The sequence below is a fragment of the Bacillus sp. FJAT-49736 genome, from assembly GCF_018343615.1.
Classification (GTDB): Bacteria; Bacillota; Bacilli; order Bacillales; family Bacillaceae_C; genus Margalitia.
In genome coordinates, this window is the sequence record NZ_JAGYPI010000001.1 from 1,360,545 (window position 1) to 1,475,887 (window position 115,343).

The window sequence follows — 115,343 nt, forward strand, 5'->3', positions numbered from 1 at the left end:
ATATTACTGCCATTCCCCATGAATATAAAATAAATAATAGCTTCTCCCCTAGTTTATCTGTATACTTTCCAATTACCGGATAAACTAAGGCTGATGTTAAGGCAAACAGACCATATGCCCAACCAAATTGGGCATAACTATCCCCTACATTTTTTAATAAAAGCACATAAAACGGAAATACCATGCTGCTAGCCATCACAATGATGCTTTGGTAATAAATAAATCGTTTATAGGTCATTTCCCATACTCCTCATAAAATAAGTTCACAAATCGTTCCTGTGGATCATACAATTTCTTCGTACTGAAAAATTCATCCGTTCTTGGATATGCTTCGGTCAATTGTTTTTTACTAGGGTAAGAGTAATAAGGTAAATAATAGCTTCCATGATGATCCAATGTAACATCAATCATTTTCCTGACTACTTTTTGTGTATCTTGAATGTCTTTTTTGGACTTACCTTGATTGATTAATAGAACAAGTGCGAACATATCCGCTTTTGCATAAGACATAACTGCCTCATCATTCTTATCTACAAATCGGACTGTAATATTTAACAGATTAAAATCCTTTTCTTTTTCCAAAACGTCTCTCAAACTATCTATATAATTGGTAAACTCCGTAACTGGCACAAAATACTCTTGTAAAACTTCTGTACGGGAAGAACTGTCAAATTCCATAAAATTAGAATCCGATCTCATGACATTATTTCTTGAAATCAGCTTTCCTTCTGTGACCTTCATATATTTCTTTTGAACATCCCAAAACAAATCCTTCCCCCAGTCACTATACCTGGACACACCAAGAAAAAATTTAGGAATGGCTACCGTTTCACCTTTTAATTTGCGATATTGGGATAGTTCTTGTTGGTTTTCAGCTAACGCATAATCGGTTACATACATTTCCTTTAAAAAGCTTTTAGGTGCAACAGAAATTCGTGCTAAATGCATCTTTACAGCAGGATTATCCTCCACTTCTTTTTGAAAATAAACTTGGTACTCTTTATAATCGATGACTCTTGTATTTGTTTTATAAAGTTCATCATCCGTTAGCTTTAAGGTAACATCTAAAATGATCCCGAATAACCCGTAGCCTCCGATCACGGAATAAAATAATGGTGCATTTTCATGCCGGCTTACATTAATAATATTGCCTTCAGCATTGATTAGCCGGAATGAATCCACTGTATCAATCAACGCATCATTTCTTATATCCCTGCCATGAACATTGACGCTTAAAGAGCCGCCAATGGTGAATATATTTTGAGATTGCATGACTTTTATCGATAAACCATAAGGATTTATATACCGCTGAATATCATTCCAGGTAACCCCGCTTTGAACCGTAATCGTCTTTCTTTTTGGATCAAACGCTAGAATTTTATAATAAGACTTCATATCTATTAAAATAGCATTAGGATAGAGTGTTTGTCCGCCTTGGCTATGTTGCATTCCTGCAATCGAAATCTTATCATTTGTAACGTTTGCCTTTCGAACAATATCCTGTAGTTGCTTGGACCCTTCTGCCGGTTGAATGCTTTTCATTGTGATAGGGAGTAAGCGCCCTTTATCCGTTACGACCGGGTGGGATATCCCCTTTTGGTACAAATATATGGAACTCCCTAAAGCAATGAGATATCCAATTAAAATAAGAATCGTATACCTTCTTTTCAACATTCCCGCAACTCCTGCTCTTATATTAGTATGATAATTATAGCGAATACTTGGATAATGTTTCTAGAATGAATAGCAAAAAAGAGAAAATCTCTTGGACTTTCTCTTTCATTTAATGTATACGCAAGGTCTAGTTAGTTACGAAATTGAGGTAAGGTATGAAAAAACTTTATAAGAAAAGCCGTCCGGAAACCATCATAAGATTAGGAGTTATAACAAATGTCGAAATGCAACAAGTTTGATTTTAACAATCAATACAAAGGCTGCATTCATTTACCTGTTATTCTCCATTTTGTTATAGCTAAATATTCTCTCGCATATAGCTTAGCTTTCACCACTTCAGGGGTTTTAGCAGCTAATGGATACGATTTTATTCCTTGTGCCTCAGATAACTTTAAGGCACGAAACAAATGAAAATCATTGCTTACAATAACAGCACTTTTTACTCCGTATAATTTTTCGGCAAATTTCAGGTTCTCATATGTATTGACAGACTTGTTTTCTATTAAAATCCTATTTGTTTCTATCCCCTGTTCCAGCAAATATCTTTTGACAGCCTCCGCCTCTGAAATGTTTTCATCGGGACCTTTTCCTCCAGTTACAATCACCCTTGTTTGTGGATTTTCCTGTAGGTATTTTAACCCTGTTTCCGCCCTCTCTAACAAAGCTTTGGACATGTAATCCCCTTTTACCTTTGCTCCTAATATAATGATGTAAGGAACATCATTTGGAGGCTTTTCGCTGGCAGTGTGTTTGATTTCATAGTACGTAAATCCAACATATCCACTAAGAAGCAAAAAAACAATAAGGCCAAATGTAATCCACTTTTTCATCCCATCACCTATCTAATTCATACTTTTCTATTTAGACGTGTTGGAAGAAAGAATGTTTCACAAAAAAAAGAAATCAAGAGAATTGATTTCTTAATTAAGTTTTATAAAATTTTCGTTTTATCTGCTGTTTCTATTTGCATCTTTTCAAGTTCGAGCTTTAGCTTTTGTGTTTCCAATAAATAGTTTTCATGCTTTAACTTTTCTAATTCGAGCTGTTCTTTAATAAAATTAGCCTTAATCTTCGCTCTTTTTTCAAAATGGTCGGTTACGATCGCGACGATTGGAATGGATAGGGCTAATATCGGAACAATAATCCAAATCAAACTATCACCTCATCTAAATGATCTAATTATTAATATACAATATATTCCGAAACTAAAGAAGAGTCTGTCGTGGACAATTAGGAAAAAAGGCACTGCAATTTTTTAAAAAATAAATGCAGTACCTAAAACTTACAACCCGATATCCAAAAATACTGGACAATGGTCACTTCCCATTATTTGTGGATGAATTCCAGCGTCCTGTAAATTTCCTTTTAATCTTTCGGAAACGATAAAATAGTCAATACGCCATCCAATATTTCTTTCTCTCACCTTATTCATATAAGACCACCAGGTATAGGCCCCTTCACGGTCAGGATTAAAATAGCGGTATGAATCTAAAAATCCTGATGAAAGGAGCTCAGTCATCTTCCCTCGCTCTTCATCTGTAAAACCGGAATTTCCTCTATTGGATTTTGGATTTTTTAAATCAATTTCCTGATGAGCTACATTCAAATCTCCGCACAAAATTACGGACTTTTTTTCATCCAGCTCTTTTAAATATGCAAGAATTTGATCCTCCCAATGCAGTCGCTTATCCAATCTTGCCAGATCACGTTGGGAGTTAGGAGTATAAACGTTCACCATATAGAATTCTTCAAATTCCAATGTAATAATTCTGCCTTCCGGTTCATACTCTTCCTTTTCAAAGCCATATTGGATTGACAACGGCCTGCGCTTCGTAAAAATCGCTGTACCGGAATATCCTTTTTTCAGTGCATAATTCCAATATTGATGATAGCCTTCTAAATCTAATTCGATTTGTCCAGACTGTAATTTCGTTTCCTGCAAACAAAAAATATCTGCGTCTACTTCATTAAAATAATCCAAGAATCCTTTTTTAACACAGGCTCTAAGCCCATTTACATTCCAAGATACCAACTTCATCCTTATCTTCTCCTTTTCCACTTATCTCTACTATACTATGAAAAAGGGGATTGTTCATCTACTAACCTTGTAGACTACTGTTAAATTGATAGAGTACAATTCCAAAGCAAGCAGAAACTAACAATATGATAATTCCGGCTAAAATGAGCAAACCAATACCGGTGAATTTCTTTCCGATTGCAAAAAACACAATCATAGCGACTAAGTGAAGTATTGGTCCCGTGAATATTAGAAAAGACGTTTGCCCGATTGCTGTCCCAAACAGAAATGTTACAATATAGATGACTAGCCCAAAGCCAATACCTGCCCAGATACTCCCCTCTCCTTTAGGACTCGAGGGATTTGTATTAGAATTATTTTGATCTGTCATTATTTCACCTCTTTTAGATTCTACCAGCTAACACTTCCTCCTGAATTTTCTTTAATTCTATTTCTTTATCATCCCGATAAAATAAATTATATGTGTCAAATGGAATAATTCTTCCATCTGGATGAGCAATGTGGACACAGGATTTTTTCACGGAACGAACATCAAAATTATGTGCATCCTGGAATTGCATGATAATTACACGGAATACATTATCATAGCCTATATCCCCAGGAAGATTTACTCGTGGTAAACAACATAATAAGTCTTTTAATGACATTGCAGAGGAATCAGGCGAGTGATTTAAAGAGAACACTTTAAAAATCATATTCCGAATATTCTCGTCCTGCTCAAACACAATCGTATTCCTTTCCCCTTCAAGTAATATGCGATGATCAATCATCCCCGTTAAAGGTGTTACAGTATCATTCAGCTTAAAAGCATATCCCATCGCCAATGAATCCGGATGGCAAGGGACTGGCACCATATCTTTTTCACCAAATACTCCTGATTGGTCGATAATCATTTGTCTGACTTCACTTAGGGTTAATCGATCTGTTTTTGGATCGTAATCCTCTAATCTCCCAGCGCCTTGAATCGGCTGAAAGGTGACGCCACGAACGCATTTTTGCTCTAAGCCGTATTGAATAATCTTTCCAACCTCATGATCATTCAATCCTTTTTTCAAAGTCACTACTAATGTTGTAGAAATATTATATTCGTTCAGGTTATCGATGGCCTTTTGTCTTACCTTCGTTAAATCAACACCGCGCAGTTCTTTTAATGCTTCACCTTCAAAACTGTCAAACTGTAAATAAATTTCGAAACCAGGTTTATAGGCTGCTAGTTTTTTTACAAATTCCTTATCTCCCGCTATCTTTAAGCCATTTGTATTAACCATAATATGTTTTACAGGTTTCGCTTTTACCATGTCCAAAATCTCGAAGAATTGCGGATGAATAGTAGGTTCTCCGCCGCTTATTTGAATAATATCTGGCTCTTTCTCATTTTCGACAATAGCATTTAACATGAATTCAATTTGCTCTAATGAGCGGAAAGTACCCGTATGTGGAGAAGATTCCGCATAACAAATTGGACATTTAAGATTGCATCTTTCCGTAATCTCCAAGAGTGTCAAGCAGCTATGCTGTTCATGATCCGGACATAATCCACAATCGTAAGGGCAGCCATATTTAATTGGTGTATTCCAACGATGAGGCATTTCTGATGGTTTAATAAAATCTCTGCACCATTTGTAATATTCAATGTCTGTGGAAATTAATACTTTTTCTTTCCCATGCTTCATACATGTCTTCACCATATATACTTTTTCATTCTCGAAAATAATTTTCGCTTCCACTTTTCGTAGGCACTTCGAGCAAATACTTATAGTTAAGTCATAATAAGTGTATGGTCTATTTGGCATGCTGATTCTCCATTCCTTTATTTATCAAATTCGGTTCAAAAGACTTTGATTTTTTTGTAATAAGAAGAACATAGTAAATAATCCCTAAGAGACACGCTAGCTGGATATTGTTTAAATGTAAATATGGATGCGGTGTTGGCTTAATAAAATCAATGAAAAAACGAAAAGCTAAATAGCTGAGCATATAGAGCTGAAACAAGAAGCCTTCCCACCGATAGAGGTTCTTTTTCTTCAAGAATAGCAAAACAATAATTAGCAATAATAAAAAAACAATTTCATAAAGCTGTGTTGGGTGGCGTTTCACTCCATCACCAAAATTAACGCCTGTAAACCAGGATGTCGCAATTCCGTATGTATGGTCATCTAAACCAGTAAGAAAGCATCCTATCCTCCCTATCATCATTCCAACTGCTAAGGGCAGAACAAAATCATCTCCAGTTGAACTCTTCCAGCCAATGATTTTTTTGGCGGTTTCCACTCCTATCAGCCCACCTAATAAACCGCCAACAATCGTTTTACCCTCCATCAAGTAGGTTAGGTTATTCCATAGATGAATCGTTTTTATTGGATCCTCAAACCAATAAACGAGCTTCGAACCAATTGCAGCACCAAAAATAGCACCAACAATCACCCACATTGCCTTATCCATCGGAATTCTATTTTTATTTCTCGTATATAAATAGACCCGAAATCCAATAAAATATGATAAGGATTCAAAGAGTAGATGAGGGTGGATCCCAAAAATATAGACAGGAAAATGCATATGTAGCTCCTCTTTATGTGTTTTTAGTGATATTTCATAAATATTCGAGTAATTTCGTTTTAATCCTTCTTTTCTACGACGAAAAGTAAGTATTTTCCACACTATTGTGAGGAATTCAAGTTCACCTGTAGATGAAGGGCATTTTTTACACCAATATATTAAATTTGTCTTTCATCGACTTGATGAAAGACATTTTGATTCATCCTTTTCGTCATTTTGTCTTTCATCGACTTGATGAAAGACATTTTGATTCATCCTTTTCATCATTTTGTCCTTCATCGACTTGATGAAAGACATTTTGATTCATCCTTTTCATCATTTTGTCTTTCATCGACTTGATGAAAGACATTTTGATTCATCCTTTTCGTCATTTTGTCTTTCATCGACTTGATGAAAGACATTTTGGCCTATCCTTTTCATTATTTTGTCTTTCATCGACTTGATGAAAGACATTTTGGTCTATCCTTTTCATTATTTTGTCCTTCATCGACTTGATGAAAGACATTTTGGCCTATCATTTTCATTATTTTGTCTTTCATCGACTTGATGAAAGACATTTTGGTCTATCCTTTTCATTATTTTGTCTTTCATCGACTTGATGAAAGACATTTTGGTCTATCATTTTCATCATTTTGTCCTTCATCGACTTGATGAAAAACATTTTGGTCCATCCTTTTCATCATTTTGTCTTTCATCGACTTGATGAAAGACATTTTGGTCTATCATTTTATTAATCTCGTCTTTCAAATACAAAATGAAGTCGCAAATACAATTCCATTCAAAAAAAAATCACAAGAAACTTCATCGCAAGAAATTTCTTGTGTCCAAAACAAATACTATTGCTCCTTTTTTCCATAAGCTACGCTATTAACTTCTTTTGCATCCTTTAAATACCGATTTTCCCAAGCACTTTTAATACCCCAATAATAAAAGATAAGGGACAATACAATAAGTAGGGCAAAATCCCAACCGTATTTTATTAAATCTACTCCACCAAACTTCGCACTCCCTAAATAGGAAAACAGCGCCATTACTGCTAAATACACGATAAGCCAGACACTTGCCTTTAAATCCTTACTAAAGCTAACCCATCTATTTTTTATCTGATAGTAAAAATAAAGTGGTAAACCGATGATCATGATGAACATTACCTCGCCAGTTAGCGGCCATCTAGCCCAATATAAAATAAAGGTGGCAAAAATGAAGCCTAGTGGGGCGATTAAGGAAATTCCTTTTATTTTTAATGGCCGATGAAAATCGACTCCGATTTTCCGTAATGCCATTACAGAAATCGGTCCACATATATAAGAAATAATCGTAGCAACCGAAATTATTTCAGCCAATGCACCCCAACCTCTAAACACGAAAAGGAAAATCAAACTTACAACAAGATTAAAAATCATAGCTGGTCTTGGCACTCCGTAAAACGGATGTATTTTCCCAAATATTTTCGGAAAGTAACCATTTTGCTCCATCCCATAAATCATTCTTGCTGTTGTGGCTGTATAAGTAGTTCCCGTTCCAGATGGAGAAACGAAGGCATCTAAGTAAAGGACAATTGCTAACCAATTTATACCCAAAGCAATGGCAAGATTCGCAAATGGAGAAGTAAATTGAATATTGCCCCATCCTTTCGCTGCAAGAGACGGACTTACTGCACCGATGAATGTGATTTGCAAAAAAACATATATTATAACCGCTATCAGTAATGAACCAATTATGGCAATTGGAATCGAACGTCTAGGGTTTTTTGCCTCCCCAGCCATGTTAATAGGACTTTGAAATCCGTTAAAAGAAAATACAATACCGGAAATTGCAACAGCAGTAAAAACTCCCGACCAGCCATTAGGGGTAAAGCCTTGTGAGGGAAGATGAAAGTTACTGGTATGAAATCCAGCACTCATTAGCCCGGTAATCGTTAATAGAGGGATAACAATTTTAAAGATAGTAATGAGGTTGTTAGCTCTTGAAAACAGCTGTACAGTCCAGTAATTCAAAAAGAAATATATGAGTAAAAGCACAATAACAAGCGCAATCCCTAATAAAGTCAATTCATTACCATTCATCAGGGACTGTGTCCAGTTAAATGGCCATGAATGCATATATTGAATAGAAGCAATTGCTTCTGTTGGGATAACGGAAACAATTGCAATCCAGTTTGCCCATGCAGCGATAAAGCCTACAAATGAACCATGAGTATATTGAGCATACCGGACCATCCCTCCTGACTCTGGAAACATTGCTCCAAGTTCGGCATAGGACAGTGCAATAAATAATATTACAACCATTCCAATAATCCAAGAAAATATTGCAGCAGGTCCGGCTATGCCAGCTGCTTTCCATGCTCCAAATAACCATCCGGATCCTATAATCGAACCTAAGCCTGTCATCATCAAACTAAAGGTTCCCATCCTTCTTTTTATTGAGTTCACATGAGTTACCCCTTTCAAAAGTAAAGATATTATATTATTATAGTTTCGTTCTTTTTTACCCTATTTTCACAATAATAAAACTCCATTTAGTTGTTATTTTACTATAATATTAGAATTTAGCAGTTCAAAAGATTCGGGTATTTATACACAAGGATGATTATTTCCCAATCTTGGGTTTGCCGGTGGTAAAAAAAATACACTTAGCATATGCCAAGTGCTTTTGAACATTTTTACTATTCCCAACCCTCTATCTCTAATTGCTGATACTTATTGAATAGACTTGGATAAATCAATAAACCTAAAATAATGCCTGTAAAAGCCGCCGATGACATAATCATAAAGACAATAAGCAACTGCAATCTCACAGCATGGATTGGATCTGCCCCTGCTACTATTTGCCCAGTCATCATACCAGGCAGCTGAACCAGTCCTATCGTTCTTTGACTTTCAATAGTAGGAATGAGACTGGAGCGAATAGAGTCCTTAATAATCGGAAATATCGCTTGCTTTGGTGTACTGCCAAGCGACAATCGCAAAATAACTTCTTGCTTTCGTAAATGCAAATCCGCTTTTAAGCGATTTAAATATAGACTTGCGATAACCATTGAATTCCCAATTATCATACCGCTGATTGGAATGATATATTGTGGTGTAGCTGGTATGATTTTGCAGCCGATCATAAAGGACATCGAAATAGCTTCTACAATCAATATGGTCACGAATATCTTCCATGTTATACGCTGTAGCCCTTTTGCACGCTTTACCGCATTCCTTGCTGCAACATAGATCATGACTAACAGCATGACAATAATGGAAAAAGGATTATTAAAGCCAAATATTAATTTTAAAACATACCCAATGATTAATAATTGAACTGTAGCTCGAATTGCAGTAATAATTAAATCCTTTCCGAGGCCTAGCTTAAAGGACTTCGATAGAATTAAAGCTGCAAATACAAATCCGAAACTCAAGATAAGCGCTAATGTGTTCATGACTTCATCCCCTTTGCAAGAAATTCTCTTGTCATTTCCTCTTTTGGAGATGAAAAAAACAACTCTGTGGGACCTTGTTCCACAAGCTCACCACCGGAAACAAACCAGCAGTGAGTCCCTACTCTCTGTGCTTGCTCTAAATCATGGGTAACCCAAATAATCGTTGTCTGCTCCTCCTTTTGAATATTAACTATTAGTTCCTCTATTTCTCGTACTGAACTTGGATCCAGTGCAGAGCTTACTTCATCTAATAATAGAATGGTAGGCTTGTTAACAAGAGTTCTCGCCAATGCTACTCTTTGTTTTTGCCCGCCTGAAAGATCCTGTACGTTTTTCTGTAACATCGTTTTGGGCAGCCTTACTTTTTCTAAAAAACCCTCTGGACGTTCTAATTCTGATTTGTGGATAGTTGCTGGAAGCACCAAATTATCCAGTACCGTTCCTGGTATCATAGGGGCTGCCTGAAAAGCTATTCCTACTTTTTTCCTCAGCTCAGTAATCTCCCATGTTCGAACCTCTTTGCCATGGATAAAAACTTCCCCCTCGTCGGGTGTCAGCAGCAGATTACACATGGATAATATGGTACTTTTTCCAGAACCAGATGGGCCTATAACAGTTAAGATTGATCCAACTCTGACGTTTCCGGTAACTTGATTAAGCACCTGCTCTACTTTTCCATTTGCGGCAAAGCTCTTAGAAACTCCGTTTAGTTCTATCGCAAATTGATTCATCATTCAACTACCCTTTCCGCTAATCATTCAATACGTATAGATTAACATATTAACTATGAATCAAGCGATTTCAGTAAAAAAAACACCTATTAGTATAGGTGAGTTTCTATTCATCCTGCTTTTTCCAAACATGCTTAAATGGACAGGCTGGTAATGTGGAATCATTATCTCGTAAATAATACTGCTTCCATTCAAAGTTATCTGGTCCACCATACCATTTTAATTCAGGGTGGGGAGGAACCTCATCATAATCTACTAGCCTTTTTCGAATCATTTCTTTCATTCTATCAGCTTTTTCTTGTGAAGCACTGAACTCTTCCAGTACCCATCGCGGTGTAATAGCCAGCATGAAGGTAGGAAAATATCTACTTTTCCTGTTTCTATGCGCAGGGGTAGCACAATACATAAAATAACGCTCTCGGTTAAAACAATATTCCCACGAGGAATGATCAGGGTTAGTGGAAATGGATTCTATCCATTCTTCCTTATCAAATAAATTTACTCTATTTAATAACTTCCAAAAAATCTGTTCAAAATCATATACATTATATAGATTTTTTAAATCCGGTGGTGTTTTAAAAAAGACAATAAGTGCTGTATAAACTCCCATATCCTTTGAAGTCGCGCCGTATGCTTCTAATAGATTAGCCAATTCTAATGCCGCTTTTTCCTTCCTTGGATCATCTGCAAAACCGAATCTCAATTGATTTAGTTTATATCCTTGATAAGCTGGGATACAGGGAAATCTGAATGTTTTATGTGTAATCTTTTCATCGAAATCAAGAAATGCCTCTCTTTGCCATTTATCTAATGGAAAGTCTAATACATCCTCTCGGTACAGTTTTACCATTTGAACATACCTCCTTCTTTACTTTATTAAAAGTTACAGAAGTGGGTGACTGTCCTATTATGGGGTAAGTATTGGGTCACGAAAGTTTAAAAAATGATGATAATATCTAATAGATTTCAAGTTTAGCTTTCCATTATTGCAGATATGAAAGACAAAAATCGATTTCTAACCATACGAATTGTCTTTCATCGACCTTATGAAAGACAAAATCCAATCCATAACCATACAAAATGTCCTTCATCAGCCTTATGAAAGACAAAATCCAATCCATAACCACACAAAATGTCCTTCATCCGAACTTTGAAAGACAAAATCCAATCCATAACCACACAAAATGTCCTTCATCAGCCTAATGAAAGACAAAATCTAATTGTTTACAACACAAAATGTCCTTCATCGGACTTATGAAAGACAAAATCCAATCGATCACAACACAAAATGTCTTTCATCAGCCTTATGAAAGACAAAATCCAATGGATTACCACACAAAATGTCCTTCATCGGACTTATGAAAGACAAAATCCAATCCATAACCACACAAAATGTCTTTCATCGACCTTATGAAAGACAAAATCCAATCGATAACCACACAAAATGTCTTTCATCGACCTTATGAAAGACAAAATCCAATGGATTACCATGAAAAATGTCTTTCATCGGCCTTATGAAAGACAAAATCCAATCCATAACCACACAAAATGTCTTTCATCGTACCAACGAAAGACAAAATCCAATCCATAACCATGAAAAATGTCTTTCATCGGACCTATGAAAGACAAAAGCCAATGGATTACCACACAAAATGTCCTTCATCGGACTTATGAAAGACAAAATCCAATCGATAACCATGCAAAGTGTCCTTCGTCGGCCTTATGAAAGACAAAATCCAATGGATAACCACACAAAATGTCTTCCATCGTACCAACGAAAGACAAAACCCAATGGATAACCACACAGAATATCATTCATCGTACCAACGAAAGCCAAATCACCAATAAAAAACATGTACAATGAAAATCGTTGTACATGTTAACTTCCCAATGTATCTATGTTCGAATTAATTTATTATGAAAAAGTCCTTCGTAAATAGATTTATATTTATTGGCTGATGCTTCCCAGCTAAAATCAAGTGCCATTGCTTTTGTGATTAATTCCTTCCACTTTTTTGGCTGAAATCGATAGAGCCAGACTGCTCGCTCCAAGGTGTACAGCATATCATGTGCATTATAATTCGTAAAACTGAAACCGTACCCTTCATCTTTAAATTCATTATAAGGAATGACCGTATCATAAAGTCCACCAGTTTCTCTTACGATAGGCAAAGTGCCATATCTTAATGCCAAAAGCTGACCAATGCCGCATGGTTCAAACTTGGAGGGCATCAAAAACAGATCGGAGCCCGCATATATTTTCCTGGCAAGCGTCTCATCAAAGTAACCATGATAGGATAATTTATCTGAGTACTTTTCAGAGAGCTGCTTAAAGGTAGTTTCATATTGCTGTGCCCCTGTTCCAAGAATGATTAGCTGAACATTCATATTCATTATTTCATGTATAACATGCAGAACCAAATCAATTCCTTTTTGTTCTACTAATCTCGTAACCATTGCAATAACCGGAATATCCTTTATTGATGGTAAATGCAAAGCCTCTTGCAGTTTTACCTTATTGATCCATTTTCCATCCGCATCTTCATAGCATGAAAAAATACATTCATCCGTTTGTGGATTATACAGATCATAATCAATTCCATTGATAATTCCGATGAGATGGTTTGCATGCTTCTGCAAAAATCCATCAAGACCTTCTCCAAAATAAGGCATTTGAATCTCTTTTGCATAGGTAGGACTTACGGTTGTTAAATAATCTGCATATGCAAGTCCGGCTTTTAAATAACTCACATTGCCGTGATATTCAATACCATCTATATGAAAATACAACTCACTCAAATCTAATAGGTCAGAAAGAACTGTTTTTGAAAAGTTCCCTTGATACCGTAAATTATGAATAGTAAATACCGTTTTTATATTTTTATATAAAGGTTGATTTTGATAATGTGCTTTTAATAAAACACTTATTGGTCCAGTTTGCCAATCGTGGCAATGAATGATATCTGGTTGGCTTTGTAAATGTGGAATTGCCTCTAATATTGCCCTAGAGAAAAAGGCAAACCGCTCTCCATCATCAAAGAATCCATAGCTGCCATGTCTTTTAAAATAATATTCATTATCTAAAAAATAGCAGTGTATGCCGTCCATTTTTAGCATTTCAATACCACAAAATACACGCCTCCAGCCAACAGGAACCTCTATACTTTTTAAAAACACCATTTGTTTTTTATACTCTTTAGGTAAATCCCCATATTTGGGTAAAATGACACTCGTTTTAATTCCTTGTTTTTCCAATGCCTTTGGCAATGAACCAATAACATCGCCTAGTCCGCCCGTTTTGACAAATGGAACACATTCCGATGCTGCAAATAAAACCTCCATTAGAGCATTTCCGCCTTTTTTATCACGATAGGCTGTTCATCCCCTTTGACAACTCTATCATTTGTAATCATTACCTGTTTATCGGTTATTACATGGTCCAGGTATGCTCCTTCTCCAATTTCACTCTTTTGCATAATAATGCTGTTTTTTACAGTTGCACCCTTTTTCACCTTTACTCCTCGAAAAATAATACTGTTTTCTACAGTTCCTTCAATTTCACATCCATTCGCAATAAGCGAATTGGAAACAGTCGATGTTGAAGAGTACTTTGCCGGAGCTTCATGTTTAATTTTTGTAAAAACAGTCCATTCGTTATCCAAAAAGCTATCGGCATATTCTCGATTTAAAAAAGCCATATTACCAGCATGGAAACTTTCAATGGAGTGGATAAATGGCATACTGCCTTTAAACTGATAGCCCATTACCTTTAATTTATTTAAATTCGCTTTCACCATATCTTTTAAAAAGTCATATTCATCATTTTCCACACATTTTTTAATTAGCTCAATTAATACATATTTATTTATTACATAGGTCTCTAAACAAATGTCATGATCATTTTTTGGAAAGGTATATAAATCAATGTCGACCACTTCTCCAGCCTGATTTACTGTGCATCCATGATAAATTGGCTTGAGAGCAGGTGTTCCATCATATTTTTTATAAATAACGGTAATATCCGCTTTATGATGGCGATGCTGGAGAATGATATCATTAAAATCAATTTTACACACATGATGACCTGGAGTGATAATAACAGTATCCGCTATAGAGCGTTGAAAAAACTCTATATGATCATAAAATTGCTGTAGATCTCCTTTTATCTTTTGATCAGGATGAATAGGGGGCAAAATAAATAATCCGCCGGAATGACGGTCTAAATCCCATTCCTTGCCTGATCCCAAATGGTCCATTATAGACCTATATTTTTCCTTTGTAAATACGGCAACCGATTTCACTTGTGCATGAATAAAATTGGACAATGTAAAATCAATCATCCGATATCTGCCGGCAAATGGGACCGAAGCTAAACAGCGATTATAAGTTAGTTCTTTTAAAAAAGGTTTTTCATTAATTAAATTAATTACTCCCACAACACTATCCAATATTTATCGCATCCCTTTTTGTAAGTAGTTATAAATCTTAATAAATCCCTAGTTTTTGGCATCTTTACTTCAAAAGGTTAGCAACCTAACAAAATAAGGATGTTGCTAAGGATTTCGTCAATAAGAGCCTTGTTTAAAGCACTTCTTTTAGCGGAAGTGAAATTCTGCGATTATCTCCAATTAATGTAATATCATCCAGTTCATTAGAGGAACTAAGAACAGAGCCGTCTTCAATGACAGAATCACTTGCGATGATAGCACGATGAATGTGGACGTTATTTCCAATTTTTACATTCGGCATAATTACAGAGTTATTTATAACACTACCTTTACCAACATGAACATTATAGGATAGCACGGAATGTTCCACGCATCCGAATATGCTGCAACCCTCGTTAACCAGAGATTCTTTTACAATAGCATCCGCTGCAACATATTGTGGTGGATGATTTGCATTGCCGGCATAAATATTCCAGCGTGAATCATTTAGAGAAAAAGCTGGCTTATCACCAAGCAGATCCATATGTGCCTCCCATAGACTTCGAACGGTTCCGACATCCTTCCAATACCCATTAAACTGGTAAGCATATAGATGTACTCCGTCCGCCAGCATTTTCGGAATAATATTTTTACCAAAATCGTTCTCGGAGAATGCATCCGCCTCATCATTTTTCAAGTATTGCTTTAGCAAGCTCCAATTAAATAAATAAACTCCCATGGAAGCAAGGTTATTCTTTGGATATTTCGGTTTTTCTTCAAACTCGAGAATCTTCATAGCTTCGTTTGTATGCATGATTCCAAAACGATTCGCTTCCTGCCAAGGTACTTGAATTACCGCGATTGTTGCTTGTGATTGCTTTTCTATATGGTATTGAAGCAATCGATTATAATCCATCTTATATATGTGATCACCCGAAATAATTAGAACATATTCCGGACTGTACTGGTTGATATAATGGATATTTTGATACACGGCATTGGCAGTTCCCTTATACCATTGTCCGCCATCCTTCCCTCTATAAGGCGGCAGTACCGTTACACCGCCAAAATTCCGATCTAAATCCCATGCCCTTCCATTGCCAACATAATCATTTAATAAATGCGGTTCATATTGAGTAAGTACACCTACTGTATCTATTCCCGAATGAGAACAATTACTCAACGTAAAATCAATAATCCGATATTTTCCCCCAAATGGAACGGCAGGCTTTGCAAGTGTCTCAGTTAACTCGCCTAGTCTCGTTCCTTGGCCCCCGGCAAGTAGCATTGCGATCCATTTTTTTGACCCCATTTTTCCAAAACATCCTTCCGTCGCTTTTTCGTAGCCTTCATAAAAATAGCTATTCCAAGTGAAGGAACAGTTATTTCCATGCTGCATGGCTGATTATGAAAAGGTATTTTTTCTGCTTGTATCGGCTTGTCATTGCATTGTCCATCCCCTCCAAAAGAAGTGTCATCACTATTCCATACTTCTAAATAGCTGCCAAACGACGGAACCCCAATTCTATATTCCTTGTATGATGCATTAGAGAAATTGCATACGACAATACAATAATCACCTTTGCGCTTTCCTTTTCTAATAAAAATTATGATGCTTTGTGTGCTATTATTCGGGTCTACCCACTCAAAACCTTCTTGTACATGATCCAACCGCCACAAAGATGACATTTTTTTATAAAAATGATGGAACGATATACAATAATGGTAGAATTGCAAATGTGAATCATATTCAAGCAAATTCCAATCTAATTCCATTAAATCCTTCCACTCGTCAAATTGGGCAAACTCACTGCCCATAAATAAAAGCTTCTTACCTGGATGGGTCATGTAGTAGCCATACAACAGGCGAAGATTAGCGAATTTTCTGCTGTAATCACCAGGCATTTTATTTAATAATGAACGCTTGCCATAAACTAATTCATCATGAGAAAAAGGAAGCACAAAGTTTTCCGAAAAAGCATATAACATGGAGAATGTTAAGAGCTCATGATGATATTTCCTTTCGTTCATATCGAGCTGCATGTAGCGCAAAACATCATTTGTCCACCCCATATTCCATTTATAATTAAAACCAAGTCCACCTAAATTAGTAGGATGACTTACGAGCGGATAAGCAGTGGCTTCCTCCGCCATCATGACAATCCCTGGATGCTTTTGAAAGACAACTTCATTTAGAGCCTTCAAAAACTGAATGGCTTCGAGGTTTTCTTCACCGCCATATTTATTTCTCAAACCAGTAATATGGTTATCATGATTTAAATAAATCATAGAAGACACTGCATCGATCCGAAAGCCATCTACATGATAGACGTCCAGCCAAAACATTATGCTAGAAAGAAGATAGCTATGTACTTCGGGTTTCTCAAAATCAAAATTATAGGTACCCCAATTTGGCCGTTCTGCTTTTCTCGAATCATAGGACTCATAGAGCGGAGTACCATCAAAGCGTCCCAATCCATGAGCATCCTTACAGAAATGAACGGGAACCCAGTCTAAAATCACACCAATATTTCTTTGATGACATCGATCCACAAAATACATAAAATCCTCTGGTGTTCCGTAACGACTCGTAACAGAATAGTACCCAGTTACCTGATACCCCCATGACCGATCATATGGATGTTCCATAATGGGCATAATTTCAATGTGGGTAAAACCACATTGAATGACATGGTCTAGAAGAGAATCTGCTAGTTCTCTATACGTATAAAAACTACCATCCGCTTTTTTTCTCCATGAACCGAGGTGAACCTCATAAATAAGCATTGGTTTAATATAGACTTCATTTCTTTTTCGTTTCTCCATCCATTTTTGGTCACACCATGCATATTTTATTAAGGAATATATTATAGAAGCTGTATGTGGCCGTTTTTCCGAATAAAAGGCATACGGGTCAGCTTTCATTATTTTTTCTCCACTGGGCGTAAGCATCTCATATTTATATAAGTCACCTTCACCTAGCATTGGAATAAAAAGAGACCATGTTCCTGTTTGTTCGATTCGTTCCATTTTATGTCGCGAGCCATCCCATTGATTAAAATCACCTACTACTGAAACAGCTAACGCATTAGGCGCCCAAACTAAAAAGTGAACTCCCTTTATTCCTTCCCGACTTGTCATATGAGCACCGAAAATTTTATATCCTTCCTGAAGAGTACCTTCATGAAATAAATATATATCCAATTCAGTTGGCAGCTTTTTTAATGTATCTACTTTCATGTTCCTCACCTCCATTTTTTATATGTACTCATGAGACACGTTATTGATGTACTTCTTTTCTTCACTTTAGTGCGTCAATGTGTGATTAAATTATTTTTCTAGCTGTCTAGTACTTATTCCTGCGATGAATAATGTCTAGTTTTGTCTAGAAAAACTAAAAAGTAACAAATACAAAAGCTCCCCCAATAGGAGAAGCTTTCTCATACATTATTCATTATTTGCTGCATCATACAACGGAGCCTGGTTTCGTTCCTTCTCCCTCATTGACTTTAAAAATAAATAGGATAGTGAAACACTCCAAGCAAGTGGTGTATTCCCATTTGGGATATTCCGACCGCCAATATACAATTCGGGAATTTTCCAGTTGTTTTCGGATATAATTCTCTCCGTTTTCAAACGATATTCCTCTGCCTTATGACACATCCCTAATTCTAAATAACAAAGACCGAGCCAAGGCAATCCAAAGCACCATTCCGCTTCACTGCCCTCGTTATAATATTGATCATGCTGATAGCGTATACATCCGTTACTACGCTCAAGGAAACATGTGACTCTTTGGATAATTTTTAGTGCCATAGATCGTTCAATAACCCGGTACGGAAAAATTAGTGAAAGCAAGGCCAAATCAGTTTCTTTTGATTCACTTTCTCTTGGAAGCAATCTTTGTAAGGTTTCTTCTCCCTTTGTAATAATCTCAGGAGGAACATCCACTAGCATTTTTACTGCATTTAGCCCTGCCACACACGCTCCAACACTAGAAGAATGAAGCTCTATATTTTCCTCCCACATGCCATTATCCTCTGCACGCCAATATTCCAAACATTCCAGATAGTCTACCAGCTTTTTTACAATCCGAAGGTCATCTTCATCTCTTATAACTCTCTGACCATGTCTAAGCCCTTCGCCAACTCCCCATAAAAATGCACCTATCGCATCATTTTGCGCATGGCCCCATTCCACATTCATTTCCTCAAGATCCATCGAATAACGGGAATGAATATATTCATAAAGAAACTTTGGTTTCTTTTTTGTATGAATATCAATTTTCCATTCATACCGTTTAAATAAATCAAGCATAGCATGATATGCTTTTTCAAAACGGTCAGATGGTGTATTTAAAAACGGTAAAGTTGTATAGAAAATATCACGAATCCAAACATAACTGTAATCCTTTGAAGGGCTGGCAATATACGCACCGTTCGGCAGACGCATTTGATCTAGAACTTGTAACGCTTTGTCTAAGTTCAATTTTCATGCACACCTCCAGGAAATATTTACTACTGGAACGGTTTATATCTATATTTTTCACTTAAAAACCTTGTGATAAACTAATGTACTACCATTAATTTATGAAAAGGCTTTTAAAATTGATAACAAAATAGACGGGTATCACGGTTTTTGGGGTTGAATGGGTATCAAAACCTATACGGCTTCATTATTTTGACATTCCATGTTAAATTCCGAACCTTTTACTAAAGGTTACCAAGTTACACATATTATCATTATTTTTCTTCGTAATCCCCTTAAAAGTTCCGCCGCTTTTTAAAAAAGATTTCATCATATTAACTTTATTTTTGTAAAAGTACACCAATCTCAAGAATTTTTCACATAAAACAGCTACCCATCTTAATAAAATGGGTAGCTGTTCTCTCGCAAATTAATGCATCATGTTATTATTTTGCATTTGTTGACCACCTGCAGGTGCAAATCCGTTCACCATTTGCTGCATATCTGCTGCAGCAAATTGCGGTACTTGATAATAATGATGTTTGTTTTGGTATAAGGATAATTCATATGCCATTTCAATGCAGTTTGGTATAGAATCAGCGAGAACGCGGCGTACAACAGGATTGGTTGTTTCCATTGCAGCCATTGTTTTCATAGATGCAGATGCTTTAACCGCACCAAGCATTAAACTAGATACACATTGATCCGTTAACTCATTTGCAGATTGAACAGGTTTTTTTGGCTGAGATGGTTTTAATCCATATACAAAATCATTGTCTTGAGTCATTTTGTAGCTCTGGGTAGGCACTGCCGGATCTTGTCCGGTTTTAAAGCAATCTAACGTTGTATTATATTCTTGCTGCATAAATTGATATTGACGGTCAAGGATCCCCATTAGTTCTTGATCCTTTACATGTTCTTTAAGCATTGTATACTGATCCATCGTACCAATTGCACCAGATAATACTTCGGAAACATCCATTACCTCGTGACCGCCATGGTTCATATTCTGAGGAACATTTCCTGTATGCATATTTTGATGTGTTTGTCCTTGCTGATTCTGCATCATTACGCATCCCTCCAAAAATTTAATCAAACATCTTTCTTATTTTGTTTTTTCAAGCGAAAGATATACATCCATATGTTCAATGGAAGGTATTGATAATTTTTAATTCGGTGCTGTTTTTTCCTACAAAAACCTTATAGATAATTCTTTTAAGAATAAATATACCCATTATAACCATATGATAAGTAAAAATCGCACAAAAAAAGAGCCTTCATTAAGGCTCATAATTTATCCAAACGTATTGTACACATTTTGGCAGGTTTCTGCTGTTGGTTCATAAAAGCAATGCAACTTATATCTTCCTACCAATGGCTGATTATACCATTGCTGAGGGCAATCACCCTGAGGTCTGAAATACCATAAGCTATATTTTGCCGGCCAATGATACTCACCGTTAATGGCCCGGCGTGCTAATGTTCTTTCTTTGTCCCTTGCTCTTTGATAAAAATATCCATGTATAACCGCTTCAAATGCATGTGGCTGATAAATCATTTGCGGAATGGTCCTAAGTCCTTGGAAGTCTGAACAATTTGCTCTGATACGATTAATTCCAACGTTTCCGACGAGCATCATTCCTAATACGCCTTCCCCTTCTGCTTCCGCTCTTAATAATCTTGCCAACAAGTCAATATCAGAATCTGTAGCTTTTACAACCGCCATCCTCTCACCTCCATTGTTGTCATGATTATCATATTTCTTAATGGGGTAAATGATGACGATGGACTAGATTTTATATTTTTACGTTAGGCATTTCCCAGGCAAGCGCATAAAAAGACAATTATTTATTGGATTAAACAAATTATGTCGAATTATAAACTTAGTGAAATGTATTTAATTTCCAAATAATCCTCAATGCCAAAACGGCTTCCTTCACGTCCCAAACCACTTTCTTTAAATCCGCCAAATGGAGCTTGTGCTGCAGATGGAGCACCATCATTTAAGCCAATAATTCCGTATTCCAACCCTTCTGCAATTTCAACTGCTTCCTTAATATTCTCAGTAAATACATATGCAGCCAATCCATATGGTGTATTATTTGCTCTTTTAATTACTTCTTCGATTGTTTCGAATGTTGCAATTGGAGCTAGGGGACCGAACGTTTCCTCCGTCATACAGTACATATCGTCCGTCGCATTTTCAATGACGGTAGGTTCAAAAAAGAATCCATCCGTTTCGGAAAGCTGTTTACCTCCGACTAATAAGCTTCCGCCTTTTTGAATAGCATCATCAATATGCCTTTTTACTTTATCTGCTGCTTCTTGATTGATCAATGGTCCAATGTCCACTTGATCATTTAGGCCATTTCCAACTTTAAGACTAGCAACCTTATCTGCAAATTTCGCCGAAAATACTTTTGCAATTTTTTTATCAACATATATTCGATTGGTACAGACACATGTTTGTCCGGCATTTCTAAATTTGGATGCTGCTGCACCTGCCACTGCTTTATCTAGATCGGCATTTTCCGTTACGATAAACGGGGCATGTCCGCCTAATTCTAATGAAACTTTTTTAACTGTATCCGCCGCACCACGCATTAAGATTTTTCCAACCTCCGTGGATCCCGTAAAAGTTATTTTGCGAACACGGCTGTCCTTTTGCCAAACACTAGCAATGGTCGGTGCATCACCCGTAACTACGTTTATCACACCTTTAGGAATTCCCGCTTGTTCCGCTAATTGAACTAACTTTAATGCTGTAAAAGGAGTTTCCTCTGACGGCTTTAAAACTGTAGTACAGCCGGCTGCTAATGCTGGAGCGATTTTTCTAGTAATCATAGCCGCCGGAAAATTCCAAGGCGTTATTGCTGCTACGACACCAATTGGTTGTTTTTGTACAAAAATTCTTTTATTCGGATGTGATGCTGGTATCGTTTCACCGTAAATCCGCTTTCCTTCCTCTGCATACCAAACAATATAATCATTGGCATATGTAATTTCTCCTCTTGCTTCATGGAGAGGCTTTCCTTGTTCTGTCGTCATAGTTTCTGCAAGTATATGAAGATTTTCTTCAATTAAGTAAGACCACTTCATAAGAAGCTTACTTCGTTCTGCCGCCGTTAATTTAGACCATCTAGGCAGTGCCGCATATGCGGCTGTCACTGCTAATTCCGCTTCCCTTTCTCCGCCATTTGGAACGGCTCCGATTTTCTCTTTCGTAGCAGGATTATACACGTCGATGACATCATCAGTTGTCAACCATTCCCCATTAATATACATTTTTTCAATTAACATATTGTCTCCCCCTAACGAATGAATTTCTTACCTATTTATTGATAAGTATACTACTTGTTTCCCTATGTATAAAAACGTAAAACTTCTAGGTGAGGAAAATTGTTATTTATGGAAAGATTTATGATTGTTGTTTTGTTTATTTTTTCCTTATCTGCTTAATCGGACATTTCGGGGGGGGGGGACTGGCTTTGTATTCTTGTCTTTTAAACTTGCTATATTAAGTATTTCTGAGTTGGAGCATCCTATTGACTCTTTTATGGGACATTACTATTCAAAAATTAGATCTTTTTGTCTTATGGACGAGCTCTTGTAGACATTTTTTTGCGTGTAGTCCCCATTTTGTCTTATAGACATGCTCTTGTATATATTTTTCAATCCGCATTGTCCAGCACAATAAAAAATACCCGCTTTTCAAAAAGGCGGGTATCATCATATCTATTCTTCCACTAAGTCTGCAACAGCAACTTGAGAACGCTCCTCTAATGGCCCTCGTAAATGAACAGTAGCAAGGCCATCTCCTTCGTGAAACTCGTCAATCCATACAGACTGGCCGTGATATTTCACTTCAATCTCTGCGGAAGTTGAGAGAATTTGCTTGATTCGTTTTGTATCCATAATTATTCATTCCTCCAAGTTCGAAATCGTCATCTTATTTTTCGTTTGAAAGAAAAAATTATTCACTTGTTATGTCCATTCGTCCTGTCTTTCAATAACCATCCCCTCTGCATGCCTTTTTTCCATTTCATTCATCTTCTTTCTGTTTTCCTTGGACTCGAAAATAATATCGTAATCATAATCCTCCGGATATAATTCCTTTGCGGCAATATATAGCTTTAACCGCTTTTGATTATAAATTCTTTTTTCATCCTTCACTTGCACGATATAGTTTCCCATAGAATCAGGTCCTTTGTATACGATGCCAAATTCACCTGTCGCTAAAATACGGACATTATCTCCTTTCGTAAATTGCGAAGGTAAACTAGGGATTTTATTCAACCTTTTGTCTCGAACATGACGTTGCACGGCTATTTGCTTATCCATAGCTTTTTTCTTCCACATATCATCTTCATTTAATGGATATGTTTTTTCTTCTTTATACGTAATTTTATGGGCTTCTTCAATAATTTGTGGGTGCATACCTAATTCTAAGGCGATGGCAAACGCTTGACTCTCCCCGCCTTTTCCAATCAATAATCGATATGTCGGCTTCAGTGTTTCCATATCAAATTCCATCGCACCATTTATGAAGCCAGCTTCCCTATCAGCAAATTCTTTTATCTCACTATAGTGAGTAGTTGCGAAAATACAAGCACCCTTTAGGAAAAACCTTTTTAAAAGTGCCGTGGCTAATCCCATTCCTTCCCCCGGATCTGTTCCGGAGCCAAGTTCATCCAAAAGAATAAGACTATGATCATTTGCCTCCTCTAATAAATGAATAATGTTTTTCATATGTGAGCTAAACGTACTCAAGTTTTGTTCAATGCTTTGCCCGTCGCCTATATCAAGCAAAATCTGTTGAAAAATGCTTATTTGACTTCCTTCAGCAACCGGAATATGAAAGCCTGATTGCACCATTAAAGTTAATAATCCAACTGTTTTTATCGTTACTGTTTTTCCACCTGTGTTTGGACCGGTGATTAAAAGTGCTCGGTAATCTTCACCGATTTCTATGGTTAATGGTACTGCATTTGCTCCCAATAAAGGATGCCTTGCCTCTTTTAAATAAATATAATGGTAATCATTGATTTCCACACTTTTACCATCTATAGCCCTTGAAAACTTTGCTCTTGCAAATAATACATCGTAATGAACCATTGTTTCCATGGCCAAACGTATTTGTACTTGATTGGCTTCTACAAGTCCCGTTAAATAGGTCAGTATTCTCTCTACTTCTGCTTCTTCATATGCTTTATATACATTTATCTCATCCTGGTACGTGGTTATTTCTGCTGGTTCTATATACAAGGTGGATCCCGATGCTGAAGCATCTAATACCGTACCGGGAAACTTGCCCTTGTATTCTTTTTTTACCGGGATAGCATATCTCCCGCTACGCTCACTTACAATTGCTTCTTGTATATACGTTTTATATTTATTAGACCTAACTATTTGCTGCACTTTATCCTTTAATCGGTCCTGCAAGATTCCAATTTGCTTCCGCAGCTTCAATAATTCCTTACTGGCATAGTCATCCACCCCCCCATTTCGAATGCTTCTTTCTAATTCCGAAAGCAGATTTGGAAGTTCTTCTATGCTGTATACATAGGCAGAAACCCTTGGGGCTAAAAACTCTTTGTCCTTCATGAATCTTTTTAGTTTTTTACAGCATGATAAAAAATCAATCAGCTTCATGAGTTGGTCTGGACGCAAGGTTAACCCTTTATTCAATTGCTTTAATATTTGATCGATGCCATTTAAACCTGAAATAGGGACGCTTGAACTTTTCTTCAGTATTTCAACTGCTTCGTCAACTTCCTCCAACCAGGATACAATTTGTTTCTTATTTACAGAAGGCACCATATTAAGTATGTGATCCTTCCCTAAATCTGTTAATGCAAAATGGGCAGCTTCTTCTTTAATGCGAGTAAATTCTAAGATCTTATATGTGTTTTGATTCAATGTTCTTCCTCCTTATAATGAAAAAAGCCGCAGAATGAACGCAATTGTTCATTCTGCGGCTATAGAAAAGAAAATAAGACAAAGAAAACCTGTCTAAATACTCTACGAAAAAATAAAAATGCTATGCCGAATAGACATAGCTCCGTAGATTTTCTATGTGCTATGAATGCGTTCTTAACATTCATTCTTTTTACTGTAACTCAAATAAACGTTACCTTTTCGCAAAAATTTGCAGGAACGACCTTGAGTAACGCTCTTTTCTTAAAGATTGTTGCTTTTGCAGACAAAAACTTTTATTAACATCCTTATAAAGGTTAAGAAACAACAATCTTTTTAAGAAAGTATGTCCCTTAACAAACCATTATTAGGACTTATAACAAAATGTAAAAGCAACAAGTTAAAATCGTCTTTTAGATTTTAACAATCTATATGAAAACAGCTTAAAAAAGAATGACCGTATAAAATTACGGATTAGTTAAGAACGACACCAATCATAAAATAATCTCCTTTATCAAAACAGATTTTCTTGTCTTATTTTAATATTCCAACAATCTACTTCTAAATTACGTTATCAGGCCACATTTTGTCAATGTTAATTTAGAATACTTTTAAATATTAATGCTTATGGACTTAAAGGAAGTAAAAATACTAACAACAATTCCAACCACTGTAACTGTAAGCAAAGAATACATTAAATGCATATCTTTTAAAATCACTAGTCCAGAAACAATGATTAAAGCATCTACCAATAATATAAACACCCCTGGATTAATGGAGAACCATTTTGCCATTAGTAAAGACAATAAATCAACACCTCCGGGGCTTGTGTGATTTCTCAGCATTATGCCAACTCCACATCCAATAAATAAGCCGCCTACAGCTGCACTCAGTAATACAGGCAACTGAATAATGCCACTCAATGGAAGCAACAAGTCAATAATGATGGTAGATATGACTAGTCCTATGATTGCGTTAAAAAAATAGGTTTGATCGAATTTAAACGCTATTAAATATATAGGAAAATTAATACAAAAAATAGTCAATCCCAGCTTAAAACCTAATAAGTATTTTAATAAAAGGCTTATACCAAAGACTCCTCCATTTAATAAATGAAATGGTATTATGAATACATTTATTCCGATTGCAATTAAGGTACTGGCAATACTGATCATTATGAGTTTTTTTACCATCCATATCATCCTTGTCCCATATACTTATATAAAGATATATGTTACAATGCCAGGCTTCATACCGTGAATAAAAGTATATTAGAAAAATTTTTCACTGAAATTCATCAAATTATCTCCTGCTTATTTACTTTAAGAAAGTTCAAAAAAAGATACAAATATATTTAGACTGCATTTGGGTAACTTAACTAATACTTCAATATTTAGCCACAGTACAACTTTTACAAAAAAAGGCCTCACATGATGTGAGGTCCGATAATATAATTTAATTAAAATCCAAACGGTCTCGGTGGCATTGGCGGGCAACACGGATTTACAGGAGCTCCGCAAAATACATGCTGTTCGCAACATTCATTTATACACGATTCTGTATGCGGAAAATAGTGCTGATGTGTATACACATGCTTATTCACATTGACTGTGTGCGTTGGGTGTACATGCTGAACTACATGAGGGAAATAAGTTGTTTTTACTGCCGTTTGCGGTGGATCAACTGTCCCGGGATCATATTGTGTTGGAGCAAAAGACGGTGGGCAATGTATCGGTCCGCAGCCACCCGGATGATGTTTATGGTCCATTATTGAAATCCCCTTTCGCAATTTTTATCTTTACAGTATTAGACTATGAGCCATAGGGGATAGTTGTACTAATTAATTTACCTATTTTCTCCCCTTTATATGGTTATTTTTTTATTCAGAAAAAATCTATATCCTTACAATGCTCGTATGTGGATTAAATTTATTCCCTCTACATAAGGATTTCTTTGATTTTTATAAGGATTTCTGCTAAAAATATAGGGTGAGGCAAATATTGAAATTAAATTGATAAAGTTCTACAAATTCAGGTACATAATTGGTATATTAAAAAATATGGGTTTTTTATATGGAAGGAGAAAAGGTATGGATTCAAGCAGTCATTCATCCAATTTTATTAAAAATATTATTATAGATGACTTAAAGACAGGAAAACATAAGGAAATTATAACTCGGTTCCCTCCAGAGCCGAACGGATATTTACATATTGGACATGCTAAGGCGATCAGCATCAATTTTGATACTGCTGCTGAGTTTAATGGAAAAACAAATTTGCGGTTTGATGATACAAACCCTGTTAAAGAAGATGTTGAATATGTGGAATCCATTAAAAAGGATATCGAATGGCTCGGTTATAAATGGGAGAATCTTTGTTTTGCTTCTAACTATTTCGATGAAATGTATGAGCGCGCCGTACTTTTAATTAAAAAAGGACTTGCATATGTGGAAGACTTATCTGCAGATGAAATCCGCGAATATCGTGGAACCTTAACAGAGCCTGGGAAGGATAGTCCTTATCGAAATCGAACAGTGGAAGAGAATCTCGACTTATTTAGTCGTATGAAAAATGGCGAATTTCAAAATGGCGAAAAAGTATTGAGGGCGAAAATTGATATGTCCTCCCCGAATATTAATATGCGTGATCCGGTTATTTATCGTATCTCCCATACCACTCACCATAATACAGGGGATAAGTGGTGTATCTATCCAATGTACGCCTTTGCTCATCCTTTGGAGGATGCAATTGAAGGAATTACTCATTCCCTATGCTCCATTGAATTTGAGGACCAACGTCCTTTATATAACTGGGTAGTTGAAAATTGTGAAATGGAATCCACTCCGCGGCAAATTGAATTTGGTCGCTACAATATAACAAATACGGTAATGAGCAAGCGGAAACTAAAACAGCTGGTCGACGAAGGTATCGTTGATGGCTGGGATGATCCTCGTATGCCAACGATATCCGGTCTGCGCAGAAGAGGTTTCACACCAGAAGCTATAAAAGCATTTTGCCGTGAAATTGGAGTAGCTCGTAATAATGCAACCGTGGATGTTCAAATGCTCGAGCATTTTATTCGTGAAGATTTAAAATTAAAGGCTCCACGTACTATGGCAGTATTAAAACCTCTGAAGGTTGTGATTACAAATTATCCGGAGGGCCAAGTGGAAATGCTGGATGCCGAAATTAATCCAGAAGCACCAGAAATGGGCACACGTAAAATTCCGTTTTCCCGTGAAATATATATCGAGCAAGAAGATTTTATGGAGGATCCTCCAAAAAAATACTTCCGCCTCTTCCCTGGTAATGAGGTTCGACTAAAACATGCCTACTTTATCAAATGTGAAGAAGTAATAAAAAATGAAGATGGTGAAGTAGTAGAGCTTCATTGTACTTACGATCCCGAAACGAAAAGTGGTACTGGATTTACTGGAAGAAAAGTAAAAGGAACAATTCATTGGGTAGAAGCAACACAGGCGAAGCCTGCTGAATTTCGATTATACGATTCATTGATTTTGGATGACGATGAAGAGGATGAAAAATCATTTATCGAAAAAATCAATCCTAACTCATTAGAAGTGGTCCATGGTTTTGTAGAAAATAATATGGAGGATGCAAAACCGCAGGATAAGTTTCAATTCTTTAGACACGGATATTTTAATGTTGATCCTAAGTACACGACAGATGAATTGCTCGTCTTTAACCGAATTGTTTCTTTAAAGAGTTCTTTTAAACTATAATCATGGCTATTTTCGCATATATTGTTGTTTTCGTATAAGTTTATCAACCCGTAAATTTAAATGCTTCGGGCTATCTATTCTTAAGAACATTGGCGAAAATCGTCTAGAAACTTAAGTGTTTGACCTTTATTAAGGTCCAATCACAATAAAGTTTACAAAAAGAGCCTTAATCGTAAAATGGACTATTGATTTAATCAATGGTCCATTTTTATCCTTACAATTACTTGCATAATGAAAGTTTATCTGTATATAATACAACTGCTTTATATTGGAATTCATAGTATGGATGGGAGGATATAATGGGAACAATTGAAAATGATGCTATTGGCAGAATTGAAATGGAAATAGTTACTTTGCTGAGAAGAGCTGATTTTAAACGAACACTTGATGGAGAGAAAAATAGCTTAGACCGCTCAGGGTACTTAATTTTACATACACTACTGGAAGAAGGATCGAAAACCATTCGCTCCCTTTCCGATATTTTTCAACTTAATATTTCTACAATGAGCAGACAAATCCAAGCATTGGAATCAAAAGGCCATATTGAACGTAATTCAGATACGAGCGATGGCCGGGTCAACTTTATTTCTATTTCAGTCTCAGGAAAAAATGCTTTATTGAAAGCAAAAAAAGTAAGAAGAGCTACATATGAGGAAATTCTTTCCGATTGGAAAGAGGATGAAAAAGACATTTTTGCTGAATTAATAACGAAATTAAATCGAAAAATAGAAACAATGCGAAGAATTCAATCGTAGTATTTCTGCCATAAATTTTAGGAGGATATTTCATGAATGAGTTAAATTTAGATTTTAATAAAACAGCACTTGTCCTTATTGACTTACAAAAAGGAATAGTCTCCGTTCCGGGCGGTAATGAGGTGGTAGATAATGCCGTTAAGTTAGTTCAAAAATTCCGGGAGCAAAATGGCTTCATCAGCTTTGTTCGTGTAGCTTTTCATGATGGGAAAGATGCCTTAAGCCCTGAGACGGACCAACCTAAGAATTTGAATAGGCAGGAACGACCGGCAGATTGGGCAGAGTTTGACCCGAAACTAGACGTCAAGGAGAATGATTATATTGTCACAAAACGACAATGGGGTGCATTCTTTGGCACGGATTTGGATGTACAGCTACGGAGAAGAGGCATTGACACCATCGTCTTATGCGGAATCGCAACCAATATTGGGGTAGAAAGTACTGCCCGTGAAGCATTCCAATATGGATATAACCAAATATTTATTACAGATGCAATGACAACCTTTAGTGAAGAAGAACATGCTTCTTCCATTCGATTTACCTTTCCAAGAATCGGAAAAATACGTTCAACGGAAGAGTTCCTTACTCAGGTGAAATAATGAGAAATTGGAAGAAAAGCCGTGCCCTTTTTCTTACAGCCGTCGCATCTGGCACGATGTTAAATCCTTTAAACTCGTCCATGATTTCATTAGCATTACATAGTATCCAAAGGGATTTCCATCTTTCCTTTACAACGGTGTCATGGCTTATTTCATCCTTTTATTTAGCCAGTGCCATTGCACAGCCTGTTACTGGAAAAATTGGGGATTTAATAGGCAGAAAGAAGCTTTTTTTCATTGGATTAATACTTATGGCGATTTCGGCATTCGGTGCTCCTCTTGCACCTACCTTTTTCATCCTGCTTATTATGAGATTATTTCAATCAATTGGAAGCGGCGCCATCTATCCTTCCGGAATAGCGCTTGTTCAAACTAACATACATGAAAGACAAGCCTCTGCTCTTGCTGTCCTTTCCATTTTTGCATCAGCGATGACAGCACTGGGACCAACTTTAGGAGGGTTTTTAATTGTTTGGGGCGATTGGCCGGCGACTTTCACAGTTAATTTTCCATTTATATTGATAAGCTTTTTACTTGGCTGGTATATGTTTCCAAAAGATAAGAAACAAGACGGCTCAAGTTTTAAAACCATCATTAGTCATCTTGATTTTACTGGTATATTCTTATTTGCCATCGGAATGATTCTACTGCTTTGGTTTCTTTTATCCTTCAATACTACTCCACATTATCTTGCAGGAGTAGGTGGAATCGGATTTGTTTTCTTATTTATTTGGCGGGAATTAAAAGCAAAAGAACCTTTTATCGATGTTCGTCTCTTTCGAACAAATCGTGCCTTATCTTCGGTATATCTGCAGTTTATTGTCTTAAATCTTTTTAATTATTGCTTGTTTTTCGGACTACCAACTTATTTTCAGGATGAGATGCATTTAGGTGTGCGAACTAGCGGAATATTAATGCTTTTCATGTCTGGTGTCAGTATCATCGTCTCCCCTCTTACCGGAAAATGGATAGACAAAGCAGGTGTAAAGCTGCCAATTATGGTCGGTGCAATTCTAATGCTGATAGGTGCTATAATTCTTACGGTCTTTTTCGTACATGTTCCTATTTTAGTAATGGGAGTAATCTTATCTGTTTTAGGGATAAGTTACGGAATCGGAAATGTTGCCCTTCAAGTTGCAATGCTGGATGCAGCACCGAAAAATATTATCGGCACTGCTTCGGGGCTCTTTCAAACATGCAGGTATTTAGGTTCAATCCTCTCTTCTGTCGTACTTGGTCTTGTTTTCGGAAAAGAAATTATTCCGAAAAACATGGTGGAATTAGGATCTATCATGATTATGATTAGCATTATTTCTATTTTGCTGAGCCTACAATATGTAAAAAAGAGCCTACACCTTAAACTAACAACCAAGTAAAAGTACTGAAAAATAATAAAATAGGGCAGCGATTCAAATTCGCCACCCTATTTTAATTTTATTGTTTTTGCACTATAACCTGTTGTATAACCATCTTTTTTAACAGTTGTTTTGAGCTGATAGTTCCCTTTTGTAAATGATTGTTTGGTATTCATTTTAAAGGATGCAAACCCATTTGAATTCGTAATTGCTTTAATGCTTTTTATTTTCCCTTTTGGTGAATCTATGATTAAATTCATACTAGCTTTGGAGATTGGTTTCTTTGTACTAGTATCTATTACCTTCGTAGTGATCCAAACCGTATTCCCTGCGCGATACACATTTTTATACGTAGATATTTTTGTAGAAAAAGTTTTCTTCTCCAATTTCTTTCCTATTTTCTTAGTGTCTTGCACCTTAACAGATTCAGATTTACTTTGGTTTGCAGTATTTCCTTGTACCGGTGTCATATATGGTGTTTGAACTAATCCGAAACCATAGAGATTATCCTTCCCTCTTACACCAATATCAATAGCTGAATGATCAAGTTGTTCCCTAATTTGAGTATTCGTTAAAGAAGGGTTAGCCTGCTTTATCAATGCCAAAGTTCCGCTAACAAACGGCGCAGCCATGGAAGTACCGCTCATAAATGCATAATCGTTATTCAAGAAAGTGCTTACTATATTGATTCCGGGAGCTACAACTTCAAGGTTTGAACCTGTTGCAGAAAAGGAACCTCTTATATTATTTTGATCCACTGCTCCGACGCCAATTACTGATTTATATTTTGCAGGATACTCCATCGTATCTCCTGCACCAGTGGAATGGCCACCGTTTCCCGCAGCAGCAACAATCAATATCCCTTTATTATAGGCTTCATCTGCAATTTTCTGTAAAGCCACAGAATCCTCCGGTGTACCGAAACTAAGATTAATAATATCCATTTGATTTTTTATAGCCCAATCAATACCCGAAATAATATCAGATACATAGCCGCTACCCTCAGAATCCAAGACTTTTACTGCATACAGGCTAGCATCAGGAGCTACTCCAACCACACCAATAGTATTATTTTTCGCCCCGATAATTCCGGCAACATGAGTTCCATGTCCGTTATCATCATTAAAGGACTTTGTATAAGAAACAAAGGATGCTCCTCCGGAAACTTCCAGATCTTCATGCTTGGAGATGCCAGTATCTAAAACAGCGATTTTAATTCCTTTCCCCGTATACTTTGATTTCCAAGATAATGGGGCATTAATATCCTTTATTCCCCAATTTACCAGTTGTCCCGTTATTTTTACCATCTTATCTTGTTCAACAGCCAGAACGTTTTTATTGTTTTTTATTGCTCCAATATTCTCTTTCGGAATACTAATGGATACTGCAGATACATTCTTAAAGGATTGATTAATATTTCCGTTCGCTTGATGGATCATTTTTTTATCAATTTTATTTTTAAAGACTACAATCACTCGATCTTTAGAAGCTGCTGCTTTTGATGTTGGAGAATATATTGAAAAAATAAGCAAACATACGAAAAAGGAGTAGAGTAATTTTTTCAACATCTGAACCTGCCTTTCAAAGTGAATGTAATACTTGAATTCTACCATAATAATTTTAATAGATTTTATTCACCTTGAATAGTAGAAAATACCGCTATTTCTGTTTGCTTTTAATCGAAAAAAAGATCCCTGTTAGGATCTATTTATTAATCATTAAGTTTACATAACATTATTATGTTATACCTACCCGAATGTTTCCATCCTTAAATATTATGTTCCTCACAGTATTTGTCCACTAATGCTTCAATTTTTGCATGCTCCGGGTATTTGCCTGAAAAATCAAATTTTATTTCTTCTAGAAAGTCTCCATTTTGATACACATGAATTGCTCCATTTTGGCTAATTACGCTGAATTCAGGTTCAAATATGTAACCATTTCTTTCAATTGCCCCTATTTTTAACACCTCCACATAGTTTAAACACATCTAAACAATATAATGTGAAAAAATAATGCTTCACCTAAAATAATAATTCATATACCTCATTCAACTCTTTTACTCTTTTTTCGTCCTGTTCCTCTCTTGCGTATCTTAATTCTTTTTCCAATACTGTATTTAGAAAGGCGATTTCCCCTTCATTTAAATCTCTTACAAATTCTCCTTCGCTTTTATAATCATTTTTAACTAACTTCTTGTATATCTGTTGACCTACACCACGATTTATATGGTTTGACATTGACTCGCGCAAATAACCTAGGGTAGTATCCATTTTTTTCATCCTTTCCATATTTATTATTAAAATTGTTCTCTAATGAAGGTGTTTATATTACTAAAAATGTATACATTCCTAAAATAAAAAAATCCAAGAACTATTTATTCTTGGATCTCCACTATTTTCATCCTGTTTTCGTCTCTCCGCGGTTTTCCTTTGTAAAAAATTCATGATTATTTTTTCTCCATCGAAATAAAAAAGGTTTTCGTTGGATAATTAAGCCCTTATGTTTTCTGGAATGATATTCTAATATTCCTTCCCCTAACGATATAAAAGCAAACATGGACAATGTAATAAACAATGAACCAAATAACGGAACCCATGGAAAAGCATCAAAATCAATTAAAACATCAAAAAGGAACATCGGCCATACTAAGGCACTATTATCAATGGAATAAGCGGGGCTTTCCAGTTGCGAGAAAGTTTGTGAAATAAATATCCCAAATATCCCTAATTGCCCGAGCAAAAACAGCATGCTTCCAATATGTTGTACGAAATAGGCAACCCATTGTGGATAGCAGTTCGGCCAATAATAACGCTGCCAAAGTCCGATAGGTTTGGATCCTGCTAAAATGCCTGCTTCATAATAGCTTGTATTTTGAATAAGTTTAACACTTTTATATACTACTTCGCCTACTTTCCCAAGCTCAAAGACAATAAGAAATCCTACCATCCAAATGGCCCGATGCGGGGAAAAGGTAAAAAACGGAATGGTGGATACGATAATAATATAAAAAAATACTGGTAACCTTGAGAATAAGTAATTCCATCCTTGCAGCAAGTATCGGAAAAACGACAAATGAGCTGCTGCTACCCCTAAAGGAATGGCAATAAAAAACGTGAAGACGGAAATAGACAGTACAGTTGTTAAGGTCTCGCGCGTTCCCATTATTAGCGCACTATATATATCTCTCCCCTTTTTATCCGATCCTAGTAAAAAATCTTTGTTCGGAGAGAATGGGGGCAGCATAAAATCAAGATTATTTTTCGGCCCAACCACATAACTATGGGGAGTTACATTTTTATCAACCTTTGGCAAATAAGGTCCAAAAAAGAAAAATATCGCGAACATAGAACATCCAATGATGCCAATCCATAAAGAAGGTATTTTTCTCATTGATGACTCTCCCTTCTTTTTGGGTCTAGAACATAATCAAGGATTTGACTAATCCATTGCGCAATTAATAACATAACCATAAGTAAAAGACTAAAACCAATTACAGCTGCAACGTCAATCGTCAATGGCTCTCCAGGCATAATGGAGTAGCGAATATGGATTGCTGTTATTAATCGAGCACCTATTCCGTGGTATAAGGATAAAAATTCCACAACGAACATACCGGAAAATAAGGTCAAAACAATTGGCATAAAGTGCTGCAACAATTTCGGGAGTGCATTTCGTAAAATATGCTTCCACAGTATAATGCGCTCTGGAATCCCTTTTGCTTTAGCTGTTTTAATATAATCTTGCTCATCCTCCTCATCTAAGGCTTGCGATGTATACCTAGCAATAATGAAAGCAGGATACATGCTTAAAAAGAAGATTGGAAAAAAGACATTATACCAATGATCATCCCCATACATATCCATGCGTGGTAGTCCATGACGCATCCCGATAGAAATAATCGTTTGGACGAGAAAAATAAGAAAAAAATCAGGGACGGACTGCCCTAACCAAGTAGATCCTTTTCCTAAAAAGCGGCCTAGTTTATTTTGATAACGATAATCAAAAACACCCTTCCCTATTCCTAAAAAAACACTTATAAACAAAGCAGGTAAAAGTATTCCAATGCTTCTTTTAAAATATAGTGCTAGCTCCACTTCTACAGGTTCATCAAAATTTGTAGTACCAAGACTTTTATGTGTTTTTACATCATCAAAATAATGAACGATATTCTCTTTATATTTCTCCCATGTAAAATGATAGGCCATTACATCTACAAAGCCCTCTCGATGTGACTCTGTATCCCTTGGCAGCAACACGATGAAAATTAAGATTAATGCCATACAAGACCATAAACAAAGACTACCAAATAATCGTGAAAGTAGATTCATAGATTTCCCCTTTCGTAAACAATAAGGACCTACATTAATATGTCCATAATATTACAAAATATTTTACAATTGCAAGATTTTTATAAATACTGTTACATTTGCAACAGTTCGTTTTTACTTAATATCCTAGCTTTATAGCACATAAATATTTCTTTACAAAAACAAAATCCAAGCCGGAGCTTGGACCATTTTTACTTTATTTACAAATAATTTTATAAACCTACGATCTTTTCATTGGATGTTAATTTTGTATCCGATACTACCCTTCCATCTTTTATTTCAATAATTCTGTCCGTTTGTTTTGCTAATTCAGGGTCATGGGTAATGAATATGATTCCTAAGCCTTTCTCCTTATTCAAACGTTTTAACAGCTCAAACACAATTTTACTGCTTTCCGAATCTAAATTACCAGTTGGTTCATCGGCAAGAATCCAATCGGGATGATGTACAAGTGCTCTCGCTATCGCAACCCTCTGCTGCTGCCCTCCGGAAAGCTGAGAAGGCAGTGAATGAAGCTTAGTCTCCAAGCCCATTTCACAAAGCAATTCTTCGGCACGAGTCTTCTTGCTATAATTAACCTTTCGAGTAAAAAGCGGACACATGACATTTTCTAATGCAGTTAGAGTAGGCAAAAGGTGAAATTGTTGAAAGATAAATACTCTTTTGTCAAAGTGAAAATTAGCTAGTCTTTTGATCAATGCCACCAATCCTGCCAGATGAAACGCAGCATTTTATCCCCCCCCTTGTATTGATTAAGTATTCAACCGCATGCATTGTGTTTTGGAATACTTAATTTCTAACTAAAAAAGAAGTACAGCATCTATAGTCTGTACTCCTTTGCTTATTATTTTTGAAGAAGAACCTTATCAATTATCCCATATTCCTTCGCTTCCTCCGCCGATAAAAAGTAATCCCTTTCTGTATCAGATTTTACCTTTTCAAGCGGCTGTCCGGTTAAATCAGCAATCATTTGATTAGTTTGTTCCTTTAATTTTAAAATTCTTCTGGCGGATATATCAATTTCAGTGGCCTGCCCCCGCGCACCTCCCAATGGCTGATGAATCATAATTTCACTATTTGGAAGGGCGAATCTTTTTCCCTTTGCACCTGACATTAATAGCATAGCACCAAAGGAAGCAGCTAGACCAATACAAATCGTTTGCACATCGGGCTTTATATAATTCATCGTATCCAGAATCGCAAATCCTGCGGAGGTTGATCCTCCAGGACTATTTATATACAACGAGATATCCTTATCCGGAGCATCTGCGGCTAAAAACAATAGCTGTGCTACCACCGTATTGGCGATATGATCATTAATTTCATCCCCAATCATAATGATCCGATCTTTTAGCAATCTGGAATAAATATCATAAGATCGTTCTCCACGCGAGGACTGTTCTATCACATATGGAATCGTATTCAAAGACTTTTCCTCCCTATTATTATGCAGCTGCAAGTAAAGAGAGGGTGAAGGTACCTTTACACATTGGTATAGATCCAGAGAATAATTTTTTGTATTGCTTGATTAAAATCAGCGGTTGCTCCTGTTGAATCGAATGTATAACATAATCAAGCAGCAAACGATGGTGTTCCGCTTCTATTTGATTAGGTGGAGTGTGAGATTCATCCTCATTAGCTATCCTTTTTAAATGTTGCCGAGTTCGAAACAAGGATGACTTTATAGCTCCTTCGCTGAGATTCAATTGTTTTGCAATTTCACTCATATCATATTGAAACACATCTTTTAAGATAAAGATGATGGTTTGCTGCGGAGTCAGCTTTTTAACTAATTTTTCACTTATCGAATATACTTCTGGTAAAGTTTTCAACGGATCAATAGAAGGTTCTACCTGTAGTTCAGCATTTTCTTTTGAACGTTTGCGGATCTGATCCACCCATTGATTATGTGCAATGCGATAAAGCAACGCGTTGGAAATATTCGATTTCTCCACCATATATTTGTTATACATTTTTTCTATCGCCTCATGTGCAAGGTCCTCCGCATCCCACCCATTTTTCGTTAAAAATTGGCAGTACCTCTTTAATGCAGGATACATATGAATTATTTTTGAAGTTATTATTGGATCATGTTTTATAGATTCATTACCAAGCTTGGTTTTCAAAGTGATCACTCCTTTTGAACCTCTATTTAATGAACGTTTATAGACAATTAAAAGTTACGGGTATATAAAATTTTTTAATTACTTTCTGCATTTTGCTCAAGCAAAGGCTCATACATCATAATGGCATAGTTTTCAACAACAAATTCATCATCCAACAATTGATTTTGACGGTTAAATATTTTTCTGTGAATGACATTATGACGAATATATCCTCCCCAATAGGCAGGGATAATTTGGTGCTCTTTCTCATAAATTTTATAGCTGTATAATGGTGGCGATATTGCACGCCATTCACCTACTAAATGAGTGTTTGTCAAGGAAAGAACTAATTGAAATGGTTGATCGGTATCATTTTTAATCTGGAGGTCCAGATAATTATAGGCACAGGTGGCACCACTCCCAAACGGCTGAGTACGGTTTGAATCTGGAAATACATCATAACTATGACGATTTCTTTCTGTTATGGTCAAAGGGGTGTGTAGCGTTAACCAATAGATTAAATTAGAGAGCTGGCACAGTCCACCTCCTAACCCTTTCTTAAAATTGCCATAGTAGAGAACCATTCCGTCTACATAGCCTTTTTTCTTCGTCGGTTTACCGATTAGCTTCCAATAAGAAAAGGTTTCTCCGGGTTTAATTATTATCCCATTTATTTGTTTTATCGCAATCTCAAGATTTTTAATTTTATTATGTTGATACCACATATCCACACCACGTAATTTCCTCAACAGCAATGTTTGATGCTTATGAATGATATGCGGAAAGTTTTCCAATTGTTTTTCTTTCGCATATTTATTTTTATCAAAAATCCATGCGAAATATCGTTTCAAGGTAAAATAATATTTCCCGATAAAAATCCTTATACGTGACCTTCTTTTTGGACGCAATTTCGTTATATCCACCAGGTGCCCCCCCTTATCCTTTTTTACTAAAGACTAGCAGATACTTCCAAATGCATCAATGTTTTTCTAACTTTTTTGATTATTCGGAATAACCATTGACTCAACGTGTGCATATACTGTATCATAACAGAATAAAATTATATAAACTGTATTATAGTAGTTGAAAAGGAGGAATCATCGTATGTTAGTAAATCCCATTGAGTTTTTCCGCACTCTACCGAAAAAAATTTGTCCTGAATGCGGGGAAAATATCCATGAAGAACAAGCAGAATCCTATTTAATCGAATGTGACCGCTGTCTTGCTAAGAAAGAGGAGTAGCATATTACTCCTCTTCCTTTCCAACGGTTTCCTAACTCTTTATAATAAAAAATAAAGAATGGAAAGGTGTGAATATTATGACCGAAAAATTATACTACAGTGAACCGCAAACATATGAATGGACGACTGAAGTTACAAGTATTTTAGAACGGAATAATAAAATATACGTAACTTTGGCAAAAACAGCTTTTTATCCTACTGGTGGTGGACAGCCGCATGATACTGGTTATATAGACACCCTGAAGGTATTGGATGTAGTAGAAGAAGAGGAAGAAATCTTTCATGTCTTAGAATCAAAACCTGACACCAAAACTGTGCACTGTAGGATTGATAAGAAACGAAGAATCGATCATACCCAGCACCACACCGGCCAGCATCTATTATCTGCCGTATGCATTGAATTATATGATGTACATACAACTAGCTTCCATCTTGGAGAAGAAACCGTTACAATCGACTTGGACATACCTGAACTTACATATGAGCAATTACAGACAATAGAAGCAAAAGTCAATCAATACATATATGAAGGCAAACAGGTAAAAACATATTTGGTTAAAGAGAATGAATTATCGCAGATTCCTTTAAGAAAAATTCCGGATGTCAAAGGGGAAATCAGAATTGTGGAAATTGAGGGCATAGATTATTCGGCCTGCTGCGGTACACATGTGCTGCAAACCTCTGAGATCGGTATATTGAAACTAGTGAAGACGGAAAAGCAGCGTGGGAATACAAGATTGCATTTTCTATGTGGGTTTAGAGCCATTCATGATTACCATGTTAAGCACGATATACTCACAGAAATAACCAAATATCTCTCTACCTCTAAGGAAGACTTGATAGAGCGCATCAAAAAAATGGAAAATGAAAAGAAAGAAGTGGGACGCAAATTGGATGAAGCATTAAACGAGAATGCAATATTCCTAGCAGAGTCCCTGCTCCAAAAAAACAAAGGACCTTTCATTGTCCAAGCTTTTGCAGAGAAAACTCTACAAGAACTGCAAATTCTTTCAAGAAAATTAATGGATACGGAGAATAAGCTAGTCGTATTAGCATCTATTCCAGATAAAAAGTGCCTTCTACAGCATAACGGAGAAGTTGATTTTCATTGCGGACAATTTGTGAAGGAACATATTTCGTCTTTTCATGGTAAAGGCGGCGGTGCAAAAAATAATGCACAAGTCATATTTGCGAATGAGTCTGACATGAATGCCTTTCTCGAACATGTTAAACATAACTCTATAATAAAATCCCGCTAATAATAGTTGCGGGATTTTATTATGTAGGCAGTTTTCGGATAGGTTGTTGTTTCTCGGATATTATTATAAAACCTCATATTGTCTTAACTTGGGGCATCTTTTCTTAAGAAAGTTATTCATTCATAACCGAGGTTTAGGTCGTTCGTTGGATAAAGTAATAATGTTTAAGAAAAGAGCCATTATTAAAGCTGTTCTAATTTAGATACAACGATTTCACATATTTCATGTGTTTGAAGTAAGTCGCTTGCTGAAATTTTAGGTGCTTCGTCATTATTTACAGTGTGAATAAACTCATCTACAATTTGATAAAATCCCCTTTTATGAAGGGTTGGCTCCCAATCGCTCCCCACAATCTTTAATTCATTGCGGTCTTGATATTGAATAACTTCCGAGACATTGATTGCGACTCTTTTTTCATTTGGACACATTACTTCCAATCTCTCCTCCGTAGTGCCGCTGTCTCGATTCATTATCCCGATAGCATTACATCCTTTACCAATAAACTGGACAATTGCATGATACAGAGTATTCCCTACCTTCCTACCCGAAACAACAATATCTTCAATATTTACAGGAAACAAATATCTCATCGTATCAAGCACATGAATATAATCATCGAACACAAATGTTCTTATATCACTTGGCTGGGAATTTCGGTTTTTTTGCATAATGATCATGTTCGGATTTTGCAATTCCTTCAATTTTTGGTAGGCAGGTGCATATCTGCGATTAAATCCAACCATTAGCCATAGGCCATTTTTTTTAGCAAGCTCCATTAATTTCTTCGATGAATCAAAATCATAAGTAATCGGTTTGTCCACATATACATGAATATTGTTTACCAATAGAGTATGTACAATTTCAAAATGGGATTCCGTAGAGGAATGAACAAAAGCTCCCTTTATCCCACTCTCAATTAGCGATTCAAGACTATGATGGATGTTATCGAATCGATATTGCCTAGAAATGCTGGCAAGTCGTTCTTTGTTTCTTGTATAAAGATGAAATTCGACATCTTCTTTTGCTCCGTATATAGGGAGATATGCTTTTGCCGCAATATCACCTAAACCAATAATACCTAGTTTTTGCATGAATTCACCCTCAATTTCTATAGTAACTTTTTTACTTTTATCTGTTTACCCTCCGAAAAAGAAATCAAGAATATTTGAAGCAGTTGATGATTGTTTATTATAGAATTCAGAATATCCGCAGTTTTTACAAAAAACAACCGTAAATTGATTGTGTTGAATGTCAAACATTTTCGATAGACCTGTTCCTGTCATCGCTACATCCTTTTGACCAGCATCTGAACTGCCGCATTTTATGCAACCTCTTTTTTCTGTCATGTTGCCACTCTCCTTCTTTTCCTTTAAGAAGATTATACATTATTTTTTGTTTTGGAAATGCTCTTTTCTTTTACTATTTTGCAATGATTGAAGGAAATTAATCATTATCCATTTAGCTGCTATATATTAATATTTATGAATAACTACCGGGCAACACAGTCTATATTTTGGATTAATAACTATGTACTGAAAGTAACCAGACAAAGGAATACAGGCATAAAAAAAGGAGACTTTATTTCGATTTGAAATAAAGTCTCCTTATAATACTAATCAATTATTTTCACTTTAACATTCCGAACTCCCCATTGCTTTGCTTTGGAAAGAGACGGAATAAAAATGTCAATTTTATGACCTTTGATGGCACCGCCAGTATCTGCAGCAACAGCGTATCCATAGCCTTCCACATACACCTTTGATCCTAGTGGAATAATGTTTGGATCAACGGAAATTACCTTTTTCTCTGGATGCTTTTTAATATTAATTCCAGTTGCTGTAATGCCAGAGCATTTCGCACAGTTTGCTGTATATGCTGTTGCTTTCATTTTAATTTCTTTTTTTACCTTATTTATTGTTTTCTTTACTGCCTTTTTCTTAACCGATTTTTTTACTGTTTTAACAGACTTTATTGTCTGATTAGTATTCTTTGCAGAAGAAGATTTTGGTTTTTTAGATGCTACTGCTTTCACATCATTTTTTACATCTTCTTCTGGATAGACTACTAATATATCATTGGGATGGATCAAATCAGCGGATAGTTTATTCCATTTCTTGATTTGATCTGTAGTAACATGATATTTTTTGGCAATGTCCCAAATAGTATCTCCATTTTTTACTTCATATGTTTTTTTATTCGAAATGGTTAATTTTTGATTTGGATAAATTAAATCGGTCTTAAGATGATTCCATTGCATTAAATGATCAACGGTTAATTGTTTTTCTTTGGAAATGCTCCAAAGCGAATCACCTTTTTTCACATTGTATTCGGCAGCAAAAGTATTACTCGTTACGAGACCTGTCAGCGTAAATGCTGCAGCTATCGCAGTGAATGCTTTTTTCATTCTATTACCTCCTATCTGCCAGTAAAAAGATTTTACTAACAGAGCCAATAGTAACATACGAAAATAACAAACCAATGACAGGAGCATTTACATTTCATTACGGTCCGATTTCATCCCTTGTACCGAAAGTTTTCATTGTAATAAATCAAAATATTCCTAATTTGAAAACAGTAGGGTGCCAGGCACCCTAGTCTTTTTATTCGTCTGCGATTTTCTCCAATGGACTTTCTGCTGGTCCTTCCATCACATCTCCATGGATGGAAAATCTGGAGCCATGACATGGACAATCCCATGTGCGGTCACCCGAATTCCACTCCACCTCACAGCCGAGATGTGTACAGGTTGTATCTACAATATGAATCTTGCCCTCTTTATCCCGATAAGCACCAGCTCGCTTTCCATTGACCCTTACGACCGCACCCTCGTCTTTCTCTAAATCATGAACATTCATGAGTGGATATTCTAATTTTCCTTCTAATAAATGCTTAGCAACATCCACATTTGTTGAAATAAATGACTTAAAGCTAGTCTCCCCAAAACGCGAAGGTGTAAATAGTTCATAATATGGACTTTCTTTTTCCATGATAAGATCCTTCATTAAATTTGCCGCAACCGTGCTATTTGTCATTCCCCATTTTCGAAAACCAGTTGCAACGAAGATATTCGGATGTCCGTCTGTAATCTGTCCAATGTATGGAACCTTATCTAGGGTTGTTAAATCTTGTGCGGACCACCTAAATAAATATTCCTTTATCCCAAATGTTTGTTCTGCGTAATTCTCCAATGCTTGATAATGTAATATAGTAGAAATTCCTTGTCCTGTTTTATGGTTCTCTCCCCCTACTAATAATACTTTCTCCCCATCCAGCATCACATTTCGCAGCGAACGTGTTGGCTGCTCGGCATTAATATACATACCACCTTGTAATTCTTTTTCTGGTTTGATGGCAATAATATAAGACCTTTCCGCATACATTCTAGTAGGATAAAAACCAAGTCCATCATAAAAAGGAAAATGGGAGCATGCACAAACATATTTGCTAACGATAGTTGGTCCACCGCTCGTTCTTACCTTCAATTTATCTTCCGTATCTACATCGGTTGCTGTAGTATTTTCAAATATCAATCCGCCGCTTTTCACTATGTAATCTACTAATGGCTTTAAATATTTAATTGGGTGAAATTGTGCCTGATTATTCATTTTTAAAGCAGCTTTCACTTTCATATCAATGGGAATACTGTCCAGAATATTACCGCTTATTCCAAGCTTCTCATATGCCAGCATTTCATTTTTCAACTTATTAATATACTCCTCAGAATTTGTATAAACATATGCATCTTCATTCGTCAAATCACAGTCAATATTATTTTCTCTTACCGTATTTCGAATAAATTCTATTGCATTTTTATTTGCTTCATAATAAAGCTTTGTTTTTTCTTCTCCAATAGTTTGCATTAGCTCATCATATATTAATCCATGCTGCGCCGTTATTTTTGCCGTAGTATGTCCAGTAGTACCATTCAACAATACGCCGGCTTCGATTATTGCAACCTTAAAGCCCTCTTTTACCAGCATATAGGCAGTTGTTATTCCGGTAATTCCGCCCCCTACTACAGCAACGTCCACCTCAATTTCCTCTAACAACGGGGAAAATGTTGGAAGCTCTATTTTATCCCTCCATAATGGCTCTGGAAATTGCGGGATTTGTTTACTGGATTCCTCGTTTGCCATCCTCTATACCTCCATTTGCATAAAATTTATACTAGTTTTCACCAAATTACCTAAAGTAATGTAGGCCATAGTAAAAATAATGACGGAATGTATAGTTTTGATATATAAAGAAAAACTTTTAATAGGAAAAAATTTTTATGGGGGGAATAAAATGAAAGACAAACAAGATGAAATACTGACAAATGCACCAGAACGGCCAGTAATTACTATCAATACTCCTGCTGATAATGCAACGGGGCAAAAATATGCACCAGGTGATGCGGTTAATGAATACGAACATTTGAAATCTGCAAATGCCATTCTTGCAAAAGACGAAATTCAGCAGCAAAATGAAAATTTATGATGGATGATTAATTTTTTTTCAAAAGACATTTTGGGGGCTATTTCTTTACACATGTCTTTTAAGTGTGATACTATGAGACCTTTTGTCAAGGGTTGCCTCCATTTTGTCTACTACACGTTCTTGGAGTCATTTTGCTAACTTGGTTCCTGCGTTTTGTCCATTGAACTGCTTCTATCAGACTATTTGCCTCAGCTACCCTAGCATTTTGTCCTCTACACCCACTCTATGAAACATTTCCACTTCAAAGTTTCTCCATTTTGTCCAAAAAACGAACTAATTTCCGTTTATGATTTTTACCATTTTTGTGCTATACCTGCCAATGCAACGAATAAAGATGCCTTTTCAATTTATTACATGATATAATCAAACAGATAATATTTGTGGAGGTTGTAATAAATTGATTACGGTTAATAATGTAAGTTTACGATATGGAGATCGTAAATTATTCGAAGATATCAACATTAAATTCACTCCTGGCAACTGCTACGGGCTAATCGGAGCTAATGGAGCAGGAAAATCTACATTTTTGAAAATTTTAGCTGGGGAATTAGAGCCACAAACCGGTGATGTTCATATTACTCCAGGTGAGCGTCTAGCGGTACTAAAGCAAAATCACTTTGAGTACGAGGAATTCGAAGTACTAAAGGTTGTCATTATGGGGCACACCCGTCTGTATGAGGTGATGCAGGAAAAAGATGCAATATATATGAAAGCGGATTTCACTGATGAGGATGGAATGAAAGCAGCAGAGCTGGAAGGCGAATTTGCTGAGTTAAACGGCTGGGAGGCTGAATCAGAAGCTGCTATTCTTTTAAAAGGTCTAGGTATCGGAGAAGAACTTCATTATAAGAAAATGGAGGAATTAACAGGGGCTGAGAAAGTCAAGGTATTGCTAGCTCAGACACTATTTGGCAAACCAGATATTTTACTATTGGATGAGCCGACCAACCATTTGGATTTGAAGGCCATTCAATGGTTGGAAGAATTCCTTATCAACTTTGAAAATACAGTAATCGTTGTTTCCCATGACCGCCATTTCTTAAATAAAGTCTGTACTCATATTGCCGACCTAGACTTCAGTAAAATTCAACTTTATGTCGGAAACTATGATTTCTGGTATGAGTCCAGTCAGCTTGCCCAAAAAATGATGCAGGAAGCAAATAAGAAAAAAGAAGAAAAAATTAAAGAATTGCAAGCATTTATTGCGAGATTTAGTGCTAACGCTTCTAAATCAAAACAAGCAACTTCACGTAAAAAGCTATTGGATAAAATTTCGTTGGACGATATTAGACCATCTTCGCGAAAATATCCATATGTTCATTTTACTCCGGAACGCGAAATCGGGAATGATTTACTGCGAGTAGAAGGATTAACGAAAACAATTGATGGGGTTAAAGTATTAGACAACATCAGCTTTATCATGAATAAGGATGATAAAATTGCCCTAGTAGGTCAAAATGAAATAGCTAAAACAACTCTATTTAAAATCCTGGCTGGAGAAATGGATCCAGACAGCGGTACCGTTAAATGGGGCGTTACTACTTCACAAGCCTATTTTCCAAAGGATAACTCCGATTACTTTGAGAACGGGGAATTGAACCTTGTTGATTGGTTACGACAATACTCCCCTGCTGATCAGAGCGAAAGCTTTTTAAGAGGCTTCCTCGGTCGTATGCTGTTTTCCGGTGAAGAGGTATTGAAAAAGGCAAATGTCTTATCAGGGGGAGAAAAGGTCCGCTGTATGTTATCCAAGATGATGCTGAGCGGTGCAAATATTCTCTTGCTGGATGAACCGACAAACCACTTAGACCTTGAATCCATCACTGCCTTGAATAATGGCTTGATTCGCTTTAAAGGGTCGCTAATTTTTGCTTCCCATGACCATCAGTTTATTCAAACGATTGCCAATCGGATTATGGAGCTTACTCCAAACGGTATGGTGGATAAAGTCATGACATACGACGAATATTTAGAAAATGATGAGATTCAAACTCAATTGAATAAATTATATGCATAAGGTATAGAGGAATCAACGCAGTTGGTTCCTTTTTTTTATTATAAAAAAGAAACAAATACTATACCTTTTAACTCCAAATTTCATAAACATATATATATATTTATAAAAGGTGTGGGATAAATGACAATTTCAGGGCTTGAATATATCAAACGAATCGATTCCTTAAATAATGAGGTATGGATAAACGGTCAAAAAATTAGTGGAAAGATTTCGGACCATCCAGCCTTCAAAGGCATTTTAAAAAGCAAGGCACACTTATTTGATATGCAAAAATCTCCCCTTCATAAGGATCTTTTAACCTTTAGGTCACCAAGTAATAAAGAAATTGGTTTTTCTTTTCAACAGCCTAAAACCATAGAAGATTTACAAAAACGAAGGATTGCCACTAAGTTATGGTCCAAAACAAATGCAGGACTTTTAGGAAGATCACCAGATTATGTGAATAGCGGGATCATGGCATTAGGTGTTGCACATGAATTATTTGGAAAAAACGACCCGAAATACGGAACCAATATTCTCCGAACTTACGAAAAAGCTATGGATTACGATTTAACATTTACTCATACTTTTATCAATCCACAAGTTAATCGTTCCGCAAGTTATTTGGAGGATTCGAGTTCAAACATTATTGCTGCAAAAGTAGTCAAAGAAACTTCAGATGGAATAATCATCCACGGGGCACGATTATTATCTACCCAAGGTGGGATTACAGATGAGATTTTAGTTATTCCGGCAGGCGGTAATTTTATCGATGAATCTTATATCTATGCTTTTGCTATACCATCTAACACACCTGGCTTGAAATTTCTTGGCCGCGAATCTTTTGTATTAAACGATTCCCCTTTTGACTCTCCCCTTTCATCCCGCTTCGAGGAAATGGATACTGTAGTTGTATTTGACAATGTCCTAGTGCCTTGGGAAAATGTTTTTCTATATAAGGATTACAACATTGCTTATTCAATGTTTACGGAAACAAATTTTAATACATTATTACTCTATCAAGCAGTCACAAGAATGATAGTAAAGACTGAATTTATTCTCGGCCTTTCCGAAGCAATCGTTGATGCAATTAATATTGGGGAATATCAACATGTAAAAGACAAGGTGAGTGAAATCATCGTTACACTTGAAATATTGAAAGGACTGCAATTATCTGCAGAAATACAAGCAAAAGAAAATAGTTGGGGAACTTTAGTGCCGGATGCCAAACCGTTAAATGCAGCTATTAATTATTATCCGCGCATATATCCTCGATTAGTGGAAATTATACAGCTTTTAAGTGGAAGCAGCTTAATAACCCTTCCAACGGAATTGGATTTTCAATCACCTGTAAGAGAATATATTGATCTTTATCTTCAAGGAGCCAATTCTTGTGCAGAAGATAAAATAAAACTATTTCGATTAGCATGGGATTTTTGCATGAGTCCATTCGGAACCCGACAAACTCACTTTGAGCGATTCTTTTTTGGAGACCCTGTAAAATTAGGAATAGGATTATATAATGGTTATGAAAAGGGAGATTATGTGAATTTTATAAATGAATTCTTATAAAAACACTCCCCAAAAAAGTAACCAATCATATAGCCGGATTGGTTACTCCCTTTTTAATACACTATGAATGGCCTCCATCATTTCCTGATAACTAGTACATCTGCAAATATTAGACTCCAACCAGTCTTGAATCATTTCCTCATCTGCCTCCGGAAATAGAGTAGTTAAAGCATGTGCATTCATAATAAATCCCGGTGTACAATAACCGCATTGGAAAGCATTTTTCTCTACGTATGCCTGTTGAATAGGGGAATATGGTAATCCTTCTATCGTTACAATTTCTTTTTCAATTGATTCAATTCCAAGGATTAAGCATGACTTTTGCGGCCATCCATCGACGATAATGGTACAGGCTCCACAATCGCCATTTCCACATCCATACTTTGTGCCAGTTAACCCTAAGTGATCGCGAATAATCGTTAATAGTGTATCCCTGGCCCGAATGTGTACCTCTCTGGCTTCACCATTAACTTGTAAGTAGCCATTAAAGTATTGCGAGTCTGTCATTTACTCCACCTCCAGCTGGTGAAAAATTTCATGTAGGGTCCTTTCTAACACAAATCTTTTATATTCAATCGAGCCTTGTATATCGTTAATCATAGGCTGCGTCCATTGCTCTATAGCAGTTTTAATACGCTCTGTATATGAAAATTGCCCATTATTTAATGGATCATCGATTAGTTCAGATTGTATTGGAAGAGTAGATACTCCGCTTGCCGCAATTTTTAATCGTCCATCTATTTTAATAGCGTTTATCGACAGTACAGGATATCCCACCGTTCCTATCGTTCTTATCTTATTTGCATAATATGGCGCACTTAGATATCTTTCATCAACAATTAATTGAATGAGTAAGGTTCCTAATGGTAATTGATATTCCTCATCAAAAGCTGCTTTTAAAGAAAGCGTTTCTACGCCGTTTAAAGTAGCAACGACTACTTCAGCCTCTGTAACCAAAAACGGAAGAATTGCCTCTTTAAAGCGGATATTGCTGCAAATATTACCACCAAGTGAAATTTTATTTCGGGCTGTCTGATCAGCTATTTCACGGGCGGTTTTGCTTAATAACGGAAAATGATCTTGATAGACTGCTTGAGTTAAAGAAATGCAAGAGCCAAGAATAAATTTTTGATTCTGTACCATTAAACTATTACATTCAGGTATCCCATTTACATCAATAACTGCATCTGTATGCAATAGATTTATTCGACTGAGTGTGATAATTTCCGTTCCACCACCATAATACAGCGGAGTTTTTCCTTGTTGCCGCAAAGAATGAAATAAATTAATTGCTTCTTGAATAGTTCCTGGCTTAAAGTATTCAAAATTACTAGATATCATAAGCCAGCTCCTATTTTTGTCCGCCATAGATTTTCAGGTGTTAATGGAAGTGTCATTATTTCTGTATTTAGCGCATTGGATAAACTGTTAGATAATGCAGCTGGAATACCGATAATACCATGTTCCCCAATCCCTCGAATTCCATATGGAGAATCTAAAAATGGAGTTTCAATAAAATCCACAAAATACTCCGGATTTTCCCCATATCGTAACAAATGGTAGGTTCTTAGCTGTGGATTTAATACAATCCCTTCATTCGTAAAATCAAATTTTTCCCTTGTAGCAAAGCTTAATCCCATATGAGCAGCCCCCATCACCTGTCCTCTAGCAAGTAGTGGGTTAATCAGTCTACCGCAATCAATAACTGCATAAACCTTTTTTAGTTCATACGTAAAGGATGCTTCATCAAAATCCACTACTACTGCCTCCGCTCCAACTGTCCATTCTGGTCCAGGCATTCCCTTTCCGGTTTCAGGATCAATGGGTACAATATTGCGTAATATATATTTGCCTCTTCCAATTATTTCACCGCCAATGGCACTTCCCTTTGGATATTTATAACCATGTGCCAGATCTGCCATTGGAATATTTTTAGCTGGATTTGCCCTTAAGTATACCTTTCCACCACCAACTTCTAAATCCTCTTCCTCCACTAAAAGAATTTTTGCAGCAATATGTTTAAACTGATCAATTGCATCATTACAAGCATCCATTACTGCTCTACCCACCATGAAGGTACCTCTGCTTGCCACCGTTTTCCAATGTTCTGGTGTAATTTCCGTATCGACAGCCATTTTTACATGGACCATGCTTACATCCATTTGAAACCTTTCTGCAATAATTTGTGTTAGGGCAGTTTTTGTCCCTTGACCTATTTCCACTAAACCAGTGTTAAGGTTCATACTTCCATCATCATTGAAAGTAATAATAGCACCGGAACCAGCATCTGAATCAATATTGGATGTTTTCCATAATCCGCTAATTCCGATTGATCTTATTTTTCCGGAAGAAAGCTTTTGTCTATATTCAATATTGGGACCTAGCATTTCTTTTAATCGCACTAAGCATTTTGTAAAATTACCAATATTACTTGCAGTCAATACTGTTTGGGTTGGGGTAGTATCCCCCTCCTTAATGGCATTTTTCAGGCGAAAATCAATGGGGTCCATATGGATTTCCTTTGCTAGAATATCAATCGTTCTATCCATGGCAAATGTTAGTTCTGAGTGGCTAAAGCCCCGAAATGAAGTGGAATATGGATGATTGGTATACATACAATAAGAGTCGCACCACACGTTTTCAATATTATATGGACCGGTACAATCTATCGCGGCAGATTTACTCATGTCTACACCCTTATCCGAATATGCTCCTCCATCAAACAAGTGGGTTATTTTCGCAGCTAGAATTTTCCCATCAAGAGTACAGCCAATTTTAACGGTTGCATCCAGTCCAATGTGAACCGGAGACATAACCAGATCCTCTTCCCTGGAATTCAAAACCTTCACCGGGACTCCGCCAACTTCCCTAGATGCAATATAAGCCAGGTATTCCAGTTGAATGGCTGCCTTTCCCCCATACGCTCCGCCAACCAAAGGAGTGTGAACCTCCACTTTTCCCTCCTCAATACGAAAAATATTGGAAATGGATTTTTTTATTAAATAGGGGGCTTGAGAAGCTGAATATATGATAATCTTTCCGGATGGAGTGATTTCTGCAATGGCACATCTTGTTTCCATTGCGGCATGGTCTGCTTGTGTAAAGGAATAGCTCTTTTCCATAATGACATCACATTTCGAAAAACCTTCATCAATATCTCCTTTTCGAATCTTCGAATGATTTGCGATATTGGTGCCTGGCACCGGATATATACCTTTCATAACTGTGTAATTTCCTAGGTTTTCATGGACTAACGGGGCATTTTGCTGGAAAGCATCCGTTGGTGAATTGACTACGGGTAGTGGGGAGTAGCTAATCTTCACTAGATTTGCAGCTTGTTTTGCCTGATATTTTTTTTCCGCAACGATCATTACAACGGGCTCACCATAATAACGTACCTTATCATATGCTAAAGGTGGTCTGTCAAAAATATCTTCTCCGGTCAGCGGAAGATTTTCACCGGTTATAACAGCTTTTACACCATGGATGGTTTTTGCTTTTGAAGTATCTATCGATAAAATTTTTGCATGTGCATATGGACTAAGTACGAACTCGCTTTCTAAAACATGATTAAAGGGTAGATCATTTGTATACTTAGAATTGCCTGTTACTTTATCATGTGCTTCTTTTCTTAAGACGCTTTTGCCTAATCCGGACATAAGGCGATAACCTCCTCCCAGAACAGAAATGGTACCTTTATTCTATATGCATCATCCTTTCTATATATGTAATTATTTAGCTCCAGAAAAATAATAAAACTCGCCATCATCCGACGAGTATTATTCATTCAGCAAATGCTTCACCCGCTCTACCATATTGGAGAGCTTTTCAGCGTTCTTTCTATACATTTGTTTTGCCTCATTGGAATCTGTCGCAAGTGTAAATAACTCCAAATCGGCCTGGCATTTTTTTATAGTAGCAAGTAATAGGGCTCTCTCCTGGGAATTTGGAATCTGAATTTTGTCGTCATAAATATCGACTGTCAATTTTCCGTAAGAATCAATTTGCCCGATGACAACATTATCAAGAGCAACATTAAGCTTTTGTAGTTCCGTCTCTATCCAAGCTCGATTATAACCAGTTAACCCAAGTGGCTCATCTAAAATTTTCCCCTCCATAATTACCGTTTGCGGTACTTTTTCAGAAGGTACTACTAACCTTATATCTTTCGGTGTTATAGGTTGACTTTCCTTCTTTAACAGCACGCTTAAATCACCACTTGGCTCTAACACGGCAAATTCAACATCTGCAATATTAAAAGCATTTTTCTTTCGAAGCAGCTCCATTAAATTATCCACACTATATTTTTCTTTATTTAAGTTATCTTCTTGAATTTTTCCGTCCTTGATGACAACAGTTGCTTTACCTTCCAACATTTCTCGCATTTTCTTGTTTTTTAAGGTACTCATGCTTATAGCAAGGGGAATAATCGTCCAAACTAATAAACTACATATGCCGTGAAAGAAATTATCTTTTACACCCGTTGAGGTTTGGGCAGCAATATTTCCTATCGTAATACCAACTACATATTCAAATAACGAGAGTTGTGAAATTTGTTTTTTACCAAGAATTTTTGTAAGTAAAAACAAAACAATAAGTAATGAAAAAGACCTAATTACAATATTCAGCCACTCTGGTAAGTTCATAACACACTCTCCTTTCTTTATCCCTTATATTGGGGTTCTTCTCTTTCCAGTACATAGACACGGTTTTGCAGATCTTGCATAATAGCTTCAGCTTCCATCATACATTCATGGAATATACGCTTTGCTTCGTCATCTCTGGCAAGTATGGCTAAATGACTAAAGCTATTTTTCGCTCCATTTAGACTTGCTATACAATTTTTCACATCCGATGCAATGGTCACAATCATTCCCCCTTTTTTCCATTACCGGCGGCCATGTCTGCATGTTCAAAACCGCCGGCTCTGACTATTTTTACTGTTGTTTATATTGTGGTTCTTCTTGTTCTACCTCATTCATCCTCGGCGTTAATGTGTCAATAATAGATTGTGTTTGTTGTGCACATGATTGATACAGCTGCTTCGCTTGCTGATTATCCGTTGCTAAAGCAAAGCTTTCTAAGTTTGCCTGTGCACTTTTTAATCCTGAAACCGTTTGTTTAATGTTATTAATAACAGTCATACGTACTCCCTCCTGGGTTTGCTATTATTTGTTCATATTTGAACGAATATATTTTGTGATGATATCCTCACATTTATTATTTGAAAAAATTCCCTTAAGGCAAGAATAAAGAATAGAATTACATATATTCAAACATTTCAAATTAATATATAATGAAAATTGTTAGTATCACGAAATGTTCCCATTATTCTTATTTTTCAAAGGAGGACTAATAAATGCAAAAAACAGTGGAAAAGAGATTAAAACGTTCCGAAGTTCCTGTGGATAATACGTGGAATTTGGAGGATTTATTTGCTAATGAAAAGCAATGGGAGACCGAGCTTAAAGCCATAGAGGACGACATCTCAAAAGTTACCCAATTTAAAGGAAAGCTTAACTCCGGTGCGAAAGTATTACTGGAATGTTTAAACGCTGAAGAACAGCTCTACATTCGTGTTATAAGAGTTTCAACATATGCTAGCCTTAAATCCTCCGAGGACGGCTCTGATCCTACAAACCAAGGTAATTCATCCTTAGTGGCAGCCATGCATGCCAAATTAGGAGCAGCTTTATCTTTTATTGAGACAGAAATTCTATCTCTACCCGAAGGAACTATCGAACAATATCTACAACAAGAAACAGAACTAACTGTATTTGAGAATAAATTAAGTGAAATATTAGAGCAAAAAAAATATGTACTTTCTCCTGAAGTAGAAGAACTATTAGCATCCTTAAGTGAAATACATAATGCACCGTATACGATTTATGAGCTTAGCAAATCCTCCGATATGCAATTTAATTCTATTGTAGATGGTGAGTACGAATTACCAATGTCATTTGCTCTTTATGAAGACCGTTACGAATTATCTCCTAATACAGAGGTACGAAGGAAGTCATATGATTCCTTTATAAAAACACTTGAACAATATAAAAACACTTTTGCTGCTACTTATGCGACAGAGGTTAAGAAACAAGTCGCCATTTCACGCGCTCGCAAATATTCCTCTGTGACAGAAATGCTTCTACACCCTCAAAAGGTCACATTGGAAATGTATCATAATCAATTAGATATTATTCAAAAAGAATTAGCTCCCCATATGCAACGCTTTGCTAATTTGAAAAGACGGGAATTAGGCTTAGATAAAATGCATTTCTGTGATTTAAAAGCACCTCTAGACCCGGAATTCAATCCTAAAACGACCTTTAATGAAGCTGCAGGTATGATTCTAGAAGCTCTTGAGGTAATGGGTCCGGAATACAGCGAAATTATGAAAACAGCATTAACCGAAAGATGGGTAGATTTAGCAGACAATATCGGTAAGTCCACAGGTGCATTTTGCTCTAGTCCTTATGGGGTACACCCTTATATTCTAATTACATGGACCGATACAATGCGCGGTGCTTTTGTTCTGGCACACGAATTGGGCCATGCAGGTCATTTTTATCTTGCAGGCCGTAATCAAAGATTTGTGAATACACGTCCTTCTACTTATTTTGTAGAAGCTCCATCAACCATGAATGAACTATTGCTTGCAAATCATATTCTGTCCAAAACGAACGATAAACGCATGAAGCGTTGGGTAATTTCGAGCTTATTAGGTACATACTATCACAATTTTGTTACTCATTTGCTTGAAGGTGAATTCCAGCGGAGAGTATATCGCCTTGCAGAGGAGGGTAAACCATTAACTGCCAAAACACTTTGCGAACAAAAATATGAAGTAATAGCGAACTTCTGGGGTGATGCTGTAGAGCTAGATGAAGGTGCTGGACTAACATGGATGCGTCAGCCACATTATTATATGGGGCTATATCCATACACCTATTCAGCAGGCTTAACCGTTTCGACAGCAGTTTCACAGATGATTCAGGAGGAAGGACAGCCTGCAGTAGATCGTTGGCTGGAAGTATTAAAGGCTGGTGGGACATTAACGCCGCTAGAGCTAATTAAAAAAGCAGGTGTAGATATGTCAAAACCAGATGCAATCAAAAAAGCTGTAGCTTATGTAGGCTATCTAGTAGATGAGTTAGAAAAAAGTTATTTATAATAACATCTTTCATAAACTATGATGCTTCATTCATTGTAAATTTTATCATGGGTATAGAATCAGCACTCTTTTGTTAAAAAAAGCTACTCGGTGACTACATTAAGACTTATAATATGCTATTAAAAACAACACTTTTTACAAAACATCCATTTTAAAGAAAATGAAAAAACGCCCTAACCTGTTATCACTCGGTTTTAGGGCGTTTTTTTGAAATAAGTAATGCTACCTGAACCATTGTTAAAGGAAGCGAAGTTTTTTTACGGTAAGCCATATACTTCGGCTCCCAAGTATCCGCATATTTTTCTTTGAAATTTTTAAGTCCTTTAAAATGATAGATAAAGCTACCATGGAGATAAATTTGTGAAGCAATCTTTTCTCCCAAAAATGAATACTTCGATAGTCCAACATTCGCAAGCGGTGCCATTCCTATATTAAAGTTTTGATAGCCATTTTGATTTGCCCATTCGAACAAATGCAAAAACATAAAATCCATTATACCTGGAGGTATATCGGCTAATTGACGCATTAAATCTAATGATAACGTTTTATGCTGGTCATACTTCGGCATTAGACTCGTAAAGGCAATTGGAACCTCATCGCTGTTTTTCACGACAGCAATTGGTCCTAAGCTTATATATGTTTTATCAAAAAATCCTAATGAAAATCCCTTTTCCAGCCTTCCTTGAAGCCATTCATCGGATATAAAGTGAAGCCGGTTCAATAGTTCTTCTGAATATGGAGGTTCCAACACCTCACAGGTAAAGCCTTCTCTTTCCAATTTATTTTTAACCGCTCGAAGATTTTTCATCTTTTTACCTGACAAAGAAAATTCCTCTACATTAACATATGCTTCTTCCCCTAGCTTGAAAAAGTCATATCCATTCTCATGGAGCTTTGGCAGCATTTCTTTTGTCACTTCATAATATACGGGTGTATATCCATAAATATTAGCTACATCATGAAACTCTTCAATACAATCATGAAATTCCCTCTCATCCCCTATTGGATTACCTAAAACCACTAGCTTATCCGCATATTTTTGAAAAGCAAATAATACATTTCCGGATTTGCTCCAATAGATTAATTTATCATGTAAAAAGATCAGATGAGATAAAACCGTACCACCGTATTTTTGCAAATGCTGCATGATTTTATCTGTTTCATGAATGGACGAACGAAATTGAGCTTCATAAGGCTTCCTTAACCAATAGACAAAGTAAATGACAATAAGTGCAATCATCAAACCTAAAAAAGCACTTTTAAAAAGATCACCTGAATTTAAAATCATATATTTCCGTAAGAAATGATTGATTTTCATTTTCTCACTATGTTCCGGTAAATTCATATATCCAATAAAAATATACAGAATGATAAAGAATAATATCCCTAGTAAATCAATCGCTGCTCGTCCCCATGTAACGACAAAATTAAGACGGTAGAAACTTTTTTTGGATAGCCATAATATAAAAGCAACTACGCATAAAAAAATAGCTTGCTCATAATTAAGGCTTTTCGTAAGGGAAAGAACAGCGGCGAAAATTAACAAGAACATTGTAAAATAATAGGCCCATTTCACCTTGTATTCAATTCCCCTCGACAAAAAAAGCAAGAGTAAACCGGTAGCGACAGACAGTTGATGGGAAAGATTCATAATCGGAAAGGACAGAAACTCTCTTAAAAAAACTATTCTATCTAAGACTCCAGGCAAAGATGCTGATATCAACAAGATAATACCAGAGCAAAAAACTAGAATCGTAATAATCCAGTGACTAATATTCCTTGCCAAAAAATGGATAACCTGTCTGTAAGGCTTGTCCAAATCCCTCCAAAGTTTCCTTACGAAAAATACAGTCCCAAGTAAAAATGGAATTATATAGTAGCTGAAACGATAAAAAAGCAAGATCAGCAATATTTTTTCGGTAGGTACATGCATACTTTCAAAACCTAATATCATTACTAAATCGAAAGATCCAATCCCACCAGGAATCATACTTACAATCCCCGCACACGATGCAACAATAAAAATAGGATATAATTCCTTTAGGTTAATATGTATATGGAGTATATTCGCAATTGTCAAAAACAGCATCATGGCAAACATCCATTCAAAAATGGATATAACAATAAGTTCTATAATATGAACATTTCTAAAATGCTCCGCTTGAGATTTTCGTTCTCTAAGCTTGGTTAAGATGATTAGGATAGGAGCATATAGGCTTATCGCCCATACTGCCAATTTAATCCATTTCATTCCTGCCAAAAAGCTTGTTTGCATAATACCGAGGGAAACAACCCAACTTAGAATAGATAACCCTGCCAAATAAAACAGGGATATTTGCGCTATATTTTTGACGAGCATCCCGCGATCCTTGAATTTCCCTTTAAAAAAGTATGTCCGTAAGCTTAAACCTGCTACTCCACCAAAGCCAATAAAATTGGAATATGTATTAATGGTTAAGGAATACTTAGCCATCTTCCATTTTGGTATTTGTAAATTCAAAATCCGATTCAGGACAATATCATAAAATAGCATTGGTGTAACTGCAATAATTCCCAAAACGATGATAATCAAGACATTCAGTACATTTAATTGGTCCAGATGATTTCTGATTAAATTTATATCAAAATTCTTGATCATTTTTCTGGATTCTATAAAAATAAATAATAGAAGAACAACTGGGAATAAGAATTTTAATGTTGATAAAGCCTTCTTATTCAGTTTCAAACACCGCACCCGCTTTCAAATTAAACCTATCCACTAGTATATACTAAAACTTTCCTATTTTAAAACTTTATATTCTTTATGATGGCTAATAAAGGTGGTAATCATAATAGTAAAAAAAGATAGCAATATTTCTGCTATCTTTTTTCTTACATTACATTTTAACCATATTTTTTTCTTCTTCAATACGCTTTAAGCGTTCTGCAACTTCTTCTTGTGTTAATCCATGCTCTTTTATATAAAGATTTCTAGGGTGTACCCGGCATTCATGTGAACATCCGCGTAAATACTTATGTTCATTCTCTTCTGAACAAAGAATTTGTTTGTTGCATTCAGGATTTGCACAATTTACATATCTTTCGCATGGTTCACCTGTAAAATAATCTTTTCCTACAATGACGTGCTCTTTATGGTTAACTGGAACAGCGATTCTTTCATCAAAAACATAGCATTGACCGTCCCAAAGCTCTCCTTGCACTTCTGGATCCTTACCATAAGTAACAATTCCGCCATGTAGCTGTGCTACATCTTCAAAACCTTCACGGACTAACCAACCTGAAAATTTCTCGCAACGAATTCCACCTGTACAATAAGTTAAAATCTTCTTTCCCTCGAGCATATCTTTATTATCCCGAACCCAATCTGGTAATTCGCGGAATGTTTTTATATCCGGCTTAATAGCTCCTCTGAAATGACCGATTTCGAACTCATAATCATTTCTAGCATCCAATATTACTGTATTTTCATCCTGCATTGCTTCGAAAAATTCTTTCGGGCTATAGTATTTCCCTGTAAGCTCATTAGGATTAATATCGTCTTCTAATCGGAATGTAACAAGCTCTTGTCTAGGTCTTACATGCATTTTCTTAAATGTATGACCATCTGCATCATCCACTTTGAACACGATACCTTCGAAGCGAGGATCATTTTTCATCATATTCATATATTGCTCTGTTTGATCAATTGTACCGGAAACAGTTCCGTTAATTCCCTCTTGAGCAACTAGAATTCTTCCTTTTAATCCAAGCTCCTTGCAATATGCTAGATGTTCCGCAGCATATTCTTCTGGATTTTCAATAGTTGTATAAAAATAATACAACAATACTCTATAAGGCTTCTTTTCTTCTGTCATGTTATTACCACCTATCGATTTATATTTGCAAGATATAAATGTATTTAGGTTGTATTTGATATACACTTGTCTCTTACAACAAATTATTGTATAAAAATAACGCCAATTGTGCAAGGGAGAAATTGTGTACAATCATCCATATTTCCCCTTTTCGCACTCTAAATCAATCCTTTAAGCTCATTTTCCGTTATACTAAAACAAGTGTTGGTGCAAAGTGCTTGATGCCATGATAAGTTTTCATAAAGACATTTAATCTTTGTGAATAGCCCCTTAAATATGGATTTAGTCAAACTTTAGCTTCTTTAATGCTTCAGCCAATGCGTTATTTAATGGTTCTTCTTCTTTTTTCTGTTGACGCATAAATTTTTGAACGTCACGTTTATCCGCTTTGTTTCCAGATTCTTTTTTTCGTCTCTCTTGGAATGTAGATAATTTCTCACGATAGCCACATGTACATGCGAAAATTTGACCAGCGCCTTCCCCACGTAACTCAAGTTTCTTCTTACATTGAGGGCAACGAGCATTTGTTGTACGAGATACATTCTTACGATGACCACACTCTCGGTCTTGGCATACAAGCATTTTTCCTTTTTTGCCGTTTACTTCTAGCATTGGTTTACCGCAGTCTGGACAAGATTTAGTTGAAATATTGTCATGTTTATATTTTTTATCACTCGATTTAATTTCAGCAACAATTTCTTTTGTATAGTTCTTCATTTCTGAAATAAATACTTCTTTTTTTAATTTCCCTTTTGCAATTGCCTCAAGTTTTTGTTCCCATTCACCTGTTAGAGTAGGCGACTTTAACTCTTCTGGTACTAAATCAAGTAACTGACGACCTTTGGATGTGATGTGAATATCTTTACCACGTTTTTCAATTAAAAATGAATTAAAGAGTTTGTCGATAATATCTGCACGTGTCGCTACAGTACCTAATCCACCAGTCGATTTTAACGTATCGGCGAGTTGTTTGTTTTGTGAATCCATATATTTTGTAGGGTTCTCCATTGCAGAGAGTAAAGTCGCTTCGTTAAATCGTGCAGGTGGCTTTGTTTGACCTGATGTTTGCATAATTAGCTTTATAGTTAATGTATCGCCTTTTTCAGTGCGAGGTAGAATTTGCTCTTTTACTTCATCAGTTACATCATCGTCTTCAAAGCGATTTTCGTATACTTCCTTCCAGCCAGCATGTATAATAGTTTTTCCCCGTGCAATAAACGTTTCATTGCCAACCTTTGTACGTAACGTTAGTTGCTCGTATTCGAATGCTGGGAATAAAACAGCTAAGAAACGTTTTACAACTAAATCATAAATTTTACGCTCTTTATCTGTGAATGCCGAGAAGTTAACATACCCTTCTGTTGGAATAATTGCGTGGTGATCACTTACTTTACTGTCATCAACAAAAGACTTATTAGATTTTATCGGTTTATTTAAAATTTTATGTGCTAAAGAGCGGTATTCTCCTCCACCGCACGCTTTTAGGCGCTCAGGAAGTGTTCCAACTATATCCGATGAAATGTAGCGCGAATCTGTACGAGGATACGTTAGCACTTTATGTTGTTCATATAACTTCTGCATAATGTTTAATGTTTCTTTAGCAGAGTAACCGAATATTTTATTTGCATCACGTTGTAATTCAGTTAAATCATAAAGACCAGGAGCGAATGATTTCTTCTGTTTTTTGTCAATTTCCACAACGGTTGCATTTTGTTTATCTAGTTTCTTTACAATGTCATCAATTTTTTCTTTATTAAAACTACGACTATTACCATTCGCATCATACCAAGTTAGTTTTAATTTGTTAGTTGTTTGAGCTTCGATACCGTAGTATGTTTGAGCTTTAAAGTTTTTAATTTCATCTTCACGCCCAGCAATAATAGCTACAGTTGGTGTTTGTACACGCCCACAGTTTAATTGAGCATTGAATTTTGTTGTTAGTGCACGAGTGGCATTTAAACCGATGTACCAGTCTGCTTCTGAACGGGCAACAGCTGAGGCATATAAATTGTCATATGCCTTACCTGGTTTTAAATTTGCAAAGCCATCTTTAATGGCTTTATCTGTAACGGAAGAAATCCATAAACGTTTAATTGGTTTATTCACTTTTGCTTTTTCAATTATCCAACGTGCAACTAACTCACCCTCTCTTCCGGCATCGGTAGCCACAATCACCTCATTAACATCACTTCGAGTAAGTTGATTTTTCACAGCATTAAACTGTTTTCCCGTTTGTTTTATCACAACTAATTTCATACGTTCTGGAAGCATCGGAAGATCTTCAAGTTTCCATGTTTTATATTTATTATCATAAACTTCCGGATCTGCGAGCGTCACTAAATGCCCGAGGGCCCAAGTCACGATGTATTTGTCACCTTCTAAAAATCCATTACCTTTTTTTGTACACTTTAATACTTTTGCTATATCACGTGCAACTGATGGTTTCTCAGCAATTACTACACTCTTTGCCATTTATTTAAACTCCTTTACTAACTATATACCGTTTAATATACCACAGTTTTCAAGATGAGCAGTAAGGAAAACCTTCTTTTGACAATCATAAATGACATTGCTTGTTAAAGATCTCTACTTCTTGTCTTACATCCTTACTCTCTCTATAAACCTGATTAAACTGCTTTGGAGTGATCTTGTTAACAAAGAATGAAAATCCCCTTCCCTAACCTCAAAATAGGAAAAAGAATTGAAAGCAATTACACATTGCCAAGGAAAACCTTATCAATTCCTTCATAATATTCGAAAGGAAACGAAAAGGCAGGGAAACCATCGTGCTGATGCACTCAAGGATGTAATGGAGAAAAAACAGCGTATTTTCATCGCCCATATCCCATAAAGGGAAACCCCTTTTATCTTCATGAGCAATATATTTCTAATACTCTTTTCTTTAACATATAATATTAATAGAGTAATAATTAAAGATAAAATCTCAACTATTCACCGCCTTTTCCTCTATCAAAGTTTTTCCTTATTAAAAATTTTGTCAATGAAAAACTTTATCATAAAAACTTATTTTGAAGGGAGAGAATCGATGTTAGCTACAAAACAATTACTTGGACTCAATAAGCACAAGAGATTATCACGACTTGCTTTACTGAAAAGGATTTTTTTCATTACTTTAGGATCGATTATTATGGGGGTTGCCTTAGAATTATTCCTCGTACCCAATTCCATATTGGACGGTGGCCTAACAGGTATTTCCATCATCCTTTCCCACTTTACAAATCTTCAGCTTGGTTTATTTATTTTCATCTTAAATATTCCATTTTTCTTTATTGGTTATAAACAAATCGGTAAAACCTTTGCTTTATCCACTTTATACGGAATTGCTGTCATGTCATTAACTACCTATTTTTTACATGATATCCCGGTTTTTACAGAAGAGCTTTTTCTCGCGACAATTTTTGGTGGAATCATTCTTGGAATCGGGGTTGGATTGGTTATTCGGTTTGGCGGTTCCTTAGATGGAACGGAACTTCTATCGATATTATTAAATAAGAAGTTACCTTTCAGTGTAGGTGAAGTCATCATGTTTTTTAACATAATCATTTTCACCTTTGCCGGATTTGTATTCGGCTGGAATCGTGCAATGTATTCACTTATCGCCTATTTTATTGCATCAAAAGCAATCGATATCGTAATCCAAGGACTGGATGAATCTAAATCTGCATGGATTATCAGCGACTATCCCGATGATATCGGCGAAGCCATTCTGGCACGTCTCGGTAGGGGTGTGACCTATTTAAATGGTGAAGGGGCATTTACTGGTGCTGATAAAAAAGTTATTTTTTGTGTCATTACTAGATTGGAAGAAGCAAAGTTAAAAGCCATTGTGGAGGAGTATGACCCGCAAGCATTCCTTGCAGTTGGGAATATTTCTGAGGTTCGCGGCGGCCGATTTAAGAAAAAGGATATACATTAAAAAAAGAATCCAAATATGGATTCTTTTTTTATTCTGCATTAAGCTCCCTAACCTTTTCGTCACTAGGTAAAAATAAGGTTAAAAGACCTAGTATTGGCAATAAACTGCAGAAAATCATAATAAATTTAATACTGAAAATATCCGCCAAAGCTCCATATAGGACGGCACCAATTGCACCCATACCGAAGGCAAATCCAACAATTAAACCAGATACCATCCCTATTTTTTGTGGCATTAGTTCTTGTGCATAAACTACGGTTACACTAAAGCTGGATGTTACAATAAAACCAATTAGAAAAAATAACGGAATAACTAAAAATAATGGCACATAAGGAAGAATAATAGTCAAAGGAGTTGCTCCAACTAATGAGAACAAAATAATATTTCGTTTCCCAAATCGGTCAGCTAACGGTCCTCCTAAAAAAGTACCGATAACCCCTGCTATCATAAAAATAAAAATATAAATTTGTGCTTGTTTGATGGACAATCCATAATCATCTATCAAATAAAATTGATAAAAATTCGAAATACCAGCAGAATACCATGATCTAGCAAAAACAATAAAAACTAATAATACCATTGCGGCTTTTATTTTTGAATTAACTGGCTTTTTAACGAGATGCGTTACTTTCTTCTTAGATGCTTTAATACCAATGGATATTTGCTTTTTATACCAATTCGATACAAAGCTTAGAAGAATTATTCCAACTAAGGCTACTCCAGCAAATGTTACAGCACTTTTTTGTCCAAACGGTTCAAAAATGTAGTAAGTAAAAACCGGTGCCAGTGACTGTCCGAAGTTTCCCCCTACTTGGTATATAGATTGTGCTAATCCGCGTTTACTGCCTGCAGCCATGTACGCAACTCGTGACCCTTCTGGATGGAAAACAGCAGAGCCGATTCCAATGAAAAATACAGAACATAAAATCACATAGAAATTCGGTGATAATCCAAAACCTATTAAACCAAGCAAACTCATAAACATTCCGAGCGGCAATAAAAATGGAGTGGAACGTTTATCCGCATAATAGCCAAAAACTGGTTGCATGACAGATGATGTCATGTTTACAACAAAGGCAATCCATCCTATTTGCGTATAGCTTAAATTCAGTGCATTTTTTAAAATAGGACTCATTGCTGGAACAATAGCTTGTATGGAATCATTAAAAAAATGACCAGCACTAATTGCCGCTAATATCCCATAAATTGTGGCAAGCTGAAGATTATTTTGTTTTTGTTTTGCAGCAACCGCCATTTTCGTCTCTCTCTTTCCTGTAGTTTGTCGTTTTCGCATTCATTTAGAGTATCTAAATAAAATCGATAAAATGATTATACACTGTTTTTGCTAATAAAAAATAAAAATTTTCTATTTCAACCATAATACATACTTAGCACTATCTATTGGAAAAATGATAGTGGAGGTGAAAGTATGGCGAATCGAAAGAAGGATCCTTCCAAGGCAGGCTTAAGTTCACCAGAGGTTAAAGGACAAGGAACAACAAATATGGAGACCGGCTCTATGAAGGCTGATGCTTCAAGGAAAAAACATGGAAGATAACTTCCTATACAGGTGAATGAATATTTTTCCAACTATAAGGTAAGCTAAATGGTTAAGAGGAGGTGTTGGAATATGGCGAAAATCGGCGTAGAACAATCATTATCAAATGTATCACAGGTGCTTCGCGAAAAAGGATATGAAGTGGTTGAATTAAAAAATGAACAAGACGCAAAGGGCTGTGATTGCTGTGTTGTCACTGGCGGAGATGAAAATGTAATGGGCATTCAAACCGTGGTTATCCAAGGCTCAGTAATCGATGCAAGAGGCTTATCGGCAGATGAAGTTTGCCGTGAAGTTGAAAGCAGAATTCAATAGAAATATGGGGACTAAAGATTCAATTCTTTAGTCTTTTTTTCTTTTCCTAAACAATTTTGGCTTTTGTATATCATAACTATATGAAATTCTGTATTTTTGAAATGTTTTATAACGCCGCCTATCGGAACCAACAATTTAACCATATAACCCCATTATCCATTATTAGATAATGGGTTTTTTTGTCTTCTACAAATGATGTTCATGGCCAAATAGAAATTGGAAAAGCCAGTCAATAAATAAAGCTGGTTCATTAACTGAAAAAACGGGAAACTTTATGTCTTCGTTTAAGGGAAACCAAGTAAGAACAGCTTGAATATTTGAAAGCTCCTCTAAAATACCTAAATCCTCCTTTTTTCGTATTAATACAGCTTTTGGGAAAGAACCGTGCTTATACCCTTCTATTAGGATTAAATCTAAGGAGAGATGATTATACATTTCAATGATTTCATTTAATGACCAGTCTTTAGAGTGATTTTGGATTAAAAGACTCCCATCTCCTTCGACAGCTGTATATAATGCACCACTCTTAAGATGCTTATCAGTATCCTTGTCACTAATTGGAACATTCGGACCCCCGCCATGGCCATGATGCTTTATCGTGCCTGACTGCATTCCATATGAATTTCCATATTGTATAATCCTCTCTATTAATGTCGTCTTCCCGCTGTTTTTAAAACCAACTATTTGGAAGATTTGCGTTCCTCTTTCCATGGTTCACCACTTCCTATTTGATCCTCTAACAATAAAATATCTAGGAAATCCCCTGTTTTATATCCTCTAGTACCACCTGGCAATACCATTAAACAATCAGCCCATGCAACGGATGTAACTACATTGGATTTATCCAAACCGACAGGCTGGACAAAAACCTGGCCATTCTCATATTCCAACTTGCTTCGAACAAATCGATTAAACGGATTTGGCTTTGGAAAATCAGCCTTTAAAATGGCGCTTGCTTTCCTTAAATGAGGCTTATCAGAATGCATCCAGTATCGAACAATGGGACGAACAAATAATTCAAACCCAACATAGCAAGCCGAGGGATTACCCGATAATCCATAGAAAAGCTTACCTTCCTTTGTGGCAACCGTAGTTACACTACCTGGCCGCATCGCAATTTTATTAAATAAGACATTGGCGCCAATTTGTTTGTATATTTCTGGAAGGTGATCAAAATCGCCAACCGAGACACCGCCAGTTGTAATGATAATATCACATTCCTTCATAGCCAATTTTACAGCTTCTAGCAATGACTCCACATCGTCTGCACAATTTTCAAATTTTCTAGAAACCGCACCTGCACGAAAAATTTGTGATTCTATCATATAACCATTACTGTTTCGTATTTTACCTGGTTCCAATGGTTCATTTACTTTTAATAGCTCGCTTCCGGTTGCTATTACTCCGATTATTGGTTTCTTGGAAACTGGCACTTGATGGTATCCAAATGTCGCCAAAAGCGCTTTTACGCCCGGATTAATAACCGTACCCGCTTCAATTAGAATATCTCCTTTTTTCGCATCTTCACCTTGAAATGAAATATTTTCCCCATGTTTCACCTTTCTTTTTATAGTAATAGTTTGTTTGTTCTCTTTCTTTTCCTCCTTTACGAGCTCTAGCATAATAACGGAATCAGCCCCCATCGGAATATCCGCCCCGGTCATAATCCGAATCGCTTGAAATGCTTGCAAATGTTTCGTACTTACCTGCCCTGCCCCTATTTCATCCACTACTTCAAATACTATTGGATTTTCCCTCGATGCATGCACGGTATCCTGAGAACGAATAGCAAAGCCGTCATATGGAGACCGGTCAAATGGAGGAACATCATGATCTGCTGTTAATGGCTTTGCTAAAAATCTGCCATCACATTCATCAATAGAAATCCATTCTACATTTCCGCGCCTTTTCCATGCCATCACTTTTTCTATTGCATCCGCAACCCAGATTGGTTTTCTCCGTTCAACCATTCTAATACCCCCTCTTAAATAATGCCCTGGATTTCCATTCCTTTTTTTAATGCGTACATTCCAACAAAAAAAGCAGTATTATTCAATACCACTTTTGAAAGGTTGTTTTTGAATAAATTGTTACGGTTTGTCTATTGTTCTCCATTCTAAAGGACATCTTTTCTATAGATGATCATTCATTCTTAACGTGAGTTAGGATGGATATTAGGTTTTTAGCGCCAAAAGCAACAAAGTTTAGGAAAAGAGCCTTTAAAAATAACCTTTACTAGCCACCTATATAAGACATTTCAATTTTTTTCTTCATTGCCTTATTTTGAGTGCGTTCATCAGAATATCTATCGTACCGGTTATTCCATAAAGCTATTATTTCTGACTGAATCTCTTCATCTGACGCACCACTACGCAAAAGCTTTCGCAAATCATAGCCGCTGCCAGCAAATAGACAAGTATAAAGTCTTCCATCTGCTGATATTCTTGCACGCGTACAGCTGGAGCAAAAGGATTCGGAAACAGAGGTGATAAATCCAATTTCTGACGAGGTGTTTTTGTAACGATACCGTTTTGCCACTTCACCAAAATAGGCAGCATCCACAGGTTCCAGTTCAAAATGATCAGACAACATTTTATACATTTCTTTTTTAGTGATCACTTTCTCCATATTCCACCCATTCGAATTGCCTACATCCATAAATTCGATAAACCGTAACGTAATTCCTTTTTCCCGAAAAAAATCTGCCATCGGAATAATCTCATGTTCATTGACCCCTTTTTGAACGACCATATTTACTTTTATCAAAAAGCCTGTCTCAACGGCTTTCTCTATTCCTGCAAGCACCGTTTTGGAAGAGACTCCACTGCCATTGATAACTGTAAAAATGTCATCATTTAGTGCATCAAGGCTAATATTCAACCTCCGAAGTCCAGCAGCATATAAAGCTTCTGCCTGCTTAGACAATAAGACACCATTTGTTGTTAGCCCCATGTCTTTAATACCATCCATTTCCACAAGCCTTTGAATCAATTCCGGTAGACCTTTCCGTATTAACGGCTCTCCTCCTGTTATCCGAAGCTTCTTTACCCCTAACTCTGTAAAAATACGTGCAACTCTTTCTATTTCTTCGAATGATAAAACTGCATCCTTAGGCAGGAATGGATAATCCGGACCAAATATTTCTTTTGGCATGCAGTATTGACATCGGAAATTACAGCGATCGGTAACAGAAATACGCAAATCATGCAAAGGCCGTTTATGTTGATCCGTTATCATTGAATTCAAAATACCATCCCCTCTACAATTTCTTCTCTATGTTTAACCTATGTTTTCTCCATTGGCAAATGCTAATTTTTTTGCTTTATCTAAACAGCTTCATTTGCGACTTTCATTAATAATATATTAAATAATTTTATCTCAACAAACCAGTTATTATGTTTTAATACCATCTCACAACTATTTTTGAACAAACTGATGTGATTACCTTCACAAGTTATTATTTTGGACAAATTTTGTTATCCTTATTGGCATTGTTATCCTTTATAATGAGGAATAATGCATAGTACGTTTTTCATTTTTACTAAAGAAGGTGACGTCATGATCACTAATGTACAGCCCTTAAAGCCTACACATTCTATTCAAATAAAAGAACTATTAAAATTTACAGAAAGAATCATTACCGCCAAAAAAGGTGCCTATATCTTTCAGGAAGGTATAGAAGGTGAAGGGATTTTTATTATTTTAAACGGAAAAGTACAGATTAGTAAAATAACTCCAGATGGCCAAGAACTAACCTTTAGAATTTGTTCCCATAACGACATTATTGGAGAAGGAATTCTTTTCTCCTATTCTCCAAAATATATCCTTACTGCTAAAGTACTGGAAGACTGCCAGGTAGCACTTATTCGCAAAGAAATTGTGGAAAATGAAATCTTTAAAGACGGTGCACTTGCTTTAGAATTCATGAAATGGATGAGCGACCAATACAGACGAACGCAAACGAAATTTCGTGATTTGCTTTTGAACGGGAAAAAAGGTGCCCTTTATTCAACATTAATAAGAATGACCAATAGTTATGGCATTGAAAAAAAGAACGGAATTTTAATTGACATTCATATTACGAATCAAGATCTGGCAAACTTTTGCGGCACTGCCCGCGAAAGTATAAACCGCATGTTAAGTGAATTGAAAAAAGATGGAATTATCTCCATTCATCACGGAGAAATGACGATACATGATCTGCAATATCTAAAGGACGCAATTCATTGTGAAGAGTGTCCAATAACCTATTGCAGCATCGAATAATAGAATCACAATAAATTTCCATTTCAATAAAAAAAGGGTGCATCACCCTTTTTTCTTGTTTTTTATTCTTTTAACGGACCAAAAGACACCAAAACCAATTAAAATGATTGGCATCATTAGAATCCAAGGATTATGTTTTGATTTCTCTGTCTTCTTTTTACTCGGAGCAGATTGTGCTGCCATGACCTTTTGCTCGGAAAGCTGAAATGACTTTAACAGCGCTCCAGACTTATCCACTATTTCTAAAACTCCGTTTTTTGAAATTCTTTCTGAAACCGATGCATGGAGCGGTGATGTATAAAGTAATTTTTCCGAAGTTTTGAAGATTTTATTACCATATTTGAACATGGTATCCTCTGGTAACTCGGATGTTTTAAAATGAGTAAAACCATAATCCAGCAACTGCTTTGTATCCTGATATTCGTCTTTTTTTGTTTTAGCATCCATGGTAATTACAGTCAGATGAATATTATTATTTTGCGCAGTTGTAGCTAAAGTTTGTCCCGACTGATCCACATACCCTGTTTTCCCTCCAGTAATGCCTGGATAAGGAATTTCTCCTTTTAACATTAGATGGTGCGTAATGAGTGTCGTATGCCATCCCTTTCCATTCCATTTTAATTCCTTTGTACCGAATATTTCTCTAAATGTAGGATTTTTTATAGCATAATCCGTAATTTTAGCTAGGTCACTTGCAGTAGTATAATGATTTTTATCAAATAATCCATGTGGATTAACAAAATGGGTATTTGAAACGCCAACCTTGTCCACCATAAATTCATTCAGCTTTTCCGCAAAAGTTGGCACATCTCCACACAAATAATCGGCAATAGCTACCCCAGCGTCATTTCCAGAATTTATGAGGAGGCCTTGCACCAAATGCTTCAATGTTACCCTTTCTCCTTCAAGTAAATATACCCTTGTCCCATCTGTTTCCTCAGCAGCTTTACTTACAGTCACCATATCATCTAAATTACCATTCTCTATTGCATAAATAGCTGTAGCAATTTTGGTCAAGCTGGCCGGATATAATTTTTTATCCGGATTCTTTCCATATAATATTTGCCCGCTGCTGCTATCAACGAGGACAGCAGCTTTACTAGCGATTTTTAGATTTGTTTTTTCCTTTGCATTTGCAATATCTATATATGAAAAAGTAAATGCCATCATAATGACAATTAGTAAAAGTCGCTTTAACATTGAAAGCCTCTTTCCTTAAAATTGATTCCCTTATAATATTATCAAATGAAAAAATATTCTAAAATCTATTTTCGGAAATTGTAACATAAATGAAAAATATGTCGAATTAAATCGACGAACCTCGAATCATTCTTAGGTGAGAATATTATCTTTCCTATCCTTTTGCCTCTAAGCACTGATTTTATTCCAATTACATACTTACCTAAGCCGACACCACTTTTTCCTATGCTGAATAACATATACAAGCAAAGGAGGGGGGAATTTTGTCAAGCTGGAAAGATACTGTAAATTGGCGGCTACTATTATGGGTTCTTGGCGCTATGTTGATTTTTGTTATCTTCCCGATAATCTATCACCAAATCCACCAATCATCCACAACACCTGTAAAAAATGAAAAAACATCGAAAGTATTATGGGGGGTTGATTCCGCAAATAAAGTTACGGAAAAACTGTATCAATGTGTAAACAAAAACTTTGGGAAGCCTGATATATGGGGAAGATACACGAAGACAATCAAGGGTGTTTCTACTGGCTTAACAGCTGATGAAATACATTTTTTACATGATAAGAATGTTAGAATTCTATTAATCTACAACCATTTTAATAATGCTACTACAAAGAAAGCCGGTGAGCAGGAAGCAAAAGCGGCCATACAATTTGCCAAGGACATTAAAGCACCGAATGGAACAGCTATTTTTGCAGATATTGAACCTAAATATCCAGTAGATTCTGCATTTATAGAAGGATGGTATGAAATCATCCATAAATCGGACTATCATCCAGGCATTTATGGAGTATTCGATCCTGATCAAAACGTATACTCTGCGTTTAATAAGGCAGCCAAAAATAATAAAAGCATCAAAGAAAATACAATACTTTGGTCAGCCGCTCCACAAAAAGGAGTAAGCAAAAAAACCGATGCTCCAAAATTTAATCCATCGGGTCCTAAAGATGCTCTCAAATACGGCTATCAATATGGTATTGATGCAAAAACATGTAATATTGATACCGATGTATTTAAAGGAGAAATATTGAAGTATTTATGGAAGTAAAAGAGAAGGTGTACGAGCAATATTTAATGCTGTACACCTTTTTTGATCTAAATACTTTTTAAGAGCAGTTTTCTTAGCAACGGAAAAAGAACATTTGGCAATTCCCCTACATCCGATAATATAATACTAAAATTACCGTAAATATTATGGAGAACATTTCTTTGTCCTTCCTCTACAGGAGTATTGGAGAGGAAAATATTAATTACCTCAATTCCTCTTTTCCTTGCTTCTAAAACCGCCTCATGAGTATCGACTATTCCATTTTGTTCATAGCCAAAAGCAGCTGGCTCCCCATCGGAAAAAATCAATAAAAATTTCTGCTTCTCATTTCTCCACATTAGCTTTCTAGTCATGTGACGTATAGCAAACCCGTCTCGGTTATCCTCTTCTGGTTGCAATTGCATAATTTCTGGACCGGTCTTTTTATTTGTAGAGGAATAAAAATCAATCACGTTCTTAAAATAATTTGGCTGTTTGGATTTTGTCGCTTCACTAGTATCCTCCCAAAAACCAACCACCTCATGCACTACATTAACTGATTTTAATGCTTCGTGAAATAAGGTTATACCAAGCTTCGTTTTCGACATTTTATCTGCCATAGACGCCGAGCAATCTACCAATAAGGTGAATACCGCATCAATTTCTCTTGAATACTCTTGTTTCTTATAAAACAATCGCGGATTTTTATCAGTAAAAAATGGAAGGAGCTTCTTACTAAGTCTTCCATACTGCATATCAGTATGGGGCTGCGTGCGTTTATGCTCTAGTATTTTTTCAATCATTTTCTTCAGCTTGATTTGATATCCGCTGATATTTCCTTTTAATTTTTCATATTCCTCCATTTCCGCATATGATGGGCTGGCAGGTTCCACAAAAATGGACTGAGCATAACGGTTTTCATGACCGTATTCCCACTCACCTCCACTTTCCTTGTCTCTTTTTTGTTGAAGAGCTTCCAACTTAGAATATTCATTTCTATTTGTTTTCTTGGAAGAACCTTGGACCATCCCTAATGCCTGATCACCAGTTTCACTTTCACGAGCACCTTCACCTAACAAATTGGTACGTGACCCTTGCTCCAAATCAAATTGCAGGAAGCTATTACTTACATCACTTGTTTCCCGATGCCATGTTTTCATCTCTTCTTCGAATATTTCTTCATCGCCTGTGCTTTTGTCTAATTGATCATCATTTTGCAAGGAATCCTTTCGTTTTAGATCTTTAAAGGAAAGACCTTCCTCTAATTCATGTAACATTTTTTCTGGTAAATGAAAATATTCATTCAGCATATCCTGTTCTAAAACTTCATCCAGTACTTCCATCAAGTTCAATGCAAAAATGGTAACATCCTTTGTTGATTTTGCATCAAAAAGCTTCATTATTTCGTTCTGAAGGTATGGAAATACCATCATAATTTCCTCTTTAAATGTAGGCGGCTCGAAGATTGGTGTCTCTGCAGTTAGCATCAAATAAATAGTATTAAATAATGCATCCGAATAGACACTTTTTGTTAAATTAACGTTTTGCTGTGACGTGAAATATTCTCGATATATTTTTCTTCTTATCTGAAAAGCACTTATCGTCCCTGGTCTTATATGCTTACATTTCTCTTCGATACGCAAGTCTTCCGCCAGCATAAATAACTGCTTAGCAAAGCCTTTCCATTTTATTTCGGATAACCTTTGCAGAAAATGTACAGTCTCAACATAATCTGTAAAGTGATAGTTTCCGATGGCACGTAAAAACACATCACTCTTAAGTCCATTCCTCATAATGCTTACAGGGCGATGGTTCCAAAAATGACGCACAAAAACTTTCTTCTCAGTAGGATCCAAATAGGAGTGAACACCAAATTCCAGCTCATATTCTTTATCTCTTGTTAAAGCTTTTGTAAGATCGGTTAATTCCATAAAAAGCATGGAATCAATTCTTTCATCATTAAATTGAATAAAACGCTCCATATTATGCCCCCCTATCCGAATATCGTTTCGGCGATATTACGAATAGCTGCCTTTTCTCTTTCGTCCTCTAATTTATCTATTATCCCCCGTTGAATAGCTCTCATTGGCGGCATATATACAGATAGATCACATGTGTCGATTAATGCCCTAATCGAAGCAGCATCCTCTGATATTTGCCCCATTTTTGCTTGCGCAATTAAGTCGCTGGATAACGAGACAAATTGATCAATTATAGCTGTATTAGTTAATTTGCTTTGCGTTTGTAAAACCATTTTAAGGGTATCTGCTTGAATATAGGGAACATCAATAATGACGAATCGATTTTTCAATGCTTCATTTAATGGGACTGTTCCAATGTAACCTTCATTAATAGCAGCAATGACTCCAAAGTGGCGGGATGCCTTCACCGTATCTCCAGTAAAAGGATTATGAAGCATTCTTCTGTAATCTAAAACACCATTTAAAATTGGCAATGTTTCCGGCTTCGCCATATTAATCTCATCTATATATAATAGTTGTCCTTGTGTCATCGCCTTAATCACTGGACCTGGCACAAAATCAATAAAGCTCTTTTCTCCATCATGATGAATGGTTTTAAAACCCAATAACCCTTCGGCATCTAAATCTACAGAACAATTGATGCTCTGCATGGGCTGACCGAATATGGAAGAAATAGTTTCGGCCAGTTTTGTTTTCCCTGAACCCGTTGGTCCCTTTAACAATACATTCTTTCCAAGAGATATAGCAATAATAGTGTCTAGTAATATCGAATTATCTGCAGGAATATAGCCGCCCTCACCAATCATTCCATGTTCAGTTGCAAAATGTTGTTTTCTAAGCTTTAATATTTCCGATATATCATTAGGTAGTTGATGTATAATTTGATCCATGTCATTTATTCCTTTCTAATCATTAACTTATCTATTAAAAAATTTCTTTCTCATAAACCTATATTTTATCATATAACGGAAGAATTTATAATGAATACATATTTCGCAAATTCACCTTCATAGTGCCATTAAACTTGCAACAAAAAAGCATTTTGATTAAATGATTGTAATCATGGCGATTTTACGGTATAATTCGAATCTAATGAGTCTTTTAAAGTGAGTGAACGAATTTTATGGAATATTTAATAAATCTTACATATGACCCCTTCATATGTTCCTTTTCCGTCAGTCTTATTTTATCTATTGGACTGGCATATATTTGGAATCGCTTTCGGATTAATTCCTATTCGTATTTTTCTGAAAGACCTGCTGAAATTTCTGTTCGGTCAGATATACCATTTGATTTAAAATGTGAGACACTGCAAAATTTATTAGTAACCTGGATAATTAAATATGTAAGACGTAAAGAATCCTCAAAGGATGATTCGGACCATCATTTATCCGTCATTCATAAAACTACACAATTCTAGGAGGATAATTGATGAAAAAATATGTAAAAATGTCCGCACTTTTAGTTGGACTAACCATGCTCTTATCGGCATGTTCTTCATCTAATACTGCAAAGACAGGGAAACAAACTGGGTTCTTTCATGATTATTTCGTGGAGCCATTTGTAAAGGTTATTCATTTTACTGCACATTTATTTGGAAATAACTATGGAATTGCGATTATTATCATTACTATCTTAATTAGGCTTGTCTTAATGCCATTAATGTTAAACACTTACAAGAAACAGCAAATCATGAAGGAAAAAATGGATGTTCTAAAGCCTGAAATGACTAAATTACAGTCAAAAATTAAGCAGGCAAAAACAAAAGAAGAACAAGCAAAGCTTCAGCAAGAAATGATGGGATTATACCAAAAACATGGTGTTAATCCATTGAATATGGGATGTCTACCGCTCATCATTCAAATGCCTATTTTAATGGGATTTTATTATGCTATTCGTAGTTCAGGAGATATTGCAAGTCACTCCTTCCTATGGTTTAATCTCGGAGAAAGAGATATTCCATTAGCAGTAATTGCCGGAATTATTTATTACATTCAGGCTAAGGTATCCCTTATCGGTATGACACCGGAACAAGAAAAGCAAATGAAAATCATGAGTTTGATCTCCCCTATTATGATTTTATTCGTATCTTTTAATGCTCCTGCCGCATTACCTTTATATTGGGCAGTCGGAGGCGCGTTCCTAATAGGCCAAACATATTTATCAAAAAGGATATACAATTCACAAAAAGAAAAAGAATCTAAAGTACCACAAAAATAAGAAAAAAGTCTGCTCTTCATTAAAGTGTACCCTTTGTAAAGGACATTTTAAAAAAGAGTTAAGCAATCTTAAGAAGATGATTCCTGTATTGAACAGGGGTCATCTTCTTTAAATTCCATTGGTATCTGAAGTTGTTATAATAAATCATATAAGAATTAATTTCTTTCTTCAGTTCCTCAAGTGTGTTACAAGGTTTGATAAAGGCTTCATCCTTAAAGTGGCCAAAAAATGATTCCTGGGGGGCATTATCCCAACAATTTCCTCTCCTTGACATTGACTGTCCAAGCTTATATTTTCTCACTCTTTTTTGATATAGGGGGCTGGTATAGTGAACGCCTTGGTCAGAGTGTATAAAAGCATCGGGTGCTAACTTAACCTTTCGATTTTGCTTTAGTTTACAAAGTGTGTCCATTGCTATATCTAAAGTGATACGATCAGAAACATTGTAAGCCAGGATTTCATTGGTTGATCCGTCTTTAATGGTCGATAGATAGGCTTTCTTTCCTTGTCCATACAATAAATAGGTAATGTCAGTAAGAAGGACTTTTCCAGGTGTTCCTTGCTTAAACTGTCGTTGTAACAAGTTAGGCAGAACCCTGTGTTCTTGCGTTGCTTTCATCATTTTTCGATAAGGATTCGATTTTCTAATCGGGCAGACTATACCATACTTCTTCATAATACGCCGTATACGTTTCAAATTGAAAACAACCTTAAATTGATCAGCCAATGTCATTTTAATCTGGCGAGCCCCTTTTTTGCGATTCTTAAATTTATATGCCTTTATGATAACGTCTCTTAGCTTCTCGTCCTTTTTTTCCCGTTCTTCTCTATTCTTGTGTGAGGATACAGTAAAGTAATTATAATATCCCGAACGGGATACGCCTGAGATGTCACACAAATAACGAAGCTTATTTTTAAGCTTATACTTTTCAATTATGGAGTGGATTAATAAGTACCTTTGTTCAGCTGAAAGTTTTATTTCTTCCCCTTTAGCCTCCTTTCGGCTAATTCTATCTTTTTTAACAATTCATTTTCAGCTTTCAATAAATTATTTTGAGCTTCTAGCCTTGCATATCTTTCTTCTAATTTAAGTTCACGTTCACTAGGTCTGCCAGTATTCTCTTTTCGGGTATCTGTTAAACCAGTGATACCATTCTTTCGATAAGCAGCACACCATCTACTAGTTGATGATCGAACCCTTCTTTCTCCAATTATTTCTATGTCAAACCCACATTCTTCAAAAATTTGTTTAGGCAGTTTACCATTCTCATATTCGGCAATAAAATAACGTTTGAATTCATCTCTATAAGTAATCCCTTTTGAGCTTACTGACTTTACATAGAAATTATTTGATAACTTCGAAATTTCTCCCTGTGTGAATGTTTTTTTACTCATATTTGATCCCCAATCCCCATTTTTCCTCATTATACATAAAAGTACCCTATAGGGCAGACTCTTTTTTTAAAGTGTCTACTCTATAGGGTACATTTTATCATCGAGCAGACTTTTTTTATTTATCATGATACGAAGGCTTTTGTCGAATAGAAGAAAAAAACAAAGAAAAGTATTCTAAAATTTTTAAAAATTTTGATTGAAATAAATAGCATTTATTAGTAGGATTAAAATGTAAGCGCTATCTAAAATAGCTTTATACAGCACGATCAAACCCCTTAGATAAACCATTCTGAAGGAGGATTTTTTTATGAGCCAAACTTTATTAAGTCTTGATGAAAGAGTAGAGAAATTTTTACAAGGTAAAAAGAAACTATTCATTAATGGAGAATTTGTCGAAAGTGCTACCGGTAAAACTTTCGATACACCAAATCCTGCTACAGGCGAAACGTTGGCAACTGTTTATGAAGGCGGTCCTGAAGATATTGATCGTGCCGTAAAAGCAGCAAGAAAAGCCTTCGATGAAGGTAAATGGTCTAAAATGAGTGCTTCAGCAAGAAGCAGATTAATGTATAAGCTAGCTGATTTAATGGAGGAACATAAAGATGCCCTCGCGCAGTTAGAAACATTAGATAATGGAAAGCCGATCAGGGAAACATCCGGAGCTGATATTCCATTAGCAATCGAACATATGCGTTATTATGCAGGGTGGTCAACAAAAATTACTGGGCAAACTATTCCTGTAAGCGGTCCTTTCTTTAACTATACAAGACACGAGGCAGTAGGAGTTGTAGGACAAATCATACCGTGGAACTTCCCGCTCCTAATGGCAATGTGGAAAATGGGAGCAGCTCTTGCCACCGGTTGTACAATCGTTTTAAAACCAGCAGAGCAAACTCCTCTCTCTGCACTATACCTAGCTGAGCTTGTTAATGAGGCAGGTTTCCCTCCTGGTGTCATCAATATTATACCAGGATTTGGTGAAACTGCAGGACAACCGCTTGTAGATCATCCATTAGTAAATAAAATTGCCTTTACTGGATCAACTGAAGTTGGAAAGCTTATCATGGCTCGTGCTTCTGGTTCATTAAAACGTGTTACACTTGAACTTGGCGGTAAATCACCAAATATTATTCTTCCTGATGCGGACTTAACAAAAGCCATCCCTGGTGCACTTAATGGTGTTATGTTCAATCAAGGTCAAGTTTGCTGTGCCGGTTCACGCGTATTTATCCAAAAGAAGCATTTTGATAATGTGGTTGCAGATATGGCTAGCCATGCAAAATCCATTAAGCAAGGAGCAGGACTGGATAGCGGAACACAAATGGGACCTCTTGTATCTATTGAACAGCAAAATAGAGTGTTAAGCTATATTGAAAAAGGATTAAATGAAGGTGCTGAGCTCCTAGCAGGCGGTAAAAAGCCTCGCGAAGAAGGCTACTTTGTAGAGCCAACAATATTTGCGGATGTCAATGATGAAATGACTATTGCAAAGGAAGAAATTTTCGGACCAGTTATTTCTGCTATGCCATTTGATGATTTAGATGAAGTTATTAATCGAGCTAATAACAGTGATTATGGCCTTGCAGCTGGTGTTTGGACTCGCGATGTTGCCAATGCTCATTATATTGCAAGCAAATTACGTGCGGGTACAGTTTGGGTAAACTGCTACAATGCATTTGATGCTGCTTCGCCATTTGGCGGTTATAAACAGTCTGGCATTGGACGTGAAATGGGATCCTATGCTTTAAATAACTATACAGAAGTAAAGAGTGTTTGGATTTCGATGAAATAATAAAAGCATAGGCGCTTTGCTTGTCGGCGTACGGATGAGTGAAATTTGAAGTACCGATTTTCACTTTCGTAGTCTTCGACTGAGATAAAGGAAGCAGGACGAGGAACGAGTCGATGTTGACATATCGTAGGGAGAATACCTAGAAATACGCGAAACGATAGGTGCTAAAGCTAGACGGAGAAGAAACACTTCTGAATTAAAACGAAGAAAAGGGCCAGATTATTGGCCCTTTTCTATTTTAGCGATGGTCGTTTACCGGCTGTGGTTCACTGAAAAATTGATTTAGTGCTCTTATATTTTTTTTGTAATCCAGCTGTAGGACTGCCCCTGCATATGGAACAGTGCGATTGGTAAAGCCGTGCTTAACCGGAATGCGTATTGTATCAATGGTATCTATTCTTTGCAAAAAAATGGTCGAAGCCAATGTTAATACTTCATTTGTTTTTAAGTCAGTATTAACATATTTTAAAGAGGAATCTAATAATGAAGGAATTTTCGCAAATCCATCTAACGAGTTCATTTCCTTTTGAAATGTATCCTTCATTTTTAATAGTATTTCCTGCTGTCTCTCCACCCTTCCAAAATCACTTCTTGCGTCATGGCGAAACCGTACGTATTTCAATAGCTGTTCTCCGTGAAGTTTATGTTCACCAGGTGTTACATCTAAGTCCATATCATCAATTATGGTTTTATTTAAATTCACCTTTATTCCTTCAGGTGCAATTGTATCCACGACCTTAACAAATCCCTTAAAATCTATCGTGATAATATAATCAATGTTAAGTCCAAAGTTTTGCTCCACCGTCTTTTTTAATAACTCTTCTCCACCTAAATAATAGGCATGATTTAGTTTATGATACACACGGTTATATCCAGGTATCTTCACGAGACTATCGCGCATAATAGAGGCTAGTTTTATCGAGCGGTTTTGTGAATCATACTGACTTACAATGATGGAATCTGTTCTGGATTTCTCCCCTTCTCTTGTATCAATTCCTAATAAAAGAAAATTAATTGGCTGCTCATTCAATTTCTTTTTAAAGCTTTCTTCCATCGAAACAGGGTTCTTAGTGTCATTCTTATGCAGCATCCTGTTATTGCATGCTGATAATAAAAGGAATGAAATAATAATGAGGTTTAGTATAATAACTTTTTTCATAAAATGCTGCCTCACCTCTTTTTATGTTAGTATGAACAAATAGAAGAAATTTAATAAAAAAATAAACCTAGCAACAACTTTGCTAGGTAAATAAATATTACTTTTGCTGCACTGCACCAGTAGCCATTTCTCTTAATTTAAACTTTTGAATTTTGCCTGAAGCAGTCATCGGATAGCTTTCTGTAAATTCTATAAAACGAGGAATTTTATGTTTTGAAATTTTCCCTCTGCAATATTCTCTTATTTCTTGCGCAGTAATTTGAGTACCCTCCTTCGGAATAATCCATGCCATGACCTCTTCCCCGTATGTTTCATCTGGTATACCTACGACTTGAACATCTAAAATCATTGGATGTCCATAAAGAAATTCTTCAATTTCGCGAGGATAAATATTTTCTCCCCCTCTAATAATCATATCTTTTAATCTCCCTGTAATCCTACAATATCCGTTTGCATCCATCACAGCTAAATCACCAGTATGAAGCCAGCCTTCTCCATCAAGAACCTCATTTGTAGCTGCAGCGTTTTTATAATATCCTTTCATAACGTGATAGCCTCTAGTACAAAGCTCTCCTTGTTCCCCAATTGGGACTTCTTTGTTTGTCCCTGGTTCTACAATTTTCACTTCGACATTGGGTAAAGGACGACCAACTGTTTCCACTCTTATTTCTATTGGGTCATTTGTTCTTGTTTGTGTGATTACTGGTGATGATTCCGTTTGACCATATGCAATGGTAATTTCGGAAGCACCCATACGATGAATGACGTCTTTCATTACTTCTATTGGACAATTTGATCCCGCCATAATGCCCGTCCGTAAATGCGACAGATCAAATTTATCAAAATCAGGATGGTTTAATTCTGCAATGAACATAGTTGGAACACCATGCAATCCTGTACATTTTTCATCCTGGACCGTTTGCAATACTTGTATAGGACTAAACTCTTGGACTGGAACCATGGTTGCACCCACAGATACACATGCCATTGTGCCAAGAACGCACCCGAAGCAATGAAAAAAAGGAACTGGGATACAGAGTCTGTCATCCTTAGTCAAAAGCATACATCCTGCAATATTATATCCATTATTAACTATATTATTGTGGGTTAACATAACACCTTTCGGAAAGCCGGTTGTTCCTGAAGTATACTGCATGTTGATGACATCATCCGGTTCAAGTGTATGTAAACGCTGATTTAGTGCGTCCTCTGAAACATCATTGCCCATTTCCACTATATCTGCCCATGTAAACGTCCCTGGATAACGCTTCTCACCGAGCACAATCACATTTTTCAACTTTGGAAGTTGCTTACTTACTAAGTTTCCAGGTTCACAATGGTGAAGCTCTGGACAAATTTCATATAGTATTTCAATATAGGATGAATCACGGTATTTTTCCATCAAAATTATTGTATTTGCATCAGATTGGTGCAGTAAGTATTCTAATTCAGCAGTACGATAATTCGTATTTACCGTAATTAATACGGCTCCCATTTTTCCTGTTGCAAATTGACAAGTTAACCACTCAGGAGTGTTTGTTGCCCAAATGGCAATATGTTCCCCCTTCTCTAAACCGAGTTTCATCAGCCCTCTAGCAGCCTGACGGCACACATTATTAAATTCACGGTAGCTCCATCTTAAATTTCTATCCGCATAAACAACAGCCTCGTGATTAGGATAAAGCTTTGCTTTTTCTTCAAGGAGTTCTCCAATGGTTACATTCAGCAAGCTTGACATAAAGCATGATCCTCCTTTTAAATAATTGAAATCACTATACTTTTATATTATCACGTTTTTCAGAATTTTAGAAATATACACTGATTCTATATCTGAAAATTTATATTTTTAAAAATAAGGGGTTCTCAAACCTCTATGAAAGAGATAAAATAAAAGGAATTAAATTAAATAATTTCCACTAGGAGGTTTTGTCATGAAAATTATGAGTAATGAATTGTTGGTGGCAGCCTATCGTGACGCTAAAAAGAAAGGTCAAGATCAAGAGTGGATTGATTTATTAAAAACAGAGTTAAAAAAGCGCGGTTTAAAACCAATTACAATAAAATAAAAGTAAAGTAGCGTGTGGCAATGCCACACGCTTTATATTTTCATTCACTTCTTGGTTTTGCTGGATTGCAATTAGGTATTTCGGTATTTGCAGTTTCAGCAAGCTTTATTAAATAATAGCATTCCTCACGGAACATATGATCAGCCATTAAAACAGGAAACGTGCTAAGAACCTGATTTGAAATTTCTAATTCAAAGATCTCTTTTAAAAAGATCTGGAACATTTCCATTTCTAATTTAACATCTTGATTCATTTTTTTTAATGCAGGAAACGTATCCAAACTGGTTCGCAAGTATCCTGTAAATACTACTGCCTTTAAATAAAATTGCTGAAATTGCTTTACAAATTCTTTGCTTTCGAGCTTTAGTTTATGCTCTGTAGCATCCATTTCTGAATGAATAGCACCGGCATGGCCGAATGCATCCTGTAGCCATAATAAATGATGATGAAGCTCATGATAGATTGGTGGCTTTTCACCTTTTTGAAGATATTGTAATAAACGCTCATATTCCTCCAATTCATTCACCATATGGCTTAAAAAAGTTGGTGATAAATGGATTTTAACCTTTCCAACTAGATGCCTTTCTATAAGCAATAATTTAAACTGCTTTAATTTTTCCACTTGTGGAACTGCCTCAGATGCTAGTGTGATTAAAGAGCTTTCATCATTGAGTGAACGAGCATTTTGCAGCAGTCTGTCAAATACATGTTTAAAATAATCTGCTTCCCTTATATATTTATCCTCTGAAACACTTAAAGAATCCAAAATGAATCTTGAATGATCGCCAAGAATTTGCAGCCAAAACTCATGTTCAAACTTTGCTGTCTGTATAAATGTTTTCACAACTTCCCTCCTTTTCCCTTTAAAGTTTATTCCGTTATTACCTTGTCTTATGTAAGGCTCTTTTTTACACTATGTTTCTTTTTGAGTAGAAAATCTTATTTAGATCATAGTTGACTATCAAGAAAAGATTCCAGGAAACCAATACTACTTAAGCTTTAAAACCATCATTATTTTTAGGATTTTTAGGATTTACACAATCTTTTATAAAAAAAAGACAACCACATAAAGTGATTGTCTTAATAGGAAATATTAAAAATATTATACTTCTAGTAATAAGTCTTCTGGATTTTCAAGTAATTTCTTAACAGTTGCAAGGAATCCAACTGCATCCTTTCCGTCAATAACTCGGTGGTCATAAGAAAGTGCCACATACATCATAGGACGGATTTCTACTTGATCACCAACTGCTACAGGGCGTTTTACAATAGAATGCATACCAAGGATACCAACTTGAGTACCATTAATAATTGGAGTAGAGAATAGTGATCCGAATACCCCACCGTTTGTAATAGTAAATGTGCCACCTTGTAAATCAGCTAAACCAAGTTTATTATCGCGTGCTTTCTTCGCGAAACCAGCAATATCTGCTTCGATTTCAGCGAAGTTTTTACGGTCACAATCACGTATTACAGGAACAACAAGACCTTCTTCCGTAGACACAGCAACACCGATATCATAATATTTCTTGATAAGTAGTTCGTTTCCTTGAATTTCAGAGTTTACATATGGATATTTTTTCAATCCTGCTACTACTGCTTTTGTAAAGAATGACATGAATCCTAGACGTGTTCCATCATGTTCCTCTTGGAACTTGTCTTTTTTACGCTTACGAAGCTCCATAACGGCAGTCATGTCGATTTCATTAAATGTAGTAAGCATTGCCGTATTTTGTTTTACTTCTAATAGACGATTGGCAATAGTCTGGCGGCGGCGTGACATGCGAACTCGTTCAACAGGCTTGCCATCCTCTTGGCTTACTGCTGTTTGTGCACTCTTTGCTGCTGGAGCAGGTGCTGCTGCTGCAGGTTGTGCTGGTTGGTTATTATAAGACTCAACATCTTGCTTGCGAACACGGCCTAGCGGATCTACAGTCGGAACTTGTCCTAATTCAATACCTTTTTCACGAGCTAGTTTACGTGCTGCTGGAGAAGCAATAGTACGATCCTTCTTATCTTCAGATACTTCTTCTTGAGCTGCTTGTGTAACTGCTTCTTGTTTTGGTTCTTCCACTTTTGCTTCTACTGCTGGAGCACTTGCAGGCGCTTCTCCTCCTGCACTTACAATGGCAATTACTTGACCAACTTGAACAGTATCTCCCTCTTCAGCTTTTAATTCTTGAATAACACCAGCTTCTTCAGAGATTACTTCCACGTTCACTTTATCTGTTTCAAGCTCAACAATGTATTCCCCTTTTTCAACATACTCTCCTGGTTTTTTTAACCACTGAGCAATGGTTCCTTCTGTAATTGATTCAGCTAATTCAGGCACTTTAATTTCAGCCACGATGATGTCCTCCCTTAAATATTCATTGCTATAGATTTATCGTTTTCAGGCATACCAATTGGTGGATGTGTAGCATAGGGGAAAAACATTTCATAGACGCTTTTTCCCCTAATATGACATTCACATCCTGAAACTTTTTTACTTATTTTGTAAAAGCTTCGGTTACAATACGGTTTTGCTCTTTCTTATGAACAACTGGGTCTCCTTCAGACGGACTAGAACGTCTTGGACGGCCAGCATATCTAATATTAACGCCTTTTGGTGCGATTTCACGCAGATGAGGATCTACAAATGTCCAACCGCCCATATTTTGAGGCTCTTCTTGCACCCAAACTAATTCTTTTAGTTTCTTAAAGCGTGCAATAATTTCCTTGATTTGCTTTTCAGGGAACGGATACAGCTCTTCTACCCTAACAATATGAAGCCAGTCAAGATTTTCTTCCTCACTTAGACGTGTTTCTAAATCAATAGCAATCTTACCGCTGCACAACACAATTCTTTCTACTTTGTCAGCATTGCTACCAAGTCCTGCTTGCTCTAGAACAGGTTTAAATTCACCAGTAGTTAATTCATTCGCATCAACAGAAGCTAATGGATGACGAAGTAAACTCTTCGGTGTCATTAACACTAATGGACGAATTTCATCCTTAAGAAGCATAGCAGCTTGACGGCGCAGGATATGGAAATACTGACCAGCTGTTGAAAGATTTGCGACAGTCCAGTTATTTTCTGCTGCCATTTGCAGATAACGTTCCATTCTTGCACTTGAATGCTCAGGTCCTTGTCCTTCATATCCGTGTGGTAGAAGCATCACAAGACCTGATTTTTGGCCCCACTTTGCACGACCTGCAGAAATAAATTGGTCAAACATTGTTTGCGCCATATTCGCAAAATCACCAAATTGCGCTTCCCAAATAACCAATGTTTCAGGAGATAATACATTGTATCCATATTCAAAACCAAGTACTGCAGTCTCAGTCAATGGACTGTTGTATACAACAAATGATGCATCAGTATCTTGTAAATGGTGAAGAGGAATGTACTCTTCCCCTGATTTCTCATCATGCAGTACAAGGTTACGCTGTGCAAATGTACCGCGTTGAGAATCCTGTCCTGTCATACGGATTGGAGTTCCATCTTGAAGAATCGATGCAAATGCAAGTGATTCAGCATGGGCCCACTCAATTTTTCCATCTCCATCGAAGACGTTTTCTCGGCGTTTCAAGATTTTATCTAATTTCTTAAATACGTTAAAGCCCTCTGGCCATTGTAATAGTTGAGTATTTAAGTCTTTTAAAACTTTTTCATCAACTGCCGTTTTCACAGCAGGGAATCCGCTTACTACATTTTCCGGAGGATTCATGATAGTGTCAGGATTTTCATCTTGACCCGGCACCTTATCAAATGCAGCTTGTAATTTCGAATTAACCTCGTCCTCCAACTGCTTTGCATCCTCTTTACTTAGCAAGCCTTCATTCACTAAACTTTCAGCATAAATTGTACGAACAGTAGGATGTTTGCGTACAATATTATACATCATTGGATTCGTCGTCATCGGTTCGTCTGTTTCATTATGACCGAATTTACGGTATCCAATTAAGTCAATTAAGAAATCTTTATGGAATAAACGGCGATATTCACTCGCGAAAATCGCAGCAGCAATACAGCTTTCAGGATCATCAGCATTAACATGAATGATTGGAATTTCATAGCCTTTTGCAGCATCAGATGAATATTTCGTCGAACGAGAGTCAAAACTTTCAGTCGTAAAACCTATCATATTATTAGAAATGATATGGATAGATCCGCCAGTGTTATAGCCTCTTAATCCGCTCATATTTAATGTTTCTGTAACAACACCTTCTCCAGGAAAGGCAGCATCACCATGAACAATAATTGCTAATGATTGACTTGGATTTTGTTCCGGATAACCTCTTGTCTTTCTATTTTCTTGGGCGGCACGAGTATATCCTTCAACAACCGGTGCAGCAACCTCCAAGTGACTTGGGTTATTAGCCAAAACCACGCGGACACTTTCCTTATTGACTCGATCTGCACCAAGATGGTATTTCACATCTCCAGTCCAACCATATGTGATTCCAGTAGAACCTTCCGATGGAATGAGATCTTTATTAGGTGCATGCTGGAATTCAGCAAAAATCAACTCATACGGCTTTTCTAATACATGGGCTAAAACATTTAGGCGGCCCCTGTGAGCCATTCCGATATTAACTGTTTTAACACCGTCTTTAACCGACGAGCTAATAATCTTATCCATTAAAGGTACAAGCATATCTAAACCTTCAATAGAGAATCGCTTCTGGCCTACAAAAATACGGTGGGCAAACTTTTCAAAGCCTTCTACTTCTGTTAATCTTTTTAAAATATTTGTTTTTTCTTCTTTACTCAATTTAGGAAAAATGCTTCCTGATTCAACCGTTCTTTGCAGCCAATGTTTTTCTTCTAAGTCATGCACATGATGAAATTCATAAGCAATCTTTTTCGTATATACTTCCTTTAAATGATTGATCGCGTCAAGTCCATTCTTAACGGTAGCTGGCGCATCCGGGCAAATAAAAGAAACTGGAATTTGCCTTAAATCCTCTTCCGTCAAGTTATATTCCTTTAATTCGATTCGACGTGTATCTTTATGCGTGTTATCTAATGGATTGATGTCAGCCGCTAAATGTCCATAAGTACGAATATTGTCAGCTAATTTTACAGCGGAAACAATTTTGCTGAAAATAGTAGCTGTAGCTGGCATTTGAAAGGAAACATCAGCTTGACCATGTGTCGACAAAACTGCATTTGAAACGGTAGGAGCTCCCCATTGTTCAAACAGCTCTCTCATTTCCGGTTCAACACTGTCCGGATCATTTAAATATTGCTCATAAACCTCCATTACATAACCAAGGTTTGGGCCTGAAAAACTCTCCCAAAAACCTCTTGATGCTTGATCATTCATCTTGATAAACCCTCCAGCCTAAAGCCTTTTAAAATTTTTCGTAAAAATACTCTCCATTCAATCATATGCTTGTAAGATAGGAATGGAATGCGACATTATGTAATAAATGAATAATTGGAAAAGCAAAACGCTTACACCCCCCATTTTATCACTGTAAAGTAATAAGATAAAGGAATAAAACCATATTTTTAAAAATTACTCGAATTATGTCATTTATAAAAAAACATGGCAAAAATGTTTGAAATACAAAAATGAATTTTGCTTTCCCAGCTTCCATTATTTTTTCCATATTCATCTTACTACTATTTGTGAGAAAATCAAATGTTTTTGTATAAAAAAAGTAAAAGTAAGCCTAATTAATTCGTTTACACTTTTATTGGGCAAATGCATATATTACTGTATATATGTTTGTTGGTGTCAAATGAGTTTTGGAAGGAAGTGGGTGATGTTCCTTGTTTCCGTGGAATATGTTTCCCTTTAATAACGATATGAGTAAAATGCTTCAGCAATTTAACCCAAAAGATATGGAAAAAAGTGTGCAAGATATGATTTCCCAATTCATGCCAAAACAATGGCAAGGATCGTTTGATCATAATGATATGCTATCAAGAGCCGCTTCACTTTTTCCGCAAAATAATCAACAATCAAATAATCCTCCACCAACAAGCATCCATCCCAATGTGTTTGAAACCTTTGATGATGTGTATGTTCGCATTCCTATTAGCGAGGACATGATCCAAAAAATAAAAATATACCATACTTCAAATCAATTAATAATCGAAAATACTTCTGACGGTAACCGCGAAACCTTCACTTTACCTGCACTCGTACGAAAGAAAGGTACAACAGCGCAGTATAAAGATGGAATATTGGAAATTAAAATGCCGAGAAGCGCTGACTTGCAATACACCGAAATAGATGTGTCAGAAAGATTATAAAGATTTTAAGCATTAGCCAATAGAAAGAGCCGATGAATGTTTCATCGGCCATACATACTAAGGGGTAAGGTTAGTGTAATACTTGTTCCTTCTCCAACGATACTGGATGCCTCAATGCTTCCTGCGTATTCCTCTATTAATTTTTTGGCAATGGCTAATCCTAAACCATTCCCGCCTTTTGCACGACTGCGAGCTTTATCCACCCGATAAAAACGATGGAATATTCTAGGAAGATCTTGTTCAGGAATACCTACACCATAATCCTTCACCGTTATTTTTAATAAATCATTGCTTTGTTCTACAATAATATCTACTTTTTTAACCTTGTCAGAATATTTCACTGCATTATCAAGCAAAATAATCATCATTTGTTCAAAATGATTTTCACTAACTTTAATCATTGCACTATCTAGCTTGTCGTAGTGAAGGAAAAAATCGAAATCCTCGTGAATTAATTCAAAATTCTTCAATATCCTGTTCAATGCATTTATAATAACCGTGTTTTGATCCGAACTCTTCCTTTCTGCTTGATCTAATTTTGACAGGTCAAGCAATTCCTGCACAAGATTTTTCATCCTACCCAACTCTTGAAGAGAAGCTTGCAGGGATTCATTTAGTATATCAGGATCATTCTTACCCCACCGATTCAATAAGTTTAAATGCCCTTCCATAATTTGAACAGGTGTCCTTAATTCATGGGAAGCATCCTCTACAAATTGTTTTTGTTGGTTAAAGGTCTTTTCAATCCTTTCCATCATTTCATTAAATATATTCGTTAGCTCACCCATTTCATCCTGCGAACTACTTGGTTCCATTCTTTCCTGAAAGCCTTTATTTCGAATGCTCCGCATCTTATCCGAAAGCTTTTTCAATGGTTTAAGAAAATGTTTTGCCATTAAAAAGCCGATAAATCCACTGAGCAATAAGGAAACAGCACCTAGTATAGACATTACAATAAATAGACTTGTCATCATTTGATGATATCTTGTCAAGGGATCGATCACTTCAATGTAGCCGTTGAATCCACTGGAAATAACAGGGGCCCTCGCGATATAAATCTTTTTATTATCTTCTTCCGTCAATTCTATTGTTTTCTGCTTTACAGGTGAAAAATAAAATCTGATATCCTTCGATTTATCCTGTATTGCTACCCATTGGCCATGATCGTCAATAACAATCATTCGTTGGTCTTTTTCTAAGAATTGTTTGATTAAATCTTTATTCGTTCCTATATCATCAATCGAAGCAAAGGGCTTATTTTTATAAAAATTAACAATTTCACTAATCTCTTGACTAAGATTTTGCCCTTCTTCATGCAGCATAACCTGTCGAATTACTGTATATTGAATCGAACTAAAAATAAAAAATGTAAAAAAAATAGCGGCACTGCCGCCAAGAGACCATTTAACCTTTAAGGAACTCTTTTGGTACCAGCTGCGTAGGATATTCATTCACGCATCACATACCCGGTACCACGTACAGTCTGAATATAGCTGTCTTCACCGGCTTCATCAATTTTATTTCTTAAGTAGCGAATATACACATCAACGACATTTGTTTCTACTTCTGTCTCATAGCCCCATACTTTATTAAGTAGAGCTTCACGAGTCATCACAATATTTTTGTTTTCAAGAAGAGTGAGCAGCAAATCATATTCCCGCTTCGTAACATCTATTACTTGGTCCCTCTTTCTTACAATTCTGCTTTCCTTTTCGACATAGAGATCTCTGAATTGGTAGCTCGTCATATTGGTTTGTGTTTCATGAGACTCGATCCTTCGGAAGATTGCTCGTAACCTGGCAAGCAGCTCCTCGATAGCAAATGGCTTTACTATGTAATCATCTGCACCATGATCGAGCCCTGCTACACGATCCATCACACTATCACGTGCTGTAATCATAATAATTGGAGTTTCTTTTTCCTGACGTACTCTCCTACAAACCTCTAAACCATTTAAGCTCGGGAGCATTAAGTCAAGTAAAATCACGTCCCACTCCTCTTCTAAAGCAAATTGGAGTCCTTCCCTTCCATCGTATGAAACTTTTATCTCATATCCCTCGTGCTTAAGCTCCAGTTCGATAAAGCGCGCTAAATTTTTTTCATCTTCAATGAGCAAGATTTTCTTCATCTAATCCACCTACTAAAGCTCTAATATTTCCTTTAGTTTACTCTAATTCATCATTATAGTAAATAATCCCAAATAGGAGTATCTCCTATAAAGTCTGCTTATTTTAGAACAAAATGTTAAACTCCATCCTCTTTATTTAATATTTGTCTTAGCAGAAATGTAATCAATAAATGCATGAACAATTTCTATAGATTGAAAGGCAACTAATGACAACGCTGTAAAGCTAAAGAATACAATCGGGATAAAACGTACCCACATCTTCATCGCCTCCTTTGATTGTTCATTTATACATTATCAGCCGTACATGAGAATCTGATTAAAAATATATAAATTCTGGTTAAAAAAAATACCGGCTGATTAAGCCGGATTTAAAGAAGGAACTTTATAACGAGTAAAATATAAGGGGGGCCAAAAACAATTATCAGCAATCATACGATACAGATATTAGTTAAGACCCAAAAATATTGTACGAAAGCTTTCCTATATTTTCATGAAAGACAGATTAGAAATTCATGAGAAATATTATTTCTTTTATCCCTCAATCGGTTTCATTGCTGATATCCCCAGCAGATGATACTGCTCTAATATGTTTAATACCTGGTTTGTAGCAACTGCGATATCATCGCTATTTACTTTTTCTGACAGATTCACATATGTGGCTTCTTTATGAAGATATTGCGGATCATAATAATCTCCCATAAGCATATCAATAATATTTATATAATCGTTCCTCTCTAATGCTGCAAATATTCTTTGTGTCCACTCCAGTGATTTGACTCTCTTTGCTACGTATTGGAGTGCGCTTCTCACACTTTCCTTAAAATGTGGGTTTCGTTCATTTGGCATTACATATTCTTCATAAATTCTTTCCATTCGGGCTTCCTTTGTAGCAGTAACATAAATATGCAATGCATTATCCCGTAAAGCTAATAATGAATCTGGCTGCACAGAATGGCCGATGCGCTTACTTTCTCCTTCCATAATTACATACGGAGATCCTTTTAAAGAGAGGAGCTCTTCAAACAGTAATCCATCAAATGTTTTTTGATTATGCGGTTTACGCCCATCAATTGCTCCAAAAAGGGAACCCTTATGATTTGCCATTCCCTCTAAATCCAGAACAGGTAACCCCTTTCCTTTAAGAAGGTGTAAAATTTTCGTTTTCCCAGTCCCTGTCATTCCATGTAAAATAACGGCTTTTTTGGGCAATAAATCCGGTACTATTTCTAAGGATTTCTTCCTAAAAGCCCGGTAACCACCTTTTAATCTATATACATGCAGACCAGAAAAAGTGGCAAATTGAGCAACAGATCCGCTCCGCATACCTCCTCGCCAGCAATAAATTAATGGTCTCTTCCCTGAATCTTGAATATCTTTTATGGTTTTCATTATAGACGGAATTTTAGGGGATACTATCTCCATGGCCCGCCATTTGGCAGCATTTGCATCCACCTGTTTATATAAGGTACCAATTTCCGCCCGTTCTTCATTAGAAAACAGCGGAATATTAATAGAATGAGGAATAGAACTCTCGTAAAATTCCAATGGAGAACGTACGTCCATCGTTACATATTTATCCTTTTCAGAAAGCCACTCTTCTACTGTAATATCCTGTGACATATTTTCATCCTCCCATACTGCTTCCCTTCCATTCTATCATATCCAATTCCATCATGTGTTTAAACAAACCCACCTATTTTTGGCAATCTTTTATGAGATTTTGGTTGTTTTAACATTTTTGATATGTTAATATAAAACACAATATATGCTAAATGGAATTTATAATAAAACTACATATTGAAACAACTTCAGGTAAAGGTGTCCTTTATAGGACTTAATAGGGAATTCGGTGAAAATCCGAAACTGTCCCCGCAACTGTAAGTGTGAACGAAAAAGATTCCGCCACTGCATCTAGTGATGTGGGAAGGCTCTTTAGTAGGCAGCACACGAAGTCAGGAGACCTGCCTTTGCTTGATAGTTTCTATTCCTCGGGGATTGGGGAGATGAAACGATAGTTAAATGTATGAATACTAACCGTTTTCCTATCGTTTGATCTGCCGAACTTCGAGCAGATCTTATTTTTTTATAGGGGGAAAAAGCATGGTAGCAAATACAGTAAACACAACGCGATGGAAAGATTATATACTTGGCTTTCTTGAGCAAAGAGCGGAGCCAAATGAGGGATTCCGTCCTGTTTATCAATTCAGCTTGCAACTAATGGAGCAAAAGCCGTTGATTTCGGAGGAAGAATGGATACAACAAATTATCTTGGACTGTCTGTCCCGCTTGAATGAAGATGCAACCTTCTGGACCTATGAGGCTGCTTATTTGTACCTAGAATATTTGTATTACAAAGCAGCTCAAAATAGAGAGTACTCCCACGAAGACAAATATGGGGATTTCTATCAATTAATTAAAACACTAACAGTAAAAGGAATCTATAATCATGCACTTTTAGAGTATTATTCTAAGGATGAAATATCCGAATTAGCGAAAAAAATCGATACTCAAAAAGATTATCTTTTCACATACATAGGAATTCGCACTCTAGCGGACCGTTATTTAGCGACAGATCATCAAAAAAACATTTATGAGCTTCCGCAAGAAAGATGGATGATTATAGCAATGCAATTAATGATCAAGGAACCGAAGGATAAGCGTTTAAAACTGGTGGAGGAAGCGTATTGGGCTTTAAGCAACCTATATATGACTGTAGCTACCCCTACACTCTCAAATGCAGGAAAAAGCTATGGCCAATTATCAAGTTGCTTTATTGATACCATAGATGATAGTTTACAAGGAATCTTTGACAGTAATACAGATATTGCGAATTTATCTAAGAACGGCGGAGGCATTGGAGTATATCTTGGAAAAATCAGAAGTCGAGGAAGTGCAATAAAAGGATTTGCCGGTGCATCATCCGGTGTTCTTCCTTGGATGAAGCAATTAAATAACACTGCAGTCAGCGTTGACCAACTTGGACAAAGAAAAGGCGCAATCTGTGCCTATTTAGATATTTGGCATAAGGATATCCATGCGTTTTTGGATGCAAAATTAAATAACGGGGATGAACGATTTCGGACACATGATTTATTTACTGGTGTATGCCTCCCTGATTTGTTCATGGAGCAAGTAGAAAACCGCGGTGATTGGTATTTATTTGACCCTCATGAAATAAGACAAGTTATGGGATACTCCCTTGAAGACTATTATGATGAAAAGGATGGAGACGGCACTTTTCGTAAAAAATATTGGGACTGTGTAAAAAATGAGAAACTACTCAAAACAACTATCCCAGCTATAGATATTATGAAAAATATCATGAAGAGTCAATTAGAAACTGGTGGACCATTTATTTTTTACAGGGATGAGGCTAATAGAAAAAATCCTAATAAGCACCAAGGTATGATCTATTCTAGTAATCTTTGTACAGAAATTATGCAAAATCAAAGTAGTACTAATGTTATAGCTCAATACACTGATAATGGAAGGATTATTGTAGAGAAACAGCCTGGTGATTTCGTTGTCTGCAATCTTTCCTCTATTCATCTCGCTAGATCGGTAACTGATAACTGTTTGGAACGGTTAATTAAGATACAAGTTAGAATGCTGGATAATGTTATTGATTTAAACCAAATTCCTGTCCCTCAAGCACAAATGACGAATCAGAAATATCGAGCAATCGGGCTTGGAACATTTGGATGGCACCATCTATTAGCACTGAAGAAAATGAAATGGGAAAGTGAAGATGCCGTACAATTTGCGGACAGGCTTTATGAGAAAATAGCTTACTTAACCATTCAAACAAGTATGGAGCTTGCGAAAGAAAAAGGTGCTTATCCTGTATTTAAAGGGTCTGAATGGGAAACAGGAAAATATTTTGAACGGAATGGTTATGTTAATAATCCATCAACACCTTATGCATGGGATCGTTTACTTAAAGATATACAGCAATATGGACTTCGGAATGGTTATTTAATGGCTGTTGCCCCTAACTCCTCCACATCCATTATTGCGGGCAGTACTGCAAGCATTGATCCAATCTTCCAAAAATTCTATGCAGAGGAAAAAAAGGACTATAAAATACCGGTTACAGCACCTAATTTAAGCCCGGAAACTACCTGGTATTATAAATCAGCTTATTTTTTTGACCAAAGATGGAGTATCAGACAAAATGCTGCGAGACAAAAGCATATTGACCAATCCATCTCATTCAATATATATGTTCAAAATACAATAAAAGCAAAGGATTTATTGGAATTGCATATAACAGCATGGAAAAATAAATTGAAAACTACTTATTATATACGGTCCACTTCTTCTCTCGTAGAGGATTGTGATTCATGTTCAAGCTAATAGTTTATAAGGAGATGAAAAAATGGGGACTTCTATACTCGAAAAAAGAAAATTAATTGATAAAACAGCACCAAACCGTTCTACTTCTATTATTAATGGAACATCCTCCAATATACTAAATTGGGATGATGTTCGTTTTTCCTGGGCCTATCCAAAATATAAGCGTATGCTTGCAAACTTCTGGACACCTTTTGAAATTAATATGTCACAGGATATTAAGCAATTTCCAAGCTTATCAGAGGACGAACAAAATGCCTTTTTGAAAATTATTGGTCTACTTGCACTTTTGGATAGCATTCAAACGGATTATGCAGGAAAAGTTGCTGATTACTTAACGGATTCGAGTTTAAATGCCATCATGATTATCCTAGCCCAACAAGAGGTTATTCACAATCATTCGTATTCTTATGTATTATCGAGTATCGTTACCAAGCAAAAACAAGATGAGGTATTTGAATTTTGGAGGACGGAACCAATTTTACAGCAAAGAAATGATTTCGTAACAGATGGTTATAAGGCATTTGCCAATGAACCTAATGTAGAAAATTTATTAAAATCTATTGTGAATGATGTTATCCTCGAGGGATTGTTTTTCTATTCAGGGTTTGCCTTTTTCTATAATCTGGCCAGAAACCAAAAGATGGTAGCAACATCCACTATGATTAATTACATCAATCGTGATGAACATCTCCATGTTGATTTCTTTGTTAAAATCTTCAAGGAGGTTCTAAAAGAATACCCAGAATATGACACGGATGAATTAGGAAGATATGTTGAAAGTAGTTTTCTAAAGGCAACAGAGCTGGAAATAGAATGGGCAAGACATATTATCGGCAATAAAATAGATGGGGTTCTTCTTTCTGATTTAGAAGACTATATTAAATTTTATGCAAACATACGTTGCAATCAATTAGGATATGATAAACCATTTCCGGCTATTCGCAACAATCCCTTACGCTGGATTAAGGCATATGAAGAGGTTGATTTCGGCAAATCCGATTTCTTCGAGCAAAAATCAAGGCAATATACGAAAGTGAACTATGTAGATAATGGCTTTGATGAGCTATAAGTAAAGTATATAAAAGAAGAAAATGCCAGACACCATTAGTGTCCGGCACCATTTTAAAACAAACCAGCAAATATACTTTTGCTGGTTTGTTACTTAATTTTTCATCCTTGGATCCAGTGCATCTCTTAAACCGTCACCCATCAAGTTAAATCCTAAAACCGTTAACATGATGGCGATACCTGGAAAAAAGACGGTCCATGGAGCTTGAATAATAAAATCCTTTGAATCAGCAAGCATTTTTCCCCACTCCGGAGTTGGTGGCTTGGCACCCAAACCTAGAAACCCTAAACCAGCTGCCTCAATGATAGCTGTTGCTATTGCTAGCGATCCTTGCACTATTATCGGTGCCAAGCTATTAGGAAGGACATGGTGCAGCAGGATACGGCTATCCTTCATCCCAATCGCCTTCGCAGCAGTAATATACTCTTCCTCTTTAACAGATAGCACTCTAGATCTTAATAACCTTCCAAATGTTGGTATATTAATGATAGCAATCGCAATCAATGCGTTTTGTAAGGATGGTCCTAGCATTGCTACAATGGCGATAGCTAATAAGATACTTGGAAATGCTAGTAGTATATCAAATATTCTGGATATGATCGCATCAATCCATCTTCCATAAAAACCAGCTATAATACCAAGAAATGACCCCGCAACTGCGGAACCAACTACGGAAAAGAATCCGACCGATAATGAAATCCTAGCTCCATAAATAACTCGGCTCAATATATCGCGGCCGAAATCATCGGTTCCAAACCAATACTTCGAGGATGGTGGCAAGTGCTTGTCCTTAAAATTTTGTTCATTAATTCCGTATGGAGCGATATAATTAGCAAAAATCGCTAATAAAATAAAGAAAACAACGATTCCTAAGCCGATTAGGGCTACTTTGTTTTTCTTAAAGCTCTTCCATCCCTCACGCCACGGAGATATTAATGGCTCTTCTACAATGGGTTTCTGTGTTGCATTTGTTGATAATTCTGGCATTGATTATACCTCCTAGTGTTTAATATTTGATCCGTGGGTCGATGGCCGCGTAGAGTAAATCTACTACAAGATTGATAAGGACGAAAATCAGAGCAATTAATAGAATTCCAGATTGAATGACAGGGTAATCCCTTGATTGGATAGCATCATAAATATAATTTCCGATGCCTGGCCAACCAAAAATAGTTTCCGTTAAGATCGCTCCACCTAATAATAAGCCTATTTGCAAACCAATTACTGTGAGAACAGGAATAAATGCATTTTTCAATGAGTGTTTATAGACCACCCAAAACATTCTTAAACCTTTTGCTCTTGCTGTACGAATGTAATCGGAACGCATTACTTCAAGCATACTTGATCTTGTCATCCGAGCAATTATTGCCATCGGGATCGTTGCTAATGCAATACTAGGCAAAATTAAATGTTTAATAACAACTATGAACTGATCAAACCTTCCCTCCAACAATGTATCGATTAAATAGAGGTTTGTAATAGATTGAACAGGGTCACGTATATCATCTCTCCCAGCAGTCGGCAATAAATCTAAATGAATAGAGAATGTATATTGCTCCATTAAGCCTAGCCAAAATATCGGCATGGATACACCTACTAGTGCTAATAGCATCGCAACATAATCAAACCAAGAGTTTTGAAACCACGCAGAAATAATTCCTGCATTTACACCAACAATAATAGCGATAATCATCGCAACAACCGATAATTCAATGGTTGCAGATAAATACGGCCAAATTTCCTCTTTAATTGGAGTTTGTGTTTTTAAGGATGTCCCTAAGTCACCTTTTAATAAATCCTTTATATAATCAAAAAATTGTACATAAAGGGGCTGATCAAGTCCAAGCTGTTTGGTTAAAGCTGCTACCGATTCCTTTGTTGCATGCTGACCTAAAATCAATTGAGCAGGATTTCCCGGAATAGCATGGATCAAAGAAAAGACAATGATCGCCATTCCCAGTAAAACAGGAATTAACATGAGTAAACGACGAATTGAGTAGGCAACCATTATATACTCCCCCTTCCTACGTATGTATCTTCCTAGCAGATTTCAAAGAAAAAAGGGAAGGAGAACAATACTCCTCCCCTTTTTCACTTTGGAATAGTTTTCAAATTCCAAATTCAGTACCTATAAGCTAGCAGACTTGTAGTCACCTTCTTGCGATTAAGGGCAACAGCTGGAACTTCCTTGCTATGCTTTCTAAATCGATAGTCGAAGAGGAAGGTGAAATTTCATACTTCCATTATCACATATCCGTCCGCTAGACCTTTGGTGCTTGAGCATTTGTTTTTAGTCGATAGAAACATCTTCGAAGCTTTGAGAGCCTGTCGGATGTGGGAAAAATCCTTTAATTGTGCTTTTTCCAGCAAGCAATGGTGTTGAGTGAGCAAGCGGAACCCAAGGTGCATCCTTATGAATGATCACTTGCGCTTGCTTATAAAGTTCATTTCGCTTGTTTTCATCTGTTTCTGTTTGAGCTTGAATTAACAGTTTATGAACTTCATCATTAGAGTATTGAGAATTGTTATTGGAACCAATAGCATCCTTATCCAATAATGCATAAAGGAAGTTATCTGCATCACCGTTATCCCCTGTCCAACCTACGATGAACATCGGAGATTCTCCTTTTGCAAGATTCTCTAAATATTTGCCCCAATCCATTGTTAGAATATTTGTTTTCACACCAATTTTTGCAAAATCAGCTTGAATTGCCTCAGCTACCTTTTGACCATTTGGCATATAAGGACGAACTACTGGCATAGTCCAGAAATCTACACTAAAGCCGTTTTTATAGCCAGCTTCTGCAAGAAGCTTTTTCGCCTCATCCAAATTAAAGTCATAGTCCTGGATATCATCATTATAACCACCTACAGATGGCGGAATTGGATTCTTTGCCGGTATAGCTGTACCGCCATAGAAGTTTTCAATAATCGCTTCTTTATTAACTGCATGACTTAGTGCAAGTCTTACCTTCGGGTTATCAAATGGCTTCTTCTTCACATTGAAACCTAGGTAACCAATATTCATGGAAGGACGTTTAAAAACTTGAAGATTTTTATCTGCTTCTATCTTCTCAAGATCACTAGGATTTACACCGTCAATTAAATCTACCTCACCTTTAATTAAAGCGTTTAATCTCGCTGAGTTGTCCTTATAAACCTTTAAAATTAATTTATCTACCTTAGGTAATCCTTTTCGCCAATATTTATCGTTTTTCACGACTGTAATAGCATCATCGCGCTTCCAGCTTTCAAATTTGAAAGGACCTGTACCAACTGGATGCTCAATATACTTATCACCCCATTTTTTAATGGCAGCAGGGCTGGAAATCGAGAATGGAGTCATTGCAAGATTTTTCAAGAATGGTGCTTGAGGTCTGAATAACGTGAATTCTACCTTATACGTATCCAATGCCTTTACTTCTTTAATAACTGCCGCAGGTTCCCCTTTATAGCCGCCAAATTGAGATTGATAATAAGGGAATTTTTCTACATTTCCATTGGCCCAGCGGTCAAAGTTTGTCACAACAGCTTCTGCATTGAAATCTGTTCCGTCGTGGAATTTAACCCCTTGTTCCAATTCAAAGGTATACGTCTTTCCGTCTGGGGATATATCCCATTTCTTTGCTAGAGACGGTTCAATCTCTGTTGTTTCCTTGTTGTACTTTACCAATCTTTCAAAAATTTGCTCTCCAACTATTAAGGATTCTCCGTCTGTTACGGTGGCAGGATCAAGCTTTACAGCATCTCCGCCTCTTGCGTACACTAATATTTTTTCTTTTTTTCCTCCGCCTGTTTTGGACGAGCTGCATCCCACTAAAGCGAGCGAGAAGATGAGGATAAATACGAATACTCCCCACAGTTTTTTCTTCATCTTTTTTCCCCCTAATATTTTTTTTGTTCATTAAAATAGGTATGTTCAATCTTCAATGAAGATGACACGCAGTATAGTGGCCCTTCTCTATCTCTTTAAATTCAGGCTTTACACTCTTACATTGCTCCATCGCGTATGGGCAGCGAGTGTGAAAAGCACAACCTTTTGGAGGATTCGCTGGGCTTGGCACATCCCCTTGAAGAATAATTCTTTCCTTTTGGAATTCAACATCAGGAATTGGAACCGCGGACAAAAGCGCTTGTGTATATGGATGTTTTGGATTATTGTAAAGCTCCTCACTATCTGCAAGCTCTACTATTCTTCCAAGGTACATTACACCCACACGATCGCTAATATGTCGCACTACACCTAAATCATGGGCAATAAATAAATAAGTAAGATTAAAGTTTTTTTGTAAGTCTTTTAATAGATTTAAAACCTGCGCCTGAATGGAAACATCTAACGCAGATACCGGTTCATCGGCAATAATAAGCTTTGGATTGAGAGTTAACGCTCTGGCAATTCCAATGCGTTGTCTTTGACCGCCGCTGAATTGGTGAGGATAACGCTTTAAATGATAATCATTTAAGCCTACAACCTCTAAAAGCTCTTTTACTTTTCTTTTTCTTGCCTGTTTGTCGGTTACACCATGGACAATTAGCGGTTCTTCCAATATTTTCTCTATCGTATGTCTCGGATTCAACGAGGCAAAAGGGTCTTGAAAAACCATTTGCATTTGTCCCCGCATTTTCCTCATCTCGGAACTTGAAAGCTTTGTTAATTCTTTTCCTTCAAACGTGATGGTTCCATCTGTAGGTTCTAAGAGTCTTAATAGCATCCTGCCGGTAGTGGATTTACCGCATCCGCTTTCTCCTACTAACCCTAACGTTTCCCCTTTGTAGATGGAAAACGATACATCGTCTACTGCCTTTACTTCTCCAACCTTCTTCCCAAGTACACCACCACGGATTGGAAATGATTTTTTTAAATTTTGTATTTTAATCAACGGTTCATTCATTAGCAGCTACCTCCGTATCTTCGTGAAGAAAGCACCTGATTTTTTGCCCGTTCGGTAGACTTTTTAGCTCCGGTGTTTCCGAAAAACAGCGATTAAATGCATGTGGACATCTTGGAGCGAAATGACAGCCAAATTCAATCGATCCCGGTTTTGGAACATTTCCCGCTATAGATTCCAATCGATCCTTTTTGGTTCTCATATCAGGAATGGATTTAATTAATCCAACGGTATACGGATGTTTTGGAGATTTGAATAATGTCCGCACATCTGCCTCTTCAACAATTTTACCACCGTACATGACAATGATTCGTTGGCACATTTCTGCTACAACACCAAGATCATGGGTAATCATAATAATTGCGGTATCTGTCTCTTTATTTAACTTTTTCATTAAATCGAGAATTTGCGCTTGAATGGTAACGTCCAAAGCAGTCGTTGGTTCATCTGCAATTAAAAGCTTAGGCTCACAAAGCATTGCCATTGCGATCATTACACGCTGCCTCATTCCGCCCGAAAGTTGATGTGGATATTCCTTCATAAGTTGTTCTGCCCGGGGAAGCCCGACCTTTTTCAGCATGTCTATGGCATGGTCCCGACACTTTTTCTTTGGCCAATCTCTATGTATTTTGACTGCCTCTATTAGTTGATCACCAATCGTAAATACAGGATTCAAGCTTGTCATCGGCTCCTGAAAAATCATAGCAATTTCATTTCCACGTATATTCCTCATTTGCTTTTCAGAGGCACTTGCGATGTCTTCTCCATTAAAGACAATCTTACCTTTCACTTTACCGTTTGTTGTTGGGATAAGTCCCATAATGGATAAGGAGGTCACACTTTTTCCGCACCCTGATTCACCTACTATTCCAACGACTTCCCCTTTATTGACTGCAAAGTCCATTTCATTCACTACTGGAATAACGCCGTTATCCGTTACAAATGATGTATTTAATCCAATTATTTCTAGCACTGGACTTTCCATGTAATCGCTCCCTTCATGGCTGATATTTCTTGCAGTCGTATCTGAACAGCATTTAGCACAATTATGCTTGTACAGATAAAATTATGTAAAATCACTCGGTGTTTTCTCAATATTCTACCTTTAAATACTTTATTTGAAAATACATTTTATAAAAAATATTTAGATTTCGACAAAAAAAGAGAATTTTCTACACAATTAGTAGAAATTCTCCCAGAATTTTTCCTTTATTTTTATATTTTTTTAAAAATATTCTAATTAATTTTCATCTTTAATAAGCGATTTGTAAATTTTTGGCGCATATCCTCAGCCAACTCATTAATTTCTAGTATTTTTCTAATTCTTTCTTCTGTAAGCTGATGAAAAAAGGTCTCAATCAAAAAATGAACATCTATTTTTAATGGATGCGACTCTAATAATTGAATTTCAGAATCCTTCTCAATCATTCCTTCTTTTATGACCCGTGCAAAATATCCTGTCCTGCATGTTTCAATAATTCTCTTTAATAATTCTTCTTTATCATTATGCTTTGAAATAGTTGCACATGGAATTCTGCCCTGTGTGATTTGCACAATGGCTTCTCCTATTTGGAATATATCTCCAATGCAGATACTTTTTTCATCCATTCCAGAAACAGTCAGGTTCTCACCAAATGACGGTTTAGAAAAAGAGCGTTTAAACTCACCTTCCCATTCTTTATAATGTTCCAGAACATAAAAGCAAACTGCCCGATCTGCTCCACCATGAAAGTCAGTATTGGCAACTCCATCATCAAAAAAACCATTCTTAGATAACCACGCTTCGCTTACCGCTTTTTTATCAATACCAGTCATATATTCCTTTTCTCTATATTTTGCTGTTTTTGGCAATCCTATATTAAGGCTTTCAATCTTCATCCTTCAAACCCCTTTTTATAATAAAAGTACATTTAAAAATAAAATGATGTTGCCCTTTTATTCCATTATAAATTAGACAAATTAGTACATATTAAAAATAGTACTTAAAAGAGAGGAAATAGTAAATGGAACATGTGAATGATACTGAAAAAACGAATGCTGGCCAAGATGAAATGCGTGATAAACGATGGGCGATAGTTTCGATTGCATCTATTCCACTAATTATGACATTAGGAAATTCCATGCTTATACCTGTTTTGCCGTTAATGGAAAAAAAGTTGGATATCTCTAAGATGCAATCAAGCTTAATTATTACCGTCTATTCTATTGTTGCTATCTTTCTGATACCAATTGCCGGATATCTATCAGACAGATTTGGCAGAAAAATAGTCATCATCCCTTCGTTAATATTAGCAGGTGTAGGAGGTGTAATCTCCGCGTGGGCAGCTTGGAAAATGAATGATCCTTTTACCTTAATCTTAATCGGAAGAATTCTACAAGGCGCTGGAGCCGCTGGGGCTGCACCAATTGTTTTACCATTAGTTGGAGATATGTTCCGCAGAGACAGTGATGTAAGTGCAACATTGGGAGTAATTGAAACATCCAATACATTTGGTAAAGTACTTAGTCCTATACTTGGTTCTTTGCTTGCCGGTTTTATTTGGTTTTTACCGTTTGCCTCCATCCCAGTATTTTGTCTCATATCTGTATTGGCCATTATCTTTTTAGTAAAAAAACCTAAAGACGATAAAAAAGGACCAGATTTTAAAACATTTCTTAAAAATACAAAGGAGGTCTTTCGCCAGCATGCGCGCTGGTTAATTGCCGTATTTGTAATTGGAGCTATTCTAATGTTTGTTTTATTTGCAGTTCTTTTCTATCTATCGTCCGTATTGGAGGATAGATATCACTACCATGGTGTAAAAAAAGGATTCATTTTGGCTATTCCATTAGCATGTCTATGTCTTTCCTCCTTCATTACGGGCAAAAAAATAAAAGATAATATGGTTGTTATGAAATGGATTACCTTTATTGGACTTATCATTTCAGGAGCTTCCGTACTTGCTGTCAGCTTTTCTGATCAGTTTATTTATTTAACCGTTGTTTTTTTAATTTGTGGAATTGGAATAGGTGCTGGACTTCCTTGCTTGGATGCACTTATTACCCAAACTATCGAAAAAAATGTTCGCGGAACCATAACTTCCTTTTATAGTTCCATGCGTTATATCGGAGTAGCTGCCGGGCCTCCCGTAATGGCATTTTTTATGAAAAGCAGTATTATGATTATGTTTATGATCTTAGCTGTTTGTTGCGTCGTAGCAGCAATCATGGCGTTTGTTTCTATTAAACCAAATAAAGAAAATGAGCAAGAAAAAAATCCTGCTCATTCTCCCGTATAAGAAGCAAATTAATATGATTTGCTTCTTTCTTTATTCACAGTAAACATGGATATCAATACAAATGTTACAAACGAAAAAATTACGGGAAGAACAACTGTATGCATTCCGAATGGATTTGGATAAAAGCGGTCAATAAGTATATAACTGCACATACCAATTATCATCGAAGAAACAGCCCCATATTTGTTGCCATTTTTCCAATAAAGCCCAAGTACAATTGGCCAAATAAATACAGCTTCAAGTCCTCCAAATGAAAATAAATTAAGCCAAATAAGTAAATTGGGAGGATGTATAGCTAAAAAGAATACGGCAATTCCAACAATAGCGGTTACCCATAAACTTAGACGCTTAATTTTGCCGTCTTCCGCATTTTTATTTATGAATCCGATATATATATCTTTTACAATTGCAGATGATACAAGAATTAAAACAGAATTCACAGTAGACATGATTGCTGCCATAGGAGCTGCTAAAACAATCCCAGCTATCCAAGCAGGTAACACCTTCATTGTTACGATCGGCATTACTGTATCTGGATTGTCGATTCCTGGTACAATGGCCCTTGCTAAAACTCCAATGAAATGCATACCAAACATAATAACGCCAATCACAATCGTACCGATGATGATTGCTCTATGCATTGCTTTTGCATTCTTATAAGACATGGCTCTAACCGCAATTTGCGGAAGACCTACTACACCAACACCGACCAGAATCCAAAAGGAAGAAATATAAATTGGCGTCAAACTCCCGTCTGCACCATATGGACTAAGTAAATTTGGATTTTCCTTTCTTAAATCAGTCATCATATTTTCAAGACCGCCGCCTGCTTTTATGGAAGCAAATAGGAGAATAATGGTTCCTAAAAGCATTACTATCCCTTGAATCGTATCGGTAAAGGCTACCGCACGAAAACCGCCGATAATGACATATACCAGTACAGAAACAGCAAAAATAAATAACGCGGTCGTATATGTAACCCCTAATATTGATTGCATCAACCGTGCCCCTCCGACCCATTGTGCAATCATTGAGGAAAATAAAAAGATAATAATACTAAAAGCAGCTAGAATACTTACCCAATTGGAATTATATCGAGCCTTTAAAAAATCAATCAACGTAATCGCATTGTATTGACGAGACATTATAGCAAATTTTTTCCCTAATACCATTAACACAAAATATCCAGTCACAACCTGAGTCATCGCAAGCAATACCCATGCTAGTCCATAATGATAGGCAGCACCGGGTCCACCAATAAAGCTGCTTCCACTTCCATATGTTGCAACCATTGTCATCGCTAAGATAAAACCACCAAATTGGCGATTGCCTAAAAAATATTCCTGAACGAAGGAACTAGAAGTGTTGACATATTTAACTGCAAGTATCCCTACTACAAAAAAGATAATAAGAAAAATCAACAATGGAATAATAACTTGTATATTCATCCTACTGATCCCCTTCCTCAAAAGGAACTTCCTTAAACAGAAGTTTTACTGATAGGATGACAAGAAAAACAATGACAATAAAACCAAGAATACAGCTATAGAAAAACCAAGCCGGTAATCCTAGAATATAGGTATATTTATCTACTTTCTCTTTCCCTAGGCCATAAGCAAAGCCATACCACCATATAAAATGAATGATTGCTAAAGCAACGCCAATCAACGCTTCTTTTTTCGCAATTGTAAAACGGGCATCATCCTTCAAGCACCTTTCTCCCCCTTTTAGTTTACATAATAATATTATCGTTTCTTTATTGATGTTTCTGAATAAATTGCTCAATACAATGATTAACCTTCCGAAACTTCTTTGTTGGTAACTGATGTCCAGCCTTAATAAAATGAATTTCTGTATCAATGATTTTTGAATATAGCTGAACATGATGATTGATATAATCGGTTCTTGTTCCATAAAGGAGCATTAATGGCGCATTTAGTTGATCTATCTTACTTGTGCAATCATATGCTAAAGCTTCATGATACAAAGCTGCCCAAATATGTTGATTTGCTTTTAATATATGGGTATACAAATCCTCCTGCATTTTCTTTTCACGAAAGTGACTTAAAGAGAGGATCTTTGCAAGAAATTTTGGAAAATGCAATGCTAGGTAAACTCCTATTAAATGCTCACTTTTTAAAATTTCAGTGGTGACTTTTGGATATCCACCAGATAATATAACACCTTTCACATGATTTGGGAATTGTAATGCATATTCTTGAACAATGATCCCCCCGGCAGAATACCCAAATAAATAAATGGATTCTACATTAATCTGTTTCCGGATTGCTTCTAATTCTTCTACAAATGTCTGAACAGATATATTTGTTTCCGCGCTTGGGCTGTCTCCATGCCCACTTAGATCTGGTAAGATAAGCCTGCATACCTTTTCCAATGGTATTTGATTCTGAAACGTTTTCCTTCCCATTCCAGGAGGATGAACAAATAATATAACGGAGCCATGACCAATATCATCGTAATAAATACTTTTTTGTTGCATTTTTACTATTGGCATTGCTTTCCTCCTAATAAAGAATAATAAAGGTGAAGCAATTAGCTTCACCTTTTTATATCTTTACCTATTATTATCTTTTTATGAACAATAGAATATTGCATTTTTGCTTAGTTTTTCCGATATTTAAATTGCACTGGCTGTAAACTTTCGTCAATCGCTACCATTTTGTAGCCTTTCTTTTGAAAATATTGCAATACTTGTTCCAAATACTTTGCTGTAGTCGTTTTATCGTGCATTAATACAACAAGCGGCCGATCACTTGAGCATGAATCAACCTGTGTCTTTATTTTTTGAACAAATTGCCCGTTTGGATATTTCCAGTCATCCGAATCTATATCCCAATCCCACAGGATAAACCCTTTCGCATCGCTGGCTTTCCTAAAATCTGGAGTCATATATGGAACAGATCCATATGGTGCACGAATAAGATGAGATTCCTTACCTGTGATTTTCTTTAGAGTTGCTTCCGTTTGCTTCATTTCCTGCACAAAAGCAGCAGGTGAACGGTAAACTTTATGAATATCATGTGTTACACCATGAGAACCTACTGAATTTCCATTCTTCACTATTTGCTTTGCGGAACTGGAATATTTTTTAAGATTAGGATCTAGCATAAAAAAAGTAGCTTGTGCCTGATATTTTTTTAATAGAGTTAGAATTTGCATGGTTGCGGTACTTGGACCGTCATCAAAAGTTAAATATACTACTTTTTGTTTTTTAGTACTTGGTAATATTAACTTTTTATTACTTTCTTGCTTTATTTCCGTTTTTGCACTTACTTTTTTCTTTGTAGTGGATGACTGTTCTTTTCCTGTAGATACCTTGGTTTGTAAAGGTTTAGTATCACGCTTTTCTACCGTTGATATTTTTATAGGATTGCCGCTTATTATATCCCATCTAGGAGTTACTTCTACTCGGCTGTCATTTTTAAGAACAAACTTTTGTACAAATAAGTCCTGAGACCCATGGTTATATACTGGAAAATTTATATTAGATGAATTATTTATTGGTTTTGAGGAAGTTTTTATACTTGCTAATGCAGTGTCACTTTCTGATATTTTACTATTGTAGAATAATAGAATAGCGATGGATACAGATAATGCACAAACAATTATTTTTCCAATTTGCTTCATTTTACTGTCTCTGGATGACTGCTTCATTATATTCAATCCTTTCCAAACAATTTATTACTTTTCCGCCACTCCTTTCTATGTAAAAGAAATAATCAGCAACGAAACTTTCAATCTAGTAGACTCCAAACTGAAAAATATGTTACATATTTGTAATAATTATATCGGATTAATGTAAAATAGAACAGAGATTTTCTTTAAAAATTTCTGTAATAAGCAAAAAGACATGCTCCATAGGTTTTGCAATCTTTTCAAAGGATATGTGATATAGCGTTTGTTGATTATTGTTTGATCTGAATATACAGTTTAAATTATACTTTTCAAGATTTTATAATGTCATACCAATTCATGAAACTTTTCAATCATTAAAACGTACACAATATATTATTATTACCTGATAAATAGAGGAGCAAAAAGTCATGATTTTAAACCCAAAACAACGAACTGTGTTACTTTCAATAACCACTGAATGGCAGACTCCTAGCCAGATTGCTAATGAGCTTTCAACATTTTCCGGGGATCTATCAGACGTACAACAGGTACTCAAGGACCTTTTACGTGCTGGATTGGTGCAGATTAATCCAGTTGTTTTCGGACTTTATAGACTAACTACAGAAGGTATTAATATTAAGGAGTTAGAATTGCGAAAGAACAATTGAATTTTATATTAATTACACTGGAGATTTAAAATACATGCTCGTATAGATGTTAAAATCTTAAACATGATTTTAACTTGTTGCATTTTCTTTTATTGTTTTCAATCCTAATGGTGAATACTATCGGGGCATCTTTTCTTAATAAAGACTATTTCTTTAAGGATGTCTTAAAGTCTTCGTATGCTATTGCAACATCTTTTAAAAAAAGAGTCTTTCTAAAATAAAAAATCCCTCATAAGAGAGATTTTAAAAGCTTATTGCCTCCATTGCTTTTTCAAGACTGTATATTGGATTTTTACATGTGTATTGCTCACATACATACACTACAAATTCATGTTTATCATCTATTTTTTCCACCCATACTTGCAAATCCTTTATTCCCATTAGGTTCTTTCGGGCGATGATTATAATGTTAAATGGATGAAATCGTGTGTGATATCGATTAAGAAATTCTTCTGCTTGGTCGTTATCTGAACCCGAAACAACAACTTCCTGACCTCCAACATATTTTGCTATGACAGCTTGTAGCATATATAGCATTCCAGTCGGATATACATTCACATCCTTCTGAAAACCAGCCAATAATTTGTCAACGATTTCCGCTAATTCAAAATCACTAAGGTACTTTGCTAATTTCCATAATTGAAGGGCTGCAACACTATTTCCGGATGGTAAGGCACCGTCAAAACTTTGCTTTTCTCGATGAATAAGTGATTCGGCATTGGATGTAGTAAAAAAGAAACCTCCATTTTGTGTATCCCAAAAATCCTTTGTCATGTGATCTTTCATTTTCAAAGCTTGCTGTAAATCCTTTACATTGTGTTCTGCTTCATACATTTCAAGGTATGCCCACAATAAAAAGGAGTAATCATCTAAGTATGCAGTAAATTTCACTTCTCCATCACGATATCTGGCATATAATTGATCATTTTTCCACAAATTTGTTTCGATAAAGTCTAAGCTTTTCCGTGCATATTCTAGAAATATTGGTTCATGAAAAGCACCCCCTGCCTTTGCTAATGCTGCTGCCATTAATGCATTCCATGAAGTAAGAATCTTATCATCAAGGTGAGGATACACCCGCTTTTCCCGTTCAGATAAAAGCAATTCCTTGGCCTTATCCAGCTTAGATAATACCTGGTCTACCGTCATTCCTTTTGACTTGGATATTTCATCAATATCCGTATGAATAAGATTTGGGATATTTAATCCTTCGAAATTACCTTCCTCCGTTATATCATATGCATCACAAAATAGTTCTCCCAAATCAAAATCAAGGATATTCAATATTTCCGTTCTGGACCAAATATAATACTTCCCTTCCATCCCTTCACTATCAGCGTCAATTGCTGAATAAAAGGCACCTTCTGCATTTGTCATTTCTCTTTTGAGGAAATTTACAACCTCATAAGAAATACGCTTCCACCGTTCATCCTTCGTGATTTGATAATATTCCGTAAGCACATATAACAGGAGCGCATTATCATAAAGCATTTTTTCAAAGTGAGGCACGAGCCATATATTGTCTGTAGAGTATCTGGCAAAGCCGCCACCAATATGATCGTAAATTCCCCCTTTAGTCATACCTTCCAGTGTTTTTTCAACCATGGTAAGTGCCTGCTCTGTTCCCGACCAATAATAGTAACGAAGAAGAAACATAAGCTCGTGCGGCATAGGAAACTTCGGTGCTTCCCCAAAGCCACCGTATTGACTGTCAAAGCTTTGAACAATTTCTTGGTACGCCTTATGTATAGCTTGATCAGATATCTCAGAGCCAGCCTCAATAGTCGAACGTTCTTTCAATGAAGCTGTTATCTTCTCTGCAATATTTTCAATGTTTTCCCTTTCCTGCAAATACTTCTCATGTATTTGTGGCAGGACATCGAGCATTCCCGGTCGTCCGTAATAACTTGTCTTCGGAAAATATGTACCAGCATAAAATGGCTTTTGTTCTGGTGTCAAAAACACATTCAATGGCCAGCCACCTTGCCCCGTTAACATTTGACAAACCGTCATATAAATGGAGTCAATATCTGGGCGCTCTTCCCGATCTACTTTTATAGATATAAAGTTGTTATTTAATAAATCTGCTACCTCTTGATCTTCAAACGATTCTCGTTCCATGACGTGACACCAATGACAAGTCGAGTACCCAATACTTACAAAAACGGCCTTATTTTCTTTTTTAGCTTTCTCAAAAGCCTCCTCACCCCAAGGATACCAGTCTACTGGGTTATAGGCATGTTGCAATAAATAAGGGGATTTTTCGTTTATTAACCGATTAGGCTGTCTACCTTCTTGTCTCATCAATGTGCTTCCTTTCTCTTTTTACTTCATGGCGCTGATTAAAGCTATGCTTACATTTTACACGACACTTAACAATAATTTGCTTTTCCCTGAATAAAATGTTCTTTTGTATAAAAATTTAGCCTGCTATTGTTTATTAATGCTGTATTCTTACCTATTATCTACTTTATTCCATAAATTATAAAACTCTTTGCACTGAAATTACCAGCAAGGTTAACTATCTTTGATGAAAATGTTGCAGCAGATCTTCCATTTCAAAAAAGAATTTTGTCTTTACCTGAAGGATATTTTGAATAGTTAAACATTAAGATTCCAAAAAGAAGAATGGACTTTATACTCATCCCACTCTTTTATTTCTTTGCTAGAATATACATTGGATTTACTCTTTAATCAACTACAGTGAAAACGCATAAAATAATGAGGGTGAAAATATGGATATTCATACATTAAAAAACTGGATTCTCTCTTTTAATTACTTGAGCTTAATCATCATTACAGCTGTTGTAATTGGAATGTTATTAATACGATGGGCTCTTCTTTGGAGTTGTAAAAAGCTTCCTAAACATCAGGTTGCGTTAAGAAGTATAGTAAATTGGTTTACTTTTTATGGAACCCTGCTCTTTTTGCTCCTTTACTTTTCAAAAGCAAAATGGATGTTTACCAAGATTTTCAAATTTGGCAAAGTAGATGTAACGCTATTCCTAATTATTGTGGCCGTTTTAATTATTTCATTAGCTAGTCGACTTTCAAAAATCTCAACTAATGTTTTATTACCAGGTATATACAATCGATATCATTTAGATAAAGGCACAAGATATACCTTTGATCGAGTTGTGCACTATTCTATTATGATTATTGCGATCATTGTCAGCTTAACGACAGTGGGGATTAATCTGAGTGCATTAACCATGTTTGCTGGCATCATCAGTGTGGGAATTGGGTTTGGTATGCAAAACATTGCTTCCAACTTTATCTCTGGGGTTATTATCTTGTTTGAAAGGCCAATAAAAGTCGGGGATCGCGTTCTGATCGATAACATTATTGGTGACGTTGAAAAAATTAATATGAGGGCGACTATCATTAAAACCGGTAATAATGAACATATAATTGTCCCGAATTCATACTTTTTAGGAGAAAAGGTCGTTAACCGTTCGTTTAGTGATCCCAGAATTCGATTATCCGTTCCCTTTAATATTGCCTATGGAACCGATGTAGAAAAAGTAAGAGACATGCTTATGGAGATTGCAAGAGAGGAAAGCTTGGTTTCGCCTGCAGTTTTATTGGATCCGGAACCATTTGTGAATTTTGTAGGTTTTGGTGATTTCTGTCTTAATTTTGAATTATCTTTAATGATATCTGATTATAATCAGCTTGGGACAATTAAAAGTAATTTAAACTTTAGAATAAATAAGCTTTATGTTGAAAATAGAATAGAAATTCCGTACCCGCATCGAGATTTGCATATAAAGAGTATTGATAGATAAGCAGAAAAATATTAGATCTTAAAATACACTACCATAAAAATGAATGTGAAGTTAGATGCTTCAGCGCAAAGAAATACGCACTGAAGCTTTTAGTTTAAGAAAAAATGTTAGTCTTTTTACTCTTTGAAACATCGAGTGATTATCCTTAAAGTGAATCCAGTCCTAAACTTTAAATCCTTCGTTGTTAGCTCATTATATACGTTTAATGTATTGCGCACACAAATAGGTACTAATCAGCCTCCACCAGCTACCATACTTTTCCCAATCCACACTTATAAAAATGACTTCAACTTAATAGCTATTATTCACTTTTCCTTTCAAATAGTACAAATCAAAGTTGGCAAAGCACTCGCTTATGAAGCAATCATATCAAGAACCCATGAATGTGCTATCAGAGCCTTATGTTTCCTTTCTCCTTCCACAGATATTCCTTAAGGAAATATAAATAATTTACTATTACTATATAATTCGGAAAAAATTTATTAATACTTCTTAATATTAATTTTATACATTAAAAATCTTTATAAGTTACACAGAACCCTTTTTAGTAAAATAAAAAAGAGCAGAAGAAAAAAAACATTTCTCTGCTACTTTTATATGTAACTCGGTTATCTATTATATCTCATTATCGACCTAACCAACCGCCATCCACTGCAAGCAAGTGTCCATGAATATAATTGGATGCTTCAGATGCAAGAAATATAACTGTTCCCATGAAATCTTCCGGTTTGCCCCAACGACCTGCCGGAATTCGCTCAAGAATTTGACGACTTCGTGTTTCATCATGAATTAAAGCCTCATTCATATCTGTTGCAATATAGCCTGGTACAATAGCGTTTACATTTACATTTTCCTTTGCCCATTCATTAGATAATGCTTTTGTAAGCTGAGCTACCCCGCCTTTAGCAGCTGCATAAGCCGGAACGGTAAATCCTCCTTGGAAGGATAAAAGGGAAGCCATGTTGATGATTTTTCCTTTTCGTTGTGGAACCATATATTTACCCGCTTCCTGACATAAAATCCAGACACTTTTTAAATTCACCTGAATTACATCATCCCAATCCTGTTCAGAGAATGAAACAGAAGGAGACCTACGTTGAATTCCTGCATTGTTTACAAGAATATCAATTTTTCCGAGAGAATGGACAATAGTTGGGATCGCATCTCGTACTTGATTAAGATTTTCCATATCACATGGGATTATGATACATTTTTGTCCTATACTTTCAATCTCTTTTTTCACTGTCTCATCATTCGGATTGCGTTGAAGCAGTGCAACTGTTGCTCCTGCCTTCGCTAAAGCAATCGCCATACTTTTTCCAATTCCTCTTGTAGCTCCCGTAATAGCTGCTACTTTTCCATCTAGTCCAAACATATTTCTTCCCCCTTACAAGCTTGGCTGAAACAGTACTTTTAATGATTCTTCTGGATTTGTCATTAATTCAAACCCTCTTTTAATTTCATCCAACGGCAATTGATGAGATATTAAAGGTGTAACATCTATTTGCCCTGTTGCCATCATATGGATAGCTGCAGAAAAATCGGAATGGGTGTAACATCTTGTTGTTGTTAATGACAATTCACGGAAATGCATCGCAGCGAGATCAATTGTTGGTGGCTGCTTGTACACGCTTACGACAGTGATTTGTCCTTGAGTTTTGCATGCATGGATCATTTGATTTGCGGTAATATTGTTTCCTGCCACTTCAAAAACCACATCGGCACCAATTCCATTTGTTGCTGTCTTTACTTCTTCCACAACATCTACATTTTTTCCATCCAAAGCGATAAAACCAAGTTCCTTTGCCTTCCCTAAACGGTATGGACTAATATCAGAAATGAAAATCTTCCTCGCACCAGCTAATTTAGCTGTCATTGCAATTAATAAACCAATTGGGCCGGCTCCTAAAACAAGAACAGTATCCCCTACTTTAAGATTAGATCTGCGTACTGTATGAATACCTACTGCTACCGGTTCTGCTACAGCGGCATGTGCATCAGAAAGATTATCCGGTACTTTATGGAGTCGGTGAAGTGGAACGCTTACATATTCAGCAAATCCACCGTGCCAATCGATCCCAATCAATCCAAGTGTTCGACATACATGTGAATTTCCAGATAAACAGGCATCACATTTTCCACAGCTAATAGTAGGCTCCACTGCGATCCTGTCACCTACTTTGAAAGTGGATTCTCCATTTATTTCTACAACAACACCGCTGAATTCATGTCCCAATGCAAGAGGAGCTTTCGCACGCGGATGTTTTCCGGCATAAATCATCATATCGGTACCGCAGATTCCTGCAAAAGATACTTTTATTAATGCTTCCCCTGATTTTGCCATTGGTTTATCCAGTTCGCCAGTCATTACATTTTTTTCAGATATATACAATCCAGCTTTCATCTTCACCATATTATTACCACTCCTATTTTCTCTTGAATACTTGTCGACAAGTTGGTTTAAAAAAATTTAGTTATCTACAGAAATCGTTTTGGAAAGAACATTGCCAACGGTTTTTCTAGTATCTTCAAAATGTGTACGATTCATTTTTTCCATGTAATCGCTGTCTTTTGAAATAAGCGCTTGAACAATGGAACGATGTTTTTCAATTAAAGAACTTACTTCATGTGTTTCTTCTGTAAATCGTCTTTCCGTTGCAACCAATA

104 protein-coding genes and 1 riboswitch (2 of these 105 cut by a window edge) are annotated in these 115,343 nt (G+C 36.2%); of the genes, 25 read left to right on the forward strand and 79 right to left on the reverse strand.

The window, feature by feature from the left end:
* The 26 genes from KHA87_RS07150 to KHA87_RS07265 all read right to left on the reverse strand — a co-directional run.
* Window positions 1-238, reverse strand: the 5' end (the start) of a protein-coding gene (locus KHA87_RS07150; RefSeq protein WP_213093398.1) for an MFS transporter. It extends 299 nt beyond the left edge of the window; 238 of the gene's 537 nt are visible here — the first part of the coding sequence; it begins with the start codon at window positions 236-238; the stop codon falls past the left edge of the window.
* Window positions 235-1,671: an FAD-binding oxidoreductase gene (locus KHA87_RS07155; protein WP_481748353.1), complete on the reverse strand. Its 1,437-nt coding sequence runs from the start codon at window positions 1,669-1,671 to the stop codon at window positions 235-237. The genes KHA87_RS07150 and KHA87_RS07155 overlap by 4 nt, the downstream gene beginning before the upstream one ends.
* Window positions 1,672-1,940: 269 nt before the next feature.
* Window positions 1,941-2,504 (reverse strand): YdcF family protein, encoded by a 564-nt coding sequence (locus KHA87_RS07160; RefSeq protein WP_213093400.1) that lies wholly within the window; start codon window positions 2,502-2,504, stop codon window positions 1,941-1,943.
* 101 nt (window positions 2,505-2,605) lie between these two features.
* Window positions 2,606-2,827, reverse strand: a complete 222-nt coding sequence (locus tag KHA87_RS07165) for a hypothetical protein (protein WP_213093401.1) — start codon at window positions 2,825-2,827, stop codon at window positions 2,606-2,608.
* Window positions 2,828-2,956: 129 nt separating this feature from the next.
* The gene (locus KHA87_RS07170; protein ID WP_213093402.1) at window positions 2,957-3,712 is read right to left on the reverse strand and encodes an exodeoxyribonuclease III; all 756 of its coding nucleotides are present in this window, start codon (window positions 3,710-3,712) and stop codon (window positions 2,957-2,959) included.
* Between the two features lie 61 nt (window positions 3,713-3,773).
* On the reverse strand, window positions 3,774-4,082 hold the full coding sequence (locus KHA87_RS07175) for a hypothetical protein (RefSeq protein ID WP_213093403.1): 309 nt from the start codon (window positions 4,080-4,082) through the stop codon (window positions 3,774-3,776).
* Between the two features lie 13 nt (window positions 4,083-4,095).
* Window positions 4,096-5,505, reverse strand: coding sequence for a radical SAM protein (locus tag KHA87_RS07180; RefSeq protein WP_213093404.1), 1,410 nt, complete (start codon window positions 5,503-5,505; stop codon window positions 4,096-4,098).
* Window positions 5,495-6,268, reverse strand: a complete 774-nt coding sequence (locus KHA87_RS07185; RefSeq protein WP_213093405.1) for a prolipoprotein diacylglyceryl transferase — start codon at window positions 6,266-6,268, stop codon at window positions 5,495-5,497. Before KHA87_RS07185 ends, KHA87_RS07180 begins: the two co-directional genes overlap by 11 nt.
* A gap of 223 nt (window positions 6,269-6,491) precedes the next feature.
* Window positions 6,492-6,617, reverse strand: coding sequence for a hypothetical protein (locus KHA87_RS22385; RefSeq protein WP_283249420.1), 126 nt, complete (start codon window positions 6,615-6,617; stop codon window positions 6,492-6,494).
* A gap of 186 nt (window positions 6,618-6,803) precedes the next feature.
* Window positions 6,804-6,929, reverse strand: a complete 126-nt coding sequence (locus KHA87_RS22390) for a hypothetical protein (RefSeq protein ID WP_283249421.1) — start codon at window positions 6,927-6,929, stop codon at window positions 6,804-6,806.
* A 175-nt stretch (window positions 6,930-7,104) separates the two neighbouring features.
* Window positions 7,105-8,718: an APC family permease gene (locus tag KHA87_RS07190; protein WP_249310173.1), complete on the reverse strand. Its 1,614-nt coding sequence runs from the start codon at window positions 8,716-8,718 to the stop codon at window positions 7,105-7,107.
* A gap of 215 nt (window positions 8,719-8,933) precedes the next feature.
* The gene (locus KHA87_RS07195) at window positions 8,934-9,692 is read right to left on the reverse strand and encodes an ABC transporter permease (RefSeq protein ID WP_213093407.1); all 759 of its coding nucleotides are present in this window, start codon (window positions 9,690-9,692) and stop codon (window positions 8,934-8,936) included.
* On the reverse strand, window positions 9,689-10,426 hold the full coding sequence (locus tag KHA87_RS07200; protein WP_213093408.1) for an ABC transporter ATP-binding protein: 738 nt from the start codon (window positions 10,424-10,426) through the stop codon (window positions 9,689-9,691). Before KHA87_RS07200 ends, KHA87_RS07195 begins: the two co-directional genes overlap by 4 nt.
* A 103-nt stretch (window positions 10,427-10,529) precedes the next feature.
* Window positions 10,530-11,273, reverse strand: a complete 744-nt coding sequence (locus tag KHA87_RS07205; protein ID WP_213093409.1) for a YqcI/YcgG family protein — start codon at window positions 11,271-11,273, stop codon at window positions 10,530-10,532.
* Between the two features lie 1,046 nt (window positions 11,274-12,319).
* Window positions 12,320-13,765 carry a glycogen synthase GlgA gene (glgA, locus tag KHA87_RS07210; protein WP_213093410.1) on the reverse strand — a complete coding sequence of 482 codons (1,446 nt, stop codon included), beginning with the start codon at window positions 13,763-13,765 and terminating at the stop codon, window positions 12,320-12,322.
* On the reverse strand, window positions 13,765-14,871 hold the full coding sequence (gene glgD / locus KHA87_RS07215) for a glucose-1-phosphate adenylyltransferase subunit GlgD (protein ID WP_213093411.1): 1,107 nt from the start codon (window positions 14,869-14,871) through the stop codon (window positions 13,765-13,767). The genes glgA and glgD overlap by 1 nt, the downstream gene beginning before the upstream one ends.
* A gap of 133 nt (window positions 14,872-15,004) precedes the next feature.
* A complete protein-coding gene (locus tag KHA87_RS07220; RefSeq protein ID WP_213093412.1) occupies window positions 15,005-16,162 on the reverse strand; it encodes a glucose-1-phosphate adenylyltransferase in 1,158 nt (385 codons plus the stop codon).
* A complete protein-coding gene (glgB, locus tag KHA87_RS07225; RefSeq protein WP_213093413.1) occupies window positions 16,105-18,090 on the reverse strand; it encodes a 1,4-alpha-glucan branching protein GlgB in 1,986 nt (661 codons plus the stop codon). Before glgB ends, KHA87_RS07220 begins: the two co-directional genes overlap by 58 nt.
* Before the next feature lie 207 nt (window positions 18,091-18,297).
* Window positions 18,298-19,338 (reverse strand): glycoside hydrolase family 15 protein, encoded by a 1,041-nt coding sequence (locus KHA87_RS07230; RefSeq protein WP_213093414.1) that lies wholly within the window; start codon window positions 19,336-19,338, stop codon window positions 18,298-18,300.
* Window positions 19,339-19,747: 409 nt separating this feature from the next.
* Window positions 19,748-20,383 (reverse strand): spore coat protein, encoded by a 636-nt coding sequence (locus tag KHA87_RS07235; RefSeq protein WP_213094267.1) that lies wholly within the window; start codon window positions 20,381-20,383, stop codon window positions 19,748-19,750.
* A 228-nt stretch (window positions 20,384-20,611) separates the two neighbouring features.
* On the reverse strand, window positions 20,612-21,043 hold the full coding sequence (locus tag KHA87_RS07240) for a cell wall hydrolase (protein WP_213093415.1): 432 nt from the start codon (window positions 21,041-21,043) through the stop codon (window positions 20,612-20,614).
* A 149-nt stretch (window positions 21,044-21,192) separates the two neighbouring features.
* Window positions 21,193-22,617, reverse strand: coding sequence for an NAD-dependent succinate-semialdehyde dehydrogenase (locus tag KHA87_RS07245; RefSeq protein ID WP_213093416.1), 1,425 nt, complete (start codon window positions 22,615-22,617; stop codon window positions 21,193-21,195).
* 435 nt (window positions 22,618-23,052) lie between these two features.
* On the reverse strand, window positions 23,053-23,232 hold the full coding sequence (locus KHA87_RS07250; protein ID WP_213093417.1) for an H-type small acid-soluble spore protein: 180 nt from the start codon (window positions 23,230-23,232) through the stop codon (window positions 23,053-23,055).
* A 69-nt stretch (window positions 23,233-23,301) separates the two neighbouring features.
* Window positions 23,302-25,236: an endonuclease MutS2 gene (locus KHA87_RS07255; RefSeq protein ID WP_213093418.1), complete on the reverse strand. Its 1,935-nt coding sequence runs from the start codon at window positions 25,234-25,236 to the stop codon at window positions 23,302-23,304.
* Window positions 25,237-25,844: 608 nt separating this feature from the next.
* Window positions 25,845-26,426, reverse strand: coding sequence for a YitT family protein (locus tag KHA87_RS07260; RefSeq protein ID WP_213093419.1), 582 nt, complete (start codon window positions 26,424-26,426; stop codon window positions 25,845-25,847).
* Window positions 26,427-26,692: 266 nt separating this feature from the next.
* On the reverse strand, window positions 26,693-27,001 hold the full coding sequence (locus tag KHA87_RS07265) for a CotD family spore coat protein (protein WP_213093420.1): 309 nt from the start codon (window positions 26,999-27,001) through the stop codon (window positions 26,693-26,695).
* A gap of 321 nt (window positions 27,002-27,322) precedes the next feature.
* On the opposite strand from KHA87_RS07265, the gene KHA87_RS07270 reads away from it, so the two are divergent.
* The 4 genes from KHA87_RS07270 (at window position 27,323) to KHA87_RS07285 (ending at window position 31,705) form a co-directional block, all read left to right on the forward strand.
* Window positions 27,323-28,975, forward strand: a complete 1,653-nt coding sequence (locus KHA87_RS07270; RefSeq protein ID WP_213093421.1) for a glutamine--tRNA ligase/YqeY domain fusion protein — start codon at window positions 27,323-27,325, stop codon at window positions 28,973-28,975.
* 299 nt (window positions 28,976-29,274) lie between these two features.
* Window positions 29,275-29,730, forward strand: a complete 456-nt coding sequence (locus tag KHA87_RS07275) for a MarR family winged helix-turn-helix transcriptional regulator (protein ID WP_213093422.1) — start codon at window positions 29,275-29,277, stop codon at window positions 29,728-29,730.
* Between the two features lie 32 nt (window positions 29,731-29,762).
* On the forward strand, window positions 29,763-30,329 hold the full coding sequence (locus tag KHA87_RS07280; protein WP_213093423.1) for an isochorismatase family protein: 567 nt from the start codon (window positions 29,763-29,765) through the stop codon (window positions 30,327-30,329).
* Entirely contained in the window at window positions 30,329-31,705 is a 1,377-nt protein-coding gene (locus KHA87_RS07285; RefSeq protein WP_213093424.1) for an MFS transporter, read from the forward strand. The genes KHA87_RS07280 and KHA87_RS07285 overlap by 1 nt, the downstream gene beginning before the upstream one ends.
* 47 nt (window positions 31,706-31,752) lie before the next feature.
* Here KHA87_RS07285 and KHA87_RS07290 read toward each other — a convergent pair whose 3' ends face one another.
* The 9 genes from KHA87_RS07290 to KHA87_RS07330 form a co-directional block, all read right to left on the reverse strand.
* Complete coding sequence (locus KHA87_RS07290) at window positions 31,753-33,252, reverse strand: S8 family peptidase (protein ID WP_213093425.1); 1,500 nt, start codon at window positions 33,250-33,252, stop codon at window positions 31,753-31,755.
* A 200-nt stretch (window positions 33,253-33,452) separates the two neighbouring features.
* A complete protein-coding gene (locus tag KHA87_RS07295; protein WP_213094268.1) occupies window positions 33,453-33,644 on the reverse strand; it encodes a YbxH family protein in 192 nt (63 codons plus the stop codon).
* Window positions 33,645-33,708: 64 nt separating this feature from the next.
* Window positions 33,709-33,957, reverse strand: a complete 249-nt coding sequence (locus KHA87_RS07300; RefSeq protein ID WP_213093426.1) for a sigma-G-dependent sporulation-specific acid-soluble spore protein CsgA — start codon at window positions 33,955-33,957, stop codon at window positions 33,709-33,711.
* 127 nt (window positions 33,958-34,084) lie between these two features.
* On the reverse strand, window positions 34,085-35,077 hold the full coding sequence (locus KHA87_RS07305) for a hypothetical protein (protein WP_213093427.1): 993 nt from the start codon (window positions 35,075-35,077) through the stop codon (window positions 34,085-34,087).
* Window positions 35,074-36,015 (reverse strand): ABC transporter permease subunit, encoded by a 942-nt coding sequence (locus KHA87_RS07310; RefSeq protein WP_213093428.1) that lies wholly within the window; start codon window positions 36,013-36,015, stop codon window positions 35,074-35,076. The genes KHA87_RS07305 and KHA87_RS07310 overlap by 4 nt, the downstream gene beginning before the upstream one ends.
* A 212-nt stretch (window positions 36,016-36,227) precedes the next feature.
* Window positions 36,228-36,713 carry an ABC transporter ATP-binding protein gene (locus KHA87_RS07315; protein WP_349305560.1) on the reverse strand — a complete coding sequence of 162 codons (486 nt, stop codon included), beginning with the start codon at window positions 36,711-36,713 and terminating at the stop codon, window positions 36,228-36,230.
* 146 nt (window positions 36,714-36,859) lie between these two features.
* Window positions 36,860-37,468 carry an ATP-dependent Clp endopeptidase proteolytic subunit ClpP gene (gene clpP, locus KHA87_RS07320; protein ID WP_213094270.1) on the reverse strand — a complete coding sequence of 203 codons (609 nt, stop codon included), beginning with the start codon at window positions 37,466-37,468 and terminating at the stop codon, window positions 36,860-36,862.
* A complete protein-coding gene (locus tag KHA87_RS07325; RefSeq protein WP_213093429.1) occupies window positions 37,461-38,141 on the reverse strand; it encodes a sigma-70 family RNA polymerase sigma factor in 681 nt (226 codons plus the stop codon). The genes clpP and KHA87_RS07325 overlap by 8 nt, the downstream gene beginning before the upstream one ends.
* Before the next feature lie 74 nt (window positions 38,142-38,215).
* Window positions 38,216-39,043, reverse strand: coding sequence for a VanW family protein (locus KHA87_RS07330; RefSeq protein ID WP_213093430.1), 828 nt, complete (start codon window positions 39,041-39,043; stop codon window positions 38,216-38,218).
* A 181-nt stretch (window positions 39,044-39,224) separates the two neighbouring features.
* On the opposite strand from KHA87_RS07330, the gene yhfH reads away from it, so the two are divergent.
* Both yhfH and KHA87_RS07340 read left to right on the forward strand, forming a co-directional pair.
* Complete coding sequence (yhfH, locus tag KHA87_RS07335) at window positions 39,225-39,362, forward strand: protein YhfH (RefSeq protein ID WP_213093431.1); 138 nt, start codon at window positions 39,225-39,227, stop codon at window positions 39,360-39,362.
* 77 nt (window positions 39,363-39,439) lie between these two features.
* Complete coding sequence (locus KHA87_RS07340) at window positions 39,440-40,621, forward strand: alanyl-tRNA editing protein (RefSeq protein ID WP_213093432.1); 1,182 nt, start codon at window positions 39,440-39,442, stop codon at window positions 40,619-40,621.
* A 182-nt stretch (window positions 40,622-40,803) separates the two neighbouring features.
* On the opposite strand, the gene KHA87_RS07345 is transcribed toward KHA87_RS07340, so the two are convergent.
* The 4 genes from KHA87_RS07345 to KHA87_RS07360 form a co-directional block, all read right to left on the reverse strand.
* The gene (locus tag KHA87_RS07345) at window positions 40,804-41,712 is read right to left on the reverse strand and encodes a Gfo/Idh/MocA family protein (protein ID WP_213093433.1); all 909 of its coding nucleotides are present in this window, start codon (window positions 41,710-41,712) and stop codon (window positions 40,804-40,806) included.
* 45 nt (window positions 41,713-41,757) lie between these two features.
* Entirely contained in the window at window positions 41,758-41,967 is a 210-nt protein-coding gene (locus KHA87_RS07350; RefSeq protein ID WP_213093434.1) for a zinc ribbon domain-containing protein, read from the reverse strand.
* A gap of 266 nt (window positions 41,968-42,233) precedes the next feature.
* Complete coding sequence (locus tag KHA87_RS07355) at window positions 42,234-43,025, reverse strand: 3D domain-containing protein (protein WP_213093435.1); 792 nt, start codon at window positions 43,023-43,025, stop codon at window positions 42,234-42,236.
* A gap of 196 nt (window positions 43,026-43,221) precedes the next feature.
* Window positions 43,222-44,757, reverse strand: a complete 1,536-nt coding sequence (locus KHA87_RS07360; RefSeq protein WP_213093436.1) for an FAD-dependent oxidoreductase — start codon at window positions 44,755-44,757, stop codon at window positions 43,222-43,224.
* A gap of 151 nt (window positions 44,758-44,908) precedes the next feature.
* Here KHA87_RS07360 and KHA87_RS07365 point away from each other — a divergent pair, with 151 nt between their 5' ends.
* The 3 genes from KHA87_RS07365 to hpaB all read left to right on the forward strand — a co-directional run bounded on the left by KHA87_RS07365 (window position 44,909) and on the right by hpaB (window position 48,668).
* The gene (locus KHA87_RS07365; RefSeq protein WP_213094332.1) at window positions 44,909-45,100 is read left to right on the forward strand and encodes a hypothetical protein; all 192 of its coding nucleotides are present in this window, start codon (window positions 44,909-44,911) and stop codon (window positions 45,098-45,100) included.
* Between the two features lie 397 nt (window positions 45,101-45,497).
* Window positions 45,498-47,117: an ABC-F family ATP-binding cassette domain-containing protein gene (locus KHA87_RS07370; protein ID WP_213093437.1), complete on the forward strand. Its 1,620-nt coding sequence runs from the start codon at window positions 45,498-45,500 to the stop codon at window positions 47,115-47,117.
* Between the two features lie 120 nt (window positions 47,118-47,237).
* Window positions 47,238-48,668, forward strand: coding sequence for a 4-hydroxyphenylacetate 3-monooxygenase, oxygenase component (gene hpaB / locus KHA87_RS07375; RefSeq protein WP_213093438.1), 1,431 nt, complete (start codon window positions 47,238-47,240; stop codon window positions 48,666-48,668).
* Window positions 48,669-48,710: 42 nt separating this feature from the next.
* Here hpaB and KHA87_RS07380 read toward each other — a convergent pair whose 3' ends face one another.
* From KHA87_RS07380 to KHA87_RS07405, 6 genes are all read right to left on the reverse strand, one after another.
* Window positions 48,711-49,175, reverse strand: a complete 465-nt coding sequence (locus KHA87_RS07380) for a (2Fe-2S)-binding protein (protein ID WP_213093439.1) — start codon at window positions 49,173-49,175, stop codon at window positions 48,711-48,713.
* Window positions 49,176-50,009 carry an FAD binding domain-containing protein gene (locus KHA87_RS07385; RefSeq protein WP_213093440.1) on the reverse strand — a complete coding sequence of 278 codons (834 nt, stop codon included), beginning with the start codon at window positions 50,007-50,009 and terminating at the stop codon, window positions 49,176-49,178.
* Complete coding sequence (locus KHA87_RS07390) at window positions 50,006-52,327, reverse strand: xanthine dehydrogenase family protein molybdopterin-binding subunit (protein WP_213093441.1); 2,322 nt, start codon at window positions 52,325-52,327, stop codon at window positions 50,006-50,008. Before KHA87_RS07390 ends, KHA87_RS07385 begins: the two co-directional genes overlap by 4 nt.
* 120 nt (window positions 52,328-52,447) lie before the next feature.
* Window positions 52,448-53,314 carry a DUF421 domain-containing protein gene (locus KHA87_RS07395; protein ID WP_213093442.1) on the reverse strand — a complete coding sequence of 289 codons (867 nt, stop codon included), beginning with the start codon at window positions 53,312-53,314 and terminating at the stop codon, window positions 52,448-52,450.
* A gap of 17 nt (window positions 53,315-53,331) precedes the next feature.
* Window positions 53,332-53,535, reverse strand: coding sequence for a DUF1657 domain-containing protein (locus KHA87_RS07400; protein WP_213093443.1), 204 nt, complete (start codon window positions 53,533-53,535; stop codon window positions 53,332-53,334).
* Between the two features lie 70 nt (window positions 53,536-53,605).
* Window positions 53,606-53,812, reverse strand: coding sequence for a DUF1657 domain-containing protein (locus KHA87_RS07405; RefSeq protein ID WP_101356451.1), 207 nt, complete (start codon window positions 53,810-53,812; stop codon window positions 53,606-53,608).
* Window positions 53,813-54,027: 215 nt separating this feature from the next.
* Here KHA87_RS07405 and pepF point away from each other — a divergent pair, with 215 nt between their 5' ends.
* Complete coding sequence (gene pepF, locus KHA87_RS07410; RefSeq protein ID WP_213093444.1) at window positions 54,028-55,839, forward strand: oligoendopeptidase F; 1,812 nt, start codon at window positions 54,028-54,030, stop codon at window positions 55,837-55,839.
* A gap of 184 nt (window positions 55,840-56,023) precedes the next feature.
* On the opposite strand, the gene mprF is transcribed toward pepF, so the two are convergent.
* From mprF to KHA87_RS07425, 3 genes are all read right to left on the reverse strand, one after another.
* Window positions 56,024-58,573: a bifunctional lysylphosphatidylglycerol flippase/synthetase MprF gene (gene mprF, locus KHA87_RS07415; RefSeq protein WP_213093445.1), complete on the reverse strand. Its 2,550-nt coding sequence runs from the start codon at window positions 58,571-58,573 to the stop codon at window positions 56,024-56,026.
* A 142-nt stretch (window positions 58,574-58,715) separates the two neighbouring features.
* Window positions 58,716-59,693, reverse strand: coding sequence for an oxygen-dependent tRNA uridine(34) hydroxylase TrhO (trhO, locus tag KHA87_RS07420; RefSeq protein ID WP_213093446.1), 978 nt, complete (start codon window positions 59,691-59,693; stop codon window positions 58,716-58,718).
* Between the two features lie 282 nt (window positions 59,694-59,975).
* On the reverse strand, window positions 59,976-62,165 hold the full coding sequence (locus KHA87_RS07425) for a DNA topoisomerase III (RefSeq protein WP_213093447.1): 2,190 nt from the start codon (window positions 62,163-62,165) through the stop codon (window positions 59,976-59,978).
* Between the two features lie 229 nt (window positions 62,166-62,394).
* Here KHA87_RS07425 and KHA87_RS07430 point away from each other — a divergent pair, with 229 nt between their 5' ends.
* Both KHA87_RS07430 and KHA87_RS07435 read left to right on the forward strand, forming a co-directional pair.
* On the forward strand, window positions 62,395-62,544 hold the full coding sequence (locus tag KHA87_RS07430; RefSeq protein WP_213093448.1) for a hypothetical protein: 150 nt from the start codon (window positions 62,395-62,397) through the stop codon (window positions 62,542-62,544).
* 195 nt (window positions 62,545-62,739) lie between these two features.
* On the forward strand, window positions 62,740-63,630 hold the full coding sequence (locus KHA87_RS07435) for a YitT family protein (RefSeq protein WP_213093449.1): 891 nt from the start codon (window positions 62,740-62,742) through the stop codon (window positions 63,628-63,630).
* Window positions 63,631-63,658: 28 nt separating this feature from the next.
* On the opposite strand, the gene KHA87_RS07440 is transcribed toward KHA87_RS07435, so the two are convergent.
* On the reverse strand, window positions 63,659-64,885 hold the full coding sequence (locus tag KHA87_RS07440) for an MFS transporter (protein WP_213093450.1): 1,227 nt from the start codon (window positions 64,883-64,885) through the stop codon (window positions 63,659-63,661).
* Between the two features lie 174 nt (window positions 64,886-65,059).
* On the opposite strand from KHA87_RS07440, the gene KHA87_RS07445 reads away from it, so the two are divergent.
* Window positions 65,060-65,188, forward strand: coding sequence for a YuzL family protein (locus tag KHA87_RS07445; RefSeq protein ID WP_213093451.1), 129 nt, complete (start codon window positions 65,060-65,062; stop codon window positions 65,186-65,188).
* 72 nt (window positions 65,189-65,260) lie between these two features.
* Window positions 65,261-65,503, forward strand: a complete 243-nt coding sequence (locus KHA87_RS07450; protein WP_213093452.1) for a YkuS family protein — start codon at window positions 65,261-65,263, stop codon at window positions 65,501-65,503.
* A gap of 186 nt (window positions 65,504-65,689) precedes the next feature.
* Here the strand turns inward: KHA87_RS07450 and mobB are convergent, their stop codons facing one another.
* The 3 genes from mobB to moaA form a co-directional block, all read right to left on the reverse strand.
* The gene (mobB, locus tag KHA87_RS07455; RefSeq protein WP_213093453.1) at window positions 65,690-66,214 is read right to left on the reverse strand and encodes a molybdopterin-guanine dinucleotide biosynthesis protein B; all 525 of its coding nucleotides are present in this window, start codon (window positions 66,212-66,214) and stop codon (window positions 65,690-65,692) included.
* Window positions 66,184-67,473, reverse strand: a complete 1,290-nt coding sequence (locus KHA87_RS07460) for a molybdopterin molybdotransferase MoeA (protein ID WP_213093454.1) — start codon at window positions 67,471-67,473, stop codon at window positions 66,184-66,186. Before KHA87_RS07460 ends, mobB begins: the two co-directional genes overlap by 31 nt.
* 265 nt (window positions 67,474-67,738) lie before the next feature.
* Entirely contained in the window at window positions 67,739-68,740 is a 1,002-nt protein-coding gene (moaA, locus tag KHA87_RS07465; RefSeq protein ID WP_283249440.1) for a GTP 3',8-cyclase MoaA, read from the reverse strand.
* Window positions 68,741-69,061: 321 nt separating this feature from the next.
* Between moaA and KHA87_RS07470 the strand changes: the two genes are divergently transcribed.
* Window positions 69,062-69,769: a Crp/Fnr family transcriptional regulator gene (locus KHA87_RS07470; RefSeq protein WP_213093456.1), complete on the forward strand. Its 708-nt coding sequence runs from the start codon at window positions 69,062-69,064 to the stop codon at window positions 69,767-69,769.
* 42 nt (window positions 69,770-69,811) lie between these two features.
* Here KHA87_RS07470 and KHA87_RS07475 read toward each other — a convergent pair whose 3' ends face one another.
* Complete coding sequence (locus tag KHA87_RS07475; RefSeq protein ID WP_213093457.1) at window positions 69,812-70,969, reverse strand: D-alanyl-D-alanine carboxypeptidase family protein; 1,158 nt, start codon at window positions 70,967-70,969, stop codon at window positions 69,812-69,814.
* 263 nt (window positions 70,970-71,232) lie between these two features.
* Here KHA87_RS07475 and KHA87_RS07480 point away from each other — a divergent pair, with 263 nt between their 5' ends.
* Window positions 71,233-72,021 (forward strand): glycoside hydrolase domain-containing protein, encoded by a 789-nt coding sequence (locus tag KHA87_RS07480; protein WP_213093458.1) that lies wholly within the window; start codon window positions 71,233-71,235, stop codon window positions 72,019-72,021.
* A gap of 47 nt (window positions 72,022-72,068) precedes the next feature.
* On the opposite strand, the gene KHA87_RS07485 is transcribed toward KHA87_RS07480, so the two are convergent.
* Together KHA87_RS07485 and KHA87_RS07490 are read right to left on the reverse strand one after the other, a co-directional pair.
* Window positions 72,069-73,982 carry a vWA domain-containing protein gene (locus tag KHA87_RS07485; protein ID WP_213093459.1) on the reverse strand — a complete coding sequence of 638 codons (1,914 nt, stop codon included), beginning with the start codon at window positions 73,980-73,982 and terminating at the stop codon, window positions 72,069-72,071.
* Between the two features lie 11 nt (window positions 73,983-73,993).
* A complete protein-coding gene (locus KHA87_RS07490) occupies window positions 73,994-74,872 on the reverse strand; it encodes an ATP-binding protein (protein ID WP_213093460.1) in 879 nt (292 codons plus the stop codon).
* A gap of 541 nt (window positions 74,873-75,413) precedes the next feature.
* Between KHA87_RS07490 and yidC the strand changes: the two genes are divergently transcribed.
* Window positions 75,414-76,202 carry a membrane protein insertase YidC gene (gene yidC / locus KHA87_RS07495; protein ID WP_213093461.1) on the forward strand — a complete coding sequence of 263 codons (789 nt, stop codon included), beginning with the start codon at window positions 75,414-75,416 and terminating at the stop codon, window positions 76,200-76,202.
* A 58-nt stretch (window positions 76,203-76,260) separates the two neighbouring features.
* Here yidC and KHA87_RS07500 read toward each other — a convergent pair.
* Window positions 76,261-77,597, reverse strand: a protein-coding gene (locus tag KHA87_RS07500) for an IS3 family transposase (protein WP_213093067.1) whose coding sequence is annotated in 2 segments (ribosomal slippage) — window positions 76,261-77,210 and window positions 77,210-77,597 — 1,338 coding nt in all. Because the reading frame shifts where the segments join, the coding sequence is not laid out codon by codon here.
* A gap of 307 nt (window positions 77,598-77,904) precedes the next feature.
* Between KHA87_RS07500 and KHA87_RS07505 the strand changes: the two genes are divergently transcribed.
* A complete protein-coding gene (locus KHA87_RS07505) occupies window positions 77,905-79,389 on the forward strand; it encodes an aldehyde dehydrogenase family protein (RefSeq protein ID WP_213093462.1) in 1,485 nt (494 codons plus the stop codon).
* 238 nt (window positions 79,390-79,627) lie between these two features.
* Here the strand turns inward: KHA87_RS07505 and KHA87_RS07510 are convergent, their stop codons facing one another.
* Complete coding sequence (locus KHA87_RS07510; RefSeq protein WP_213093463.1) at window positions 79,628-80,548, reverse strand: LCP family protein; 921 nt, start codon at window positions 80,546-80,548, stop codon at window positions 79,628-79,630.
* 97 nt (window positions 80,549-80,645) lie between these two features.
* Entirely contained in the window at window positions 80,646-82,277 is a 1,632-nt protein-coding gene (locus KHA87_RS07515) for an AMP-binding protein (protein ID WP_213094271.1), read from the reverse strand.
* A gap of 202 nt (window positions 82,278-82,479) precedes the next feature.
* On the opposite strand from KHA87_RS07515, the gene sda reads away from it, so the two are divergent.
* Window positions 82,480-82,614, forward strand: coding sequence for a sporulation histidine kinase inhibitor Sda (gene sda / locus KHA87_RS07520; protein ID WP_213093464.1), 135 nt, complete (start codon window positions 82,480-82,482; stop codon window positions 82,612-82,614).
* Window positions 82,615-82,654: 40 nt separating this feature from the next.
* On the opposite strand, the gene KHA87_RS07525 is transcribed toward sda, so the two are convergent.
* The 3 genes from KHA87_RS07525 to sucA form a co-directional block, all read right to left on the reverse strand.
* Window positions 82,655-83,458, reverse strand: a complete 804-nt coding sequence (locus KHA87_RS07525) for a DUF2935 domain-containing protein (protein ID WP_213093465.1) — start codon at window positions 83,456-83,458, stop codon at window positions 82,655-82,657.
* Window positions 83,459-83,716: 258 nt separating this feature from the next.
* Window positions 83,717-84,961, reverse strand: coding sequence for a 2-oxoglutarate dehydrogenase complex dihydrolipoyllysine-residue succinyltransferase (gene odhB, locus KHA87_RS07530; protein WP_213093466.1), 1,245 nt, complete (start codon window positions 84,959-84,961; stop codon window positions 83,717-83,719).
* 142 nt (window positions 84,962-85,103) lie between these two features.
* The gene (gene sucA, locus KHA87_RS07535; RefSeq protein ID WP_213093467.1) at window positions 85,104-87,926 is read right to left on the reverse strand and encodes a 2-oxoglutarate dehydrogenase E1 component; all 2,823 of its coding nucleotides are present in this window, start codon (window positions 87,924-87,926) and stop codon (window positions 85,104-85,106) included.
* A 452-nt stretch (window positions 87,927-88,378) separates the two neighbouring features.
* Here sucA and KHA87_RS07540 point away from each other — a divergent pair, with 452 nt between their 5' ends.
* Window positions 88,379-88,864, forward strand: a complete 486-nt coding sequence (locus tag KHA87_RS07540) for an Hsp20/alpha crystallin family protein (protein WP_213093468.1) — start codon at window positions 88,379-88,381, stop codon at window positions 88,862-88,864.
* Window positions 88,865-88,905: 41 nt separating this feature from the next.
* Here KHA87_RS07540 and KHA87_RS07545 read toward each other — a convergent pair whose 3' ends face one another.
* From KHA87_RS07545 to mnmH, 4 genes are all read right to left on the reverse strand, one after another.
* Entirely contained in the window at window positions 88,906-90,315 is a 1,410-nt protein-coding gene (locus KHA87_RS07545) for a HAMP domain-containing sensor histidine kinase (protein ID WP_213093469.1), read from the reverse strand.
* Complete coding sequence (locus tag KHA87_RS07550) at window positions 90,312-90,992, reverse strand: response regulator transcription factor (RefSeq protein WP_213093470.1); 681 nt, start codon at window positions 90,990-90,992, stop codon at window positions 90,312-90,314. Before KHA87_RS07550 ends, KHA87_RS07545 begins: the two co-directional genes overlap by 4 nt.
* A gap of 132 nt (window positions 90,993-91,124) precedes the next feature.
* Window positions 91,125-91,250 carry a hypothetical protein gene (locus KHA87_RS22395; RefSeq protein WP_283249422.1) on the reverse strand — a complete coding sequence of 42 codons (126 nt, stop codon included), beginning with the start codon at window positions 91,248-91,250 and terminating at the stop codon, window positions 91,125-91,127.
* A gap of 273 nt (window positions 91,251-91,523) precedes the next feature.
* Complete coding sequence (mnmH, locus tag KHA87_RS07555) at window positions 91,524-92,612, reverse strand: tRNA 2-selenouridine(34) synthase MnmH (RefSeq protein ID WP_213093471.1); 1,089 nt, start codon at window positions 92,610-92,612, stop codon at window positions 91,524-91,526.
* Between the two features lie 179 nt (window positions 92,613-92,791).
* Window positions 92,792-92,975, forward strand: a riboswitch (cobalamin riboswitch).
* Window positions 92,976-93,092: 117 nt separating this feature from the next.
* On the opposite strand from mnmH, the gene KHA87_RS07560 reads away from it, so the two are divergent.
* Entirely contained in the window at window positions 93,093-95,348 is a 2,256-nt protein-coding gene (locus KHA87_RS07560) for a ribonucleoside-diphosphate reductase subunit alpha (RefSeq protein ID WP_213093472.1), read from the forward strand.
* A gap of 22 nt (window positions 95,349-95,370) precedes the next feature.
* Window positions 95,371-96,417 carry a ribonucleotide-diphosphate reductase subunit beta gene (locus tag KHA87_RS07565; RefSeq protein WP_213093473.1) on the forward strand — a complete coding sequence of 349 codons (1,047 nt, stop codon included), beginning with the start codon at window positions 95,371-95,373 and terminating at the stop codon, window positions 96,415-96,417.
* A 93-nt stretch (window positions 96,418-96,510) separates the two neighbouring features.
* Here the strand turns inward: KHA87_RS07565 and KHA87_RS07570 are convergent, their stop codons facing one another.
* The 6 genes from KHA87_RS07570 to KHA87_RS07595 form a co-directional block, all read right to left on the reverse strand.
* Window positions 96,511-97,404: an ABC transporter permease gene (locus KHA87_RS07570; protein ID WP_213093474.1), complete on the reverse strand. Its 894-nt coding sequence runs from the start codon at window positions 97,402-97,404 to the stop codon at window positions 96,511-96,513.
* A 19-nt stretch (window positions 97,405-97,423) separates the two neighbouring features.
* Window positions 97,424-98,425 carry an ABC transporter permease gene (locus KHA87_RS07575; protein ID WP_213093475.1) on the reverse strand — a complete coding sequence of 334 codons (1,002 nt, stop codon included), beginning with the start codon at window positions 98,423-98,425 and terminating at the stop codon, window positions 97,424-97,426.
* Window positions 98,426-98,707: 282 nt separating this feature from the next.
* Entirely contained in the window at window positions 98,708-100,291 is a 1,584-nt protein-coding gene (locus KHA87_RS07580) for an ABC transporter substrate-binding protein (RefSeq protein WP_213093476.1), read from the reverse strand.
* A gap of 52 nt (window positions 100,292-100,343) precedes the next feature.
* Window positions 100,344-101,309: an ABC transporter ATP-binding protein gene (locus KHA87_RS07585; protein WP_213093477.1), complete on the reverse strand. Its 966-nt coding sequence runs from the start codon at window positions 101,307-101,309 to the stop codon at window positions 100,344-100,346.
* Window positions 101,302-102,291, reverse strand: coding sequence for an ABC transporter ATP-binding protein (locus KHA87_RS07590; protein WP_213093478.1), 990 nt, complete (start codon window positions 102,289-102,291; stop codon window positions 101,302-101,304). Before KHA87_RS07590 ends, KHA87_RS07585 begins: the two co-directional genes overlap by 8 nt.
* Window positions 102,292-102,542: 251 nt before the next feature.
* Window positions 102,543-103,184, reverse strand: coding sequence for an MOSC domain-containing protein (locus KHA87_RS07595; protein WP_213093479.1), 642 nt, complete (start codon window positions 103,182-103,184; stop codon window positions 102,543-102,545).
* A 125-nt stretch (window positions 103,185-103,309) separates the two neighbouring features.
* Between KHA87_RS07595 and bcbE the strand changes: the two genes are divergently transcribed.
* A complete protein-coding gene (gene bcbE, locus KHA87_RS07600; protein ID WP_213093480.1) occupies window positions 103,310-104,584 on the forward strand; it encodes a bacillibactin exporter BcbE in 1,275 nt (424 codons plus the stop codon).
* Window positions 104,585-104,592: 8 nt separating this feature from the next.
* Here bcbE and panF read toward each other — a convergent pair whose 3' ends face one another.
* From panF to KHA87_RS07615, 4 genes are all read right to left on the reverse strand, one after another.
* Complete coding sequence (panF, locus tag KHA87_RS07605; RefSeq protein WP_213093481.1) at window positions 104,593-106,032, reverse strand: sodium/pantothenate symporter; 1,440 nt, start codon at window positions 106,030-106,032, stop codon at window positions 104,593-104,595.
* Window position 106,033: 1 nt separating this feature from the next.
* Window positions 106,034-106,294 (reverse strand): YhdT family protein, encoded by a 261-nt coding sequence (locus tag KHA87_RS22130; protein WP_249310186.1) that lies wholly within the window; start codon window positions 106,292-106,294, stop codon window positions 106,034-106,036.
* A 46-nt stretch (window positions 106,295-106,340) separates the two neighbouring features.
* A complete protein-coding gene (locus tag KHA87_RS22135) occupies window positions 106,341-107,099 on the reverse strand; it encodes an alpha/beta fold hydrolase (RefSeq protein ID WP_249310188.1) in 759 nt (252 codons plus the stop codon).
* A gap of 107 nt (window positions 107,100-107,206) precedes the next feature.
* Complete coding sequence (locus KHA87_RS07615) at window positions 107,207-108,259, reverse strand: polysaccharide deacetylase family protein (RefSeq protein ID WP_213093483.1); 1,053 nt, start codon at window positions 108,257-108,259, stop codon at window positions 107,207-107,209.
* 389 nt (window positions 108,260-108,648) lie between these two features.
* Here KHA87_RS07615 and KHA87_RS07620 point away from each other — a divergent pair, with 389 nt between their 5' ends.
* Window positions 108,649-108,888: a hypothetical protein gene (locus KHA87_RS07620; protein WP_213093484.1), complete on the forward strand. Its 240-nt coding sequence runs from the start codon at window positions 108,649-108,651 to the stop codon at window positions 108,886-108,888.
* Between the two features lie 243 nt (window positions 108,889-109,131).
* On the opposite strand, the gene KHA87_RS07625 is transcribed toward KHA87_RS07620, so the two are convergent.
* Complete coding sequence (locus KHA87_RS07625) at window positions 109,132-111,192, reverse strand: thioredoxin domain-containing protein (protein ID WP_213093485.1); 2,061 nt, start codon at window positions 111,190-111,192, stop codon at window positions 109,132-109,134.
* A gap of 431 nt (window positions 111,193-111,623) precedes the next feature.
* Here KHA87_RS07625 and KHA87_RS07630 point away from each other — a divergent pair, with 431 nt between their 5' ends.
* Window positions 111,624-112,676 carry a mechanosensitive ion channel family protein gene (locus KHA87_RS07630; protein WP_213093486.1) on the forward strand — a complete coding sequence of 351 codons (1,053 nt, stop codon included), beginning with the start codon at window positions 111,624-111,626 and terminating at the stop codon, window positions 112,674-112,676.
* A gap of 625 nt (window positions 112,677-113,301) precedes the next feature.
* Here KHA87_RS07630 and KHA87_RS07635 read toward each other — a convergent pair.
* The 3 genes in view from KHA87_RS07635 to KHA87_RS07645 are tightly spaced (at most 57 nt apart) and all read right to left on the reverse strand, a layout consistent with a single transcriptional unit that may run on beyond the window.
* Window positions 113,302-114,051, reverse strand: coding sequence for an SDR family oxidoreductase (locus KHA87_RS07635; RefSeq protein WP_213093487.1), 750 nt, complete (start codon window positions 114,049-114,051; stop codon window positions 113,302-113,304).
* Window positions 114,052-114,063: 12 nt separating this feature from the next.
* Window positions 114,064-115,089: a zinc-dependent alcohol dehydrogenase gene (locus KHA87_RS07640; protein WP_249310190.1), complete on the reverse strand. Its 1,026-nt coding sequence runs from the start codon at window positions 115,087-115,089 to the stop codon at window positions 114,064-114,066.
* A gap of 57 nt (window positions 115,090-115,146) precedes the next feature.
* Window positions 115,147-115,343: the final stretch of a GntR family transcriptional regulator gene (locus KHA87_RS07645; protein ID WP_213093488.1), read on the reverse strand. It continues 496 nt past the right edge of the window; only the last 197 of its 693 coding nucleotides appear in the window; its start codon lies beyond the right edge, outside the window; its stop codon occupies window positions 115,147-115,149.

Excerpts from the sequence above, each read along its gene's own strand:
- KHA87_RS07160 (WP_213093400.1), bottom strand. The coding sequence starts at position 2,504 with ATGAAAAAGTGGATTACATTTGGCCTTATTGTTTTTTTGCTTCTTAGT.
- KHA87_RS07170 (WP_213093402.1), bottom strand. The coding sequence starts at position 3,712 with ATGAAGTTGGTATCTTGGAATGTAAATGGGCTTAGAGCCTGTGTTAAA.
- KHA87_RS07175 (WP_213093403.1), bottom strand. The coding sequence starts at position 4,082 with ATGACAGATCAAAATAATTCTAATACAAATCCCTCGAGTCCTAAAGGA.
- KHA87_RS07180 (WP_213093404.1), bottom strand. The coding sequence starts at position 5,505 with ATGCCAAATAGACCATACACTTATTATGACTTAACTATAAGTATTTGC.
- KHA87_RS07185 (WP_213093405.1), bottom strand. The coding sequence starts at position 6,268 with ATGCATTTTCCTGTCTATATTTTTGGGATCCACCCTCATCTACTCTTT.
- KHA87_RS22385 (WP_283249420.1), bottom strand. The coding sequence starts at position 6,617 with ATGTCTTTCATCAAGTCGATGAAAGACAAAATGATGAAAAGGATGAAT.
- KHA87_RS22390 (WP_283249421.1), bottom strand. The coding sequence starts at position 6,929 with ATGTTTTTCATCAAGTCGATGAAGGACAAAATGATGAAAATGATAGAC.
- KHA87_RS07195 (WP_213093407.1), bottom strand. The coding sequence starts at position 9,692 with ATGAACACATTAGCGCTTATCTTGAGTTTCGGATTTGTATTTGCAGCT.
- KHA87_RS07200 (WP_213093408.1), bottom strand. The coding sequence starts at position 10,426 with ATGATGAATCAATTTGCGATAGAACTAAACGGAGTTTCTAAGAGCTTT.
- KHA87_RS07205 (WP_213093409.1), bottom strand. The coding sequence starts at position 11,273 with ATGGTAAAACTGTACCGAGAGGATGTATTAGACTTTCCATTAGATAAA.
- glgA (WP_213093410.1), bottom strand. The coding sequence starts at position 13,765 with ATGGAGGTTTTATTTGCAGCATCGGAATGTGTTCCATTTGTCAAAACG.
- KHA87_RS07220 (WP_213093412.1), bottom strand. The coding sequence starts at position 16,162 with ATGGGGTCAAAAAAATGGATCGCAATGCTACTTGCCGGGGGCCAAGGA.
- glgB (WP_213093413.1), bottom strand. The coding sequence starts at position 18,090 with ATGAAAGTAGATACATTAAAAAAGCTGCCAACTGAATTGGATATATAT.
- KHA87_RS07235 (WP_213094267.1), bottom strand. The coding sequence starts at position 20,383 with ATGCAGAATCAGCAAGGACAAACACATCAAAATATGCATACAGGAAAT.
- KHA87_RS07240 (WP_213093415.1), bottom strand. The coding sequence starts at position 21,043 with ATGGCGGTTGTAAAAGCTACAGATTCTGATATTGACTTGTTGGCAAGA.
- KHA87_RS07245 (WP_213093416.1), bottom strand. The coding sequence starts at position 22,617 with ATGTTAATTGAAAAAATGTATATTAATGGGGAATGGTTGACAACTGAT.
- KHA87_RS07250 (WP_213093417.1), bottom strand. The coding sequence starts at position 23,232 with ATGGATACAAAACGAATCAAGCAAATTCTCTCAACTTCCGCAGAGATT.
- KHA87_RS07260 (WP_213093419.1), bottom strand. The coding sequence starts at position 26,426 with ATGGTAAAAAAACTCATAATGATCAGTATTGCCAGTACCTTAATTGCA.
- KHA87_RS07265 (WP_213093420.1), bottom strand. The coding sequence starts at position 27,001 with ATGGACCATAAACATCATCCGGGTGGCTGCGGACCGATACATTGCCCA.
- KHA87_RS07270 (WP_213093421.1), top strand. The coding sequence starts at position 27,323 with ATGGATTCAAGCAGTCATTCATCCAATTTTATTAAAAATATTATTATA.
- KHA87_RS07275 (WP_213093422.1), top strand. The coding sequence starts at position 29,275 with ATGGGAACAATTGAAAATGATGCTATTGGCAGAATTGAAATGGAAATA.
- KHA87_RS07280 (WP_213093423.1), top strand. The coding sequence starts at position 29,763 with ATGAATGAGTTAAATTTAGATTTTAATAAAACAGCACTTGTCCTTATT.
- KHA87_RS07285 (WP_213093424.1), top strand. The coding sequence starts at position 30,329 with ATGAGAAATTGGAAGAAAAGCCGTGCCCTTTTTCTTACAGCCGTCGCA.
- KHA87_RS07290 (WP_213093425.1), bottom strand. The coding sequence starts at position 33,252 with ATGTTGAAAAAATTACTCTACTCCTTTTTCGTATGTTTGCTTATTTTT.
- KHA87_RS07300 (WP_213093426.1), bottom strand. The coding sequence starts at position 33,957 with ATGGATACTACCCTAGGTTATTTGCGCGAGTCAATGTCAAACCATATA.
- KHA87_RS07305 (WP_213093427.1), bottom strand. The coding sequence starts at position 35,077 with ATGAGAAAAATACCTTCTTTATGGATTGGCATCATTGGATGTTCTATG.
- KHA87_RS07310 (WP_213093428.1), bottom strand. The coding sequence starts at position 36,015 with ATGAATCTACTTTCACGATTATTTGGTAGTCTTTGTTTATGGTCTTGT.
- yhfH (WP_213093431.1), top strand. The coding sequence starts at position 39,225 with ATGTTAGTAAATCCCATTGAGTTTTTCCGCACTCTACCGAAAAAAATT.
- KHA87_RS07340 (WP_213093432.1), top strand. The coding sequence starts at position 39,440 with ATGACCGAAAAATTATACTACAGTGAACCGCAAACATATGAATGGACG.
- KHA87_RS07345 (WP_213093433.1), bottom strand. The coding sequence starts at position 41,712 with ATGCAAAAACTAGGTATTATTGGTTTAGGTGATATTGCGGCAAAAGCA.
- KHA87_RS07350 (WP_213093434.1), bottom strand. The coding sequence starts at position 41,967 with ATGACAGAAAAAAGAGGTTGCATAAAATGCGGCAGTTCAGATGCTGGT.
- KHA87_RS07355 (WP_213093435.1), bottom strand. The coding sequence starts at position 43,025 with ATGAAAAAAGCATTCACTGCGATAGCTGCAGCATTTACGCTGACAGGT.
- KHA87_RS07360 (WP_213093436.1), bottom strand. The coding sequence starts at position 44,757 with ATGGCAAACGAGGAATCCAGTAAACAAATCCCGCAATTTCCAGAGCCA.
- KHA87_RS07365 (WP_213094332.1), top strand. The coding sequence starts at position 44,909 with ATGAAAGACAAACAAGATGAAATACTGACAAATGCACCAGAACGGCCA.
- hpaB (WP_213093438.1), top strand. The coding sequence starts at position 47,238 with ATGACAATTTCAGGGCTTGAATATATCAAACGAATCGATTCCTTAAAT.
- KHA87_RS07380 (WP_213093439.1), bottom strand. The coding sequence starts at position 49,175 with ATGACAGACTCGCAATACTTTAATGGCTACTTACAAGTTAATGGTGAA.
- KHA87_RS07385 (WP_213093440.1), bottom strand. The coding sequence starts at position 50,009 with ATGATATCTAGTAATTTTGAATACTTTAAGCCAGGAACTATTCAAGAA.
- KHA87_RS07390 (WP_213093441.1), bottom strand. The coding sequence starts at position 52,327 with ATGTCCGGATTAGGCAAAAGCGTCTTAAGAAAAGAAGCACATGATAAA.
- KHA87_RS07395 (WP_213093442.1), bottom strand. The coding sequence starts at position 53,314 with ATGAACTTACCAGAGTGGCTGAATATTGTAATTAGGTCTTTTTCATTA.
- KHA87_RS07405 (WP_101356451.1), bottom strand. The coding sequence starts at position 53,812 with ATGACTGTTATTAATAACATTAAACAAACGGTTTCAGGATTAAAAAGT.
- pepF (WP_213093444.1), top strand. The coding sequence starts at position 54,028 with ATGCAAAAAACAGTGGAAAAGAGATTAAAACGTTCCGAAGTTCCTGTG.
- trhO (WP_213093446.1), bottom strand. The coding sequence starts at position 59,693 with ATGACAGAAGAAAAGAAGCCTTATAGAGTATTGTTGTATTATTTTTAT.
- KHA87_RS07425 (WP_213093447.1), bottom strand. The coding sequence starts at position 62,165 with ATGGCAAAGAGTGTAGTAATTGCTGAGAAACCATCAGTTGCACGTGAT.
- KHA87_RS07435 (WP_213093449.1), top strand. The coding sequence starts at position 62,740 with ATGTTAGCTACAAAACAATTACTTGGACTCAATAAGCACAAGAGATTA.
- KHA87_RS07440 (WP_213093450.1), bottom strand. The coding sequence starts at position 64,885 with ATGGCGGTTGCTGCAAAACAAAAACAAAATAATCTTCAGCTTGCCACA.
- KHA87_RS07445 (WP_213093451.1), top strand. The coding sequence starts at position 65,060 with ATGGCGAATCGAAAGAAGGATCCTTCCAAGGCAGGCTTAAGTTCACCA.
- KHA87_RS07450 (WP_213093452.1), top strand. The coding sequence starts at position 65,261 with ATGGCGAAAATCGGCGTAGAACAATCATTATCAAATGTATCACAGGTG.
- mobB (WP_213093453.1), bottom strand. The coding sequence starts at position 66,214 with ATGGAAAGAGGAACGCAAATCTTCCAAATAGTTGGTTTTAAAAACAGC.
- KHA87_RS07460 (WP_213093454.1), bottom strand. The coding sequence starts at position 67,473 with ATGGTTGAACGGAGAAAACCAATCTGGGTTGCGGATGCAATAGAAAAA.
- moaA (WP_283249440.1), bottom strand. The coding sequence starts at position 68,740 with ATGATAACGGATCAACATAAACGGCCTTTGCATGATTTGCGTATTTCT.
- KHA87_RS07470 (WP_213093456.1), top strand. The coding sequence starts at position 69,062 with ATGATCACTAATGTACAGCCCTTAAAGCCTACACATTCTATTCAAATA.
- KHA87_RS07475 (WP_213093457.1), bottom strand. The coding sequence starts at position 70,969 with ATGTTAAAGCGACTTTTACTAATTGTCATTATGATGGCATTTACTTTT.
- KHA87_RS07485 (WP_213093459.1), bottom strand. The coding sequence starts at position 73,982 with ATGGAGCGTTTTATTCAATTTAATGATGAAAGAATTGATTCCATGCTT.
- KHA87_RS07490 (WP_213093460.1), bottom strand. The coding sequence starts at position 74,872 with ATGGATCAAATTATACATCAACTACCTAATGATATATCGGAAATATTA.
- yidC (WP_213093461.1), top strand. The coding sequence starts at position 75,414 with ATGAAAAAATATGTAAAAATGTCCGCACTTTTAGTTGGACTAACCATG.
- KHA87_RS07505 (WP_213093462.1), top strand. The coding sequence starts at position 77,905 with ATGAGCCAAACTTTATTAAGTCTTGATGAAAGAGTAGAGAAATTTTTA.
- KHA87_RS07510 (WP_213093463.1), bottom strand. The coding sequence starts at position 80,548 with ATGAAAAAAGTTATTATACTAAACCTCATTATTATTTCATTCCTTTTA.
- sda (WP_213093464.1), top strand. The coding sequence starts at position 82,480 with ATGAAAATTATGAGTAATGAATTGTTGGTGGCAGCCTATCGTGACGCT.
- sucA (WP_213093467.1), bottom strand. The coding sequence starts at position 87,926 with ATGAATGATCAAGCATCAAGAGGTTTTTGGGAGAGTTTTTCAGGCCCA.
- KHA87_RS07545 (WP_213093469.1), bottom strand. The coding sequence starts at position 90,315 with ATGAATATCCTACGCAGCTGGTACCAAAAGAGTTCCTTAAAGGTTAAA.
- KHA87_RS07550 (WP_213093470.1), bottom strand. The coding sequence starts at position 90,992 with ATGAAGAAAATCTTGCTCATTGAAGATGAAAAAAATTTAGCGCGCTTT.
- KHA87_RS22395 (WP_283249422.1), bottom strand. The coding sequence starts at position 91,250 with ATGTGGGTACGTTTTATCCCGATTGTATTCTTTAGCTTTACAGCGTTG.
- mnmH (WP_213093471.1), bottom strand. The coding sequence starts at position 92,612 with ATGTCACAGGATATTACAGTAGAAGAGTGGCTTTCTGAAAAGGATAAA.
- KHA87_RS07560 (WP_213093472.1), top strand. The coding sequence starts at position 93,093 with ATGGTAGCAAATACAGTAAACACAACGCGATGGAAAGATTATATACTT.
- KHA87_RS07565 (WP_213093473.1), top strand. The coding sequence starts at position 95,371 with ATGGGGACTTCTATACTCGAAAAAAGAAAATTAATTGATAAAACAGCA.
- KHA87_RS07570 (WP_213093474.1), bottom strand. The coding sequence starts at position 97,404 with ATGCCAGAATTATCAACAAATGCAACACAGAAACCCATTGTAGAAGAG.
- KHA87_RS07575 (WP_213093475.1), bottom strand. The coding sequence starts at position 98,425 with ATGGTTGCCTACTCAATTCGTCGTTTACTCATGTTAATTCCTGTTTTA.
- KHA87_RS07580 (WP_213093476.1), bottom strand. The coding sequence starts at position 100,291 with ATGAAGAAAAAACTGTGGGGAGTATTCGTATTTATCCTCATCTTCTCG.
- KHA87_RS07585 (WP_213093477.1), bottom strand. The coding sequence starts at position 101,309 with ATGAATGAACCGTTGATTAAAATACAAAATTTAAAAAAATCATTTCCA.
- KHA87_RS07590 (WP_213093478.1), bottom strand. The coding sequence starts at position 102,291 with ATGGAAAGTCCAGTGCTAGAAATAATTGGATTAAATACATCATTTGTA.
- KHA87_RS07595 (WP_213093479.1), bottom strand. The coding sequence starts at position 103,184 with ATGAAGATTGAAAGCCTTAATATAGGATTGCCAAAAACAGCAAAATAT.
- bcbE (WP_213093480.1), top strand. The coding sequence starts at position 103,310 with ATGGAACATGTGAATGATACTGAAAAAACGAATGCTGGCCAAGATGAA.
- panF (WP_213093481.1), bottom strand. The coding sequence starts at position 106,032 with ATGAATATACAAGTTATTATTCCATTGTTGATTTTTCTTATTATCTTT.
- KHA87_RS22135 (WP_249310188.1), bottom strand. The coding sequence starts at position 107,099 with ATGCCAATAGTAAAAATGCAACAAAAAAGTATTTATTACGATGATATT.
- KHA87_RS07615 (WP_213093483.1), bottom strand. The coding sequence starts at position 108,259 with ATGAAGCAGTCATCCAGAGACAGTAAAATGAAGCAAATTGGAAAAATA.
- KHA87_RS07620 (WP_213093484.1), top strand. The coding sequence starts at position 108,649 with ATGATTTTAAACCCAAAACAACGAACTGTGTTACTTTCAATAACCACT.
- KHA87_RS07625 (WP_213093485.1), bottom strand. The coding sequence starts at position 111,192 with ATGAGACAAGAAGGTAGACAGCCTAATCGGTTAATAAACGAAAAATCC.
- KHA87_RS07630 (WP_213093486.1), top strand. The coding sequence starts at position 111,624 with ATGGATATTCATACATTAAAAAACTGGATTCTCTCTTTTAATTACTTG.
- KHA87_RS07635 (WP_213093487.1), bottom strand. The coding sequence starts at position 114,051 with ATGTTTGGACTAGATGGAAAAGTAGCAGCTATTACGGGAGCTACAAGA.
- KHA87_RS07640 (WP_249310190.1), bottom strand. The coding sequence starts at position 115,089 with ATGGTGAAGATGAAAGCTGGATTGTATATATCTGAAAAAAATGTAATG.